We start from the raw sequence: 115,086 nt of genomic DNA, 5'->3' as shown, positions 1-115,086 counted from the left end.
CACCCCGTAATGCTGGATGGTCCGCCAGTGCACCTGCAGGAACTCATAGGCCAATTCCGGCCGGGCGGGAAGCCGCAGCACACCGGTGCGGGCCCGGCCGATATCGAACAACTCCGCCGGGGAGAAGAACATCCCCGGCAGGTCGGGCAGTTGCAGGCTCGAGTGCTTCGTTCCGTGATAGACGGTCCCGACCCATTCGCGGATCAGCTGCTCCATCTCCGTGACCAACAAGTACGCCTGATCCTCGATATCCTTGCCGCGTGAATAGACGTCCGGGCCCTTATAGGCAGGCAGGTGCTGCAGGAACGATTCCCGCAGTGTCCTGAAGAACCGCTCCACTGCCGGTTTGTCCGTCGGCTTATGCGGAATCGCCGGCTGCACATTAATCCCCAGCCGGGCGCAGGCACCAATCACATGATCAGACACATACTGCTTGCCGTGATCGACCACCACCGTCGACGGCACACACCCCCGATCCAAGGCCTCTTCACCGCCGGGGACGAGAACATTCTTCGGCACACCGTGATACGGAAAACCATCCCCGGCATCGTCACCGGCCGGTGGGCGCACCACCTGGAACAGGACATTGGCGACATCGCCGGATTTCGTCGACACGGGCGATAGCCGCAGGCCCAGGATGCAGCGGCTGAACAAATCAATGGCCACCGTCAGCTCGGTCGGCACCCACCGTCCGGTGACCGGTTCCATCGCGAACACATCCAACGGCGTCGTATCCAACAACACGTACTCGCCCGGATACGACGGATTCAACCGCCCATACACGCCCTCTGGCCGTTCAGCCACCGATCGGCGTCCCCGCCCCGAACCAAACGAATGCCTGCCCTTGGCCAACTCATTAAGCCTCCGATAGGCCGCCGTCTTCCCCGGCGCCGGAACCACGCCCTCACCATGGACCCGGGCCACTTCGGCATTGACCCGGCGGATCACCGCATCCCTCGTCGGCGTCGAGGCATACACCGCCGCATCCAGAACCTGCACACACGCCGCATCCCACCGCGGATCAACACGCGAATCGTACTTCTGCATTGTTCTGCTATCGGCCAGTCCTGCGATACCTGACGTCTTATAGGCGGCCATCCGGCGCCATAGAGTCCTCTCCGAGATGCCCAGCTTCCGTGCCGTTTCTGCATACAGTGCCCGTGCCGAGGCTTCTCCTCCCTCAGCTTCTGCCTGGAGCAGAGACAGCAAGGGCTCTTCCATCGCTTTGAGCTTTGCCAACTGCTTGTCAGTCAAGGCAGTAATGAGAATTCCCAGGGGATCCTCTGATTCAGCTGGCAATTCCTCAGTGTTGATAACCGCTGCTTCTGAGAATGCACCAACGCCCACCTCGCGCATGGTCGCACCCTTGCGGATCCGTACGCCCCGCCCGGTGACTTCGTCCACCTGCCAGAGCGCTCCTTCGAACCAGACATTGGCACCAACGCGGATTTCAATGCTCGACATAATTTGCTCCCACTCCAACATCAAGGACCGTCTCACCTGATAACGGACGCCGCAGGTCGGTGCTCAGGAGCTGCTTCCACATCAAATGCAGCAGAGCAGATCTGACCTGTTCTTCGTCGTGTGTTCGCGCTGTTTCCTTAATCAGCGCGTTGATGGTTGTCCCAGGGGTGAAACGGTCCAGGAGTGCAACCACAGCAGATTGACTGATCAATTCCGCGCGGCGGGCGGAACCAAGGAAACGAACGTTCCTCAACAGGAAGACATCAGCACCGGTCCACACCTCATACGCCCACCCCTTGCGCGCGCACAATGCACCCGTCCAGTCGAATACCTCACGGATTTCCGGCCGCGCCGCGGCCTTAGCCGGTTTCACATCCACCAGGACATGGCCACGCTGCGTCGACTTCAACAAAAAGTCGGGCGCATGACGCCGCACCTTTCCCGATACCATGCCTTCGATCCACAGCGGCTGACTGGTAATAGTCGTGATATCCGGATCAAAATCAGCAAGCCATAACCGATCGAGCTCCAACAGAGACTCGTACACCAGGTGGGCATCAATGGTCGCGGACCAGAACAACCCTGAATAGTTGCTCTGCCCAGAACGCGAATCGGGAACGCGCACCGGATAAGCATCCAGAATAGTCGCCGCATCCGCTTCGAGCCACGGGACGCTGACCTCTCCCCTAACGCGGCAGAAGTACCTCGCAGTCGCATCCAGACGGTCAGCCCGGCTCATGCACCAAGTATTGCCCCCGCTGACATGAAACGCGGAAATTGACACGCTGCTGACACGAAATCCGGAAATTGACAGATTAACGCGGAACCTACACTACAGTTATCCACAATGTTCACAGGCGATCAATCGAAAGTTATCCACACCTGTGGGGAAATATTGTGTGGACAAGTAGGTCAACCCTGTCACGTAGGGGAAGGAGCGGTATTCACACCTGTGGAATTACATGTGTGTAAGTTGTCCCCACTGTGGATGAGTCGTGTGGATAACTTTGAAGATCGCGGTTCGTCCACAAGTGCAGCGGGCGCGTAGCAGGTCTGAAACGGCCCGACTCTAGATCCAGATACGTGCCGCTCCGAGGGCGAGCAGGATCAGCACTACGCCGGTCAGGCCGGCGGCTTGGATCAATGTGCGGTGCTTGCCCCGGGGGGCGTATGCGATGGCGGCAGCGGCCAATCCGCCGGCGACGAGGCCGCCGAGATGCGCCTGCCAGGCAATATTGGCCACGACGAATCCCAGCACGGCGTTTATCGCAATCAGGATCACCAACTGGCGCACATCGCCGCCACGCTGCCGTTGAACAACAAACAAGGCACCAAACAGCCCAAATACCGCACCCGAAGCACCAATGACGAGAGTCGTCACCGGTGAAAGCAGCAGCACGCCGACGGACCCGCCGAATGCTGAAATCAGATAGAGCGCGAGGAACCGCGTCCTTCCCAACAGCGGTTCAAGAGACTGGCCTATCAACCACAGGATGTACATGTTGAAGACAATGTGGAGGAAGAAGCTCTGCGAATGCAGGAAAGAGGCCGTGAGCATGCGCCATGGCTCCAGCAGCGTGTAGACGGGAGCATAGCCGAACATCTGCGTCAGCCCCGGGACAACGAACTGCAGTATGAAGACTGCCACGCTTGCCCCGATCAACGAATAGGTCACGATCGGTTTGCCCGGCCGGACAGCCCCGCCGTACACAGTCCGGTGCGACGGGGCTGTCCGCGAAGATTCCTTCACGCAGTCGACGCATTGCACGCCAACGGAAGCCGTCCGCTGGCATTCTCCACAGACCGGGCGGCCGCAGCGTTGGCAGCGCACATACGAAACTCTGTCCTCGTGACGGGGACAGACTGGAACCTCCTGCGAAGGGCCGGAGGCCTGCATTCCATAACTCACGTGTATTGGCTCCTCTGGGCCAGTTGGACCCTCCCCTGCGGTCCGTCAACGCCCCCCGGCGGGTGCCGGGGGGCCAGTATGGGGAATCGACTAGAGTTGTTCGACGTCGACAGTCTCGATGGCAACGTCCTGGCGTGGCTTATCCCGACCATCGGTTTCAACGTTGTTCAGTTTGTCCACGACAGCCTTCGACTCGTCGTCAGCCACCTCGCCGAAGATGGAGTGTTTGCCCTGGAGCCACGTGGTCGCGGTGGTGGTGATGAAGAATTGTGAACCGTTGGTGCCGCGGCCCATCTGGATTCCGGCGTTGGCCATCGCCAGCTTGTACGGTTCGGTAAAATCGAGATCAGGGCTGATTTCGTCGTCGAACTGGTAGCCGGGCCCGCCAACACCCTGGCCGAGCGGGTCGCCACCTTGAATCATAAAGTCTTTGATGATGCGGTGGAAGATGACGCCGTCGTACAACGGGGCGCTGGTTTCCTCGCCGGTCTCCGGGTGGGTCCAAGTGCGGGCACCCGTGGCCAGATCCACGAAGTTCTTCACCGTCTTCGGCGCATGATTGCCGAACAGGTTTACGACGATATCGCCGAGATTGGTATGGAAGGTCGCTTTGGCGGTGGGAATAGCAGTCATGAGCCCATTCTTTCATGACGCCCGACGACGGCGGCACGGCGGCAGTGCCGTTTAGCGGTGAGTGAAAATCCATGGCCGCCGGAACAACGAATAGCGCAGCACCGGCGTAACACGTAGGCTTAGCACAAGGTTAGAGACCATCCTCGGGAGGTAACTGTGAAGAAAACTGACCACAAGACCCGCGACTTTCAAGACAATGTCTACTCGGGAGTCGCACAAGCCCGGGACTGGGCAGGGCCGAAATTCGAATCCGGAATGAACTGGGCCGTTCCCCGGCTTGAACGCGGCATCGAGTCTGCCTCACCGAAGGTGCAGGAAGGTGTGAGGCGCGCTGCCGACGGGGTCGCCGGCGGAGTGGCAACAGTCACTCCGAAGATCCAGGACGGACTTGACCGCATGGCACCTCGCATTTCGGGCGCCGTCGATCAGGCCACCCCGCGCATCCAGGCCCAATTGGACCGGGCGACGCCGGCTATCAATCAGGCCAGGGACCGGGTCGTCGACGATTATATTCCGCAGGTGTCCAACCGGCTCAGCACGGCAGCGGATTCCTTTGCCAGCCGGCTCGATGACACGGAGGTGTCCCCGCAGTTCGATGCGTTCGTCACCCGGGTCACCGGGGACAAGAAGGCAGTGGCCAAGGCGAAGAAGGCCGCCACCAAGGCTGCCAAGCAGGCATCCAAGGATTTGAAAGTCAAGAAGAAGTCGGGCGGTAAGGTCTGGCTGGTTCTTGGCATTCTGTTTGCCGCTGCAGCGGCGGGTGCGGCCGCTTGGCGCGCTTCCAAGCCTGTTGAGGATCCGTGGAAGACACCCGCGCCCACCAGCCCGGCATTCCGTGACAGCAGCACTGCCGCCACTTCGGGAACCACCGGCACGGGTGCCGGAAGCACGACGGCAACGACGGCCACCGCGGAGCAGACCCCGGCTGCAAAAAGCGAATCCGCAGCGGACAAGTCGGACGAAGCAAAGAAGGATTCCAAGGAACCACAGGCTGAAACCCGGGCCGCCGCCAAGGAGGCTGAAGCCAACAGTCAGAATGGCAACCGCAGCACCAGCTAATCGGCTGTGAAGCAATGCCAAGGGGCCTTCCGGATGATCCGGAAGGCCCCTTGGCTTTTAACCTGCTGATACGTCGGCGGCTGGACACACACATTCTTGCCGCTTACCCGTTTTCATCGGCAGGCAATAAAAAACCCGGCCGGCACTGATGCCGGCCGGGTCATTTCCCGGTGGAGGCAAGGGGACTCGAACCCCTAACCCCCTGCTTGCAAAGCAGGTGCGCTACCAATTGCGCCATGCCCCCGAGGGCCCGTCCATCCACTCCCGGCACGATCGCCGGGAAAGATGCACGGTGTTCAGTCCACCTTGTCGGTCGACTGATTCCAGACGGATTTCTCCGCTTCTGAATCCTGCCACTTCTTATAGGCCAGTACACCGGCGATTGCCGTTGCCACAACAAACAACTTCTTCATGGTGTTCTCCTGACCTTCCTCAGTGGCAGTTGGTGGGCGTACCAGGACTTGAACCTGGGACCTCTTCGTTATCAGCAAAGCGCTCTAACCGTCTGAGCTATACGCCCGTCTGCCGTCTCGGGCCAAGACACGACATTACCTTAGGTGCCATGCCCTGCTCAAATCAGTCGTCTGTCAGGGTGACTCCGATTCCCCCGACCAGGGTGGAGGAAATGTTGTAGAGAATGGCAGAGAGCATGGCCAGCGCGGTCAACAGCACTACATTGACGACGGCGATGATAGTTGCGAACGAGGCCACCTGGCCCAGCGAAGCGAATTCCCTCAGGTCGAATGGCTGTCCGCCTTCGGAGCCCATAATCGAGTCCAGCAGTCCGTTGACGCGGTCAAAAATGCCGGTGAGGTCCAATACCGTCCACAGCACGATCGAAGCGACCACTGTGACAATTCCCAACGCCACGGAAAGCAGGAAAGCCAGCTTCAGCACCGACCATGGATCGACCTTGCTGACGAGCAGCCGTGCACGGCGTACCTTGGCCTTCGGCGCGGGCCGGACCAATCCGGGCTTGGATCCGGGAGGTTGCTGCCCGCCGGACCCGGAACCGGAGGAACCGTAGCGGTTGGGCGAGTTTCCAGCCGCACTCTGCTGCGGCTGTGCAGGTCCGCCGGACTTTGGAGCGCTGGAGGGCTGGGGCCGACGCGCCTGGCTGGACGTGCCCCGCTGGTTGGAGTTGGTCGTGCTCACTCGGTACCTCCATTAGTGTCAGGCTCAGCAGTTCCCTCATCCTGGGAAATGCCTTCGGCCTGCTGATTTGGATTCAACGGTACTTCATCAGAGGGGGTGGGTGCAGGCTCATCCGCGCCGATAACGGCAGGTTCGTCCGAATCCTCAGCATCTTCATCGACAGCTGCCAGGTTTCGTTCACTATTGCGTGCGACGGCGATGATCCTGTCGTTCTTGTCCGGTTTGGCAAACACCACTCCCATGGTGTCCCGGCCCTTGGCGGGTACGCCGGTAACGCTGGAGCGCACCACCTTTCCGCCGTTCATCACCACCAGCACCTCATCGCCTTCCTGGACGATCCGCGCGCCGGCGAGACCGCCGCGCTCCTCAACCAGGTTGGCCACCTTGATGCCGAGCCCGCCGCGGCCCTGCAGCCGGTACTGATCCACAGCTGTGCGCTTTGCGTATCCGCCCTCGGTGACAGTGAAGACAAAGGAATCATCAGTCACCACTTCCGCCGCGAGCAGTTCGTCCTGCTCCCGGAACTTCATCCCGGTCACACCCGAAGTGGCCCGGCCCATCGGGCGCAGCGCTTCGTTGGTGGCCGTGAAACGCAGCGACTGACCCTTGCGGGAGACCAGCATCAGGTCGTCAGTTTCGAACACTAGCTGGGCGGAGACCAGTTCGTCGTTCTCGCGCAGATTGATGGCGATCACGCCGGCCGAACGATTGGTGTCGTAGTCTTCAAGCCGGGTCTTCTTCATCAACCCGTTCTTGGTGGCCAGCACTAGATACGGCGCCTGATTGTAGTCCCGCAGATCCAGTACCTGGGCGATTTCCTCATCCGGCTGGAACGCCAGGAAGTTAGCCACATGCTGTCCCTTGGCATCGCGCGCCGCCTCAATGAGCTCGTATGCCTTCGCCCGGTACACACGCCCCAGGTTGGTGAAGAACAACAACCAGTGATGGGTGGTGGTGACGAAGAAATGCTCGACGACGTCGTCACCGCGCAACTGTGCCCCGCGGATGCCCTTGCCGCCGCGATTCTGCGAACGGTAGTTGTCGCTGCGGGTACGCTTCACGTAGCCGCCGCGGGTGATGGTGACCACCATTTCCTCTTCGGGAATGAGGTCCTCCATGCTCATGTCGCTGTCGTAACCGCGCATGATCTCGGTGCGGCGGTCATCGCCGTGCTTCTCCACGAGGTCGGCGAGCTCGTCGCTGACGATGCCGCGCTGCATCTCCTCGGAGGCGAGGATCTCCTTGTAGCTGATGATCTTGCGTTCCAGTTCGTCGTGCTGGTCCTGGATCTTCTGGCGCTCCAAGGCGGCCAGCCGGCGCAGCTGCAGGTCCAAAATTGCCTGGGCCTGTTGTTCATCGATGGAGAGCAGATCCATCAGTCCATGCCGCGCGTCCTCGACGGTCTGCGACCTGCGGATCAAGTTGATCACGTCATCGAGCGCGTCCAAGGCCTTCAGGTACCCGCGCAGGATATGGGCAGCCTCTTCAGCCTTGCGCAGCCGGTATCGGGTACGCCGCACGATGACATCCAACTGGTGGGTGACCCAATGCCGGATGAAGGCATCCAGACTCAGCGTGCGCGGCACGTCGTCGACAATGGCGAGCATGTTCGCGCTGAAGTTCTCCTGCAGCTGGGTGTGCTTATAGAGGTTGTTCAGCACCACCTTGGCAATCGCATCCCGCTTAAGGACGATCACCAGCCGCTGCCCGGTCCGTCCGGACGTTTCATCACGCAGGTCGGCAATGCCCTGGACCTTGCCGTCCTTGACCAGTTCGGCAATCTTGATAGCCAGGTTGTCCGGGTTCGCCTGGTACGGCAGTTCGGTGACAACAAGACAGGTGCGGCCCTGGATCTCCTCCACATTGACCACCGCACGCATGGTGATCGAGCCGCGGCCGGTCCGGTACGCGTCCTCAATGCCGCGGTGGCCCAGGATTTGGGCGCCGGTCGGGAAGTCGGGCCCCTTGATCCTCACGATCAGGGCCTCCAGCAATTCCTCTTTGCTGGCCTCAGGATGGGCCAGCAGCCACTGCACACCCTCGGCCACTTCGCGGAGGTTGTGGGGCGGGATATTAGTGGCCATGCCGACGGCGATACCGGACGAACCGTTGACCAGCAGGTTGGGAAAGCGCGACGGCAGGATCGTTGGTTCCTGGTTTTTGCCGTCGTAGTTGTCCTTGAAATCGACGGTCTCCTCGTCGATGTCCCGGACCATTTCCATGGCCAGCTGCGCCATCTTGGTCTCGGTGTAACGCGGCGCCGCGGGGGAATCGTTACCCGGGGAGCCGAAGTTGCCCTGGCCGAGCGCCAGCGGGTAGCGCATGGTCCAGTCCTGGATGAGCCGCACCAGCGCATCGTAGATGGCCATGTCCCCGTGCGGGTGGTACTGGCCCATCACTTCGCCGACGACGCGGGCGCACTTGTTGAAGGAACGGTCCGGACGGTAGCCGCCGTCGAACATGGCATACAGCACCCGACGGTGCACGGGCTTCAAGCCGTCGCGGACATCGGGCAAGGCACGGCCAATGATGACTGCCATGGCGTAGTCCAGATAGGAGCGCTGCATTTCGAGCTGCAGGTCCACCTGTTCCACACGGTCGACCATTGTCGCGCCGGCCACCACTTCGCCCTCCACCGGCGTCTCGTCCGCAGGATTTTCAGGAGTTTCGTCGCTCATACTTTCCCAGTTCCGTTCGTAATCTCATCGAATGCCAACATCGCTTGTCCACGTCCGGCCAACGTCCTGAGCTTCCCGGCGCAAACGAACTTCTAAGAGAAGAGCCCGGGTTCCCTTCCCGAGCTTGCGAGGGAGAGGGGAGACTCTGAACGTTAAAGCGCCTACAGAAGCTCAAAACTTTTGGCCTAGATGTCGAGGAAGCGCACGTCCTTGGCATTCTGTTGAATGAAGTTGCGGCGCATCTCCACGTCTTCGCCCATCAGTACGGAGAAGATCTGGTCGGCAGCCGCAGCATCGTCCATCGTGACCTGCATCAGAGTCCGGTGGTCGGGATCCATCGTGGTGTCCCACAGTTCGGTGTAATCCATTTCGCCCAGGCCCTTGTACCGCTGGATTCCGTTGTCCTTGGGGATCCGACGACCGGCAGCGAGCCCATCCTGCAGCACCGCATCCCGCTCACGGTCACTGAACACGTAGTCGTGCGGGGCGTTGGACCACTTGATCCGGTACAGCGGCGGTTGGGCAAGGTACACGTAGCCGTGCTCCACCAACGGACGCATATACCGGAAGAGTAATGTAAGCAGCAGCGTGGTGATGTGCTGGCCGTCGACGTCGGCATCGGCCATCAGCACGATCTTGTGGTACCTGGCCTTCTCGACGTCGAAATCCTCTCCGATGCCGGCGCCGAAGGCGGTAATCATGGCCTGGATCTCGGCGTTGCCCAGTGCCTTGTCCAGCCGCGCCCGTTCCACGTTGAGGATCTTTCCCCGCAGGGGGAGGATCGCCTGGGTTTCGGGGTCGCGGCCGCGCATGGCGGAGCCGCCGGCCGAGTCACCCTCAACAATGTAGATCTCCGACTTGGTCGGATCCTTGGACTGGCAGTCCTTGAGCTTGCCGGGCATCCCGCCTGACTCCAGCAATCCTTTCCGTCGCGTATTCTCGCGGGCCTTGCGGGCCGCCAATCGTGCCTGGGAGGCCTGGATGGATTTCCGAATGACGTCCCTGGCGGCAGTGGGATTACGATCCAGCCAATCACCAAGCAAGTCGTGAACTGCCTTCTGGACAAAGGTGCGTGCCTCGGAGTTTCCCAGCTTGGTCTTGGTCTGGCCCTCGAACTGCGGCTCGCCCAGCTTGACGGAGATGACCGCGGTCAGCCCTTCCCGGATGTCGTCACCGGTGAGGTTTTCGTCCTTTTCCCTGATCAGGTTCTTGTCCCGTGCGTAGCGGTTGATCAGAGAGGTCATGGCAGCGCGGAATCCTTCTTCGTGGGTGCCGCCCTCATGGGTATTAATGGTGTTGGCGTAAGTGTGGACGCTCTCTGAATACGCCGTCGTCCACTGCATCGCCATTTCCAGCGCGATTTCGCGTTCCCCATCCTCCGTTTCGAAGGAGATGACGTCCTCGTGGATGACGTCGACCTTCTTCGACGAATTCAGATAAGTGACATAGTCGAGCAGGCCGTTGTCGTACCGGTACACCACCTGGCGGTGTTTCGGTTCCTGGGCTTCTTCATCGGCCAGTTCATCGCCATCGTCTTCGATGGTCCGCTCGTCAGTCAGCGAGATGGTCAGTCCCTTGTTCAGGAACGCCATCTGCTGGAAGCGGGCGCGCAGGGTTTCGAAATCGTAGTCGGTGGTTTCAAATATTCCTGTGTCGGCATAAAAGGTCTGGGAGGTTCCAGTCTCGTCGGTTGCCTCACCCTTGATCTGGTCGCCGTCCGGGTGCCCGCCGTTGCTGAACCGCTGATACCAGGTGAAACCCTTCTGCTTGACGACGGTATCAACCCGACTCGAGAGGGCGTTAACCACGGAAATACCCACTCCGTGCAGGCCGCCCGAGACGGCATAGCCGCCGCCACCGAACTTACCGCCGGCATGGAGCATGGTCATCACCACCTGGACGGTGGGACGGTTTTCCCTGGGATGCATTTCCACCGGGATACCGCGGCCGTTGTCCACCACGCGGACGCCGCCGTCTTCGAGGAGAGTCACCTCAATGTGAGTGCAGTATCCCGCCAGGGCCTCATCCACAGAGTTATCCACAACTTCGTACACAAGGTGGTGCAGTCCTCGTGGTCCAGTGGAGCCAATGTACATGCCTGGCCGTTTGCGAACCGCTTCCAGGCCTTCCAATACCGTGATGTCGTCGGCACCATAGCCATTTACGGTCGGAACTGAATCAGTTGGGTGATCGGGGTTAACCGGGTCTTCATTAGCCACAGGCGTTGTCTACTCCTATTTGAGAGGCTGGAGGCACAAAACAGTCACCGGTGCTGTACAGGCCGCACCGTGACTTCTTCTCTCTATTCTACCTTGTCCGGGGCCTCGCCACGGCACATAACCTGCCCTGCGCGGCCAATAATGCCGGTTTAGAGCGATTCGAAGACCGGTGGCAAAGATTCCACACACGCCAGGGCCCCTCTGAGGCCCCATGAGCCGTTGCATCGCTTTAATTAGTTATCCACAAGTCTGGACCAAGGGCGCCGCAACAATGGCTACCCGTAGGTGTCTCTGGGGCCCCGTCCATTCACCGCCCGGTTGCCTTTCCGCCAGCTCGGAGCGGCCGGGCCCATAACGTGAATGCGGGTCACGACGCCTTGGCCCAGTTCGGCATCGAACTTGGCCAGCAGGTTCGGACTCAGCAGTCGCAATTGCGTGGCCCAGGCTGTCGAGTCGCACCGCACTGCCACGGTGGTGTCAGCAAAACTGTCCGGCCGGCAATGGGCTGCAATTTCGGGACCCACCAGTGCGTCCCATTGCGCCATGACCGAGCCGACTGCCACCGGCGCTGTCCAGCCACGTTCTTTGACCAGTCGGTCGACTACGTTACTCAAGCCTTGCGGATCCCGGCCGCCTTCCTGGCGACTGCGCCCGTTGCGGCGCCGTTCCTTCCGGTGCGGGGGCGGCTGGCCGGCTTTCGACCGGCGTTCGCCGCGGGCAAGTGCCGCCTCCCTCATCCGGTTAAGCACGGAGCTGGCCGCGTCGATGTCTTCGCTTCCTTCGCCGGAACCTCCCGGGGGGTCCTGCTCCGGTTTGTCATTCATCGACGCTCACCGACCCGGCGGCCACCTTGATCTGGCGTCCCTGAAGGGTATCCGGAACGTCGGCCGCCACCGCCGCGGTGACCAACACCTGCTCGGCTGTCGCTACGATGTCGGCCAGCCGCTGCCGGCGGTGGGTGTCCAGCTCGGCGAAGACGTCGTCGAGGATCAGGATCGGTGCCGCTCCGGCAGTCTCATCGTCCGCTAGGAAAACATAGTAGGAGGCCAGTCTCAGCGACAGCGCCATGGACCACGTTTCACCGTGGGAGGCGTACCCCTTGGCGGGGGCGGGGCCCAGCATCAGTTCCACCTCGTCCCGATGTGGTCCCACCAATGAGAGCCCGCGTTCGACCTCCTTGGCTTGCTGCGATTGGAAAGCATCCATGAATCGTGATGTCAGTTCGTCCACAGTCAGCGCGGATAAGTCATCGGCATTGGCATCGACTCCGGACTCTGCACTTCCGTCGTCGCTCAGCGTTGTCTGCAGGCTCGAACGATACCTGGCCCCGGCCGCCTTCGATCCATCGGTGAGGTCGTTGTATGCCCGTGCAATGTGCGGTTCCAGTTGCCGAAGCAGATCGAGCCGCGCACGCAACAGCCGGGCTCCGGCCACGGCCATATGCTGGTTCCACACATCCAGCGTCGACCGGTGGGCATCGGTGAACTTTCCACTGGCCCGGGCGGACTTGAGCAAGGCGTTGCGTTGTTTCAACACCCGCTCGTAATCGCTGCGGGTGGCCGAGTGGTGCGGCACCAGCGAAACCAGCAGATCGTCGAGAAACCGGCGCCGGCTGGATGGATCGCCCTTCACCAGCGCCAGATCTTCCGGGGCAAACAGCACCGTCCGGCAGATGCCCAATGCGTCCCTGGCCCGGACCGGGTTGGCCCGGTTGATCCGGGCCCGGTTGGATTTACCGGCGTTGATTTCCATTTCGACGGCGGTGCCCTGTTGTCCACGGCGCAGCCGTGCACGCACCATGGCCCGTTCCTGACCGAAGCGGATCAATGGTCCATCGGAGCTGACGCGGTGCGACGACATGGTTGCCAAATACCCCAAGGCCTCGACGATGTTGGTCTTGCCCAACCCGTTCGGACCAACGAAGACGGTGGCACCAGGCTCAAGCGCAATATCCAGCTGCGAGTAGCTGCGGAAATCAGTCAACGAAAGGAATTCTGCGTACACCTGCTAAACAATCCCTGCCATACCGGAACCCGTTTTGTGCCGCACCATACTATTCGTCGGCCGGCCGGACCGCATGGCCGCCAAATTGGTGGCGCAGTGCGGCGATGGCCTTCATCGATGGAGCGTCGTCCTGCCGCGAAGAGAACCGGGCGAAAAGCGCTGCTGTGATGGCCGGTGCCGGAATACCATGTTCAATAGCTTCCTCCACCGTCCAGCGTCCTTCGCCTGAATCTTCCACATACCCGGAGGTGCGGGATAATTCCGGATCTTCTTCGAGAGCCTTAACCAGCAGATCCAGCAACCAGGAACGGACCACCGTCCCGTTCTGCCACGCCCGGAACGTGCCGTGCACATCGTCGATAATGTCTTTGGACTGCAAGATCTCATAGCCCTCGGCGAAAGACTGCATTAGCCCATACTCGATACCGTTATGCACCATCTTGGCGTAATGGCCGGCACCCGTTTTCCCTGCATGGACAAAGCTCAGTTCCCTCGCACCATCGGGACGCAACGCATCGAAGACAGGCATCGCAGCCTCGATATCATCGGCCTCGCCGCCGGCCATCAACGCATACCCTTCGTCGCGTCCCCAGACGCCTCCGGAGACGCCGACGTCGATGAACGCGATGTTCTGCTCCGCCAGCATGTCCCGATGTTTGGTGTCATCGGTGAACTTGGAATTGCCGCCGTCGATAATGATGTCCCCGGCCGATAGTTCGGCTGCCACTTCGCTAATCAAACTGGTAGTGACCTCACCAGCCGGCACCATGACCCACACGGTTCGCGGTGAGGGCAGAGCAGCAGCCATCTCCTTGATGCTTGCCGCGTCGCTTCGATCCTGATTACGGTCGTAGCCGGTGACATCCAGGCCGTTGGATCGCATGCGCGCACGCATGTTGAAACCCATTTTGCCCAGTCCGACTAAGCCAATGTGCACCGTGATCAACCCTCCTGGAACGATTCGCCGCCGACAATAGCCGGGATTGCGTACCGCGGTTACTGATTAGGCAGCCGCACCGGCATCAACAGATACCTGTACTTGTCGTCGTCGTCGCCATCGATGTCTTCCTGGGCGGATACCACGGCAGGCTTCGGCGGGGTGGTGAAGGAAAACCGAACGTACTTGCTGTCGAAAGCGTTCAAGCCTTCGCTAAGGTAATGCGGGTTGAAGGCGACGGTGATTTCCTCGCCGGTCAGCGTCGCGTCAATCGCTTCGGAAGCCTGTGCATCCTCGCCGGTGCCGGCGTCGAGGCTCAATTGGCCATTGGTGAATGCCAGCCGCACTGGCGTGTTCCGCTCTGCGACCAATGCCACACGGCGGACGGCTTCCACCAGTGTGCTTGTCTCAACGGTGGCGTGGATCGGGGTGTTGTCGGGAAAGAGCGACCGGATTTTGGGATATTCCCCGTCCACCAGCAAGGAGGTGGTGCGACGGCCCCCGCTTTCGAACCCGATCAATTCGCTGTTTCCTGACAGGGCGATGTTCAAGTCACCTGCCCCGCCCAGCGACTTGGCCACTTCGTTGAGCGTCTTTGCCTTGACCAGCGCCGAGGTCGAAATGCCGGGTGTGGCAGGCTTCCAGGCGACTTCACGCATGGCCAACCGATACCTGTCGGTCGCCAGCATGGTGATCAGGTCGTCTTCGAATTCCATCCGTACGCCGGTCAGGATGGGCAGGGTGTCATCCCGGCTGGCAGCGATAATCACCTGCGATACGGCCTGGGCGAAAGCATCGCCATCGACGACACCGCTGACATCGGGCAGGGCCGGCAGTTCCGGGTAGTCCGCCTCAGGCATCGTGGCGAGATTGAACCGGCTGCTGCGGCAGGTCAAAGTCACCTTGGAACCGTCTGTTTCAACTTCGACCGGGGCGGACGGCAGGCTGCGGCAAATATCGGCCAGCAGCCGGCCGGAGACGAGGATAGTTCCTTCTTCAGCGATATCGGCCGGGATCTCCAGGCGGGCCGATATTTCGTAATCGAAGCTGGCCAGGCTCAGGGTCCCTTCGGATGCCTTAAGCAGCAGTCCCGAGAGCACCGGAACGGGTGGGCGAGGTGACAGGGATCGGGCGGTCCACGTTACGGCCTCGGTCAGGACATCCCGCTCGACTCTGAACTTCACGCTACCGTGCCGCCTTTCACGATGGACTACTGATCCGTTGGTTCCCGACAGCCACCAACTGTACCCCTGATTGCGGAATATCGACCGACGGTTGTTTACTCCGAACAGCTTAGCGGCAGGACGAGGGTTCGTGCACCGTACCAATGCCTTCCGGTGTGACAGATCGGTGAACGGGATCTGTCGGATAGGCAGGTGTTATTTGAACGAGTTTCAAATTTTTTAAGATTCGTAGTGTTAATAAGTCCTGTTGAAACTGTGGATAACCGCTTCCACCGCGTTGTCTGTGCCGTTCATGCTTGTTGATACATTGTGGGCCGTTCAGCATGTCCGTTGTTGGTGCTTGGGGACAAAGAACCGCGGTTTTAAGCGGATCCACAGAGACCTGGCAAGTTATCCCCATGGCAATCCCGTTCGTCCACGAACGTGTCCACAACGTTTTCCACAACTGTTAACGGCCCTCCGTGGCAGCGCCGGATCCATGTGGGGAAGCGGTGGAGGGCTATCCTTCGCGCTGCTGATGTTTGATGGCATTCGTCAGCTCAGTCACCTGGTTGTAGATCACCCTGCGCTCTGCCATCAGTTCCCGGATTTTCCGGTCGGCATGGATCACGGTCGTATGGTCGCGTCCGCCCAGTTCCTGGCCGATCTTCGGCAAGGACATGTCCGTCAGCTCCCGGCACAGATACATGGCGATCTGCCGGGCCGTGACCAGCGTGCGGGTACGGGACTTGCTGCAGAGTTCATCCATACTGAGTTTGAAGTAGGCAGCCGTCTGCCCCAAGATCGTGGCAGCTGTGATTTCGCGGACGTCGTCGCTGATCAGATCCTTGAGGACGGTCTCGGCCAAGGCAACATCCACCTCCTGCCGGTTCAGGCTGGCAAAGGCGGTAACCCGGATGAGCGCACCTTCAAGTTCCCGGATGTTGGTGGAAATTTTCGAGGCGATGTATTCGAGCACATCATCCGGTGCTGAAAGCCCTTCTCCCGCTGCCTTCTTACGCAGAATGGCGATCCTGGTTTCCAATTCCGGCGGCTGCACGTCAGTGAGCAGTCCCCACTCAAAACGTGAACGCATCCGGTCTTCGAACCCGGAAAGCTGTTTCGGTGGTTGGTCCGAAGTGATGACCACTTGCTTGTTGTGGTTGTGCAGTGCGTTGAATGTGTGGAAGAACTCTTCCTGAGTGGCTTCCTTGCCGGAGAGGAACTGGATGTCATCGATCAGCAGAATATCGACGTTGCGATAGATCGACTTGAAGCTGGTGCCCTCGTCGTCCCGGATGGAGTTAATGAACTCGTTGGTGAACTCTTCGGAATTGACGTACCGGACTCGCACGCCGTCGTAGAGGTGGCGGACGTAATGGCCGATGGCGTGGAGCAGGTGGGTCTTGCCCAGTCCCGATTCGCCATAAATGAACAGCGGGTTGTAGGCCTTGGCAGGCGCCTCAGCGACTGCGACTGCGGCGGCATGGGCGAAGCGGTTGGACGAACCGATCACGAACGAGTCGAACACATATTTCGGGTTCAGCCGCCCGAACTCCTGGGGATCGCTGGCCGGCTGGCCTGCTGCGTCGGCCGGAGCAGGCACTGGGGAAGGGCCCGGCATCGGACGGGGAACAGCGTCCGGCTCTTCTTCATGGACCGGAGTGAGGTCGGCGTCAATGGAAAATGCGCACAAGATGTCGTCGACAAAGACCGAACGCAGTGCCTCGTTCAACTGTGATTTCAACTGAGTCTGCATGACTTCACGCGTCAGCTCGTTGGGCACCGCCAGCAACAGCGTGGTGCCGATCAACCCCAAGGGCTGGGCCAGTACCACAAACGCACGGTGCCGGGGAGACACACGATCGTCTTCCTTGAGGATCTGCACTACTTGTCGCCATGAACTGCCGACGTCGTTTAATTCGTCAGTGCTCACAGGAAGACCCCTTCAGGATGTTGGTGCTATGGGAAAATCACTCTCCACAGAGTTATACACAGTCGGTGGATAAATGATCCATCCGGATAGCCTAGATCAACTCTGTTTCAGAACATAGCTGGGATCCGCCTTGTGGAAAGCGTCGAATGATGTGTACGTGACAGGTGTTTCCCAGGCAGGGACACGCCCCGGTTTTCCACACACATACGGGGGACCGGAGTCGACTGCCTCCGAATGTACGGTTTGACTGCCATACATGCACTCGCCTAACGTTGTGTAGTCCTATCTGTCCGCCGTGCGGCAGCAGTGCCCCGGCTGTTCGGCCAGTTCACCTACGAACTGGTTGACAAAGAAAGATGAGTGGACGCGAAACACTTACCATCGTTCCTACCCGTATGGATGGGTAGGAACACCCTTGACGTCTTGGAGTTATTACCGTGAGCAAGCGGACTTTTCAGCCGAATAACCGCCGTCGTGCCCGGAAACACGGTTTCCGTGCCCGGATGCGCACTCGTGCGGGGCGCGCCATCCTGGCCACCCGCCGCAACAAGGGCCGCGCCGAACTGTCCGCCTAAGGTCGATTCGCAGCCAGATGGCGAGCAGATAACGCGGGACTGAAGCGCCTATGCTGCCAGTCGGGAATCGAGTGCGGACCTCCGGCGAATTCTCCCGCACAGTTCGTTCCGGTACCCGTTTCGGGTGCCGGAACTTAGTGTTGTATGCGGACCTGACAGCGCAGGGTGAGGCCACCCGGGCAGGGTTTATCGTATCGAAGTCGGTGGGAAACGCAGTTACGCGTAACCTAGTTAAGAGAAGGTTGCGCGAACTCGCCCGACTGATGATTGCGGAGCATCCTGCAGGGGTCTCCGTAGTTGTCCGGGCCTTGCCGCCTGCGGCTGCCGCATCGTGGCAGCAGTTAGCCAAGGATTATCAGCGAGCGTGGGCAAAGGTCGTGGGCCGTATCGGCACCGTGAACCCCGTGTGGACGGAGAAAGGGCAGGAGCGATGACCCAGCAGGGCTCTTCAGACGTTCCCGCCCATCAGCGGGTCGGCATATTCGTGTGGCGGCTGCCGCAACTGGTCCTGATCAGTATGGTGAAGCTGTACCGCAAGGCCGTCTCCCCTGCCTATGGGCAGGTCTGTCGTTTCTTCCCTTCGTGCTCGGCTTACGCACTGGAAGCGGTTACGGTACACGGAGCGGTGAAAGGCACGTGGCTGGCTCTGCGCAGAGTCGGGCGGTGTCATCCATGGAACCTCGGCGGCGTGGATCACGTTCCAGCTGGTAAGAAGCAGTGGAACGACCCAGCGGACGCCCCTGAGATAGTTGTGCTGAATCACCCCGAGATTCCCTCGGATGTAGAGGGTCGCAGCGCGGCCTGAGGAGCGTAGAAGAGCATGTTCGAATTTATTGACACCATCCTGTGGCCATTCAGCTGGCTAGTGTCGATCATCATGATCGGCTTCCACGAGGCCTTTACATTCCTGGGGATGAACCCGGCATCAGGATGGGCATGGACGTTCTCCATCGTTGGTCTTGTGCTGGTGATCCGGGCGGCCTTGATCCCCGTGTTCGTCAAGCAGATCAAGGCCCAACGCGGTATGCAGGCATTGCAGCCGGAGCTGCGGGCCCTGCAGAAGAAGTACAAGGGCAAGACCGACCAGCTCTCGCGCCAGGCTATGACCCAGGAACAGATGGCGCTGTATAAGGAGCACGGGACCAACCCATTCTCGGCCTGTCTGCCGATGTTGATCCAGATGCCCTTCTTCTTCTCCCTGTTCAGGCTGCTAAACGGCGTCTCGCAAGCCGCTGACGAGGGCACCACAGTTGGTGCGCTCAGCAGCCAGCAAGTCCAAGAGTTCGACTCCGGGCAGATTTTCGGGGCGCCGCTGTCCGCTTCTCTGGTTCAGGGCGGCGGGGGCGATAGTCAAGCAACTGTCGTCATCCTGTCGTTGTTGATGATTATCGCGATGACGGCCTCGCAGTTCATTACGCAGAAGCAGATCATGTCAAAGAACATGTCTGAAGAGGCGATGGCCAGCCCATTCATGCGGCAGCAGAAGATGATGCTGTACTTGTTGCCTTTGGTATTCGCCATTGGCGGTATCAACTTCCCCATCGGCGTGCTGGTCTACTGGACCACCACCAACGTGTGGACGATGGCACAGCAGTTCTTCGTGATTCGCCGGATGCCCACCCCGGGTTCGCCTGCCGCCAAGGCCCGGGAGGAACGCCGGGCGCGGAAGGGACTGGCGGTTGACGGCGAAAAGAGTGACCAGGCAGCCGTAGAAACCCCCGCTGCCCCTCGTGGTCAGCGTCAACAACCTGTACGTAAGAATAGGAAGAAACGATGACGACTGAGCGCTTAGAAGATACTGACGGACAGGAAGCTACCGAAGCTGCCGCGGAAACATCGGCAGAGCCGGCTTCGGGCCGCCTTGAAGAAGAAGGCGATGTTGCGGCTGACTACCTCGAGGAACTGCTCGATATCGCAGATGTGGATGGAGATATCGACATCGAGGTCCGCAACGGGCGCACGTACATTTCCATCGTTTCCGAAGACGATGATAACAACTCATTGCAGCAACTGGTCGGCCAGGATGGAGAAGTTCTGGAAGCGCTCCAGGAGTTGACACGGCTCTCTGTACTGAGCGCAACTGAGAATCGTTCGCGCTTGGTGTTGGATATCTCCGGCTTTCGTGAAGGCCGCAAGGGGACACTGACGAAACTCGCTGAGGACGCGGTCGCCAGTGTGAAGGCGTCAGGCGAGGATTACGCGTTGGAGCCGATGAGTGCTTACGAGCGGAAGATTGTCCACGACGTCGTCGCCGATCTTGGATTTGTCAGTGAGTCCGAGGGCGAAGGCTCAAAGAGGCACATCGTTGTGTCCGGTCCTGCCGAATAAGCGGACCATCGGATTGCCGCACGGACAGCCTGGGCGGCGCTGTGCCGAACCCATGATGAGCGAAATATCCGAGACAGAGTTGAACGCCGCTCACCGGTTATTTGGTGAACGCTTCAGTCTGGCTCAGCGATTCGTCGGGCACCTCGCCACCACCGGAATCGAACGCGGGCTCCTTGGACCCCGGGAAGTTCCCAGGTTATGGAACCGGCACGTGCTCAATTGTGTTGTTGTAGAAGAGCTTATCGGTGAGGGAAACCGCGTGGCCGACGTCGGCAGCGGTGCGGGGCTTCCGGGCGTGGCCCTGGCCATTGCCCGCCCTGATCTCTGCCTGACTCTGATTGAGCCGCTGGAGCGTCGCGTCGACTGGTTGGACGAGGTCTGTTCGGACTTGGGGCTCGACAATGTGCGGATTGTCCGCGGACGGGCTGAGCAAGTCACCGATACCGTTGAGGCGGACGTAGTGACGGCGCGTGCTGTATCTGCCTTGGCTAAACTGGCTCCCATCACCATCCCCCTGGTGCATGGAAAAGGCGAAATACTGGCCATTAAGGGGCGCAGCGGCGCAGAGGAGTTGTCCAAAGCCCAGTCGACCATCCGCCGTCTTGGTGGACGGGACACATCAATTGTCAGCATGGGGGCGGATGTGCTGGAGGAGCCGACTACTGTGGTCCGCATCGTAGTTGGCGGCTAGCAGGAGCACCAATACCAGCACAAGCGCCCGAACTTCGGCAGGGTTTGGCAGGTCATTGCAAGGCGTGCCGTAAATGACCCGTTAGGCTGGAGGGGACGTATTACCCACCCGAGAAAGTGAGTGTTGGCCGGTGAGGTTCAAAGACTCGTTGAAGCGCATTCCTCCGCTTGATGCGCTCGGGTCCTCACTCTCAACCCAAACTGCCGAAAGTCAACCGGAAGCGTTTGTTGATCCGGCAAATACCGGCATAGTTTCACGTGAAACAGATCGGACCGATAACGAGCCGGCGGCAGAGCCGCAAGGTGCGTCTGCCGTTGCTGCGGCTGTGGAGAGTGCGGGCGATTCAGCCGGTACTGTGATCTCCAATTCCCATCGAGAGGGCGAAGGAAAAGTGTCCAATACTATCGACGACGTGGACGAATCAACCCCCCTGGCGAAAGAACTGGCCAGTGAGACCAGGCGCCGGGAGAAGCTTGCCGGCAAATCACTGGCGAAGCCTGAATCCACCAGGATACTGACGGTCAGCAATCAGAAGGGCGGCGTCGGCAAAACTACAACTACGGTTAACATCGCAGCTGCGCTGGCCGGGGCCGGACTGAACGTCATGGTGGTGGATATTGATCCCCAGGGCAACGCGTCGACTGCACTGGGTGTGGAGCACAATTCCGAGATCGAAAGCGTCTATGACGTGTTGATCAACGATTCACCCATAGCCGATGTCGTGAGACCGTCTGCGGACATCCCATCGCTGCTGTGTGCACCGGCAACGATTGATCTGGCCGGGGCGGAGATTGAATTGGTTTCGTTGGTGGCTCGTGAGCAGCGGTTGCGCCGGGCACTCGACGTTTATGCGGAGGACCGCAAGAAGGCGGGTGAGGAGCGACTCGATTACGTGCTCATCGATTGCCCGCCGAGTCTTGGGCTGCTCACGGTGAATGCGTTTGTAGCCGCCAGCGAAGTGCTCATCCCGATTCAGTGTGAGTACTACGCGCTTGAAGGCCTGAGCCAATTGTTGAAGAACATCGAAATGATTCAGAAGCATTTGAACGCGGATCTGGTGGTCTCGACCATTTTGCTGACGATGTACGATGGTCGGACGAATCTCGCCGCCCAGGTGGCATCAGAGGTTCGCGAGCACTTCCCGGAGCAGGTTCTCAGGGCTCTGGTACCGCGCTCTGTCCGGATCTCCGAGGCTCCAAGCTATCAGCAGACGGTGATGACGTATGACCCATCGTCGAGCGGGGCCTTGTCATATCTGGAGGCAGCGACCGAAATTACCGAGCAGAAGACACCCTCGCCCAATTGATGGGACGAGTCTCGCATCGCGCTTACACTTGATATGAGTGTTTCACGTGCAACTGCTGGCTTCTGCCAGCGCATCATTGGGAGGAATATCCATGGCCGAAAAGCGTAGGGGCCTTGGGCGAGGCTTAGGCGCGCTTATACCGAGCGTGCCAGAGGAGGACGAGGCACAGCCGGAAAGTGAACCGGTAGCCTCTCAGCCCCAGAAGACCAAGCCAGGACGTCCCGTGGACGTGTTCTTCCCGGAGGCTAGCCAAGTGGCCCGGGACGAAGTGCCCTCGCCGACGGCCGAGCCTTCTGCCAATGGATCCGCGCCGCCGGCACGAGAGGAGGCGCATGAGGCGCCAGAGAGCTCCGAAGAGGTTCCAGAGTCCGTCAGGAGGGCCGAGGAAGCACCAAGTACCCAAGAGGGCGATGATGACCGGGGCGGGACGGATGATGCCGCCGTTTCACGTGAAACGCTGGTCGAGGTACCAGGCGCTCGATTCGCGGAGGTGCCGGTCGAGTCGATCCACCCCAATCGTAAACAGCCTCGTGACGTCTTCGACGAGGACGAAATGGCCGAGTTGGTGCACTCGATCGGTGAGGTCGGCATGCTCCAGCCGATCGTCGTCAGGCCTTCCGCCGAAGAGGGCGACGTCGAATTTGAACTGGTCATGGGTGAGCGCCGCTGGCGAGCCGCCAAAGAGGCCGGGCTGGATGCGATCCCTGCGATCATCCGTGAGACCAGTGATGACGATCTGCTGCGTGACGCGCTGTTGGAGAATCTGCATCGTAGTGAGTTGAACCCATTGGAGGAGGCAGCTGCTTACCAGCAGCTCCTCGAGGATTTCGGTTGCACTCATGATGAGCTCGCCGACCGGATCGGGCGCTCCCGTCCACAAGTGTCCAATATGCTTCGGCTGATGAAGCTCCCTCCCCTCGTCCAGCGTCGTGTTGCGGCTGGCGTGCTATCAGCCGGGCATGCTCGCGCCCTACTCAGCCTCACCGATCAGGCTGAGATGGAGAAGCTGGCACAACGAATCGTCTCAGAAGGGTTGTCCGTACGCGCCACCGAGGAAATTGTGGCGATGACTGACGGTTTGAAGCGCCCTGTGCGGAGCAATCGTCCGCAGCAAGGTGCGCGCCATGAGCGCCTCGACTATCTTGCCACCGCGCTTTCGGACCGACTCGATACGAGCGTGAAGATCACCTTGGGTGCTCGTAAAGGCAAGGTGGCCATCGACTTTGCGAGTGTGGACGACTTGAACCGAATCATGGGCGTTCTGAATCCGAATGGTGAGTAGCAAAAGCGCGAAATGGGCCGGTTCCACGTGAAACCGGCCCATTTTTGTGGCGGGAGGCATTGGTCCGGAGATAATTGGACTTCGCTGTCGCCAGGGGCGCAGCGCCATGGCCCGCGTTTCGGAGCGCGGTCGTGACACAGGTGGTCAGGCAACGGGTTATACCTGGAGACTCTTTGGTCCAGGACCGATCGAAGTCTTCTTTCCAGACCTGTGGCGGGGCAGGATGCGGGCCGCGGACTGCGTTGTGCGCGCGGACCAGGACAAGAACGTGCTTTTAGGATGGTGGCGCCGGACGCTGCGGCACGGATTCCGTGGGGTACGGTGGCTCGTTGGGCACCGCCGGCGGCGTATCGCACCGTTCCACGTGAAACAATGGGGCTTTCGCGGGCGCGTCTTCCGCCCAGGGTCAGAAGCGGTCTGCTTGTGGTGATGACGACGCCATGTTGCCCTGGGGCCGGCGCCGGAGTGTCCGGATCCGGAGGTTTATGGCAGGGCGGCCGCAGGAATTCCAGTGTCGTGCAGGCAGAGGCGTGCCGCGGGTTCTCGATGAGGAGCGTTGCAGGGAGCAGGGCCGGGCGTGCCCAAGGAGTGCATTTCTGCCCACGGGCGCCAGCACCTGTACCAACAAAAGCGTTCTCGCCGGGAGACTTGAGCCCGGTGGAGGACTTGTCGGGCGCCCCCGAACCGGAGACTGGCGCGCGGGTTTCACGTGGAACACTTGACCCGTCCCTAGCGGCGGACGCCGCCTGGCCCACCAGCGGGAGGCAGTGGGTTGGTCGGGCTATCGCTGCCCCGAGCTTCTCTGGCGGTTTCCGATGACACTAACAGATGGCAACGCTGCGGTCCTGCAACGCACTGACCCTGGGTCTTAGCTTCCCTTCCAAGGGTTGGCCCTCCATGTTGCCCGCATCTGGCGGCGCGTGGATTGGCGAGACCCGAATCTGTTCCACGTGAAACGGCGGCCGGCCTTGCATTCCGCCTGGAAGATGCGCTCGAGGCAGAAGCTCCGATTTCGAGGATCTCGAGGAACGGGATTGGTGGGCCCTTACCGCGCCTGGTGCAGAGAGGAATGGGAATCTTTTGGTTGTTCGGCCAATGGATGCCAGGGGTCGTGGGGTCGAACCGGCATAGGACGTCATATTGACCCAACGGTGTCTCGAGGGACAACGGGTCAATGTTGTGGTGGGCCTATTGCTTGGAGCGGTCACCTATCCTGGGATTGCTTGACGCGCACCGACTTCAACGGTGTGTATTGGCGGCCGGAGTCGGCGGGAGTCCGCCTTGTTTGTCCGTGGGGATGAGGTAGCCTGGGGGCTCACGGGTTCCACGTGAAACCATCCGTCCCGCTTGTAGGTGTCGGCGGCTGTGCCGGACGGTTCAGAGTACGTCAATTACCGTGAGGCAACCGGCAGGGTTTGTTTCCTCCACACAATTGACGAGACGCTGTGCTTCGGGCATGAAGCTTCCATGTGGGTGTCTCTGGAGGGTTGGTGCGGGGCAGGAGGCTATGCCCCGTCGGCCGTGGTGCACATGCGCCCGCTCCCGTGGATTCAAATGTGTCGGCGTCAGTACAGCCGGAATGAGATCAGCGCGGAGCAACGGCCGCTAAGGCGTCGCTCCGCGCTGTTGGTAATCGGCCTGGCCCGGAAAGAAGGGTCAGGGGTGGCGGCTGTCGGCCGCTACTGAAGGAACTCGGCGAATTCCTGCTCGAGGACCTGCTTGGGCTTGGCTCCGATCGCGGTTGCTGCGACTTCGCCGTCCTTGAATACGTAAACGGCCGGTATGGAAGTGATACCGTACTTGGCCGCAATTCCAGGGCTGTCATCGACGTTGAGCTTCACAACGTCGATGTTCTCGGAGTGTTCGGAGGCGATTTCGTCGAGTATGGGTGAGAGCTGGCGGCATGGGCCGCACCACTCTGCCCAGAAGTCGACCATCACCGGTTTGCCGGCCTCCAGTACGTCTGTCTGGAAGGACTCTTCAGTCACGTCTTTTGCGTTGCTCATGGTTGGCCTCGATTCTGTGTGGATGCTGTTAAACGGTTGCGGCTTCTTCAACCGGAACAGTTTGTCCGGGGGCGCCGCCGGGAAGGCTGGCAAGGTAGTGTTCGACGTCGATGGCGGCTATGCATCCTGTGCCGGCAGCCGTGATTGCCTGCCGATAGGTCGGGTCGACGACATCGCCGGCGGCAAATACACCGGGCAGCGATGTCTTGGAGGAGGGGGCCTGAACCGCAATGGTGCCTTCACTGGTGAGGTCCAGCTGGCCCTTGACCAGGTCGACCCGAGGGTCGTTGCCGATGGCCACGAACACTCCGGTGACGGCGAGTTCACTCTCATCGCCAGTGAGATTATTTTTCAGGCTTATGCCGCTGACCTTTGCGTCGCCGGACATCCCGGTCACTTCAGAATTCCATACGAAGTTGATCTTCGGATTGCCGAACGCCCGGTCCTGCATGATCTTCGAGGCACGCAGGCTGTCGCGACGGTGAACGATCGTGACCGACTTGGCGAATTTGGTCAGAAAGAGTGCCTCTTCCATGGCCGAATCGCCCCCGCCGATGACGGCGATGTCTTGATCCTTGAAGAAGAAGCCATCGCAGGTGGCACACCAGCTCACGCCATGGCCGGAAAGCCGCTTCTCATCTTTTAGTCCCAGCTCGCGGTAGGCAGAGCCTGTGGAGAGGATAATGGTCCGGGCCTGATACGTCTCGCCAGAGGCAATGGTGACCTTTTTGATGTCACCGGAGAGTTCGAGTGCTGCGACGTCTTCAAATTCGATACGGGTCCCGAACCGGGAGGCTTGTTTCTCGAAGTGTTCCATGAGGTCCGGGCCCATAACGCCCTCCGGGAACCCCGGGTAGTTCTCCACGTCCGTGGTGTTCATCAACTCGCCACCTGCCTCGACCGAGCTCGCAAACATCAGCGGATTCAATGCAGCGCGGGAGGTGTAGACAGCGGCAGTGTAGCCGGCAGGCCCCGACCCGACGATGATCACGTCGTGGATGTCCTCGTGGCCTGTCTCTGACGCAGGACGTTCAGTTTCGGTGCTCACTGGCAGTGAACCTCATTCCTTGTTTGGTGGACTACAACCGTTGTGGTGCTGGGCTACGACGGTCGTGGATCTATCTGACCGGCACAACTGCCTGTAGGCGGCGAATATTCCATCATTGGGCACAGCTGCGACGCGTCCGCCTAGCTGATATTGATTTCGGCGAGCTTGATGCCCCAAGGGTAGGGGCCGCTGCTGTTGGCCAGCTCCGGCAGCTCGGTGAAGTTGATGATGACGTATTGAGTCTTGGGCGCTTCGCCCTCCTCCTCCGCAATGGGCAACGTGATGCTCGGGGCCGTGAAGCTGCCCTGGGCAACCTGGTCAGCTCCTTCAAGCGAAGGACTGTCATTGAGCAGTATCTGGAAGCTTCCGCCCGATCCGTTGAGTTGCTGCAGCTGGACTTCGGTGACCGGGGCAGGCTCTTCGAGTTCGACGACGAGGGCCATATTCGAGGCGAATCCTCCGAAGGTGTCATTGGCGTAGAGCAGGCTGTTCCAGGATGTGGCCGGATTGCCGTCGATGGTCTGCGGCAGCAAATCGTCGTTGCCGGCATCAAGATCCGGAGCGTCCGGCACCAGTCGGGTGACATCCGTCGCAACGGGGTCGGGTCCCTCATCCTCGCTCGGGGTGGGAGAGGGACTGGGCGATCCGGAAGCCTCATCGCCGGACTCACCTGCCTCGTTATCGGCTTGTGGGTCGCCAGTCTCCACCGGCGCGTTCTGCTCTGTCCCGGGATTGTCCGAGGCGGTCGGCTGAAACATGGATCCCAACTGCCCGACCGCCAGTACCACGGCGATAACTAAAAGAATGGCCAACACACCACCCACCAGCCAACGGGTGAAGGCAGGCTTCTTCCGGCTCTCCTCTTCTTCATTGGCATAGACGACGCCGGCACCCCGGGCCGCTGCAGGGAAGCGCGACGCCGGGCGGCCGGCGCCAAGGTTGCTGGCTCCGCCGCCTCCACTGGCTGCGCTTGCACCGGCCCCGACGGCCGCGACCCCACCGGCCGCGGCTGCGCCGCCCGCACCTGCGGCACCGGCGCCGGCCCGGTCGTCTTCCTCGTCCTGGCGTGTGTACTCCTCGCTGTCCCAGAGCGTGACTTTGGGTTCGTGTTGCTGAGCGCTGCGCCCGGTGTGGTCGCCTTGCTGCGCTTCCGCACCGGATGCGGCTCCGGCACCGGCTGCCCCCGACCCTGCGGCCGCCCCGGCGGAACCTGATGCGGCGGTGTCGCGGCCGGATCCCTGCTGTCCTGCGCTTTTGGGTGGCACAGTGGGCGGTGGTGGAACCACGGTGCCACGGGGGGCCCGGGTATTGCGGGGCCGCGGTGGTTCACTGCGTTGCAGGTCGTCGTACTGTGCCGGCTGGTATCGGTCGTCATACGGTTCGGGCTCCGTGGAGCGCGGCCGGCCAAAGATTTCCGTGCCCAGCGTGTCCGTTTGGAACGGCTCCACATACGGTGGATTGGCCGCCACCACCAGATCGAGAAGGTCCGCCGCGGACGTTTCATTGGTGATCAGATAGGTGCGATTGTCGGCTACACCCAGGTCCAGCACCTGTACGTCGCCGGGACGCTCGCCTGTGGCGATCTCCCTGGCACTGGTCGCGACCTGATCAGCATTGTCGGAGCCGGCCACCAGAATACTGACGCCCCGGTTGAGGACCTGGTCCACGCCGTCCAGCACCAAATCGTCGTCGGCAGAGGTTGTCACATGTTTCGTGACCTTGTAGCGACCGCCCAATACGGAGCCAACGTCAACGGGCTGTGGCACGGTTCCCTCCCTACTAGGCTGTCGTTAGTGTGCGCTGCGGGCACGGTTGAAAATGGAGATTTGTACAGATCTTACCTGCCACAGACCCGATCACCCGTGTTGGCACGTCGCCGGGGAGCCCTCTTCTCACTGGCAGCTGTGGTGGTTTTGAACCGCTGCCTGCTAGCGTGATGCGCCACCGCGGCCAAGGCGCGCGAGCAGTGGTTGAAGGAATTCCTTCAACTCGTGGACCCGGAACAGTTTCAACAGCAGTAGGTACACCACTGCCATGACAGTTCCGGCGACGGCCAGCACCGCGATGGCCGACAGGATCGACATGTACCGGCCAACGCCGCCTCCCCAGGCGAAGCCATTCGGGTCGTAACCGCCACAGACCCACAGCACGAGCACCCCCGCAGCACCGGAGACCAATGCGGCACAGGCCATCCGGATGTGCGAATCGATGATGTGGCCGCCGTCGTAATTGCCCAGCCGGCGTTTGAGGAACTGATGCGAAACGATCACCCCGGACATGCTGCCCAGCGTGTAGCTGACGGCGAGCGCGAAGATGACCCACTGTGGCGGGAAAAAGGCCGCGCACACCGCCAATGTAATCCCAATAGCCGTCAGTATCATCTGGATGACGAACGGCGTGCGCGCATCTTCCAAGGAATAGAAAACCCTGTTCATCATGAAATTGGCGCTGAAGAACGGAAGTCCGAGGGCCAGGAACGACAGCACGATGCCGACCAGCGCGCCGGCCGGCGCCCGGCCGCCACTGAATAACATGCCCAACGGACCGGCCAGCACCAACAGCGCGACGGCACCGAACACAGTCGCCACCCCGACCGTGCGCAGGCCCCGCGAGAGGATATGGCGCATGGCGTCGTCGTCGTTGCTGCTCGCCGCATGGGACATTCGGTTGAACAGCACTGTCGCCACTGACAGCACCACGATGGAGTGGGGCAGCAGATACACCTGCGTGGCAACTGTCAGGGAGTAGGGACCGGCGATTGCACCCTCGACGCTGTCACGGGCCCCGGTGGCAATGGTGCCGATCTTGGTATAGATCAGGAAGGCGCCATTACCGACAATCATCGTGCCAAGGGTCCAGACAGCAATCTTTGCCGCGCGGCCCAGCCCGATGCCGCGCCAGCCGAACCGGGGCTTCAGCCCGAGCCGCAGGCGCTTCACCGGCCAGGCAAGCACCAGCGCCTGGACGGCAATGCCGAGGGTGGCCGTACCGGCCACCAGGATGGTTTGGGTCGTGGACCAGTTCTCCACTGTGTGCGCGACGGCCCGTCCATCCTGCATTTGCTGGGCACCCATCATGGCAATGAACAGCAGCAGTCCGCCGATAGCGACCACATTGTTCAGCACCGGCGCCCACATGTAGGGGCCAAAGGAGCCATAGGAGTTCAGGATCTGGCCCAGCACTGCATACAAACCGTAGAAAAAGATCTGCGGCAGGCACCACAGGCCAAAGGTAATAGCCAAAGTCAGCTGCGCCTGGCTGAAGTCCGTAGTCAGCAGCGGGATGATCCAGCCTGCGGAAAGCGTGATCACCAGGGCCAGCAGCACCATCACCAGCACCATCAGAGTCAACAGCCTGCTGACGTAGTCCGTTCCGCGGTCGTGTTGTTTGCTGGCCCTGATGATCTGCGGCACCAGCACCGCATTGAAGATCCCGCCCGCCACGGCCAAATAGATGATGTTCGGTATCTGGTTGGCGATGTCGAAAATGTCCGCTACGCCAGTGGCGGCGCCCAAAGCGATGGACAGCAGGATCGTTTTGACGAAACCGAGTCCCCGGGAGACCAGTGTGCCGGCGGCCATGATCGCGCTGGACCGGGCCGCATTCGGTTTTTCCTCTTCAGAGTCAGTGGAAGTTGCTTGCGCCGTCATCAGCTATATCGTCCCACTGCTTGGTAACAAAATACTTCCGGACGCTCCGTGGTTCGTCTCAGACATGCCCGGGGAGCACTTCGCGGGCCACATCAGCAATACGCCGCTCATTGGGAAAAGACAGCCGCTTGGCCAGATCCTTGATCGGCACCCACGCGACGTCGACGGCCTCGTGATCGGGATCATTCTCTGTGGTGAGCTCACCACCGGTGGCTGTCAGCAGGAAATGGTGAACCGTCTTATGCACCCGGTGGCCGGATACGGTGAACCAATAGTCGACGGTGCCCAGTCGAGCGAGCATCCGACCGGCAATCCCTGTCTCTTCTTCAATCTCCCTGATGGCCGCTTCTTCGTTTGTCTCATCGTTTTCGGGGTGGCCCTTGGGCAGGCACCACTCGAGTCGGCCGCCGCGGTTGATCCGGGCAATAATCGCAACATGGAGGCGCTGGTCGGCGGTGTCAACCACGACTCCGCCGGCGGAAATCTCCTCGACAGTGGGCAGGCCCGTGTGTGCCGGAGGCATGGAACCGCGGCCCATTGACACCGTCAATGGGGTACGTTTCGGTGCTCTCGGGACGGGGTGGGCCATGCAGACCACTCTAACGATCTTTAGACCCGGTGATGAACGGCCGGAGAAAGTCTGGCAGGATTTAAGGCACTATGGCGCAGCTGATCGATACATCGACCCTTCCCAAGATCGTTATCGAACTGGCAGAGCTGTTTACCGCCGCCGGGCACGAATTGTCGCTGGTCGGCGGCCCCGTCCGCGACTTGTTTCTGGGACGGATGTCACCCGATCTGGACTTCACCTCCGACGCCACGCCCGACGAAATCGTCCATCTCATCAGGAAGTGGGCCGACGCCTATTGGGAGATCGGCAGGGACTTCGGCACCATCGGCCTGCGCCGCCAGGGCCTCACGCTGGAAGTGACCACCTACCGGGCGGACGCCTACGACGCCGGCTCCCGCAAGCCGCAGGTCGCGTTCGGCACGGTACTGGAAGATGATCTGCTGCGCCGTGATTTCACCATGAACGCGATGGCGCTGCGGCTGCCGTCCATGGAGCTGGTGGACCCTTCCGGAGGGGTGAAGGATCTGCATACCGGCCAGCTGCGCACCCCCGGCACGCCGTCGTCGTCGTTTTCGGATGATCCGCTGCGGATGCTGCGCGCGGCCCGCTTCGCCTCGCAACTGCAGGTTGATGTGGCCCCGGAGGTCGCCGAGGCGATGACGGCGATGGCTGACCGCATCGACATTGTCTCCGCCGAGCGGGTGCGCGATGAGCTGACCAAGCTGGTGTGCGGAGTGGCACCGGAAGCGGGCATCGACCTGCTGGTCTCGTCCGGGCTGGCCGGCCATGTGCTGCCCGAGGTTCCGGCGCTGAAACTCGAAATTGACGAGCACCACCGCCATAAGGATGTCTACCAGCATTCGCTCACGGTGCTGCGGCAGGCGGCCGGACTGGAAACCGGCGACGACGGTGCCGTGCCCGCCCCTGATTTCATCCTGCGGTTTGCTGCGTTGATGCACGACGTCGGCAAGCCCGCCACCCGCCGCTTCGAGGCGTCGGGAGCGGTCAGTTTCCGGCACCACGAGGTGGTCGGGGCGAAGCTGACCGCGAAGCGGATGAAGGCGCTCCGCTTCGACAATGACACCATCAAGGCGGTGTCCCTGCTGGTGGAACTGCACATGCGTTTTTATGGATACGGCGACGCCGGGTGGACCGATTCCGCCGTCCGGCGCTACGTCACCGATGCCGGGGATCAGCTGGAGCGGCTGCACCGCCTCACCAGGTCCGACGTAACCACCCGGAACCGGCGGAAGGCCGAGCGGCTCTCCTTCGCCTATGACGATCTGGAGCAACGGATTGCCGCGTTGCGCCAGCAAGAGGAGCTGGAAGCAATCCGGCCCGACCTGGACGGCAGCCGAATCATGGAACTGCTGGGCATCAAGCCGGGCCCCGTCGTCGGGCGGGCCTACAAATTCCTGCTCAATGAACGGATGGAATCCGGCCCCTTGGAACCGGCGGAGGCAGAGCGCAGGCTTCGTCAGTGGTGGGCAGAGCAACCGGAATCCGCTCCATGATCCACACCATGACCCGCCCCACGGAGGCCCAGTGACGCACCCGATCAGCGACGTCGAAAACCACAAATCGGACAACCCGCGACTGTGGCTGCTGCGCCACGGGGAGACGGAATGGGCGCGCGAGGGCAGGCATACCGGACTGACCGACGTCGAACTGACAGCCGAGGGCGAGGCGCTCGCGGCCGGGATCAAGTCGCGGCTGGAACACATCACATTTGACCTGGTGCTGACCTCACCGCTGCAGCGCGCCTGGCGCACGGCGGAACTGGCCGGACTCAACCAGGCCGAGGAAGAGCCGCGCGTTGTGGAATGGGACTACGGCGACTACGAGGGGCTGACAACGGACGAGATCCGCGAAAAGGAGCCGGGGTGGTCCATCTGGACGCACGGTGCCCGTGGCGGTGAATCGGCCGGCCAGGTCGCCGCACGGGCGGATGCGGTGATCGCCCGGGTCCGCTCCTCCGGGCACCGGAACGTCATGCTGGTGGCACACAGCCATTTCCTGCGGCTGCTCACCGCGCGGTGGCTCAGCCTGGAACCGGCCGGCGGGCACCACTTCCTGCTCGGTACGGGCAAGGTGTGCACCTTGGGCTGGGACCGGGAGACCCCGGCGGTGCTGGCCTGGGGAGTGTGAGCGGCGTTGGGCGGTCGAGTGGCCAATAAGTGCCATTTGGAGTGTGACAATCCCACGAGCGGTCATGAAATGCCGTAAATGGTGGGTTGGAGTGGGCAGATATCGTCCAACTGCGGCGGATAGGACAGATAGTGCCCAATCGGGATCGGGTTGCAGGGGCCATGGTCGCCACTCCTGACCGGTTTCACCGCCGGTGCTCGCGCGGCAGGCCGCCGGGGCGCCCATGGCAGGCCGCCGGTGGGTCCGGCAGGCCGGGGCACCGGGAGCCAGGGGCGCCGGGAGCGGTCGTCAGCGGGCGGCACCGAAAATTAGTTGAGGAATTCTCCATTTATTCTAGGCAAGAGCAGCCGACGTGGGGTACGGTTATTAGCGTGCGATTGGGAAGACCCAATCCAGTACCGGTTTCGATAGCGCAAAGGAGGTGGGGATTGTGAATAATTTTGAGATTCGCCTGACAGGCATGTTTATGCCACACGCGGTTCTGCTCGCAGCGCCTGGCACTGCTTATGCATCAACCAGCCCCGCCTCCGCATTCTGTTCGCGCTGATTCCTTCCACTTCCGGCCGTTAGCCGGTTTTCAGCAGGGAAATCCACCGCATTTTCAGCGGAGGCCTCACTTTCGTTTTGATTGAGGAACTCCCGTGCGCATTCTTGCATCTGCCTATTCGCCGGCTGCGTCTGCCGGCCCGTCCGGGCGGCCGGCCCCGTCCAATCCGCCCACCCCCGTGGTGCCGGACGGTTCCGTGCCGCCGTCGTCGGAATTCATTCTGTCCAGCCCCGCCGTTATCCGCAGTGGACCTGTCGCTGCGGAGGGCGGAACACCCGTCGAAACCACGCAAGGAGGTGATCAGCATGGGTAAGAAGAGCCGTGAGCGGCGCTCCTATTGGAAGCGGATACGCCGCGACGAATACGGCCAACCGCTGCCTGGAGCACTGCCGGACGCCCGGAGTACTTCCGAACGCTACATAGCACCGCAGCACGTCATGTACATCAAGTAATGCCGTAACCGGCATCGATCAGGAGGTACTGACATTGGTGCTCAGTGCTGATTCGAGCGAAACCCGCGTTTGGGTGTCCCCGTCACTTGACGATAAGACGGCGGACAATCGCAGACGCGGGTTTCCGCCTTTAACGACCCGGTTAACGACGAGCTGGTGGACGGCAAATGAACATTGGTCGACAATCCGGCCAAGCCGGCAAATAGCCGCTTCAACCGGCGGTGCTGGACGATAGCCTTTTGCTGACCAACTACTCACGTTTGCAGGTGGAGAAAAATGCGCGTCGCTGAACAGCTGGGTCGGCAGCTGGTGAAACTGCGGTCCGGCGCCGCCGGGCACGGGCAACCCGACGCCGGTCAGGACGAGTTGCAGTACTTATTCGTGATGACCTACGGCAGATCCGGATCCACGCTGCTGCAAGGCATCCTCAACACCATCCCGGGGTACGTGATCCGCGGTGAAAACCGCGGCTTGATGGGCGACCTCTACAAATTCCACAACCGTGCGGTGAAGGACCGGCAGGACCGGCTGCGGGCCGAGCCGATTCCGGTCACCCACCCGTGGTACGGCATCGATGGCTATCCTGACCAAGCGGCGTTTGAGAGCATGCGGGCTCTGGCGCTGAACACCTTCATCCGGCCGGAGCCGGACTCGCGTGTTGTCGGATACAAGGAGATCCGGTGGCCGGTAAAGGGGCTGCCCGACTTCGTCGAGTTTCTCCGCAACGTGTTCCCCGGGGCCCGCTTCCTGATCAACACCCGCTCCCACGAGGCCGTCAGCCAGAGTAAGTGGTGGGTCAACGAACCCGACGCGTTGGAGCGGATTGCCGCGGCCGAGAACCGGTACCTTGCGGCCGCTGACCTGCTCGGGCCGGACGCCTTCCGGGTCCACTACGACGATTACACCTCCGACCCGGAGTCACTGCGAAGCATGTATGCGTGGCTTGGCGAGGAGTTCGACGTCGACCTGGTCCGGGCCACGATGGCCCAGCGGCACTCGTATTGAGCACGACGGTCCGGCGCGGGCCGTTCGCTGCGCACTTCAATCGGCACGGAGTAACACCAACGGGCACGCGTCCCGGCGGGGCGGTCGCCGACACGCCGGGAACCACGCCGCCAATCCCACCTTGGTGTTAATCCATGCACTGAAGCACGGCGACCGGTCGCAGGTGCCTACTGGTCGGCGGTCCCGCTGATGAAGTCCTCCACCTTGGCACGGGACTCGTCTTCGGGATACTGCTCGGGCGGGGATTTCATGAAGTAGCTGGACGCGGACAGCAAAGGTCCGCCGATACCGCGGTCCAGCCCGATCTTCGCCGCCCGGATGGCATCGATGATGACGCCGGCGGAGTTGGGCGAATCCCAAACCTCCAGCTTGTACTCCATGTTGACCGGCGCGTCCCCGAAGTTGCGCCCCTCCAGTCGGACGTAGGCCCATTTCCGGTCGTCGAGCCACTCGATGTAGTCGCTGGGTCCGATGTGCACGTTCCGGGTGCCGAGTTCGGCCGTCGTGTTGGAAGTGACCGCCTGGGTCTTGGACGTTTTCTTGGATTCCAAGCGTTCACGCTCGAGCATGTTCTTGAAGTCCATGTTGCCGCCGACGTTGAGCTGATACGTCCGGTCCAGCACCACGCCACGCTCCTGGAACAGCCGGGCCATCACGCGGTGGGTGATGGTGGCACCGATCTGGGATTTAATGTCGTCGCCGACAATGGGCAGGCCGGCCGCGGTGAACTTGTCCGCCCACTGCCTGGTTCCGGCGATGAAAACCGGCAGCGCATTGACAAAGGCGGCTCCGGCGTCGATGGCTGCCTGGGCGTAGAACTTCGCGGCATCCTCGGACCCGACCGGCAGGTAGCAGACCACCACGTCGACCCGGGCTTCACGCAGAGCGGCCGCCACATCCACCGGCTCGTCGTCGGACTCGGTGATGGTGTCCCGGTAGTACTGTCCCAGCCCATCCAGGGTCGGGCCGCGTTGAACGTTTATCCCCGTGGCCGGCACATCTGCGATTTTGATGGTGTTGTTCTCGCTGGCCGTGAGCGCATCGGCCAGGTCCAGCCCGACTTTCTTGCCGTCGACGTCGAACGCAGCCACAAAGTTCACATCATTGACGTGGTAGGGACCGAATTCGACGTGCATCAGGCCGGGAATGCTGCTGTCCGCGGCGGCATCGCGGTAGTAATGGACCCCTTGCACCAGCGACGCGGCGCAGTTGCCCACCCCGACGATCGCTGCCCGAATTGGATTAGTTCCCACGTGTTCTCCTTGTAATTGTTGTGGTGGTCGATGCGGCGGATTCAGCGCCGATGAGCTCGTCCAGCCAGCCCAACTCGCGCTCGAGTGAATCCCGCCCGTGTTGTTGCAGGACGACGGCGTACCGGTCCCGCGGTTGCTGCAGCTTGGCCAGCGACTGGTCGACGACGGCGAGCCGTTCGGTCAGCCGCGCGCGGCGGCCCTGCAGGATGTGCAGCCTGGTCTGCGGATCGATCCGGGAGAAGAACGAGAAGTGCACGCCGAATTGGTCATCATCCCAGGCCGCCGGGCCGGTATCCGAAAGATTCGCCGCCAGCCGGGCGGCGCCGTCGTCGGTCAGGATGTAGCTGATCCGGTGCCGTCCGGTGCATTCTGCTGCCGTATGGTCCAGTCCGTACTCGCGGATCAAACCGGCGCCGGTGAGCCGGCGCAGGCATGGATACAGCGTTCCATAGGAGAGGGCACGGAACGGTCCGAACATAAGATTCAGCCGTTTACGCAGTTCATAGCCGTGCAGTGGCGTGTCACTGAGCAGGCCAAGCACCGCAAATTCGAGGGTCTCCGATCGCTTTCCCATGCTTCACCGCCTCCAGGCTCCGCCCCATTGTTACGTACCGATGTATCGACAGGATATATCGCGCGGCAATGCTGACCGAATTGTGACGGCGGACGGGTGGCGATGCAGCCCCAAGCTGGGGGTGTCCAGGGGCCGAGCCGGCGCCGTTGCCTATTCGGCCGGTTGGGGTTGCGGGAGCAGGGTGGCTGCCGTGGTGGTGATGGTGTCCAGGGCGTGCGCCACCATCGGATGTTCCCTGCCGCCGAGCCGGGTCGTTGCCAGGATCCGGCGTGCGGGCGCAGGCTCGCCGCTGAGCCGGACCCGCTCCACCGGCCATTCTTCATGGAGCCGGGCGAGACGGGGCACCAGGATGATGCCGAAGTGATGCGCCACCAGCGCGGTTCCGGTGTCCCACTCGTCGGCATAGTGGGCGATGTTGGGTGTAAACCCGGCGGCCTGGCAGGCCGTCAGCACCAGGTGGTGATAGGCGCTTCCGGGCCGTCCCACAATCCACGATTCGTCGGCCGCGTCGGCGAGGGTGACCCGGGAGCGTGCGGCCAGATGATGTTGTTCGGGCACCACCAGGTCCAGGGGGTCGTCAAGCAGCGGCCGCTGATCGAAGCGCTGGTCCGACGACGGCGGTGTCTGTCCGGTCGCCGTCAGCAGCGCCAGGTCCGCATCGCCGGCAAGCAGCAGGTCGAAACCCCGGGAAGGCTCGGCTTCGATGACGCGCACGCTCAGATGAGGGTACCGGTCCCGCAACGATGCGGCGGCCGGGGGAAGCAGGTGGGTGGCGGCGGTGGAGAATCCGCACACCGTGAACGACCCCGCCGGTTCGTCGACGGAGGCCATGAGTTCGGCCTCCGCACGCTCGACCTGGGCATACAACACATCGGCGTGCCGCAGCACAGTCCTGGCAGCGGCGGTCAGCCTGATTCCGCGTCCGTACTGCGAGAGCAGGTCCACGCCGAGCTCGGCGGCCAGCTGGCGCAACTGGTGCGAAACCGCCGACGGCGTGTAGTGCAACGCGGCTGCCGCGGCGGTGACCGTGCCGTAGTGGGCGACCATTTGCAGCACCCGCAGCTTTGGATCAATCATGAAAGAATAATACACGGTATAGTGCAATACTGTTTGCTTCTCTTCATGTCTCGTTGATGTAACGCTTGAAGCATGCACCTTAAGAGTTCCCCGGCTGCCCACCCGCGGCCTCCGTTCCGGCCCGCCACGCTTCACGGCTCCAAGCGTGAAGCGCGTATCGCCGTGCATCTGCTTTTGGTGCTGACCGCCGGAGCCTACCTGCCTACCCCGTTGTATCCCGGGTACCAGCAGGCCTTTGGCTTCACCGATCTGACCATGGTGCTGATCTACGCGGTCTTTGCGCTGGTCAGCGCCCCGGCGCTGCTGCTCTTTGGGCCTGCCTCGGATGTGCTCGGGCGGCGGTCCATACTTCGGCTCAGCCTGTTGCTGGCCGCGATCGGCTCGGTCTGCTTCCTGATCGCCGACGGACCTGCGCTGCTGCTGGTCGGCCGGGCGGCGCAGGGGCTGGCATTGGGCGCAGCCACTGGTCCCGCGACTGCCCTGATCATCGAGAGCAGGGCGGAACGGCAGCGGTTGTGGGCGTCAGTGCTGGCCACCATGGCGTTTGTTGGCGGTACAGCGGCAGGACCATTCGCGGCCGGTGCGTTGGCGGAATATTTGCCTTGGCCGCGGCTGCTGCCGTTCGTCATTCACCTGGGTCTGCTCGCCATCGGGTGGCGGCGCGTGTCCACCCTGACGGCGGCGCCCACCCAACGGTTACGGCAATGGCGTCCGACCCGTCCGCAGGTGCCACATGCGATGCGCCACCGGTTTGCTTCCGCGGCCGCGACCGGATTTATCGCCTGGACGGTGGCAGGGGTGTTCCTGGCGACGATACCGACCATCATCACCCGGGCCACCGGGACGGAGCATCCGGCGGTGACAGGCGGCATCGTCGCCGTGATGTTGACCTGCTCGATGCTGGTCCAGCCCCTGGTGCTGCGGTTGAGTTCGCGGCTGGCCCAGCTCGCCGGTCTCGGCGCGTTGCTGGGCAGCCTGGTGATGCTGATACTGACCATCGGCAACTCGACGGCACTGACCCTCGTCGCGGCTGTCGCCGCCGGGATCGGGCACGGGTTCGCCTACGGCAGCGCCACGGCCAGTGTCGATGCGGCAACTCCGGCACACAGCCGTGGAGGCGTCAACGCCGCCCTGTACCTGGCGTTCTACCTCGGTGCGGGAGCTCCGGCAGTCGCCGTCGGCCTGCTGACGTTCTGGCACCCCTTGCCCGTGGCGGTCGCCTGGCTCAGCGCGGCCACCGCGGCGCTGATCCCGGTGATCGCCGCAGCGGTCATCTTTACCACCTCACCACATATAAACCGAACAGTAGATGGAGGAACATCATGGCAGGAATCGCGTCGTTTGGACGTTTAAGCACCGAGGCAGGAGTCAAGGCTTTCCTTGATTGCCGGGGGATGGAGCCCGCTCCGGAGCGGGACGGCCGGCGCCGCGCCGGCGAAACCCGGCACCAGCCGCTTCACGGTCTCTGGCGGGGCTGGAAGGGCCGCTTCAAGCACTGAGGCACCCGCGCGCGAGCGTAACCGCCACTGGGGTACGGAGCGGATGCGTGCAGGGGAAAGAGGCACCCGCGCGCGGGCGTAACCGCCGCCGCGGTTACGCCGAGCTGCGGATCCGGCGGGCCACCTGCAGCAACGGATCGGGCAGCGCCGTGCGCAGGCGGCGCCGGATGCGGCCCTGCAGATACCGTGCATTCGCCGCACTGGTGTTGCGGGCCGTGAGCCGTCCGGTGCGGGCGCGCACGGCGTAGCTTTCCAGTAGCTGCGCCAGGTCCACGTTCTGGTGGTGGAAGTAGTTCTCCCGCAGCCACGGCTTGGCCGGATGGGCAAAGGCGCAGCGGCCCAGGTCGTCGAGGGACCCGAGCAGCCCGCTGCCGGTGAAGACGCTGTTGAGCAACTCGTCCGCGACCCCAAAGTCCTCCAGGACCAGCACCGGCAAGCCGGCGTCGACCGCCTCCAGCGCCGCCGTCGAACTGACCGTGACCAGCGCCGTGCCCGGTACCAGCAGCTGCGACATCGGTCCGGTGCGGAACGACAACTCGTGCCCGGCGACTGCACCTTCGCTGATCAGCCAGGCCCAGATCCGGTCATAGGGAAGCTGTTCCAGGTGGGTCTGCGGTTCGCCGTCCCAGGCACGCAGTTTCACCACTACGTCCAGCTCCGGATGCCGGCGGGAGAGTGCGGCGAGCCGCTGCAGGATCAAGGATCGTTCCTCGCGGCCGGAGGGGACTTTGGCCTGCGGTGCGAAGACGACCGAGCGCAAGGCGCTGGTCACGGGTTCCGGGATAGTGGCCGAGTTCAGGAACGGGAGCCGGGACACCAGCATTGTCTGCTCCAACCCTTCGGCCGAGGCCATGGCGCTGAAGGCACGACACTCACAGTGGCTGTGCGTGATGAACGCATCCCCCAGGGCGCGGTATTGCAGCGCCCTGGATGTGGCCGGCAGTGCGACCCCGGGTAGCGCGGACACCAGGGCGGGGCGGTGTTCCAGCCGGGAGGCCGCGAGGAAGACCTCCTCGGTGACCGGTCCGGTGGCGGCGGACAGTACGACGTCGGCGCCGGCCAGCGTGCTGGTCAGCGCCGAGGGGGTCAGCACGGGCGGCAGGCTGCCCGCGAGGAAGGTGCCGGCAGTTGCCGCGGACATTTGCTCCACGGTGGGGCGCAGCGGAGAGCGCAGGATGGCCACGCTCCGGTCCCATCCGGGCATCGTCTCCAGCGTCGAGCAGGCAAACTTCAGGTAGGAATCGCTGTCGGCGATGGCGGCAATCCGGAAGGGTTCCATCTCAGCCTCCCACGGTATCCAACGCGCTGCTCAGGTGGTGCCGCACCCGGTCGGGGGTCGACGTCGTCCACCACTGGTCAGGGACTGCATGCCCGAAGATCCGCACTCCGGACGGGGCGAGGATCAGCCCCAGGGAGGCCAGCACTGTCGAGGGCAGGCAATGCACCCGCTGGCCGGGGGCCAAGGACCGCAGCCGCATCTCCACCGGAACGGTGTGCTCCTTCATCCGGATCATCGGATGCGCCGCGATGCGCGCCAGGGTCTCCGGTTCCTCGCGGCGGTGCGGGAAGTAGGCCACCGGACCGTCGTCGGTCATTGAATGCACCCAGTCGACGTAGGGTGCCTCGTCGATCAATCCGTCCGCCGGCATCGCCGAGCCAACGAGCACTGTCGGTTCGTAGACGGTTTCGGGAACGGGTTGCGTATCCAGCCATTCGAACCGGTGGGACTCGAGATGGCCGCCCAGGTCCGCGAAACGCCGTCGTACATCATCGGCAACCGGCAGCGCGGTGAAGACCACCAGCCGGCCGGCGCGCATCAACCGGCGCAAGGTGAACCAGGTGGCCAGTCCCAGGGTGCGTCGCGCCGTCGTCGGAACCACGCGCGGCCGCACGAGTGGAACCGGGCGCTCACTGGCCAGCGACGCCAGCAGGCTCCTGGTCGCCAGGCCGTCGTCGAGCACCACCACTTCGCCGGCCGGCGGATGCAGCATCAACTGGCGTTGCGCGGTCCCGGAGAATGCGTCGCCGATCACCCACCGGTCCATGCCCGGCGTGCGCGGCGACGGGATCCGTGCGGCGCCCGGCGTGAAGCTGACCCCGTCGGGGACCTGGCTCATCAGCGAGCTCAGGGTCGAGGACAAACCGACCGAACCGGACCGCGGGTGGATCACCGTCCGGCGTCCAAACAGTCCGGCTCCGTGCCCTTCGACCGCGCTGAGCAGCTGCAGCGGCGATTCGGCCCACACCACCGCGTGTCCGGAGCGCGGGCGCGCCAGCCCCCGCCCGGGTTCGCACCTGGTGCCTGGCCGCGGGGTCATCATTCCGCGACGGCGGCGAGCGCCCGGCGGCTCAGCCCCCGCATCTTGCGTGGCACCTTGGCCCTCACCCGTGGCGGTATCCGCGATGCCAGCGCCAGCGCGCGGCGTCCGGCGGGCAGTGCTCCGGGCAGGTCCAGCGAGGTCAGCCGGCGCCTCTTGAAGTAGCGCGTCACCTCGGTCTCTGTGGCCGAGTCCAGGAACCCGACGGCATGATCGCGCAGCGAGGCCAGGTTGACCGGTTGCATGCAGTAGGCGACGGCGTCGACCAGTTGCTGCAGCGGAGCCGGGTGCTGTCCGTCCGGTTGCCCGGACGGGGCGCCCTGCCCGGCCGGGGCCCACAGCGAACGGACCAGCAGCGCGTCCACGATGGTGATCGGGACCCGGTTGCTGTTCTCGTACGGGGTGATCCGCTCGAGCAGCAGCGACGTCCCGATGGCCGCGGCATCGATATCGAACACGTAGCGGGCGGTGGCCATGGCGGTGGAGAAGGCACCGATCACCAGGTCCGGCCGGGCCTTGGCCATCACGACCTCGGCCGGGGCCGGCAGGTCGAGCACCACCATGTCCATCCCCAATCGGTTCGCCTCGTCCACCAGGATTTGAGTGGAGGCGCGGCCGGCCGAGGGATGCGGCTTGAAGATACAGGTGCTGATGCCGCGCTCGGCGGCGGTGAGCAGCATGTCGAAGTGGAGTTCAGTCTCCTCTTCGCGGGTGATCAGCCGTAGCTCGGTGAGGTACTGGCCGAGGATCAGGGCCGACGTCGGCGGAGCGGCCACCCGGCCCAGCACGGCATCCAGTTCCGGGTCAGGAGTTTCAGTCATCTGCGTGACCACCGTCCGCAGCGCCGCCGCGGGAATGGCCGTCACCGGCAGCTGGTATTCGCGCAGCAGCTGCGGAGCCAGGCCAGGCACCAGGTCCAGGTACAGCAGTCCGTCCAGTCGCTGGGCAATCTCTGGTGCCAGCGCCTTGCGGGTCGGCCCATAGACCATCAGGCCGTCGGAATGCACCACCAGCGGCGCGGCGGAGAAGATCCTGGACAAGGCAATGCCCGGATTCACGTGCACTGAATCGAGCACCAGCGAGACAGGTTCATCTCCAAGGTCCCAGTGGCTGCGCAGCAGGGTTTGCCACATCCGCAGTTCTTCGTGCTGCGGGCCAAACTGTGGAGGCCGGCGCGGGTAGATCAGGTCTCCCAGATCCAGCACCCGGTCAAAGCGGGCGGCGACCCGGTCGAAGCCGGCGGTGTCCTGCAGCCGCCCGGTGACCTCGGGAACCTGGGAGCTGTTGGCCAGCACCAGGATCCGCTCCTCGCCGGCGTCGCCGGGAAGCAGTCCGGCGTCGTCGGCCGCTGCCAGGGAGAGGCACTGGTACAGAGTCGAAGCGAGCAGCAGTTGTGTCATGCCGCCCTCCCGTTCCGCAGCTGCCGCGGCACCAGCGGCAGCAGCAGCTTCAACCGCCGGTTGTCGACGCCGTGCAACGCAGCGCCGAGAACGTCGGCGGGGATCATCTGCAGCGCCTCGCGCGCGCCGGAGTGGAGGTCGCCGCGCACGTCCGGGCCCATGGACGCCGAACGTCGCAGATGGTGCGACAGCACCGCCAGGAACATGCGGGCTGCCTTGGGCCAAAACCGTCCGGCCTCGGGGTCCATGGCCACCACATCGAATACGAGCCTGAAGGAGGGCAGGAAATCGAGTTGCCGCCGATCGTAGATCGAAGTCAACGACGTCGGCAGCCCCCGCCGGTACAGGATCCCGGGGGAGTCGACGACGGCGTAGGAGCCGGCCTGCAGGTGCAGCCGCCACGCCCAGGCCCGGTCCTCGGCGGTGAAGAGGCCGTCCGGGAACTGCAACAGTCCGTCGTCGGCCATTTTCCGGTCGAAGATCCCGGCCCAGGCGTAGCAGTAGTCCACCATGGTCGCCGTGCTGTCGGGCAGGATGGACTCCCGCGGATCCAGCGCCACATTCCGGCGGGCCTGCGGGGCGCGGTGGGTGGCGCGCGAGGTGCCGGTGCAGCGGATGTGGTCCACCCGCAGGAAATCCACCTGCAACCGGGTGATGCTGTCGGTGAGCGACGTGAAGTGGCCGGGAGCCAGCCAGTCGTCACCGTCCAGGTATGCCAGGTACCGGCCGTCGGCGGCGGCCAGCCCCTGGTTCCGGGCCGTCGCCAGCCCGTGCGGCTCCTCGTTGGTCAGGAGCCGCAGGCCGGGCAGCCGGTTGGCATAGCCGGCGGCGACGTCGCCGGTCCCGTCGGTCGACCCGTCGTCGATCACGATCACCTGCATGGCATGCGGGTCATCGAACTGCCGGGTGAGGCTGGTCAGCGTGTCCGGCAGGTAGTCGAACTGGTCCTTGGCCGGCACGATCACGCTCAGCAGTGGTTGTTCCATGGAATCCAAAGGGTTTGCTGCTTTCGACTCTTGGCTGTTTGTGCCTGTTTGTCTCGGTGTGGCTCGGGTGGCCGGTTACGCGTCGACGCGGCGCAGCCGGGACAGCGGTGCCAGTTCGCCGGGGAAAACCCGCTTTTCGCCGTCGCCCATGGCCTCTTCGAGGATGCGGATGTCGCGGATCAGGTGCTCCAGGCCGGTCGGTTCCAGCGAGGATGCCTGGTCGGATCCCCACATGGTGCGGTCCAGAGTGATGTGGCGTTCGACGGCGACGGCGCCCAGTGCGACGGCGGCCAGTGAGATCTGCAGTCCGCGCTCGTGGCCGGAGTAGCCGACCGGCACGCCGTACCGCTGCTGCAGCGTGGCGATGGTGCGCAGGTTCGCCTCTTCCGGGGGCAGCGGGTAGGTGGAGGTGGAGTGCAGCAGCACCAGGTTGGAGGTGCCCAGGGTTTCCACGGCGGTGTCGATCTGCTCGATGGTGGACATGCCGGTGGAGAGGATGATCGGCTTGCCGGTCTGTTCCAGGGTGCGCAGCAGTTCCAAGTCGGTCACTGACGCGGAGGCGACCTTATGGGTGACAGCACCCATCTCCTCCATGAAGTGCACTGACGGGATGTCCCACGGTGAGGCGAAGCAGTGCAGTCCCAGATTCGCCGCGTGGCTGATCAGCTTCTCGTAGTCAGCGCGGCCGAACTCCATCCGGTGCTTGTAGTCCAGGTAGGTCATTTCGCCCCACGGCGTGGAACGGGGCTTGTCCTTCATGTCGTCCGGGGTGCTGATTTCCGGGGTGCGCTTCTGGAACTTCACCGCCTGCGCGCCGGCCTGGGCAGCGACGTCGATCAGCTGCTTGGCGATTTCGACGTCGCCGTTATGGTTAATGCCGATTTCGCCGATCATGTAGACCGGGCGGCCGGCGCCGATTTCGACGTCGCCGATTGAAGCGGCCGGGCTGTTCGTCGTGGTGATGCTCATATCGTTGCCTTTCCTCGTGCTCTTGGTCGTGCTTGTCGTCCGGACGGGGAGGTCCGGGACCGATTGCAAGTTCTGTTGTGCCGTGACGGCGGGCGTGGCGCTCGGGACGGCGGCGGGCCGCGCCGCCAGCACCCGTTCGCAGGCCTCGCGCACCGCGCCGTTGCCGCCGGAGGCGGTGAGCACCACCCGGGCCGCTGCCAGCACGTCCGGGTGGGCGTCGGCGACGGCGATGGGCCATCCGACCGAACGCATCGCGGCCAGGTCGTTGACGTCGTTGCCCACGAAGGCCGCCCGGGCGGGGTCCAGCCGGCGTCCGGCCAGCCACGCCTGCAGCGCGGACGCCTTGTCGTCGAGGTTCTGCCGGACTTCGATCCTGAGTTTGGTGGCGCGCGCGGTGACCACCGGATTGGCCTCGGTGGACAGGATCAGCTGAGGAACGCCCGCGGTCCGCAGCCGGGCGACCCCCATCCCATCGCGCCTGCTGACCCGCACGTGCTCGGTGCCATCGGCGTCGATCAGTGCCTGATCGTCGGTGTGGACGCCGTCGAAGTCGGTCACCAGCGCGTCGACGGCGATGGGCCAGTCGCTGCCCCTGCCCTGGTCCATCGCGCGTGCCATGTCCAGGTCGGTGGGTGAATCGATCTCGATCGCCGTTTCTTCGGGCACCTGCGCCAGTCCGATCCGGCCGAAGAAGCGGTGCTGGTGGGTGCGCAGGCCGGAGGTGCGCATCACGTAGAAGGCCCCGGTTTCGCGGTACTGCGGTTCCCGGTCCTGGCGGCGGGGGCGGTGCCCTGCGTCGTGGCCGACTGCTGTTGCCGCGCCGTCGTGTTCGGCCCACAGGAAACTGTGGTTGGCGGCGGCAGAGAACACGGCGTCTTCGGCCCCGCTGAGCACGCGTTCGACGGCGGTATCCAGATCGTGGGAGTCGATGAACGGGGAGGTGCACTGCAGCAGGATCGTTACATCCGGGTCCGCGGGTGAGCCGTCGCGGGTGGGGATGGTGTCCAGTGCATGCAACAGGGCCGACTCGGAGCTGGCCACACTTCCGGAGAGCTCTTCGGGCCGGTCGACCACCGTGGCGCCGAAGCGCCGGGCCTCCTGGCGGATCCGCAGATGGTCGGTGCTGACGACGACGTCGGTGACCAGCCGGGCGGCCTGTGCCGCCACGATGGCGCGGGCCAGCAGCGTTTGGCCGCCGACCCGCTGCAGGTTCTTCATCTCGATGCCCTGTGATCCGCCGCGGGCCGGAATGATCGCCGTGACCCGGGCGCCGCCGTTGTGGGTTGCGCGGGGGACGGGACCGTCGTTGGTTCCGGGGCTGGTTGAAGGGTTTGTTGTGCTCACATCCCAAACGCTAGGAAGCGCAGGTTGCCGCGACACGTGCCCCAGGTAACGGGAGGGTGATGTTTAGGTGACAAGTGCCCTGCAGGGGCGCCGCGAACGAGGGCCGGTTAGAGGATTTCGAGCGGCACGGGCGCGGTGGGAGGCGCAAAGGCTGCGTCAAGGAGGTCCAGATCCGCTTCGGACAGTTCGATCCGGAGCGCGGCATGGTTCTGCCTGACGTGCTCCGGACGACCGGACTTCGGAATGGCGACCAGACCGGGGTGGCGCAGTACCCACGCCAGCGCGATCTGCGCGGGTGAGGCGGCGTGCGAATCCGCAACAGTGGTGACGGCGTCGTGGCTAAGCAGCCTGCCTTGTTCGATCGGGGAGTAGGCTATCGGTGTGATGCGGTGCTGCCGTAACCACGGCAGCAGGTCGAATTCCGGTCCGCGCCGCGTGAGGTTGTACAGGATCTGGTTGACCTGCAGTCCGGCTGAATTAAGGGCCGACGGCGGCAGGCGGGTGAGGTCGTCGACGTCGAAATTGCTTACTCCCCAGGCTCCAATGTCGCCGCGCTGTACCAGCGACTCGAAGGCTTCGACCGTTTCCTCCAGCGGATGCGGACCGGGCCAGTGAAGCAGATACAAATCGATCCGGTCGGTGCCCAGCCGGCGCAGGCTGCCATGGCATGCCTCGACAGTGCCTTTGCGTGAGGCGTTGAAGGGCAACACCTTGCTGACCAGGTATGTCTCGTCGCGGCGGCCGGAAACGGCTTCGCCCACCAGCTCCTCGGCTGCGCCATTGCCATACATTTCGGCGGTGTCGATCAACGTCATGCCCAGGTCAAGGCCGGCACGCAATGCATCACGTTCCATGCCCCGGTCCTGCAGCCCTTCGCCCATGTACCACGTGCCCTGCCCGAGCACAGGTACGGCTGTCCCATGCGGCAATTGGACGGTGCGCTCAACGGACATCGGAATCACTCCATCGGATCGGGACTCCCACTGTAGCGGCGCAGGCGCCGGCTGCGCTGGCCGCTACGCTGGGGAATATGCCACCAGCCGGACACGAACGACGCCGGAAGTTGCCGGCCCGCGTCGTGGTGCCGAGCCGGAGTGACACGTGGCTGCGGCGGTTCACCGAGCTGATTGGCGGCCCATTGGGTCGGCGGACGGGCCCGGGAATCGTCGATCCGGGTTTCTTCACCATCGAACGGGTGCTGGTCATCATGACCACCATCGCCGCCGTCGTCGCCATTCTGGCGAAGACCCCATGCCGGGCCGCCGGATGGACCGCCCCCGAGATGTACTACCGGGCCTGCTACTCGGACTGGCCGGTGCTGTTCCACAGCCGGGACATGGGCGAAGGATTCTTCCCGTACTTCAGCGGCGGGTTCGAATATCCGGTGCTGTTAGGCATGATCGCGGGGATCACGGCGTGGCTGGTGCCCGAAACCGGGGAGGCCGCCGGCGCGCTGATTTACTTCGACATCAACGCTTTGTTGATTGTCGGTGCGTGGATCGTCACCGTGCTGGCCACTTCCCGGATGTCGGCCCGGCGCCCCTGGGATGCGGCGATGGTGGCGGTGGCGCCGGGGATCATCCTGGCCGGGACGATCAACTGGGACCTGTGGGCCGTGATGCTCGCTTCCCTGGCCATGCTCGCCTTTGCCCGCAACCAAGTATTGCTGGCCGGCGTGCTGATCGGGCTGGGAACGGCCACCAAGCTGTACCCCGTACTGCTGCTCGGGGCGATCCTGGTCCTTGCGGTCCGGACCGGCAAGTACCGTCCGTTCCTGGCCACCCTCGGCGCGGCGGCCGGCGCCTGGCTGGCGGTGAACCTGCCGGTGGCGTTGATCAACTTCGAAGCCTGGACGTACTTCTTCACGTTCAGCAACGACCGGGCCGCGGGCTATTCGTCCGGCTGGTTTGCCTATAACCTGCTCGCCAAACAGGTGGGCTTGCCGACCATGGACGCCGGCGCCGTCAACGCCGCGGCGCTGGGCCTGTTCGCCCTGGCCTGTATCGCCATCGCGGTGGCAGGACTCGCCGCGCCCCGCCGGCCGCGGATGGCGCAACTGGTGTTCCTGATAGTCGCTGCTTTCATCCTGACCAACAAGGTCTATTCGCCGCAGTTTGTCGTCTGGCTGATCCCCCTGGTGGCGCTGGCATATCCGCGATGGCGGGACTTCCTGCTGTGGCAATTCGTTGAGGTGCTGCATTGGTGGGCCACGTGGCTCTATCTGGCCAAGACGACCGGTGGCGGGGACAGCCAGCAGAACATCGACGAGGCCTATTACGTGATGGCCGTCGTCGCCCACATGGCTGCCCTGCTCTACATAATGGCGCGGGTGCTCCATCACATGTGGTACCCCGAGGAGGACCCGGTGCGGACCCGCGGCGTAGACGACCCTCAAGGCGGTCCGTTCGCCGACGCCGGGGACCGGTTCGTGTGGAAGGATCGGCCCCATCCTCCGGTACGCTTGGCAGAGCCGCCAGAGACCAGAAAGTAGTATGCATGGCCCCCACTTCGCTGCTTGAAACCTCGTTGTTGACCGTCCGGAAGCTGAACGGACCGGAGTTCGAGAACCTCGTTGCCGCGTATCCCGAGGTCGATGTTCCCATTGAGCAGTCGTCCCATTGGCTGAAGACCGAGGAATCAGGTCCGGCCCGCAGATCCTACGGATTATTCGCATATTACGACGACGGCATATTAGTCGCGACGGCGTCACTGATGGTGTTCACGCGGAGGCTGCGGCAGTCGCTGGTGGCCATTAACGGACCCGCCTGGTTTGTGCTGCGCAGCCCGAAAATGGAACGCCGGCTGGTCGAGACCATGAAGGACCAGGCGCGCACGGATCCGGATATCGATCCGCTGTATATCCGCCTGCAGGTGGCCAACCCGCAGATCGGCGTGCACAAGGCGTTGGAAGCCGGGTGGTACGAGCGCGAGATCGTGGTGGACTTGACGCCCACTGAAGATGAACTGCTGAAAAGCTTCAGGGCGAACGCGCGACAGTCCATCCGCAAGGCGACCAAGGCCGGCGTCGACGTGCAGTTCATTGAACCGGAGCACCGCCAGGAGGTCTTCGCCCGCGACCTCTACCCCATCCTCGCTGAAACCGCCGACCGCGCCGACTTCGCCGCCTTTGAAAGCGGCTACTACGAACGGCTGCTCGCCCAACTGCCGGACCTGACCCGGCTGGCGGTGGCGTATCACAACGGTACGGCCGTGAGCTGGCTGATCACCACCGAATACCGCGGCCGGGCGGTGTACTACTTCGCCGGCAGCTCGTTCGCCGCACGGGGTGTGTATGCTCCCTATATTCTGTTGTGGGAAACCTTCCGGGTGCTGAAGGAGGCAGGCAACCGGAGCTGCGGACTGACCGGTATTGTCAGCGAGAGCTACCCGCAGCTGGCCAATGTCACAACCTTCAAGCGGAACTGGTCCAAGAACGAGGTGGACCTGCCCGTGACCTACGATATTCCGCTGGATATCCGAAAATATGCAGTAGTGGGCATGTACCTTAAGGCCCGCCGGGAGGTTATTCCCCGGCTCGTCGAAGGGGCGCGGAAACTCAAGGACGGAGGGATCCGCAAGTTCAAGGGCGGGATCGCCGATGGTGGTTGATGCCGCCGTCGTCGGAGCCGGTCCCAATGGGCTGGCCGCTGCCGTGACGATGGCACGCGCCGGACTGTCCGTGCGGGTGTACGAAGCGGCCGGGACCCCCGGAGGAGGCGCCCGCACCTCTGAATTGATCCAGCCGGGGTATCTCCACGATATATGCTCCGCGGTGCATCCAATGGCGCTGGCCTCGCCGTTCTTCCGGGAGTTCAAACTGGACGAGCGAATCGGGATGTTCGTTCCCGAGGTCTCTTTCGCCCACCCGCTGCCCGATTCCGCCGCTGGAATCGGTTACCGGGACCTGGAACGGACGACGACGGCACTGGGCAGGGATGGCGCGGCCTACCGGGACCTGATGAAACCGCTGGTCGAGCACATCTCCGGCGTCGTCGACCTGACGACCCACGGCCTGATGCGTGTGCCCCGTGATCCGGTGGGCCTGCTGAAGTACGGGTTGCGCAGCCTCGAGCAAGGCTCCGTGTTGCGCACCCGCAGGTTCGAGGAGCAACAGGGGCCGGCCATGATCGCCGGGCTCGCCGGCCACGTCGTCGGACGCCAACCTGCACTGGCCTCCGCCGCCGCCGGGCTGATGCTCGGGGCGCTGTCCCATACGGTGGGGTGGCCGATCCCCACCGGAGGGTCCCAGGCCATTATCGACGCCATGGTCGCTGACCTGGAAGCGCACGGCGGACAGATCGTCACCGGCCACCGCGTCACTTCGCTGGCCGAACTCGGCTCCGCGAGGACCGTGCTGCTCGATGTGGCCGCCCCGCAGCTGGAGGGCCTGGCGGACGGCCGACTGCCCTCCGGTTACGCCGCAGCGCTGCGCAACTTCAAGACCGGAGACGGCGTGTCCAAAGTGGACTTCATCCTCTCCGAAGACGTGCCCTGGGCCGACCCGGACGTCGGACAGGCGGGAACCGTCCACCTGGGTGGCACCCGGCGTCAAGTGGCCATCTCCGAAGCCCAGGTCTCGGGTGGCAAACACCCCGACAATCCGTTCGTGCTGGCCTCGCAGCCGAGCAGCTTCGACCGCTCCCGGCTGCCGCCCGGCTCCCACCGGCAGATCCTGTGGACCTACACCCACGTACCCGCCGGATCCACGCGGGACATGACCGAAGCCGTCACCGCCCAGCTGGAACGATACGCACCCGGGTTCGCCGACGTCGTCGTCGATTCCAAGGCGACAACGGCGGCGGACCTGGAGCGGTACAACCCGAACTACGTCGGCGGGGATTTCAGCGCCGGGAAGATGACAGTGCCCCAGCTGCTGGCCCGGCCCGTTCCCTCGATGAACCCGTGGCGCACCCCGCTGGACGGGGTGTATCTGTGCTCGGCGTCCACTCCGCCGGGCCCGGCCGTGCACGGAATGTGCGGGTACCTTGCCGCCGAACGGGCGCTTAAGGACGTCTTCCGGCTGCCGGTGCCCGACCTGGGGCCGCAATAGATTTCAGCCGGCGGACAGTGCATGTTCATGCTGCGTGCAGGCCGAATTTGTCCGCATGCGAGTGACTGGATGGGTACCCGAAATCTGTCCAGGAGTGATCCATGTCCCGTCCTGCCGCCCAGCGGCCAACGTATGACCGCCGGAACGTCCTCGCGATGATGGGCTCAGGGACGCTTGCCGCCGTTGTCGCCGCGGTCGCCTCCTCACCCAGCCCGGCTTGGGCCAATCCGCGGTTTACGGACAACCCATTCAGCCTTGGCGTCGCCTCCGGAGAACCCTTGCCGGACGGCGTGCTGCTCTGGACGAGGCTGGCGCCCAACCCCCTCGAGCCGGACGGTCGCGGCGGCATGCCGGACAAGAATGTGCCCGTCAACTGGCAGATTGCCGAAGATCCGTCCTTCAAGCGCGTGGTCCGGGCCGGGGCCGAGCGCGCCACCCCGGAACTGGGCCACTCCATCCATGCCGAAGTGAACGGACTGCGACCGGGACGGCAGTACTGGTACCGCTTCCGCGTGGGCCAGGAGATCAGTCCGGTGGGCCGCACCAAGACGGCCCCTGCACCCGGGCAGGCCCTGGCATCAACCACCTTTGCCTTCGGAAGCTGCCAGAACTATCCGGCAGGGTTCTTCACCGCGCACCGCCACCTCGCGCAAGAGGACCTGGACCTGGTGATACACCTCGGCGACTACATCTACGAGGGAGGCGGCAACGGACACATCGGCCGCGCACACGTGCCGGACGCGGAGATCTATTCCCTCGCTGACTACCGGGTGCGGTACGGCCAGTACAAGCAGGATCCGGACTTGCAGGCGGCGCACGCGGCCTTCCCGTGGTTGGTCACCCTTGACGACCACGAAGTGGAGAATAACTGGGCGGGCAGCATTTCGCAGCCGGACAACGAGGCGGACCAGCAAAAGGCAGTCTTCCTGCAACGGCGCGCCGACGCGTTCCAGGCCTTCTACGAAAACCAGCCGCTGAGGCTGGTGTCGCGGCCGAACGGGCCGGACATGCAGCTGTACCGGCGGTTGGCCCTGGGCGATCTCGCCGAAATCAACATGGTCGACACCCGCCAGTACCGGGATGATCAAATCACCAATGAGGCCGACCGCGCCAATCCGGAACGGAGCATGCTTGGGGCCGGCCAGGAACAGTGGCTGCTGAACGGAATGGCAAACTCGACGGCGACGTGGAACATCATGGGTAACCAGGTCTTCGTCATGCAGGCCGACCACACGGCCGGACCGGAAGAACGGCTGGCCCGCGATACCTGGGACGGCTACGCCGCCGCCCGGCAGCGGCTTTTCAACGGGGTGCGGGACAGGGACGTGGACAACTTCGTGATTCTCACCGGCGACGCGCACCGCAGCGTTGCGGCCAATATGAAGATCAACTTCGACGACTTGTCCTCGCCGACCATCGGCACCGAGTTCCTCGGCACTTCGTTGAGTTCCGGTGGTGACGGGGCGCCCATGGATGAGCTGGGGAAAATATGGTTGCAGGAGAACCCGCACATGAAGTTCCACAACGCACAGCGCGGATACGTCCGCTGCCACGTTACACCCACCACTTGGCGGACCGACTACCGGGTGGTTCCCTACGTCACCCGCACCGGTGCCCCGATCCAGACGGCGGCGAGCGTTTACGTGGAGGCCGGGGCTCCCGGTATCGCGCAGGTGGAGTAAGGGCCGAATGAGACCTGCAGAATAGGATTGACGGAAAGGTCTATCCCCGCCCGCTGAAGGGCTTTAGCTCAAAGGAAGAGTTGTGTCGAACAGCAGCGCCGGACAAAGCGCCCCCACCAGCAAGGACGTGGCGCGGCTGGCCGGTGTGTCCCAAAGCACCGTCTCGTATGCGCTCAGCGGGAAGAGGTCCGTTTCGCCGGATGTGAAGGATCGGATCAATCGGGCCATTGCCGAACTGTCCTACCAGCCCAACTCCGGTGCCCGCGCGCTGCGGGGACGCAAGTCGCACGTCATTGGGCTGATCATGCCGGCACGGGGCAGGTTCGACCGTTCATCCATGATGATGTTCGTGCTCCACATCGCCGCGACGGCACGCTCCTACGGTTACGACATCCTGATTGTCACCGAGGACGAAGGGCCGGACGGTATCCGCCGGGTCGCCAAAACCTCACTGTGCGATGCCCTGATCATCATGGAAATTGCGACGGCGGACCCCAGGCTGGAGGCGATTGCCGCCGTCGACATTCCCGGCGTGCTGATCGGCGTTCCGCCGGGGCGGGAGGGCTTCAACTGCGTCGATCTGGACTTCGCAGCGGCGGGTGAATTGGCTGTCGGGCGGCTGACGCGGGCGGGCCACACCCGGATCGGGTTGCTGATTCCCCGGATGAGCAGCACCCAGGACAAGAATTTCCCCGACCGGTTGATCGCCGGCGCACGGAACGCCGCGGCGGTGCAAGGCACCGGTGGCGGCGCCAACAGCAACAATGACGACGTCGTCACGGTGATCCGGCCCGAGGGCACCTATGAAGGGGTCCGGAAAGGACTGGCGGAGCTGCGCAGTCACCAGCCATCGTTGACAGGCTTCATCTGCATGATGAATCCGTTCTCCCCCTATCATGCGCTCACCGCCGGAGGGCTCGACGTCGGCGCGACGACGGGTCTGATTGCAGTTTGCGATCATGACGAGGCCGAGAACCTGCCGGTGCGAATCACCAACATCGACCCGCGCCGCGAGGAAGTGAGCCGCCTCGCGGTGGCGCGGGCCGTTGAATTGGTGGAAACCGGCCACAGCGGTGCCACACCCGTCCAGCTCATCGAGCCGCTGCTAATTGAACGGGACAGCGTCCCCGACCGGCCAGGCGCGGCGACAGAATAGCAGCAGCTTGTCGCCCGGACGTCACCCGGCTGGCGCCTCCCGGGCTCGTGCCTGCTGCGGCAGCCCGGCCAGGGCGCCACGCACCGACGTCCACGAGGCCAGGATCTCCCGGGTTTCCGGATGGGACTCCTGCTCGATGGCGGCCCGATGCGCCTCATCCAGCACGTCGTCAATATAGACGCGGCTGTCCGTGGTGGAGGCCCGCACTGCTGCCTCGACCATGACGAGGCTCATGATGTTTTCATGTACCTCGCCCAAGGGGGTTTCGCCGCTGCGCAGGGCCGAAACGAACTGCGCCAGTGAACCGGCAATGCTCACATTCGGGCTGTCATACATCGACGCCGGTTCCGCCACCGTCGTGCCACTGACTGCACCGTTGCCGGCCGTCCCGGAGTCCACTCCCGCCACATCGGCGGCGGGATCGTTGTCTCCATCCCACAGCGCGGAACCATTGGACCCGCTGACGCGCCACTGGCCGTTCCACGAAGTCTCGAATCCGGGACTGCACCAACTGCCCTGGTAGAGGTACTTGATGCCGCCGGTCATGGTGAAACTGACGCTGGCAGTTGCGGATCCCCGGTACCAGCTCCAGGCCGGATTAAATTCTTCCGCGGTGACCGACACAGGGTCGGCGTCGAGCAGGAACCTGACCGTATCGAAGGGGTGGATGGCCATGTCGATCAGCAGCACATGGTCCATTTCCTCACGGAATCCGCCGAAGCGGGGCGCCTTGTAGAACTGCGTGTTGACGATGCCGGTGTCGCCGAGGGCGCTGATCTTGTCCTTGAGCGCGAAGACGTGGGGGTTGTACCGCCTCGATTGGGACACCATGAACAGCTCCCCGGTACGCTCAGCGGTGGCAGCCAGCGACAGCGATTCGGCGATAGTGGCCGCCACCGGTTTCTCGCCGAGGACAGGCAGTCCGGCCTCCAGCGCCTTGACCGTCACCGGATAGTGCTGCGATGGGATGGTGACGTCGACGACGGCGTCCGCGCCGACTTGCTGTGCCAGCTCGACGCCGTCGGTTCCGACCGGCAGCTCCGGTGCCCCGGTCCCCGCAGGCAGATCCGGGGATCCCGTCCCGGTCGCGGCGTCCCGGGCGGCGTCCAGGTTGATGTCGGCGATGCCGGCCAGTTCGCAGTCCGGGTTCCGCCGGACGGTGTCGATCCACCCCCGTCCCATCGACCCGGCGCCGATCACGACGAGCTTCAGCGGCCGCCCGCAGGCGATGGTGCGGAACTTCAATGCAGCCCTCCCGCCTGCGCGTCCCCCACGCCCTGGCCGGCGGCTCCGGTGAGGAACCAGTCCGTTTCGAAGCGGTCCAGGTACGGCAGTTCCCGGCGGTCATGCCGGCTCTCCGCCCAGCCCACACCGTTGGCAATCACCCGGCGGACGTCGTCGTGGTGGTAGACGGGGTAGTCCTGGTCGCCGGGGCTGAAGTAGAAGATTCTTCCGCGGCCGCGCTTGAACGTGCAGCCGCTGCGGAAGGCCTCGCCACCGGAGAAGGTACTGATGAAAATCAACTCGTCCGGAGTCGGAATGTCGAAGAACTCCCCGTACATCTCCTGCTCTTCGATGACGATGGGATGCGGCACGCCCTCGGCGATGGGGTGGGTCGGATCCACCGTCCACACGAGTTCCCGGTCGGCCTCATTCCGCCAGCGCAACGTGCAGGTGGTTCCCATCAGGGTGGTGAAGATTTTCGACCAGTGTCCCGAGTGCAGCACCACCAGCCCCATGCCGGAGAGCACATGCTGCTGCACCCGCGCGACGACGTCGTCGGCCACCTCGTCGTGGGCCATGTGGCCCCACCAGGTGAGCACGTCGGTCCGGCTTAACACGTCTTCGGTCAGGCCGTGCTCCGGGTCGTCCAGCAGCGCAATGGTGATGTCGACGTCGTCGCCCAGATGGTCCTTGATCGCAGAGGCGACGGTGGCGTGCATGCCCTCCGGATAATTGTCCCGCACCCGTTGATCGCGTTGTTCGTGCCGGTTCTCGCTCCACACCGTGACCCGCAGCGGGCTGGTTCTGGTCATGATTGGGCCTTTCTGTTGTTGGTAATCGTGGCGTGACATGCGGATTCGCCTTTTGACGACCCCGTCTATTTGATGGCTCCGCCGGTGGCTCCGGCGGCGATGAATTTCTGCGCCGAAACCAGCAGGATGACGGCGGGGATGGAGGCCAGCACGGCCGTGGCCATCACCGAGTTCCAGTTGGTCACCTGGGTGCCGATGTACTGGTAAATCCCCAAGGTGATGGGCCGGACCCGTTCGGTGGTGGTCAGGGTCAGGGCAAACAGGAAGTCGCTCCAGGCGAACAGGAAGCTGAAAATGCCGGCGGTGACAAGCGCATTAGTGCTGACCGGCAGCACCACTGAAAGGAACGCACGCACGTGTCCGGCGCCATCGACCCGGGCAGCTTCGATGATTCCGGGCGGGACAGCCTGCATGAACGCGCTGATGATCAGCACGGCAAAGGGGACGCCGGCGGTTGCGTTCGCGAGGATGAGCCCCAGGATTGAGTTCAGCAGACCCAGTTTGTTGAACGCGTCATAGAGGGCGTTGGCCAGCACAATTCCGGGAATCATCTGTCCGACGACGACGGCCAGCAGCAGAATGCGTGCACCCTTGAGCCTGAACTGGGCGATGGCGTAGGCCGCCGGTGTCGCGACCGCCAGCGACAGCGCCACGGATCCGAGCGCCACCAGCAGGCTGGTGACCAGGTTGCCGCCCTGGTCGGCGATGGCCGTTTTATACCCCTGAAGGCTCGGGTCCGCCGGGAACAATTCGCTGGTCAATGTGCTGCCACCGGGCGAGAGCGAGAGGTTGACCATCCAGTACACCGGGAACAGCAGGACGGCCAGCAGGATCAGCCCGCCGGTCATATTGGACCACCGGCCCACCGAGCGGCGGGTGCGTAGCGTCAGCGCATACATGGAACGTCTCCTCTTCACTGGGCGGAACGCCGGTTGGTGTACAGGTAGATCGCGGCGAACACGAGGGAGATGGCGATCAGGATGTTCGCGAACGCTGCGCCCTGGCCGAAGTCGAACTCGACGAAGGAGACCTGGTAGGACAGCGTCGACAGTGTCTGCGTCGAGTTCGCCGGACCGCCGTTGGTCAGCCCGAGAATCACGTCCAGCAGCTTGAGGGTGTAGACCACTCCGAGCAATAGCACAACGCTGACCACCGGACGCAGCAGCGGCCAGGTGATGTACCTGAATGAGCGCCACCCGGTCGCGCCGTCGAGTTCGCCGGCCTCGTACAGTTCATCGGGGATACCCTGCAGGCCGCTGTAGAGAATTGCGACGTTGAACGGGATGCCGATCCAGATATTGACCAGGATGACGGCGGTCAGGGCGACGTCAGGACTGCTCAGCCAGGGGACGGCGGGTATCGAGAAGATCCCCAGGAACTGGTTGATGATGCCGCCTTCCTGCTGCAGCATCGCCTGCCACACCGCACTGGAGACGATCAGCGGGATCAGCCATGGAAGCAGCAGCATGGACCGCAGCAGCCCGTTCAAAGGGAATCTGCGCCGGAAGAACAGCGCAATGGCCATACCGATCACGAACTGGCCGGCGATCGATCCCGCCGTGAAGAGTCCAGTGTTCAGCATGGCCTGCCCGAAGATCGGGTTGTTGAAGGCATGAACATAATTGTCGAAGCCGATAAACGGTGCCTCATCGGTGAAGAACGTTTCCGCCGTGTAGCTCTGGAAGCTCATCAGGAAGTTCTGCACGATCGGATAGCCGAAGAACAGCGCGACGTAGAGAATCGCGGGGGCCATGAACATCCATTTGATGATCTGGTCGCGCCGGCGGTGGTTCACTCGGCGCGATTCAGGCCGGTGGACGGGCTTCGTCTCCACGGGGGTGGCTACGGCACTCATTTGATGGTCCTCGCTGCTCTATCGAGGGCGACTTCGGGGCTGGCCTGCCCGGTCAGGGCGGTCTGGACGGCCGTGTAAATTGCCTGCGCCGTCGCGGGCCAGTCCTCGCCCAGCTTGGCGGTCCGGGCACGCGCCCCGCCGACCTGGTTGACGAACGTCTCTGCGGCCTCGCTCTGCTTGGCGTATTCGGCTGCGACGTCCGGCTTGGAGGGGATAGTCAGGCGATCCTTCGCCATGGCCATCTGGTTCTCGTCTGTGTTCAGGCACTCAATCATTTCGGCGGCCATGGCCTGCTTGTCCGGATTCTCCGTCTTCGGGACGGTCCACACTTCGCCACCCAGCGGTGCCACTGATGTGTCACCGGGATCAGGAACCGGGATGGGCACCACGCCGAAATCGAACGTGGCTTCCGCCTTGAGCCGGGGAAGATTCCACGGTCCATTGACCACCATGGCGGCCTTTTGCCCGATAAACCTGTCGATGACTTCGCCCTGGCCCCAGTTGACAACGCTCTGCGACACGGAGCCGGCCTTGACCATATCGGTCAGCAGCTGGAGCGCCTCGGTGACTTCCTTGCTGTCGATGTTGGTCTCATCGCCGCCGTTGGACCACATGAAGGGAAGGAACTGCCAGGTCCCCTCATAACTGGCCGCACCGGAGAAGGCGAAGCCGTAGCGGTCTTTGGTCGTGAGCTGCTTGGCGGTCCGCTTCAGTTCTGCCCAGGTATCCGGCGGTTCAATCCCCTGCTTTCGGAGGATGTCCTTGTTGTAAAACAGCGAGATCGTGTTGACCGTAGGGGCGAGTCCGTAGACTTCGCCCTGGTAACTGCCGGCGTCGAGGACGTTCTCCGAGATTCCCTGTGTATCGACGTCGAACTTGTCCAACGGCACCAGGCCGCCAATCGAGGCGAACTGCGCCATATCCGGATTGTCGAGCATCAGCAGATCGGGAAGCGTATCGGACGAGGCCATCTGCAGAACCTTCTGCACCAGCGCCTCGCCGGGGATAGTGTTCCTGACCAGATCGACGCCGGTCTCGTTCGCACACTTGTCGAGGGCATGCTGGATCGACGTGTTGCTCGGCTCATTGTTGTAGTAGTCGACGACCCGGAGCGTATTGGGGTCGTCACTTCCCAGCGGTCCCGTGCTGCATCCGGCGGTCCCCAGAAGGACCGGAACGGCGAGCAGGGCCAGCGTTCGTGCCACTTTCCGATTCCGAGGCATAGGCGCCTTTCTAGAAGTATGTCCGAGAGTCGATACGTATCGATGATTAGAGACTATGTTTGAGCCTCGCGCCGGATATGTCAAGAGTCACAGTTGCAGCACGGTCATTCACAGCCGCGACGCCGGCAGGCATTGGGGCTCGGCCGGCACCGTCCCGGCGCCCATCGCCGAGGCAGGAGGGCACGGGGTAAGCAGCCTGCAGATGAGTCCCTTGGGAATGGGCTTCGCCTTCGGGCCGGACCTCTACAGCACCGACGACGGCGGGCGCACCTGGAACCGGGCGGAGTTGCCGGGCGAAGGGCAGCAGGTGTTGGCGCTGGCTGTTTCCGGTCATAAGGTCCAGATAGCCGTGTCCGCCTGCGGTATTGCCACCCCGGACTATGAGTGCGGCCAGCCGACCACGCTCTGGCGGAGCCCGACTTGGCCAATGGTCTTCGGACTGGAGCCGCTGTGGACGCAGGCGGATCTTCAATTGCCGGCGAACTATAACGTGCAGTTGGACGCGAAGGGCCGCACCGCCTATTTGTCGATGCGCAGGCATTATCCCCGGCCGGATTTGCTCTATGCCACCACTAACGGCTGGTCCTGGTCCCAGCGTCCGTCGCCATGCGAAAAGTCTCAGGCGCTTAACCGCACGCTGGTCGATGTCGCCCCGATCTCCCCGGACCGGGTGGGAGTGCTTTGTCTGAGCGACGCCGGCTGGTCCAAGTCCACCAAGACGGTCTTCCGGTCCGGCGACACGGCCCGCACCTATGAGCCGGCCGGCACAGCTCCCAGGCGTGGGCTCAGATCGCATCTGGCGGCTGCACCGTCCGGAGCATTGTTGATCACCAGCACCGCGATCGGCAGTCTGATGTATCTCAACGATGGCGGTCAGTCCTGGAGTTCCGTGTTCGAGCGCCCCGGTCCTGGCTTCAACGACCCGGTGTTCACCACCTCATCGGATGGGTATGTGATTCATAGTCCGGCGTCCCGCGCCGGCGGTCCTGGGGAGGTGCTGGTCACGCACGACGGCGGCAAGACCTGGGCGGCGTTATAGAAACGGCCGAGATACAACTATGCCGCCACGTTCCCGGCGTCCGAGAGGGCGCCGTCGCGCATGGTCGCCACTGCATCGGTGAGCGGAACGAACTCGGTGTCGTGGGTGACCATGATGGTGGCGACGCTGAAATCCCGGGTGATTTGGCACAACAGCCGCACGATCGACCCGGAACGTTCGTGGTCCAGGGCAGCGGTCGGCTCATCCACCAGCAGCACTGACGGATCTCCCATCAGCGCGCGGGCGATGTTGACCCGCTGGCGCTGCCCGCCGGAGAGCTGGTGCGGCCGGCGGGAGGCGGATTCCGCCAGGCCGACGACGTCGAGCATCTCCATCGCGCGCGCCTTGGCCTTGCGGGGCTTGACGCCGCGCAGGTGCTCGGCGATCAATAGTTGTTCGACGGCGGTCAGCGACGGCAGCAGGTTCGGCTGCTGGAAGATGATGCCGATCTTGTCCCGGCGCAGTGCCGTTCGTTCGGCATCCGGCAACGCGGTGATGTCCACGCCGTCGACCAATACCTCTCCGTGCGTCGGCTTCACCAGTGTGGCGGCGACGGCGAGCAGGCTGGACTTGCCCGAGCCGGACGGGCCAACGAGCGAGGTGACTGTTCCGGCCGCGGCCTTCAGGCTGACCGCGTCGAGCGCGGTGAGGTGGCCGTTCTCCCCGTCGGGGTATTGCAGGGTGACGTCGGTGAGTTGGAGCGTTGCTCCGCTGTCGTGGTTCCGCGCGGCTGTCCTGGTTGCGGGGATGGTGCTGGTGGAGTTCATGAGGGTGTTCCTTGTCTGGGTCGTTTTCGTGAGGCCGCGTCTTGGGGTGGTGCCGATCCTGGCGGTGGAGCTGCCGAGCCGGTTAGTTGCCGCCGAGGGCGATCAGCGGATCCACCTTGGCGACACGTCGGACGGCAAGGGCGGAGCCGGCCAGGCCGAGCAGCACGATGCCGGTGATGGGCACGACGGTGGTGGCCGCCGTCGTCATGAATGGCGCTGCCTGCGCGGCGAAATAGCCGCCGGCGAGACCGAGTCCGCCGCCCACTGCGGCTCCGGCGAGCAGCACGATCGCGGCCTGGGCCATGGCGTCCTTGAGTACGTATCCGTTGGAGCCGCCGAGAGCCTTGAGCACCGCGATATCCCGGGTGCGCTGCACGGTCCACACGGTCAGGAAGGCGACGATGACCAGCGCGGAGATGCCGTAGAGAAAGCCCTGCATCAGCATCAGCGAGCCGTTTTCGGACTGGAAGGAGGCCAGGGCGCTGAAGCTTCCGGACTTGGTGGTGCTGACCGTGTCCGCGGATGCGTTGATGTCCGTCAGTGGCGTCGCGTTGGCGGCATCGCCGTTGTAGGTCGCCGCAATGACGGTTCCGACGACGGCCGGGTCGGACAGGTGGGCAAGTTGCTGCCAGTCGGATAGCGAGGTCCAGACCACCGGCGTGTGGCTGTACCACTGGGTGTCGAGCACCCCGTCAATGGTCAGCTTCATGCCGCCGATCGTCGCCTCGTCCCCAGCCTGCAGATTCAGGTCCTGGGCGATCTGGCGGCTGATGACCGCCTCGCCGTCGTCGACCCGGGGCGGCGCGAGTTCGCCGGAGACCGGGGCGCCGAAGACGGCGACGTTGGTGCTGCCGCCAGACTCCAGACGGGACTGAGTGATGCCGAGCGGTTCGGCGTTGGTCACGCCGTTGGCCTCCTGCCATTCGGCCAACTGACCGGTGGTGATGCGGGAGTCCGTGTAGGAAGCCTCGGGCTTGTCGCCGTCGGGAGGGCCGAAGGCGATGTGGGTGGCGTCGAGCTTCTCAATGCCCGACGTCGACTGGTTGGCCAATCCCGCGGTCAGGCCGGAGAGCATCACGAGGAGCAGGCTGATCAGCGCCACGACGGATCCCATCAGCGCGAATCGGCCGGTTGCGAAGCGGATATCCCGCAGGGCCAGGTACATCCTAAGATCACTTCTTTCGTTCGCCAGAGAGTGGATGTTTTCCACTACTTCCACTCTCCGGCAGGACGGCCCGCGCCACATCGGGGGCCCGGTTGATTGTCGCTGGCCGGATGGTTGATTCGCCGGTCAACCTTTTGGATGATCTTCCGACCGGTTCGCCGCTTCCGTAAGCCCCGCCGAGGTAGCCCCCCGGCCGTCAGGTAGCCCGTTGCAGCCCGCTACCTGACGGGTAAGTAGCTACGTCGGCGCGGAAGGGCAGGACGATCGCTGGTGGAGCCCGGCAGGATTGACGGCGGAGCGCCGGGTTACGCTGAGGGGATGCAGGTGGAGTACGACGACGGCGGGGCAGCGGGCGACGTTTCTGGCGGTGATTGGCCCCCGAGTAACCCGTCCAGCGGTTCACCCTCCGCGGGCGAGATGGTGCTGCGGGTGTTGCGGATCGCCCTGCACGTCGGCTTCGCGGTGCTGCTGGCAGTCGGCGTTGCCCGTACTTTGCTGACCGCGCCCCATGCCGTATCCAGCTACGCTGCCCTCGCGCTCGCCGTCGTGTTGGCGGCCGTGTACGTGGCCGGGACGGTGGTGGAGAAGCGCGCGGCAGAAAAGCCGGCCTCCGGAGCGAGCTCAACTGGAAGGCCGCGCGCCAGGCAGACCGGCCGACAGGGCCAGGCACGGCCGGTCTATCAACCCCGTACCCGGCGCTCAACCAGCTTCAAGCGTTATGGCATCCCCTGGTTGGCGGTGGTGACGGCGTTGTGGGTGGCGCTGCTGGTTATCAGCGGCGATTTCTCCTGGCTGGCGTTCCCGCTGTTCTTCCTGCACATCCACCTGCTCGGGCCGCGGCACTCGATAGTCGCCGTCGTCGTCATCACCGCAGTGGTTATAGCTGCCCAGTGGTATCACGCGGGAGACTTGCACGTGGCCATGGTGCTCGGGCCCATGTTCGGTGCCGGTTTCGCCGTGGTGATGGCGGTGGCGTACCGCTCCCTCTATACCGAGGGGGTAAACCAGCGGCGCGCCCTCGATGAGCTGCGGCGCACCCGGGCGGAACTGGCCAGCACGCAGCACGAGGCGGGCGTGCTGGCCGAGCGGGAACGGCTGGCCCGGGAAATCCACGACACTCTCGCCCAAGGTCTGTCCAGTATCGTGTTGGTCTCCCGGGCGGCGGATCAGGCGCTGGAAACCGGCGATTCGGATACGGCGCTGGAGCAGGTGCGCACCGTGCACTCGACCGCGGCCGAGAACCTGAGCGAGGCGCGGGCGTTCGTCCGGGGACTGAGCACCGGCGAGGTGCAGGACAATTCCTTGGTGGAGAGGTTGCGTCGGACTTGCGAGACCACGGAGCGCGAGGCTGCGGCCCGCGGCGATGGCCTCCGCTGCCGTTTCGAACTCGATGGCGAACCGGTTCAGCTGCCCGCTCCGTACGAAGTGGCGCTGCTGCGGGCCACCCAGGCCAGCTTGTCCAACGTGTCCCGCCATGCGCAGGCGACCACCGCCGTCGTCACCCTTGGTTTCGTGGGCCCGGATGTCACCTTGGACGTGTTCGACGACGGGATCGGCTTTGACTCGGAAGCAGCCCTGGCAGCACCGGCGCCAAGACCGGACGGCTCCGGATACGGGTTGTTGTCCATCGCCGAACGCATCGCCGCCTTGAACGGACACCTGCAGATTGAATCGAGTGACGGAGAGGGGACGGTCGTGGCCATCCGCCTGCCGCTGGGAGAAGACGATGAGTGACATCCGCGTGCTGCTGGCCGACGATCATCCGGTGGTCCGGGCCGGATTGCGGGCGATGCTGGCCGGTTTCGAGGGCATCGACGTGGTGGCGGAGGCGGCCGACGGCACCGAGGCGCTGGAGATCCTGCACCGCCGGGAGGCTCTCGGCGAGACGGTCGACGTCGTGCTGATGGATCTGCAGATGGGCGAGGGCATGGACGGGGTCACCGCGACCCGGAAGATCCGCGAAGCGGGTGGCCCGCCGGTGCTGATCCTGACCACATATGACACAGACGCCGATATCGTCGCCGCGGTGGAGGCCGGCGCCAGCGGTTACATGCTCAAGGACGCCGAGCCGGCGAAGATCCAGCAGGCGGTTCATTCCGCCGCCGCCGGCCAGACGGCGCTCGCTCCCGAGGTCGCCGCCCGGTTGATGGGTCGGATCCAAAACCCGGAACCGAACTTGAGCAACAGGGAAATCCAGCTGATGGGGCTGCTCGCCAAGGGTATGTCCAACCGGACGATCGCCAAGGAACTGTTCATCAGCGAGGCGACGGTCAAGACGCACCTGGTGCATATTTACGACAAGCTGGGTGTGGACAACCGGACGGCGGCGATTTCGGCGGCGCGCCAGCGGCGGATCATCCGGGACTGACGTTTTGAGGCTATGCCGCGGAACGTCCCGTGTGCTCCAAGCGTTCGGCAATCCAAATTCCGGCCGGCGGTAATTGTGACCGCAGCCGGAGCAGTCGCGCCGCAGGTGGCAGACTGTACGGGTGGGACATATCGACGTCGCCAATATTGACTACTTCCTGCCCGACGGCGGACAGCTGCTCAATGCTGTCTCGTTCCGGGTCGGCGACGGTGCCAAGACCGCGCTGATCGGCCCGAACGGCACCGGAAAAACCACGCTGTTGAATATCATCGCCGGCGACCTGACCCCCGACGACGGCGCCATCACCCGCTCGGGACACCTCGGGGTGATGCGCCAGTTCATCGGCCAGATCCGCGACGAGTCAACTGTGCGCGACCTGCTGGTCTCGGTCGCCCCGCCCGCGGTGTCAGCGGCCGCCAAGGCGGTGGACGCGGCGGAGCTGGAGATGATGGAGTCCGACGCCGAAGCGGTGCAGATGCGCTACGCCCAGGCGCTCGCGGACTGGGGCGACGCGGGTGGCTACGATATCGAGACGGTGTGGGATGAAGTGACGATGGCGGCGATGGGACTGCCGTTCGAGCGCGCCCAGTGGCGGCAGATCTCCACCATGAGCGGCGGTGAGCAGAAGCGGCTGGTGCTGGAGGCGCTGTTCGCGGGGCCGGACGAGATCCTGCTGCTGGACGAGCCGGACAACTACCTGGACGTGCCCGGCAAGCGGTGGCTGGAGGCGAAGCTGCAGTCCTCGGACAAGTCGGTGCTGTTCGTCAGCCATGACCGGGAGTTGCTGGCCAACGCCGCAAGCCGCATCGCCACGCTGGAGCCCGGCGTGCTCGGGGCGACCTGCTGGGTGCACGGGGCCGGTTTCGCCACCTATTACCAGGCCCGGGACGAGAGGAATTCCCGGTTCGAGGAGCTGCGCCGGCGCTGGGACGAAGAGCATGCCAAGCTCAAGGCGCTGGTGGACATGTACAAGAACAAGGCCGCCTTCCGCTCCGATATGGCCTCGCGTTACCAGGCCGCCAAGACCCGGCTGGCGAAGTTCGTCGAGGCAGGCCCGCCGGAGGCCATCCCGGTGGAGCAGAATGTGCGGATGCGGCTGAAGGGCGGCCGCACCGGCAAGCGCGCCATCGTGGCGAAGCAGCTTGAGCTGACCGGGCTGATGAAGCCGTTCGACGCCGAGATCTGGTTCGGCGACCGGGTGGGAGTGCTTGGCTCCAATGGCTCGGGCAAATCCCACTTCCTGCGGCTGCTCGCGGCCGGCGGCTCGGAACCGGACCTAGAGCATGAGCCGGTGTCCGACGTCGTCATCGATCCGGTGCCGCACGAGGGCAAGGTGAAACTTGGCGCGCGCATCCGCCCGGGGTTCTTCGCCCAGACCCATGTCCGTCCGGACCTGATCGGCCGCACTTTGTTGGACGTGCTGCACCGCGGCGACGAACACCGTTCCGGCCTGGCCCGGGAACCCGCCGGACGGGCCCTGGACCGTTACGGGCTGGCGCGGCAGGCGGAGCAGATGTATGACGAGCTCTCCGGCGGCCAGCAGGCACGGTTCCAGATCCTGCTGCTGGAGCTGTCCGGCGCCACGCTGCTGCTGCTCGACGAGCCGACCGACAACCTGGATCTGCATTCGGCCGAGGCGCTGGAGAAGGCCATCGATTCCTTCGAGGGCACGGTCCTTGCTGTCACGCACGACAGGTGGTTCGCCCGGGGGTTTGACCGTTTCATGGTCTTCGGCGCCGACGGGAAGGTCTACGAATCGGACGAGCCGGTCTGGGACGAGCAGCGGGTGGAACGCGCCCGATGAGTCCCGGTTCCGCCCGCTCGTTAAACGCCGCCACCGTTGCCACCTTCCTGGTGTTCGGCCTCAACGGCTTCGTCTTTGCCACCTGGGTGGCGCGCATCCCGTCGGTGGCGCAGATTCTGCAGCTGAACAATTCGCAAACCGGTGCGCTGCTGCTGCTACTCGCGGTCGGCTCCATGCTGTCGCTGCCCCTGGCCGGGGTCGTCACAGCCAAGGTGGGCAACGGAAACGCGGTTCGGGTCGGTGGTGTCACGTGTGCCGCCGGCGCGGTGTTGATTTCGACGGCGTTGCTGGCCGCCTCCGTGCCGCTGACCGGCGTCGGGCTCTTCCTCTTTGGCACCGGCGTGGCGCTGTGGGATGTCGCGATGAACATCGAGGGGGCTGAGGTGGAGCGCCGCCGACGCCGGACGATCATGCCGCAATTCCACGCTGCGTTCAGCGGAGGCGCCTTCGTCGGCGCGCTGGTGGGCGCGGGACTCGCCGTCGCCGGCGTCGCGCTGCCGGCGCACCTGTTCACCGTCGCACTGTGCGCCGCGGTGATTGCCCTGCTGCTGCCCCGGCTCTTCCTTCCCATTACGACGCCGGCACAACAGCAGGAGCCCGAGGGGCCCGACGCACCCAAGCGCGGTTCGGCGTGGAAGGAACCACGCACCGTGATGCTCGGGCTGGTGGTGCTCGGCGCGGCGTTGACGGAGGGAGCGGCCAACGACTGGATCGCCAAGGCCACGGTGGACGGGCTCGGAACCGACGCCGCCGCCGGGTCGGTGATGTTCGCCGTCTTCGTCGGGGCGATGACCACCTTCAGGTTCTTCGGAGGACGCTTCGTCGACCGCTACGGCCGCGTCCCGGTGCTGCGGATCAGCCTGGCGTCCGCGCTCGCCGGGCTGCTGATCTTCGTCTTCGGCCCCAACGTCTGGATCTCAGGTTTCGGGGCAATTCTCTGGGGCGCAGGCGCCGCCCTGGGCTTCCCGATGGGCATGTCCGCCGCGGCCGACGAGCCCGAACGCGCCGCCGCGCGGGTGGCCGTCGTGTCGACAGTGGGTTACACGGCGTTCCTGGCCGGCCCGCCGCTGCTGGGTTTCCTCGGAGACCAGGTCGGAATCCGGACGGCGCTGCTCGCCGTCGGCGTCGTCGTCATTGCCTCGCTGATGACCGTCGGCTCCGCCGCCGAACGCCAGCACAGCCACCGGAGCACCGGCGTCGAAACCGGGAAGGCGTAGATCCGCCGTAGAGCTTGCACGGCACATCGCGGGTTCATACGGTGATAGTGCACCGGGGGGCGCTTCGCCCGGGCAAACGCAGGAGGGCAGCACATGACACCGTCGAACGACGTCTTCGAGTCGCTGGAACAGGAGTTGGCCTGGCAGCGCGAGCTGTACATGGACCTGCACCGCAATCCCGAGCTGAGCATGGCCGAACACCGGACCGCGGGCATCATCGAGCAGAAGCTGTCCGGCTTCGGCTACCAGGTCCAGCGCATCGGCGGCACCGGCGTCGTCGGAGTCCTCGAGAACGGTGCCGGCGCTACCGTCCTGGCGCGGGCCGACACCGATGCCCTGCCGGTCTCCGAGGCCACCGGGCTCGAATACGCTTCCCGGGTTACGGTCGAGGCCCCCGGAAGCGGAACCACCGGCGTGATGCATGCCTGCGGGCACGACATGCACGTCGCATCCCTGTTGGGGGCGGCGAAGCTGCTGGCCGACCGCCGCGACGCGTGGAGCGGCACCTATGTGGCGCTCTTCCAGCCGGGAGAGGAGACAGCTGAAGGGGCGCAGGCCATGGTCGACGACGGCCTCGCCGCCAAGGTGCCGCACCCCGACGTCGCCCTGGCCCAGCACGTCATGCCGGCCGAAGCCGGGATGATTGGCACCACGGCCGGCCCGATCCTCTCCGCCGGCGACTCGCTGCGGATCATCGTCTACGGCCGCGGGGCACACGGCTCCATGCCGCACACCGCCGTCGACTCCGTTGTGCTGGCCGCCTCGATCGTGATGCGGTTGCAGACGGTTGTCTCGCGCGAAACCCAGCCCGGCGAGTTCGCGGTCGTCACCGTCGGCGCATCCAACGCCGGTACCAAATCCAACATCATCCCGGACCGCGCGGAGCTGCTGCTGAATCTGCGCACCTATTCGCCGGCGGTGCGGAGGCGGGTGATCGCCTCCATCAAGCGCATCGTGCAGGGCGAATGCGCGGCCGCCGGTTCGCCACGGGAGCCCGACTTCGAGTTCTACGACCAGTTCCCGTTGACCAGCAATGACGCCGATGCCACGGAGCGGGTTACTGCCGCCCTCGCGGAGCACTTTGGCCCGGAGCAGGTTTACGTGGCGGACCCGGCTACCGCATCCGAGGACTTCAGCAGGATCCCCGCGGCCTTTGGCGTTCCTTACACATATTGGACGGTGGGATCCGTGCCGGCCGAGACCTACCGCAAGGCCGTGGAGAACGGCACCGTGGCCGAAGACATCCCCGCCAACCACTCGCCGTTTTTCGCGCCCGCGATCGATCCCACGCTGTCTGTCGCCACCCGGACCCAGGCCGTGGCGGCGCTCGCGTACCTCGGCCAGTGACCTAACCTGATGACGTGAGCACAAAGCGCACCCGGGGCAAGGACCAGACCAGTCGCCGACAGTTGTCCGGGCAACTATCCGGGCCGCTGCGCCGTTTTCTGGCTACCGAATCCGGCAGCGCGATGCTGCTGGTGGCCGCGACGATCCTCGCTCTGCTCTGGGCCAATTCCCCATTCTCGGACGCCTACGAGGCGCTCTGGGACGTCGGTGCCTCGCTGCAGATCGGCGGCGTCGGGCTTGAGATGGATCTGGGGCACTGGATCACCGACGGCCTGATGGCGGTATTTTTCTTCGTCATCGGTCTGGAAGTGCGCCGAGACCTGTCGGTAGGAGAACTCACCGACCGCCGGCGGGTGGTGCTGCCGGTGTTCGCGGGGATTGGCGGACTGGTGGTTCCGGCAATGCTGTACCTGCTGATCGCTCCGGGTGGAGAAGCGGCTCAGGGCTGGGGCATCGTGATCGGCACCGATACGGCGTTTCTGCTCGGGACATTGGCGCTGGTGGGACCGTCGATTTCCACTCAGTTGCGGGTCTTCCTGCTCACCCTGACAGTGGTCGACGATATCGTGGCGGTGACGGTCATCGGCGTCGTGTACTCCGACGCCATCGACGTCGGCGCGGTGCTGATTGCCGCTGCCGCCACCGCAGCGCTGGTGGTTCTCGGGCGGGTTGGCGTGTGGCGCACCTGGCCGTACGTCCTGGTCGCGCTCATCGTGTGGCTGGCCACGATCTCCTCCGGCCTGCACGCCTCCATCGCAGGTATGGTCGCCGGACTGCTCATCCCGTCTTTCGCGCCGGGCAGGGACGCAGTTGAAGGGGCTGCCACGCACTTTCGCGCCTTTCGCCAGTCGCCGATGGCGGAGGTCGGGCGGTCGGCCAAAGACGCACTGGTGCGGGCGGTGCCGGTGAATGAGCGGATGCAATTGATCCTGCATCCCTGGGTCAGCTACGTCATTGTGCCGGTCTTCGCGCTGGCGAACGCCGGGGTCGACCTGCGCGGCGGCCTGCTCACTGAGGCTTTGGCCTCGCCCGTGACGTGGGCTGTGGTTGCCGGCCTGGTGGCCGGGAAGTTCCTGGGCATCGGCAGCTTCGCCTTTGGCGGTGCGAAGGTTGGATTGGGTCGGCTTCCGCAGGGCGTCGGCCCGGGCCAGGCACTGGGTGGCGCCGCCTTATCCGGTATCGGTTTCACGGTTTCGCTGCTCATCATCGGCCTCGCCTTCGAGACGCCGGAACTGCAGGACAAGGCCACCGTCGGAGTCCTGATCGCCCTGGTCATTGCCTCCGCGCTGGGCTGGGTGGTGTTCCGGCTGGCAGCAGTCCTGCACGGCGAGACTGCTGCCGGACTGCCAACTGTCCTTTCCCGCTCTGTGGACCCGGGCCGCGATCATATTCGCGGCTCTGTGTCGGCACCGTTGACCCTCGTCGAATATGCGGACTTCGAATGCCCCTTCTGCGCACGGGCCACTGGCGTGGCCAAAGAAGTACGGGAGCACTTCGGCCAGGATCTGCGTTATGTGATGCGGCACCTGACGCTGCCCGAAGTGCACCCGCGTGCCGAGACTGCTGCTGCCGCGGTCGAGGCGGCAGCCGCGCAGGGGCAGTTCTGGGAAATGCACGATCTGCTGTTCGCCCACCAGGACCAACTCGAACTCGAGGATCTGGCGGGCTACGCCGGGCACCTGGGCCTCGACGTCGAGCTGTTCCTCCGCGACGTCGACGAAGACCTGCACGCCGCACACATCAGGGAGGACGTAGCCGACGCCGAGGCCAGCGGGGCGCGGGGAACCCCTACCTTTTTCGTGGGCACCCAACGCCATATCGGGCCCTTCGACGCCCAAAGTCTCATCGCCGAGCTTGAGGCCTCACGGCGCAGTGGTGCAGGGACGGGGCAGGCAGGCGGAACGGCGCTTCCCTGAACGGGTGCCTTCCGAGCTATATGGGAGGCGCGTCCACGCTGACCGATTTGCGGAGCAGCCGGCCGGGAGCCGGCGACATCAGGGCCATCGATGAGCTCGCCGGCCGGGACGCCTCCATTGCTGAATTTCCCACGACACTGGAAGCCGCCCGGCACGCGAGTGCGCGGGGAATCGCGACGGTCTCGGGAGCGCCGAATGTTTTGCTGGGTGGTTCCCACTCGGGCAATGTTTACGCCCTGGAACTGGCCCGCGAAGGGGTCCTCAATATCCTGGCCTCAGACTACCTGCCCTCCAGTATGCTGGCCGCCGCCTTCGAAATCGCCCCGCCTGGGGCATGCCTCCCTCACTGGAGCCATCGCGATGGTCACCGCTAACCCGGCCGCCGCCGTCGGACTGGACGACCGCGGCCGTCTCGAACCCGGACGGCGCGCTGACCTGGTTCTTTGCTCGGACAGACACCCATATCCTCGAGTCATCCGAGCGTTCTCCGCATCGGCCGGGGCCCGGTGACGGCAAGGCTCGTAGAGTCGAAAGAACCACCTGATTCCGTTGAAGACGTCGCCGCAGGGGTCGACACGGACTGCCAGTCGGTGAAGACCGGGATGGTCCATCTGCAGGGTCGAGGAGGGTTCGGTCCACCCGGCCTGACGATGAGTCGTGAGCGGTCCCGCCGGTGGCCCACCTATCCTTACGCGGGTGGAGTCAGTTGGCGGGGAGCACGAACGCCGAGTCGACCGTGATGGTGACCTTGTCGCCGACGAGCACACCGCCGGCTTCGAGCGCGGCGTTCCAGGTGATGCCGAACTCCTTGCGGGAGATCTGCGTTGAGGCGGAGAACCCGGCGCGCGTGGCACCGAACGGATCAACGGCCACGCCGCCGAACTCGACGTCGAACGTCACCGGCTTGGTGGTTTCCTTGATGGTCAGGTCCCCGCTGACGCGGAAGTCGTCCGGAGTCCCCTCGACCCTGGTTGCCTTGAAGGTCATGGTCGGGAACTGTTCGACGTCGAAGAAGTCCGCGCCCTTGACGTGTGCGTCGCGGTTGTCGTCGTTCGAGTCGAAGGACGCGGTCTTCACGGTCGCCTCCACCGCAGAGGAGTCCACCGACTCGCCGACCGTCAGGGTGGCGTCCGCATCGGTGAACTGGCCCCGGACCTTGCTGATGCCGGCGTGGCGGACAGAGAAGCTTACTTCGGTATGTGCCTGGTCGAGGGTCCAGGAGCCGGGGGCGAGTTCAATCGTGGTCATTTTCAGGTGCTCCTAATTTTTCGTCTTACGGAACCGGCAAGTGGTCCCGGCACGGTTCGCTATACATGCAAATGCATCTAGATAGGAATATATTCCCGGCAGCCTCACCGGGCTCAAGCCACCGTGCCCGGCGTCGAAACCGGAACGCGTGGAACTGCTTCCGGGATGTACATAACCGGGTAATTGCTATTGACTGAAAAGGTTCGCATCGTCGCACGTTAAGGAAGGACTCTGTATGGGCCCCGCTATCGAGGCATCTGACGATCCGCGAAACTTGCCCGAGGGCGGGCTGTCGTCGGCGGAGCGGGAGATTCTTGTCCTGTTGTGGATGTGTCCTGAGACGGTTGAACGGTTGGAGGACATGTTTGTCCAGGACGATCTGCGGGAGTTTCAACGCGCTCGCGGGACCGTCCGGCAAGGGCTGTCGTCAGCGCTCCACAAGCTGGCTGATCTCCGCCTTGTGGCTCCCGTGCCCACCAGGGAGAACATTCCGCGCACGTCCGCCAGCATGGAATGGCAGCTTACGGAGCATGGAACCGAGGTTGCTCGGCGTTTGAACCGCGCTCGTGGCGGGTCGACCTGACGACGGCCGGCCGGCTGGCGCCCCCGGCGGCGAACCGGGCCATCGATACTGCCAAAAACAGGACATCTCTCCCTACTGGCCGCCCCGCCCCGCTGGCTAGCTTTGAGGGATGAGTATTCGAGATGAAACAACACAAGTACCAATAGCAACCAAGGACAGTTCCCGCCGGCTGAAGCGCACCGCCGTCGTCATTGAAGCCGCCGTCATCGCGGTGCTTATCTGGGCCGCTGCCGTGCCGCTGGCGGGCGTCGACCTTCGAGTCACCACTGGCGGAACTGTGCAAACCATCGGTCCGGTCCAGATCCTGGTCATGGCGCTGCTGGCCGGTGCCGCCGCGTGGGTGGTCCTCGCCGTCGCCGAAAAAGTGAGTCGCCGGCCGCGCAGGATCTGGTTCCCGGCCGCCGCAACTGCAGGGGTGGTCTCCCTGGCCGGTCCCTTATTCAGCGGCGCTTCCATGGCCGCAATGCTTGTCCTTCTCGGCCTGCACGTCGCGGTAGGGGGCATACTGACAGTGGGACTGCTCGCCGTGGCAGGTCCCCGGCAATCCAGTCAGTAGGAAGAACTATGGCACTGAATCAGCGCACGGACGCGGGCGCGTCCGGGCAACGGGTCGATTTTTCCGGCTTCTTCTTCGCGTGGGTGAGAAGCCATACCGGTCTGTGGATGTGCCTTGTCTGGATACCGGTCTTCCTGTTCGCTCCTACGGCGGACATAGTGCACATGGCCCAAAGCGGCAGCGAGCCAGGGTGGTCCATCGCGCTTGCCGTTGTTTTCCTGACAGGGCTGGCTGCCACGTTCGCCGGGTCAGTGATTCCCGCGGCCGGCGGCCGGGGCGGGTTCGGAGTCGAGGCATCGCTGGTGCTGCTGGCCGGGCTGGCGTGCGCGGCGATGGTCTCCTTCGGCTGGGTGGCGCCGTTCGCCCTGCCCGCCATCGCGTGCGGCGTAGTGCTGCAGCTGCGCCATGTCCTTCCGGTCATTGTCGTGATTTCCCTCTTCGCCGCCGCCGTGGTGGGGATTGTGGTCGGCTCCTTCGCCAGCGCGGCGGGTGCGGCGGTGCTGACCTTCCTGGCCGGGCTGGGCAATTTCGTGATCCATCGATTGGCATCGGCGATTGCCGAGCTGGACGCCACCCGCAGTGAACTCGCGCGGGCGGCCATAGTCGCCGAGCGCGCCCGTTTCGCCCGGGATCTGCATGATTTGCTGGGCCACACCTTGTCGGTGATCGTGGTGAAGGCCGAGGCCACCCGCCGGCTCGTGCCCGTGGATCCGGATGCCGCGGCCGGTCATGCCGCGGATATCGAATCGATCAGCCGCAATGCCCTGACCGAAGTCCGGGAGGTGGTCAGTGGCTACCGTTCCGTCAGGCTGGGATCGGAGCTGGACGCGGCACGGGAGACGTTGACCGACGCCGGCATCACGCCCGGGATTCGCAACGAGATCGTGTCGCTGACCGGCCAGGCAGAAGGGCTGCTGGGATGGGTGGTGCGTGAAGGGGTGACTAACGTCGTACGCCACTCCGGGGCGGACCGGTGCACGATCGTCGCGCGGCAGGACGGGGACAACGGGGACACAGCGACGGTGCTGATCAGCGACAACGGGTCCACTGCACCGGTCGGGGCGCCCGATTCGAGCAGCGGCTGGGGGCTGGCGGGACTGCGGGAACGAACGGCTGCCCTGGGCGGCCGGCTCATTGCATCGGCCGACGACGGCGGGTTCCGGCTCATCGTCCATGTTCCGGTTGAGGCCCGGGCCAACAACGCCGACAGCACCGGCACCGACAGCACCGGCACCGACGACGGAGGGGCGGGCCGGTGATGAGGCTGCTGCTTGCCGAGGACCAGACGATGTTCCGCACCGCCTTGGCCAGCCTGCTCGCACTGGAGGAGGACATGGAGATTGCGGCCGAGGTGGACCGCGGGGACGCGATCATCGAGGCAGCACGGACAGCGGCCCCGGATGTCGCACTGCTTGACGTCGAAATGCCGGGCCGCAGCGGCATTGATGTGATCGGCGAGCTGCTCGACGAGCAGCCGGGGTGCACCGTCGTCGTCCTGACCACTTTTGGCCGCCCCGGTTACCTCAAGCGCGCACTGGAAGCCGGAGCCAAGGGGTTCCTGTTGAAAGATGCACCGGTGGAACAGCTCGCGCAGCAAATCCGTACGGCCGTGGACGGAACCGTCGTCGTCGATCCCGACCTGGCCGCCTCGGCCCTGAGCACGCCGCAGAATCCGCTGACGGCGCGCGAGCGCGAGGTGCTGGCCGCGAGCGGATACGGGGCGACCGTCCGGGAGGTCGCCGCCCAACTGCATCTTTCGTCCAGTACGGTGCGCAACTACCTGTCCACCGCGATCAGGAAAACCGGAGCGAGGAACCGGGTGACGGCCGCGCGCATCGCCGAGAACAATGGATGGCTGTGAACGGTCGGCGGCAGGGTGTAACGCTCCTTTGACGCGACAAGGCCGAACGCATCTTTAGAGAGGCGCGAATGATTCATTGGCCCGAGATGTTGTTCCTGACCTTCGCTTCTGACGCCGACGGTCGGAATCTTTGGCAGATTCATGGATCGCTTGCTCGAAGAGCATCCTGTTATGGAGTTTGACTACACGCCGCACGAAGAGCCACGTGATCACCGCGCCTGGCCAGAAGGTGACAAATAGCGCGGTCGAGACAGCTAGCTCAATCCAGGAAACAGCGGCGTGCAACTGTGATATCTCGGTTATGGAGACGAGGGATGTGCCGAGCGGGCCGAAAGCGGAAATGCCGATCGCTAATAGACCCCAAGCCCACAGGGCCCACCAGCGGAAGCCCCGCTTTGGCAGTACTTGTCCTGCCGTCCTCACAGACCGGTACATAGCAACCCACTCGATGATTGCCGAGATGGCAGTAGCCAGAGCACCCAAAATCAAGATTCCGGCGAATATCTGGAGCACGACCCTGGAGATCCCGGCGGAAGCGTCAAAGATAAACAGGAGGAACATTGCGCCCGTACTGGTGAGGAGGGCAACGCCTGTTCCCATTCCGATACGTTCGCTGGTCTTCATTTGCCGAAGGCGTAACCAATTCATCCCGTTGCGGATGAGATAGCAGAGACCAGCTAGCAAAAGGAGTGCTCCACTGATTGAAGTGCCTTCGAATCTTTTCACCGCTTCTGTTACAAATCTGGTTACGGTAATGGACCACTGCTGCCAAGTGCCGGTAGCGCCCAGGACCAGGAATGTCGCCCCGACTCCGATGAAGAGAGCAACCCTGAAAGTTCCCCCTGCGGTCCACTGCTTCGTCGGACCACAAAGGTGTTGTGCGACCCTTAGATACTGTTTCCCAACAGCGAAGACAAGGCCCAGGACTGTGCTGAGGGTGATGAGTACACCAATAATAGTCAACCATCTGGCGCCATCAGTTCGTCCATCACCGCCGCCAAACTTGGTGAAACCCCAGTAGAGGAGGCCAAGCCAGACACCAATAAGGGTCGCGGTGGACAGATACTTGTCGCCGGTCCGGCGCATTTGGCTGAAGAAGGGTGGCAGGAACCATCTGAGCCCGCTGGCGAACGTGATCAATTCACTGACGATTTTGCGTGCCTGCCAGACTCCGCTGGCGATTCGAATACTGGGAATGTTCTTCACTGCAGCCGACTGTTTCGTAAGCGCTACTTCCAGCAGCCTCGACCGTCTGTCCTGAAGCTCTTGAAGGGTGACTGAATCCTCTATCCCTGTCAGAGCTTGTATGACTGACAGAAATTTGGCATCAGCCTCGTCGTTCGGTTCTGGGGCTTCTGGACCAAGCATTCGGTTGGCGGCCAATAGGTCCGCCTGCGATACCTTCCTTACTTCCCCAGTGCTTCGCCGCTGGATCTCGGACTCAGCCGAGAGCCGAAACTGGGCCGACCACGAAGGAGAGCGGACCGCGAGCGCCCCGAAACCGAGCGTCCAAATGGAAAAGACGCTTACGACGAGGCTGCAACCCCAAGCCGTCCACAACAAAATATCCATATTCAGGACGGTATGGGGCACCACTGACAGAATTCTTACGGGTCGAGACGCTTGGGCCCGCAAGGGCGACAAAGAGGCTTGCATGTGAAACCGGCGAACCGATGAGTTCCGGAGAGTTGCTTCGTCTACCTTTCGACAGCATCCGCGCCGCGGATTCACCGCCAGCCGAGGGGGCCATCGTGGACTGCAGGAAAACCGAAGACAATTTCACAAAACCCGTAGTGCGGTGGCCGCGGCGGTGGAATAATGTCCACGTCTGTTGCGCTTCTCTTACACGCCCGATACCAGCACGGACGAAGAACCCATATTCAATGCGGACCGAAGATGGCCTCAATGCCCGCACATGCCAGACCGTACGACTCTAGGATTAAACGTATGAATATCATCGAGGCAAGCGGCCTCACCAAGGTTTACTCGCCGAAGGGCACTGCAAAGGTGCATGCGCTGGATGGGCTGGATCTGACCGTGCCACAGGGGACAGTTCAAGGTCTGCTGGGTCCGAACGGGGCGGGAAAGACGACGGCGGTCAAGGTGCTGACCACGTTGATTCAGCCGACGGCGGGCAATGCGACAGTCGCCGGAGTCGACGTGGTCGGTGAGCCCAAGTCCGTCAGGCGGCGGATCGGGGTGTCGGGCCAGTATGCGGCGGTGGACGAGAACCTCACCGGCTTCGAAAACCTGGAGATGGTCGGCCGGCTCTACCATCTGGGCAAGAGGGAATCGCGGCGCCGGGCCACCGAACTGATCGAGATGTTTGAACTCACCGCGGCCCAGAATCGCCCGGTCAAGGGGTTCTCCGGAGGGATGCGCCGGCGCATCGACCTGGCGGGCGCATTGGTGACCCGTCCGCAGGTGCTGTTCCTGGATGAGCCAACCACCGGATTGGATCCGCGCAGCCGGCTGGGCATGTGGGACGTGATCAAGAACCTGGTCTCGGACGGCACCACAGTGCTGCTGACCACCCAGTACCTGGAGGAGGCCGACCAGCTCGCGGACGACATCGCCGTCATCGATGGCGGCAAGGTCATAGCCGCAGGCACCGCCGACCAGCTGAAGGCCCGCATTGGCGGTCACCGTGTCGAGGTGACACTGACCGAGGCCTCCGCCGCCGACACGGCACGGGAGGTGCTGGCCCGCCACGGTTCAGGGGAGCCACGGGTCCACGACGGCGGCCGGACGCTTGAAGTTCCGGTGGTCGATGGAACCAGGGCATTGCAATACGTTTTGGCGGACCTGGGCGAGGCAGGCATCGAACTGCACGACGCCGGTATCCGCCGCCCGACTTTGGACGACGTGTTCCTGAAATTGACCGGCCACATGGCCGAAGAGGAGCAGGAAAGCCAGGAAAGCAGCGAAGCCGAAATGGAGACCGCACAATGACCACCCTGATTGACGAGCGTGGAACGGGGCCTGCAGCCGGTGCCGTTGGTTCTCCTGCGGCGCAGTGGTTCTCGGACGGGTGGATCGCCACCCGGCGCAACCTGATCAAGATCAAGCGCGTGCCGGACATCCTGGTGTTCACCATCCTGCAGCCGATCATGTTCGTGCTGCTGTTCAGCCAGGTCTATGCCGGCGCGATGGCGATGGATGACTACACCTCGTTCCTGATGGCGGGTATTTTCGTCCAGACCGTGATCTTTGGTTCCACCTTCTCCGGCGCGGCGATGGCACAGGACCTCAAGGACGGGATTATCGATCGGTTCCGGACGCTGCCGATGAGCACGTCGGCAGTATTGGTGGGCCGGACTAATGGCGACCTGATGATCAATGCGATTTCGATGCTGATCATGATGGCGACCGGTTTCCTCGTTGGCTGGCGGGTCACCACCGGGCTGGGAGGCTTCCTCGCTGCGGTGGCATTGCTGCTGTTGTTCGCCTATGCCTTCTCGTGGGTGATGGCGCTGCTGGGCATGACGGTGCGCAGCCCCGAAGTGATCAACAATGCCTCGTTCATGATCCTGTTCCCGCTGAGCTTCATCTCGAACGCGTTCGTGCCGATTCACACGATGCCGTCCGTACTGGCCGCGATTGCCGAATGGAATCCGGTGTCGGCGCTGGTGCAGTCCGCCCGCGAACTGTTCGGCAACACCAATCCGACGTTCCCCGAACCGACGTCGTGGACCCTGCAGCATCCGTACATCACGGTGCTGGGCGGGATCGCGTTGATGCTGCTGATCTTCGTGCCGTTGTGCGTGAAGAAGTTCGGGTCCGTCTCCAGCCGGTAAAGTGACTACTGCGAGACCAGCGGCGCCAGTGATCCGGCGGTTCCCAGCACTACCAAGCCGCCGCCGGTCGCGGCCAACGTGGAGGTCAACCGGTGCGGGTTCTTCAGTGTCCAGCGCCGCGATCCGCCGCCTCCGTAGTACAAGCGCACTTCGGCTCCGGGCGGCGCGTCTCCCAGTTCTTCGAGGGACACGTAGGCTTCGCGGACTTCACGGTGCTCGCCGTGCCAGCGGAGGCCAGTCTGGGCGCCGGTGGTGTAGACAACAGCCCAGGTCTTAACCCACGGTCCCTTCGCCCAGTGCACGATCCCTGCGGTGCCCAGCAGCACCACTCCGAGCACCAGCACCGCGGAGGTGACCAGTTCCAGCACAATGATCGGATTATCGACCATGGCGGGCAGACGTGTCGGCTGTGCGGATGCGGTTCACGCTCAGAACATACCGCACACCGCCGTGTGCCCCTTAATGCGTCGACACGATGCGGGAGGCATTCGGATCGTGGAACGATCGTGACCGTGACTTGGATGCCACTGACTGGGTGGGTGACCTTCGCACTGGTTCACGCTTACAGGACAGTGCATGAGCGTAGTGGTCGATACTTCGGTACTTATCGACTACGCGCGTACGCCTTAAGGGGGATGCCGATGCCTCCCAAGATCATCCTGCGGACCGAAGTCAGGGACGCGCGTGATAAGTAATGTTATTGGTGTAATCGCACAATATTCTTTCCTCCTAAGGACAATCAGATGATCGAGGCACGCAACCTGGCCAAGCGCTATGGTGCCAAGACCGCCGTCGACGGCGTCTCATTCAACGTCCAGCCGGGCAAGGTCACAGGTTTCCTGGGGCCCAACGGTGCGGGCAAGTCCACCACTATGCGGATGATCGTGGGGCTCGACCGGCCGAGTCATGGCGATGTCATAGTCAACGGCAAGCACTACGCCGACCACAAGGCACCCCTGCAGGAGGTCGGCGCGCTGCTTGATGCCAAGGCCGTCCATACCAAACGCAGTGCGCACAATCACCTCAAGGCAATGGCGGCGACCCACGGTATCCCGAACAGCCGGGTCAAGGAAGTCACTGAAATGACCGGCCTTTCAGCGGTGGCCAAGAAGCGTGTCGGCGGGTTCTCCCTGGGCATGGGCCAGCGTCTCGGGATAGCCGCGGCGATGCTGGGAGATCCTCACACGCTGATCCTCGATGAGCCGGTCAATGGTCTGGATCCCGAGGGGGTGCAGTGGGTCCGGCATTTGGCCAAGGGGCTGGCTGCCGAGGGCCGCACGGTCTTTTTGTCCTCGCACTTGATGTCGGAAATGTCGCAGACCGCAGACCACCTGATCATTATCGGTCGTGGCCGAATCATTGCAGACGCGTCAATGGACGATGTCATCGCCGGACAGGGGCAAGCGAGGACCCGCGTGAGGACCGATCAGCCGCAGGTACTCGCGAATGCACTAGCGGGCGAGGGCGTGAGCATTCAAAGCCTGGAGCCTGAGCTCTTGGAGGTGGCAGGCATCGATGCGCGCCGAATTGCCGAGACCGCATTGCAGAACCGCGTGCTGGTTTACGAATTGACCCCTCTGCAGGAATCGCTGGAGGACGTCTATATGAAGCTGACCCAGGACGAAGTCGAGTATCACTCGGCCGATCCGGTCTCACAACTGTCCATGGCAGGGGAAGGACGCCAATCATGAGCGCCGCCACCACAACGCCTCCAGCCCACACCTCCCAAACCGGGAAGGGCGTGAATTTCGGACGGGCCATCCGCTCCGAGTGGATCAAGCTCCGCACCGTTCCGTCGACAGTCGTCCTGCTGTCCATCACTCTCGTAGTGATGGTGGGGCTTGCTGTCCTGAGTGGCTGGGGTCTGGCAATGTCCGCCGGAGTCCAGGCGGGTATGCCCCCCGAGCAGCAGGCGCAAATGGCCGAGAGCGGTGGCCTCCAGGGGGCCGCCTACACCGTCCCCTCCGGGGGCATTATCTTTGGCCAGTTGCTGATTGCCTCGCTGGCGGTAGTGCTGATTGCCTCCGAGTGGGGCACTGGCATGATCCGTTCCACCATGGTGGCAGTGCCGAAGCGGATCCCTGCCTTGCTGGCCAAGAACTTGGTGATCGCCGTCGTCTCGTTCGTGATCGGCGTGGTTGCCGCCCTGCTTTCGTACTACGTGGCCCAGCCGTTCCTGGCCGGGGAGGACCTGGACTTCGCGATCACACACGATGGCATGGTGGCGAGCATTATCAACACCGGAACGTATCTGGCGCTGATCGCCGTCATCTCGATGGCAATCGGCACCATGCTGCGTAACACCGCCGGTGGCATCGTCACTGCAGTTGGGCTGTTCTTTGTCCTGCCCACGATTGTCGTTCAGCTCCTGACCCTCCTCGCGGATTGGATTGACGACGCCGCCGAGTACCTGCCCACCAATGCAGGCCAGCAGATGGTGTCAGTCAACATCGCCGATGACGCGCTGAACCAGTGGCAGGGCGGCCTGGTGATGGCTGCCTGGGCCGTCGGTCTGCTGGTGATCTCGCTGATCGTGGCCAAGCGCCGGGACGTGTAAGGGCCGGTCGGCGCAGATGCTCATTTCATGAGCGAACAGGTTTCGGTAAGGGAAGCGACGGAGCGAACGGCCGCCGCTTCCCTTGCCGATTTTGCGGCGCGACGCCGGGGGCCGGTGCGGCGCTTCTTCATCAAACATCCGGTGGCCATGGACATCGTGGTCGTTCTCGTTTACCTCTTCCTGGCGCTGCCCGGCACTATTCTGCGGGCAGACGGACAGGGATACTCGGCGCTGATTGTCGTCGGCCTGACCGCCGCGGCGCTGGGACTGCGCAGGTGGCGCCCGATTCCCATTCTCGCGATGGTTGCCGTGCTGGAGGTAACCGCCGTCGTCGTCGACAGCGGCATAACCAACGTGGGCGCGGGACTCTGGTTCGCCCTGTATGCAGTGGCCGTCACCCATTCTGCCCGCTTTTCCTTCCTGGCCACCTTCGCGGCCACCCTGCCGGCGATCGGGGCGCTGGCCCTGCAGCAGCCGGACGCATTCGACGCCGTCCCGGCGCTGATGTGGGTCACCGCGGCAGTAGTGCTGCTCAGTGAAATTATCGCCACCGGGATCGGCGTTACGGTGCGTCGGGACCGGCTGCACACCAAGGAACTGCTGGCCCGCGCCCAGGAAAACGCCGAACTGGCGTCCGTCGCGGAGCGCACCCGGATCGCACGGGAGATGCACGACGTCGTCGCCCATTCACTGTCGGTGATGATCGCATTGTCGGACGGTGCCGGGGTGGTGATTAAACGTGACCAGGAACGCGCTTCGGAAGTCCTCCAGGAACTGTCCACGACAGGCCGCGGCGCGCTTGCCGACATGCGGCGGGTGCTCGGGGTGCTGCGCGACACCGATGATAATGAGGCCCCGTTGCTGCCATTGCCGGCGGAGAAGTCGTTGACTTCACTGGTGGAAAGCTTTCGGCTGGCAGGCCTGCCCGTCCGCTACACCCGCTCCGGACCATCTCTGCCATCCGACCCGGCCTTCCAACTGACGGTCTACCGAATCGTGCAGGAATCGCTGACCAACGTGCTCAGATATGGCAACAGCATCACTGTTGTGGACGTCCTGGTCGCCCGGGAAGGCGATAAGGTGAACATCAGGGTGTCCGACGACGGCCGCGGCACCTCGGACGGCACGCCTGCGGAGTCTGTGGGCGCCGGGCTTGGCATTGTCGGCATGGCCGAACGGGCGAGCATCTACGCCGGGACCGTCCACGCCGGCTCGGTTTCCGGAGACGGCTGGGTGGTTGACGCAACGTTGGTGTGGCCGGATGAGGGGGAGGACGAATGACTGAACCAGCGACGGAGGCGCCCACCCGGGTGCTGCTGGTGGACGACCAGCCGCTGCTGCGCACCGGCTTCCGGCTCATCCTCGAGGGCGAAGACGACCTGGAGATTGCCGGAGAGGCCTCCGACGGTGCGGAGGCGGTTTCGCTGGTGCAGGACCTGGGTCCGCATGTGGTGCTGATGGACATCCGGATGCCCACGCTCGACGGGATCGAAGCGACCCGGCAGATCATCGAATCCGGCTCCTGCGCCCGGATCATCATCCTGACGACCTTTGACCTGGACGAGTATGCTTTTTCCGGACTGCAGGCCGGAGCCAGCGCCTTCCTGGTCAAGGACGTGGGGCCGGGCGAACTCGTCCAGGCGGTGCGCCGGGTGGCAAGCGGGGACGCCGTCGTCGCCCCCCGGATCACCCAGCGGCTGCTGGAGACCTACGTGCGCTCGCGGCCGGCCCCGGGACACCCGCCGGCGCAGAGCGATCCGCTGCTCGACGACCTGACCCCGAGGGAGATCGAGGTGCTGAAAGCCGTCGCCGAGGGACTGTCCAACGCTGAGGTTTCCCACCGCTTTTTCCTCGCCGAAGCGACTGTGAAAACCCACGTGCGCCGGATTCTGACCAAGCTGCATCTGCGGGACCGCGTACAGGCCGTGGTGTATGCCTACGAGACGGGACTTGTTACTCCCAGCGCGGGATTGGACTATTGAGATGAACGCATGCGCCCGGCTCCGTGCTCGGGCCTTCGCGGCAACGTACGACAGGTTGAACGCCGCGGCCGAGCGGACCGTCATGGGGCAACGTCGCGCGGAACTTCTCACCGCCGCCCACTCGGTGGTGGTGGAGATCGGCACGGGCACCGGCGCGAATCTTCCACATTACGACGCCGCACAGGTTCAGCATTTGCTGCTCACCGAACCCGACCCGTATATGCGTCAGCGGCTGGAACGGAAGATCGGTGACGCCGTTCCGCGGCTGCGCGAAGCGGCCGAGGTGGTGGATGGAAGTGCCGAACATATCGACCTTCCCGACGCCAGCGCCGACGTCGTCGTCTCCACCTTGGTGCTGTGCAGCGTTGGTGACGCTGCCGTTTCGGCTGCCGAAGCGGTCCGGGTGCTGAAACCGGGCGGACAGTTGCTCGTGCTCGAACACGTCGGCTCGGAAAGCGCCTCGGTTCGGCGATGGCAGGATCGGCTGACCCCGATCCAGCGCCGGGTGGCCGGAGGGTGTCACCTGAACCGGGACACCGTCATGGAACTGCGCCGGGCCGGGTTGGAAACCGGTGGCGTGAAACGGTGGGAATTGGGCGGGGCGTTCGGCCGATTGATGCCCATTGTCGAAGGAGCCGTCCGGAAGCCCGCCGTTTAACGGACTTAGTCCACAGGATGGAACTGCACACCGGCATCCGACCGGGGATCCTGCTAGAGTCACGGCTGTGCCCTGAATGGACCGCCGGTGCAGCGGGCCTCTGTAGACGACTGACCTGATGGGGAGTTAATCGTGAGTGCCAATACGCCGTCCGAACCCGGACAGCACGACCCGTCGGCCCACGACCCCGGACAAGGTGCCTCCGCGGTGCCTCCGCCGCCCGCCAGGCCGCCGGGCCAGTCGCAAGGTCCGCCGCCGGGTCCGCCCCCGCAAGGCCCGCCGCCGGGTCAACCGCCGGGTCCGCCCCCGCAAGGTCCGCCGCCGGGTCCGCCTCCCTATGGTTACCCGCCGCAAGGCCCGCCGCCGGACGGGCGGCGGCGCCCCGATCTGCGGAACATCCTGTTGGTTCCGGCCGTGCAGGCGGTGGCGTCCTATGTCGGCGGTGTCGTGGCCACCGTGGTGCTGCTGTTGCTGGCCGTCGTCGGCGTGCTGGTCTCCGGCACGGACGTTTCGGTGCCGCAGACGCCCGTCACGCAGGGGGCACCACTCGAAGATCTCGATGGCGCCGCCGGGTTCGGTGCCGTGCTGACCCTTCCGCTGCAGATTTTGGCGATGGCCACCTTCGGTGTGCTGTCGGGAAACTTCAGCACCGGCCAGACAATGCTTGGCAATTTCACCGGCGGCTTCACTGTCTATGCAGTACCGCTGACGTTGACCGCCCTGCTCGTCGCGTCCCTGGTCTTCAGTGGTTGGTACGTTGAGCGGCGTTGGCCGGCTGGCCGCCCGGCCGTGCGTTGGTTGCAGTCGGGAATTTCCGGGTTGGTGCTGGCCCTGGTGTCCGTTCTGTTTACGGTGATCACCGCCGTCCGCTTCAGCACCTCCGGAGGGATGGCGCTGACGATTGATGCTGCGTCCGTTTCCCTCTTTTTCGGCGCGCTTGTGCTGGGCACTATTGCCACGATGGCCGGCCGCGCACGCCGGGCCGATGGCAGGTATTTTGGCGCCGGAATCGGGCTCAGGCTGCCCCGGTTGCTGACCCGGTCGGGTGGATTGTTCTGCCTGCACCTCGTGTTGTTCAGCTGTTTTGCAGTCCCCGCTCTGGTTATCGTCTCGGGCGTCCAGGCTGGATGGGCAGCAGTGTTCTCCAGCCCGTTGTGGGCGGTCAACGCGGCGATCGGTGCCTTTGGCGTCGGGCACCTGTCCGGGTTGAACACACAGCTGTCGGGCGAGGGGCTCTTCGCGCAAGGCCAGGCCGGACTGCAGAACGAGTCAACGCTGAATTACGTCTTCGGCATATTGCCCGCCTGGGGATCGGTGTTGACCGTGCTGTGTGCACTGCTGGTGACCGTGGTCGTGTCGATACTGTGGAAGTTCCGGCGTGAGACCGCAGGGGTGGATTTGACCAACCCGGCATTGCGGCTCGTGCTGCCGCTGACCTACGGCGTCGGCGGGTTGCTGTTGATGGCGCTCAGCTACGCCTCATTTGGGGCCGGCATGTCAATGGTCGGTGGTCTGGGCGGCAGCGTCTTCCTTGCCCCGTGGACATTCCTGGTGCTGGCCGTGTGGGGACTGGCCGTTGAAGTATCGGCGCACTTCCTCGCACCCGTACTGGTGCAGTTGCTCCCGGCCGGCCTGGTTAGTCGAATGAAGCCCCGGCAGCAGAGCGGCACCTACCCGGCTGCCGAGCAGGCGGCAGGCGCGCCCATGGCCGATGACGGGCAGTCGGCCGCGGCCCCCACGAATCAGGCCGCGCCTGCAAACACCCCTCCGATGGGCCACGGCGACGGCGGCGACCACGGCGACCACGACGACCACCGCGGCCACGACGGTATGCCGGCCGAGACCCGGCCGGATCCTCCGCCTCCAATGGACCCTCGGAAGAAGCGGCGCATCTGGGTGATCATCGGTTCCGTCGGCGCCGCAGTGGTACTTCTGGTGGGCGCCCTGGTCACGATTAACGTGGTCAACTCGACGGCGTACGGTCCGGACGAGGAGGTTTCGGCTTATCTCGACGCCCTGGAAGCCGGTGATGCAAGTAAGGCGCTCGCGGTGGCGGATCCTGGTGTCGCGAACGCCAAGCGGGTGCTGCTGACAGACAAGGTCTTCGGGGCCGCGAAGCATCGGATCGACGGCTACACCGTCACCGGTACCGACATCAACGGTGACGCAGCGGTGGTCACCGTCGACGTCAGTCAGGATGGCCGCCGGGCCGAGATGCAGTTCCAGGCGCAAAAGACGGGAACCACCGGTCTCTTCTTCGATGAATGGACCTTGCAGGCGGCGCCACTGGACACCCTCAACCTGACGGCGGGACAGCCGATGCAGAGCCTGAAGATTAACGGCGTTTCTGTGGACTTGCCTGAACCCCGGTCGGGAAATATGTGGCGGTTACCCGCTTTCCCCGGCGAGTATGTGGTGGAACTCGATGGCAAGCGCAAGTATGTGACCCTTGGTCAGCAGCAGGCCACCGTGGCCATCGACGCGGGGTCCGCGGCGGTGGTGGAGCTGGAACTGCAGCCCTCCGAGGCACTGATACGGGAGGCAAAGGATGCCGCCAAGACCCACCTCGGCAAGTGCATCGAGGCAACCAGCCTGGAGCCGAAGAATTGTCCCAACGAGGCCTTTGCCTTCAGCTATGGCGACACCGGACCCCGGAACGTCGACTGGACGCTGACGGAAAAACCCGAGTTTGAGGTTGCCCGCGACTGGACCGGAGGATGGTCGCTGCAAACGGTGGAGCCCGGTGAAGCCAAGGTCAGCTACGAGGCCAACCAATCGTTCGACCCGGATAAGAAGGACTGGCAGAGTGAAACCGACAGCACCACGATCAGCTTCACCGGTGACATCACCATCGACGACGGCGATCTCAAGCTCCAATTCAGCCGCTTCTGACACTTGGACACCGGTGGGCGTTCAAAAAGAGAGGAATGAATAGAGCATGGAATTCCAGTCGCATTGATCGTTGCCGTCATGGCAGCGCCGATCGTCCTGCGGCTGCGACACAATCGAACCGTGACAGCAACGCAATAGGATCACCGCACCAAACGCTGCCGTTGGGCCATGTCCCGGTAGAGCCCGCTTTCGTGCATCAGGTCCGTATGGCGTCCGGAGGCCACCACCCGACCATCGTCCAGCACGACGATCTGGTCGAAATCGGCAATCGTCGCCAGCCGGTGAGCGACGACCACAACGGTCTTGTCCTCCGAGGCCGCCGCCAAGGTCTGCTGCAGGTGATGCTCGGTGCGGGAGTCAACCGAGGCGGTGGGTTCGTCCATCAGCAGCACGGGCCGGTCGGCCAAAAGAACCCTGGCCCAGGCCAGCCGCTGCCGCTGTCCTCCCGAGAGCCGGACACCGTCTTCGCCCAGATTCAGCTCCAGTCCACTCGCGGACCGGCCGGTGAGATCGCCAAGTCCGACGGCGGCGAGCACGTCCAGCATTTGCTCCGCCGTGGCATCCGGCGCCGCGATCCGCAGATTGTCGGCCAACGTCCCGCTGAGGATTGGCGCTTCCTGCTCCACCAGTCCAAACTCTGACCGCAGTTCGTTCCGTGGCAGGCTGGACAACGTCTTGCCCCGATAGTGAATTGTCCCGCCGTCTGGCTCGTAGAAGCGTTCCAGCAGGGCCAGCAGCGTCGATTTTCCGGCGCCTGAAGGGCCGACGATTGCAGTTCGCTTGCCAGCCGGCACGTCGAAGCTGAGTTGGTTCAGCACCCACGTGCCGGCGTCGTGATCTTCAGTGTCGTAGCGGAACTGAATGTCGCGGAACTCGAACACTGAGCGGTGGTGCCCGTCCAACCCGGGCATCTCCGCCGGTTCACCTTCCCGTTCCGGGGCGAGCCTTGCGATCTCCTGAATGCGGTCCAATGCGGCGAGCCCGGCCTGAATCTGCACGAAGGCGTTCATGGCCGAAGCGATCGGCATCACCAGCAGAAAGAGGTAGAGGATGAAGGCCATCAGGTCGCCGAGCGCCAAGGTGCCATTGGCCACCCGGACACCGCCCACCGTCAGCACCACGATAAACGCGCCCTGGATGCAGATGGACATCAACGGTCCGACGACGGCCTGCAGCTTGGCCATCTTGATGCCAGCCCGGAAGGCAGACACCGACTCCCGGTCGATGAGGGCGGACTCCCGGTCTTCGGCCACGGCGGCCTTGATCGTGCGGATACCGGTCAGCCCACGCTCCACCGCGGCGGACATCGAACCAACCGCATCCTGGGCTTCCTTGCTGGTGCTCCGGATCAGCGAGCCGAGCAGCAGCACCCCGCCGGCTCCAAGCAAGACGGCACCCAACGTGATGGCGAAGAGCACCGGATCCAGCAGCACCATCAGGACCACTGCGGCGCCGAACATCAGCACCGAGGAAAGTATCTCGAACAGACCGGAGGTGATAACGGTCCTGACCAGGGTGGTGTCCGTGCCCACCCGCGACATCAGGTCGCCGACCCGCCGCCGGTCGAATTCGCCGACGGGCAGGCTGAGCATTCGGCCGATCAGTGAACGCCGCAATCCGAGCACCACGGATTCAGCGGTGCGTTGCAACAGGTATGACTGTCCGGCGCTGAAGCCGGCGTCGGCCACGGTGATTCCAACCAGCAGCCAGAGGAACAGCGTCGCCGGCTCGTTGGCGCCGACCGCGTTGACCAGCTGCTGGACCATCAGCGGTTGCGCCACGGCCAGGGCGGTGGCAATCAGGGACACGACAGCGACGGCGGTCAGCACGCGACCGTGTCCACGCAGATAGGGGAGGAACTCCCGTAACGACGCCCGACGATGCGTTCGGTCTGTGAGCTGCGCACCGGAGCCGTCTTCCGGGGTCATTTCCGCCGTCCCATGATGCCGCCGCCGTATTTTTTGTGCACCGCCTGGCGGCTGACACCCAGGACCGTTGCGATCTGCTGCCAGGTCAGGCCCCGGTTCCGGGCACGGCGGACCTGGATCACTTCCAGCCGGTCCAGCTGTTGGCGCAATTTCGCCACAGCCGTCAGCCCCGAGCCCGGGTCGTCGTCTGAACCGACCGACGTCCTTAACAACGCGACCATCTCCTCCTCGTCCATGAAGTCAACTTATATTGACGACGAGGAGGGTGTCAACCGGGAGTGACAGGAAGCGCGCGGTCAGGCCGCCGTGGCGATGGGGGCGGCTGGCTCCGGAACCGGCAGGCTGCCGTCACGGTCGAAGGCGTCCTTCGTGGCAAACAGATAATTCCGCGTGCCACATTCCACCTGCAGCGCCGGCCTCCATGCTCCGTCGGACCACGTATACATGTCGTATTCGGGCCACCTGCGGCGGATGGTGTCGGCGAACTGGTTCCCGTTCGTGCCGTAGCGGGCGGTGTGCCGGTCTTCGATTTCCAGCAGCAGGCTGGGGTGCGACGCGGCAATGGTGCCGGCGGCCCCGTCGAGCACCTTCGGCTCGAACCCTTCGACGTCGACCTTAATGAAGGAAACCGTGTCGATATCATGCGCCTGGCACCACGCGTCGATGGTGGTCATGGGCGCCTTGTGGCTGCGGGACGAGCCAAACCACGGGGCTGATTCGGTGGACCCGGCGGACACGTGGGCGTGGCCGTGCACGGGGACGCCGAAGCGCACCGGCAGCACCAAGGTATGTTCGCCGGAGCGGGAGCCCAGCAGACACCTGTTGATGTTGATATGGCCTGCCCGGCTCAGCCGTCGGATCGCGGTGAGGATCCGGTGCTGTTTGCCCTGCGGTTCGAAGGAATGCACCGTGCCGGTGGTGCCAACCATGTCCGCCAGCGGGAAAGAATACATGCCGTAGGCCGCTCCGACGTCGAAGACGTGGTCGCCGGGCCGCAGGACGGCGGACAGGCCCAGCAGTTCGGGCTCAGCCATGCGGAAGCGGGCACATGTTTGCAGGAGTCGGTGTACGAGGCGCGTGCGCACGGCACCGGCAGTGGCGTTGATTGTAGTCACGCCCGGTCACCCTACGGATGGAGTTTGCGGGGCTCGTCAACGTTCGCTGGACAGCCGCTGATAGCCGCCCCTTTCCGAATTGTCCTCCGCATTGGCTACATGGACCGGCTGTCCGCCGCTTCGTCGTGGCGTTGCCCCATCCCCGCAAAGAGCTCATACATCGGCCCGGCCACCAGCCAAATGCCCGTCACCAGCCCGGCCCGCGGTATCCACTTCCATAGTTCACCGGCTTGTTGGGGCGTGGCAATCACCAGGATCAGGAACAGCAGCACCGCGCAGCTAATGGCCGCCGCCAGCACCACCTTCAACCACTCCGACCACATGGCCCGAAGCTTCTCCGGGCCATGCCTGGGCAGCTTGCGCGGCGGCGGGCCGCCGGCGAAACGGTGAGCGAAACGGACGTCGCCCCATCGCACCAGCGCGGGTCCGAACGCCAGGCTCACGCCCAGGTAGAACGCGGCGACTCCGTGGATGGTCCCCGCGTCGGCGCCATGCAGCAGGTCGAAGATGACGGCACCCAGCAGTACGACATCGAGCAGCGGCACTGCAGCCAGCAGAACCATGCTGGTCCGCTTCCAGCGCACCACATACCGGGCCGCCAGTCCGGCTGCGAGCATCACCCAGAATCCGACTTCGGACGCAACGATGAAGATAGCGATATTGCTCTGCCGCACCATGTCCGACCAGAAATCCATAATTCCACTTTCCCTTGTTGAGGTCCCGATCCGGATGCAGCGGAGGGATGATTCGCCCGTCATCATTTCGTAGGAGATCGCGCGGATCGGCTTGTAGCGGCGCCGGCGGGCGGCGAAGATGAGGGTATGACGACGACGGCGGCACACTGGGTTCCGGCACGGGCCGACGTTGGTTTCGCCGCCGGGTATCTGCTGCTCGGGACGGTCCTCCACCTGGCGGGCATGGGCGGTGCCGGGTTGAATGCGTTGCGCGCGGATGTTCCGGCTGTCGTATGGGCGGTGGTCGTCTCGCTGGGATGTGTGGGAGTTGTTTACCGCAGCACCCGGTTGTACTTCATGCTGGCGCTCACCGGGGCGGCGCTGCTGGCGACTGTGCTGCTCGGCGGCAGTGTTTTCAGCTTGTTCTTCACCTTTGAATTGATTTTCTGCGCCGCGCTGTTTGGCCCGCGGCGCCTGGTCCGGACCGCGCTGCTGGTGGCGGTGCTGCTGACCGTTGCCACCGTCGTCGTCAGCTGGGTCATCAGCACGCAATGGCGTGTTGCCTTGGTATTCGGCCTGCAGGCCGTGCTGGTGTTCCTGGTGCCGTTGTCCTGGGCGGGCAATATCCGCAAGGAGAAGGAACTTGCCATCAGCGAAGGCGAACGGGCGGACGCCGCACGGGCGAATGCCCGCCACGCAACGGAAATCGCAGAGCTGGACCTGAGGATGGCCGTCAGCGAAGAGCGTTCGCGGATGGCCCGGGATCTGCACGACGTCATCGCGGGTCACCTGTCGGCCATCGCGCTGCAATCCGAAGCGGCCATGTCGCGGGCAGACGAGGCGCTGAACCGGAAGGTGCTGGAACAAGTCAGGACCGACAGCGTGACCGCCCTGGAACAAATGCGCTCCATGATCGACCTGCTGCACCAGGAGATGGTCCCGGATCCGGGCCTGGACCGCATGGCTGGAGGAACCGCGCAGCTGGAGGCCCTGGCCGAGTCGGCACGGCTGTCCGGCTCGGAGGTCACCATCACGGCCGGCGACTCCAGCGGCCTGCCGTTACTGGTGGATTCGACCATCTACCGGATCGTGCAGGAGGCGCTGACCAACTCCACCCGCCACGCCCCGGGGCAGCCGGTCGAGGTGCTGGTCAGCATCGGTGACAGTCTGGCCGAAGTCGGGATCGTGAACCGTGTCGGCCCTGCTGTCGGCCAACCCTCGCCTGCCTCCCCGGCTGCACCGGCTGCACCGGCGGCGGCGCCGCTGCGTCAGGGGCATGGGCTGCGGAACATGCAGCTGAGGACCGAACAGCTGGGCGGCGAATTCGCGGCCGGGCAAGAGAACGGTCGATGGCAGGTATCGGCATCGTTGCCCCTGAGTGCACGAACAGGAGTTCCCTCATGACGATTTCAGTACTGTTGGCGGATGATCATGCAGCGGTGCGGATGGGGCTGCGGATGATCCTCGAGTCCGCCGACGGCATTGAGGTGGCCGGAGAAGCCTCCGACGGCGAAACGGCGGTGACCATGACGCGACAGCTGAGTCCCGACGTCGTACTGATGGACATCCGGATGCCCGGAGTGGACGGGATCGCTGCCACTCGGAGCATCGTCTCCGGCAACGCCGCCAAGGTGCTGATCCTGACCACCTTCGACATTGATGAGTACGTCTTTGAAGCGCTGCGGGCCGGTGCGGCGGGATTCGTGCTCAAGTCGATCGAATCGGCACAGTTGGTGGAGGCAGTGCAGCGGGTGGCCGACGGCGATGGGGTGCTGACCCCGGAGATCACCGCCAAGGTGATTGGCCATTTCAGCTCTGAGCACGGATCCGGGCCGGCCCCGGCGGAACCACCTGAACGGGTTGAACCGTTGGAGCCGCTCACCGCGCGGGAGGAGGACGTGCTGGAGGCATTAGGCGCCGGGATGAGCAACCAGCAGATTGCACGCCAGTTGTTTATCGCCGAGACGACAGTGAAGACGCATGTGTCCCGGGTATTGGCCAAACTCGGCCTGTCATCGCGGGTGCAGGCCGCCATCTATAGCCAGGAGGGACAGCACCGGTAGGGGCGGATGTCCGCCTGGGTGTCGCACGACCAGGGCTGCAGCCTGAACGCGGTGCCGCAAGGCGTGGCGGCCCTCGCTGAAAATTGTTGGCTCCGTGACCGTGGCAGTCGTATACCCGGTTCCGCGTCGGCTATGCCGTTTCCTAAGGAGTCGCCGGTTGCTAGCGGCGGATTCTCAGGCAAGGGTGGATTCTGGTTAGCGGAGCGGCGAATCCTGAGGGAACCTCCGATTCTGTGCTCACACGGGGCGGTGCCGTGGCGTGGGTCGGCACAGTACCGGCGCAGTACCGGCGCAGGACGGGGATGGCCCGGGCATATAGCGAATAACCCGATCGCCGGCAGGGTCAGACCAGGGGATGAGGTCCATCGGCGCAGGTTCAGCCCAGGGCCCGATGCCTGGCCGCGGCCGCCGCGGCACGATTGAAGTATGAAGCCGAATATTCTTGATACCCACCTGCTCTATAAAAACTATGGTCCATCTGTGGCCCTCGACGGCGTGAGCCTCGGCATTGAAGCCGGCGACGCCGTCGCCATTATGGGCGCATCCGGTTCCGGCAAAACCACCCTGCTGCATTGCCTGGCCGGGATCATCCGGCCCGACGGCGGCCACGTCGACTTCGCCACGGCCCAAGGACCACTGCGGGTCAGCAGCCTGAGTGAGTCGAGGCGCTCGCAGCTGCGCCGGGAATCGTTCGGCTTCGTCTTCCAACAGGGGCTGCTGATTCCCGAGCTGACCGCCATCGAGAATGTTGCGATTGCCCTGATGCTGACCGGTGCGCCGCGACCGGCGGCCGAGCAAAGCGCCGCAGCATGGCTTGCAGCAATGGGCCTGCAGGGACTCGAGGCGCGGCGCATTGGAGAGCTGTCCGGCGGACAGGCACAACGGGTGGCGATCGCCCGGGCACAGGTGACCGGCGCGTCGGTGATCTTTGCCGATGAACCGACCGGGGCCCTGGATTCGGCAACGTCGAACGAGGTGATGGACGTGCTGCTGGATTCCACAGTGCGTTCGTCGAAGACCCTGGTGCTGGTGACTCATGACCAATCGGTGGCGGATCAGTGCCGGCGGATCATCCAACTACGTGACGGCAGGATCGTCAGCGACTCCGATACAGCAACTGCGGACGCAAACCGTCCCGATCAGGCGTCATTGACAGGGAGGACCCAGTGAGCAGCGTCGTCGTACCGGAAACCCGGCAGCGCAGCACGGCGACCGTTCCCTTCCGGCTGCTGTGGCTGTTGTCCCGTCCGGGCACTTCCAGCCGGGCGGTATCCGTTCTGCCCGTAGTGGCCTTCGGGGTGGTCACTGCCTTGATGCTCGGCGTGCTCGGTGGTGCCCGGTCGTTCTGGAGCTGGGACGATGAGCTAAGTGGCATATACCGCGTCCTGTCGGGGATCGCGGTGGCGCTGCTGGTGGTGCCGCTGCTGTCGGTGGGCGGTTCCGCCGCACGGCTTTCGGCCCGACGCCGGGACGACCGGCTCTCCACGCTGCGGTTGCTGGGAGCAACACCTGCGGTGGTGTCGACGATGACGGTGGTTGAGTCAACGCTTTTGGCCCTGGCCGGCGCGCTGCTGGGAGTCATCGGGTATCTGGCCATGATGCCGGCGCTCGGGCTGATCCAGTTCCGGGGTGAACCCCTGGGGATCGGGTCGTTGTGGCTCGGCGTTCCTGCGATCGCGGCCGTGGTGGTCGCCGTCGTCGTCCTTGCTGCGGTCAGCGCCGCGCTCGGCTTGCGCAAGGTGGTCGTTTCTCCGCTGGGCGTGAGGACGCGGCAGGCAGCGCCGAAGACGCACTGGGTGCGGATCGTTGTCGGGCTGGCGGTGATTGGGGCGGTGTCACTGTCGATGGGCATGCTCAGTGCCGCGCCGGGAATGGCCGTGGTGACAGGCATCCTGCTGGGCGGTTCGGCCGCTGCCCTGGCGGTGCTCAACGTGGTGGGGCCGTTCGTTATTTCGGTCACCGCGCGCCGGCAGGTACGGAAGGCATCGACCCCTCAACGGTTGATGGCGGCCCGTTCGGTGCTGGAATCGCCGAAAGCCGCGTGGCGGCAGGTCAGCGGAGTGGCGATGACCAGTTTCGTGGCCGTCTTTGGCGGAACCGGGGTCGCCATCGCCGACGCCGCCGGCTCGGGCGCCAGCCGGGGCAGCAGCGAGTATTTTTTGATGGGCGATATCCGGACCGGCGTGTTGATTACGGTGCTGGCATCGTTCCTGATGGTTGCCGCGTCCGCCGGTATTAACCAGGCTGCCGCTGTGCTGGACCGGACGGACCTGTACGTGAATCTGGACCGGCTGGGGATGCCCGAATCAGTGATGAACGCCGCGCGGATCCGTTCGGTGATGTCGCCGCTGCTGCTGGTGGGCATCGGCTCGGCCCTGTGCGCCGCCGTCGTCGTCTTCCCGCTCACCGGCATCGCAATTCTGGTGGCTCCGCTGTCGGTGCTGGTGATCGGTGCCAGCCTCGCCGCCGGGATCGTGCTGGTCTGGCTGGCACTGATGGTGACGACGCCGGTGCTGCGGCGGGTGCTGGCCGGCGCCTCCGCGCCGTCATCGTCGGCGGCTCAATGACACCATTGCGGCGATCCAGGCCGCGGCGCTTGCTGCGACCTGGATCGCCAGCAACACGGTCGTGACTTGCCCCAAATACACTGCAAGCGCCAACGGCACCATGGAAACCACCAGCACATCAGTCCCGGACGTCAGGGCGGACAGCTGCGTCCGCGGCACCGGCCCAAACGGTGTGTCCACCGGCGGCTGCGACCAGTCAGGGACCGGCTTGTAAGCCGAGCGCAGCGTTGATCCGGCCAGCCCGGCCCCGGCGATCGCCCCGAGCAGCACCAGCCGCCAGTCCGCGATGCCGAACAGTGCCAGGATTGCGGTCAGGAGGACCATCCACACCATGAGGGTCACGGCAGGCATGGCCATGCGCACACACGCCACGGAGGCCTTGCCCATGGGCAGGAGTTTGTCGAGGCCGGGCACGGCGGCGGTTTGTCGCGCCACCGTGCCCGCCGAGGAGGCGGCTCCGCCGGCAGCCAGCAGCAGCACGCCCAGCTGCAGGATGGTTGGAATTGTTAGCTCCGCCAGCAGCATGGCGATCGGCGGAAGCAACCACAGCAGCGGCGGAAGCCACCAACGAGGCACGCGCAGGAACGCGACGACGTCGGCCTGCAGCAGTGCGCCAGCCGTGCTGCGTGGACGGGCAGCGAACAAGCGGGTGGTGTAGCGGCTGGCCGACGGTGGCTCCGCCCCGGAGTCGGCGCCGAGGGCCTGGACGAGTTCGTTGGTGTTCATCAGGAATGCCGCCGACCGGGCGTGGCCAGTCACCGCTCCGCCGCGGGTGAGTTCAGCTGCCGGGATCCCGGAAAGCCTCGGCGATACATGCCACCATGCTCCCGCGGCAATGGTCATCGCCGGCACCAGTGGCCACAGATGCCCGGAGGCAGCGGCGAGCGGAAGGAGCACAGCAGGCAACAGCACCACGACGGCAAGGGCCGTGCGCCGTCGTCGTCCCGTGTCCACCTGGACAGCTGCGGCCAGCAGCCCGGCAGCGGCGGCCAGGATGCCGAACACCGCGGCGCCCGCCACGTGGCCGGTCACTGTTGTCTCCAACAGGGTCAGCACGCTCAGCGGCAGATACGCCACAGAGGCTGCGATGGCCAGCAGCACCAGCGCCTTGGTGAACGGCGCCGCCACCAGCGGCCTGCGGGCCACGGGAAGCGGCAGCCACCATTGGCTCTCCACTCGTCCAACGGAGACCGGGCCGAGCCGGCGGGCGAAGGTCAGCACGGCCAGCAGCCCGGCCGCGCTGCACGCGGCCAGTAGGACCGGCGGTGGTATTACGGCCCATTGCTCATCAACCGGGGACTGCTGCCTCGCGGCGGCCGCCTCGACCAGTTGCTCCCGCACCGCGTAGACCGTCGAGCCGGACAGGGCCAGGACGATCGCGGCGGCCAGGGCGGCGTTATAGAGGTCGATGAAGAGGACGCTGAATTTGGTGTTGCGCCGGTTATACGCGCGTGCGGCCGATGCAGTGAAGCCGCGGACGTCGAAGGCGACCGGAGACTCGGCTTCGGTACTCACTGTCCGGCAATGTCCTTCGCCGCCTCGTGCGGGGGCAAATGCCGGACTTGTTCATCGATGAGCAGGCAACTGTCCGCCGTGCTGGTCAGCATGGCAGGGTCGTGAGTCACCAGCAGCACCGCGCCGCCGTCGTCGGCATAACCGCGCAACCGCTGTGCGATGAGCCCCCGCATCACCGGATCCAGCCGCTGTTCGGGCTCGTCCAGGATCAATAACGACGACGGCCGGATTAATCCCGCCGCAAGGGTGAGTCGCCGCCGCTGGCCTGACGATAGGGCCCCCGGAACCACATCGGCACGGGAATCCAGGGCGAAGTATTCGAGTTCCTCACCGACCGCGGTCTCCGGCTGGTCAATCCCGTGTCCGCTGGCCACCAGCAACAAGTGCTCCCTGACCGTCAACGACGGAAAGAACGCGTCCTCGTCGAACACGGCCGCAACCTGGCGCCGGAACGGGATGCTGTCCTCGTCGGCGGGCAGGCCATGGACGCGAAGCGTCCCGTCGATTCGCGGCTGGCGGCCCGCGATGGTGCGGGCCGCGGTGGACTTTCCCGCCCCGTTGAAACCCACGACGCCGAGTATCCCGCCGGGATCGAGCTGTGCGGTGATGGGCCCGCATACCGGTGTGCCGGAGTATCCGACGACGAGGTCGTCTACTTCCAGCACACCGGCGTCTTCCATGTTCAAAGCGCCAGGCGGGTCCGGCGGGGGACTGGCCTGGCGTTGACCAAACGGGATGCTGCTATTGTTCTGATGCCGCGTCCGGATCCGCCCTGTCCGGATCCGCTGTCGCCGGGTCGGTGGTGGCCATGTCCGTGGCGACGTCGTCGGTGCCATCGACGGTGGTGTGGTCATCGGTGGCCGCCTCGGCGGCGTGGTGCGCGGCGTTGTGCACGGCATCGGCGGCTGCGTCGGCTGCGGCGCCGGCGACGTCGCCGGGGGAGACATGTGCGGGTTCTGCGCCAGCGTTGCCGGACTGGGGTCCGGTAGTACCGCTGCCGCTGAAGTTGTTGAGTGTCGAGACGACGTCCAATCCGGTCGTGTCCTTCAGCAGCTGGAGTGTCTCCTGGATGCCGGTCGCCACGTTCCGGTTCACCTGGCCGGCGCCGTCCCGTGAGATGACCGTCATGTTGTCCACCGCACTCATTGGAGATGCGATCTCCTTGGCAACGTCCGGCAGCGTCTCCAGCACCCGGCTGATGACAGCAGCTTCGTTGAAGTGGCTGTACGCGTCAGCCTGGGCCCGGATACCGGCGGCCTCGGCTTCGCCCTTCCGCCTGATCACGTCAGCGTCTGCTTCACCGCGCGCCTTGTCGGCGTCAGCATCGGCCTGTGCCGCAGCCAGTCCGGCGGCCGCTTCCTGCTCCGCCTTGTACCGTTGGGCGTCGGCTGGCTTGCGCACTTCGGTGTTCAATTCGCGTTCACGCAGTTCAGCCCGGCGTTCTGCAACGTCCTGATCCTTGAGGATGACCGCCTGGTCCTGTTCAGCCTTGGCCAGCGGTCCTGCCGCATTGGCTTCGGCCTGGCGTGCGTCAGTCTCCCGCTTCAGCTCAGCGCGGCGGATATCCAGCCTCTGTTCAGCTTCGGCGACTTTCTCATCGGCAATTGCGGCCGCTTCGGACGATTCCTGCTTGGTATTTGCCTCGGCGATGTCGGCGTTCCTGGCAACTTTTGCCGCCTCCGGGCGACCAAGATTGCTCAGGTACTCCGTGTCGTCGTCAACCGATTGGATCTGGAAGGTATCAATCATCAAACCCTGGTTGTTCATCGAATGTTCGGCTTCTTCTTTTACCTTGCCGGCAAATGAAGCGCGATCCTTGATGATGGATTCGACGGTCAACGTTCCGACGATGGAACGCAGTGAACCGGAAAGGGTTTCCTGCGTGTAGGGGTCGATTTCATTCTGCTGGTCGAGGAAACGCTGTGCAGCCCGCCGGACATACACTTCGTTGCCGCCGACCTTGACCTGGGCGACGCCGGTCAGGTGCAGTTTGATGCCGTTTTCGGAAATGCCTTCGATCCGAAGGCTGACCTGGCGGGATGCCAGGGACAAGGGGAAGGCCCGTTCGGTGAACGGGTTGATAAAGGCGCGTCCAAACACCACCCGCTGCTTTGCTTCTTCGTTTTCGGGATTCTCGGAAAGCTGGTCCCTGCCGCTTTTCCCGGCAATAACCAGCGCCTCCGACGGCTTGGCAATTTGAAGTGAACGCAACGCGACGAAGCCGATGATGATCAGGACGACGACTACGGCCACGCCGATAATAATGAGATCCATAGAGAGACTTTCTATTGCTGTTGCACGCTAGGCGAGACGGGAAACAAAATGAATCTTCCCCAGCTTCGAACACTATCAGGAATCACGATTTAATCATCGGGTCCCGAGGGTTTCCTCCGGCTCCGGTCTCGTACTAATCCCCCGGGACGAAGATGTCAGCAAGCGGAGCAGAAGTCTGGACCGGCGTTCGCCTGGCCATCTCTGTGCCGCGCGGTCAATGGCATGGGCGACGGCAGGCGTCTCCGTAATTTGGTGTCGAGGCCGGGCGGCGGGCATGCGTCCGAGTGTTCCACTGGGATGTAAAGTGATGCACCGGTTCGCGCTGGCTCAGGCGGCCTTGTCGGCCGCGTCCCACCACTGCACTGTCGCAGCAGCCGCCTCCTCCAGTGGCGTCGGCTTCAAACCGAGCAACGACTCCGTGCGACTGGAATCCATCACAAACGGGGCTTCGAACTGATACACCATCTCGGCCAGTTCGCGGGCGTCGGACGAAACGACCCCGGCACCGCGGAGCAACCATCCGGGCAAGGTGCCCACCTTTGGCTCCGGTGCTTCGGCCGCCCGGGTGAACGCTTCGGCCATCTGTCGTTGCGTCACTGCCGGACCGGTCGGTGCATGGAGGACTGTATTCCATACGTCAGGATTGCCTGCCGCCGCGACCATGGCCGCAGCCAGGTCGGGAACATAGGTGAAGGAGTGCGGCACATCGGCGCTGCCGAGAACGCGCAGCGTCTTGCCTTCCAGGAGTCGGGGAACCATGCGCTCGCCGGCGTGGGCCATCCGCACCCGCGGCCCAAAGAAGTCCGAGGCCACCACACTGACCGTCGGGGCACTGGACGCGGCGCGTGCGGCGAGCAGTTCACTGCGCACCCCGCGTTTGCCGCCGCTTGCTGCCCGCGGGCTGTCTTCGGTCATGATGCGGCCCGGCTCGCTGTAGGAGTACAAGCTTTCGGGGAAGACGACGACGGCGCCGGCCCGGCGGGCGGCCTCGAGGATGGTCTGTTCGGCTTGGGGAAGGTCGCGGCGCCATGCCTGCGCGTTGTACGCCGCCCCGTGGATGCAATGGAAAACAGCCGTTACTCCCTCCATGGCGGTTTCCAGGTGGTCCGGATCGGATACATCTGCCGTGATCTTCTCCACCCGCCGGTGGGCGGGGCCGCCGCCGCTGCGGGTCAGGATCCGGACACGGTGCCCCTGGCCGGCCAATTTTTCTGCGACGGTCCATCCGACGGGGCCGGCGCCTGTGACTACGTACGTGCTGGACATGGGTTCCACTTTCCTCGAATTTTGATAACAGAGAGCGCTGCTCTCACTTCGAGCATGAATGGGTCGCGACTTCTTGTCAAGAGCAGCGCTCACATTAGTTGCCCGGGCTCTCGATCTATGCCAAGTTGGAGGCATGAGCATGACGCCCCGGGAGCGCGCCCGTGAACAGACCATGACCGAGATCGTCGCAATCGGCAGGAAGCATCTGGCCACCGAAGGTGCCGCAGCACTGTCCCTGCGGGCCGTCGCCCGGGACCTCGGGGTGGTGTCCTCCGCCGTCTACAGGTACGTGGCCAACCGGGACGAATTGCTCACGCTTCTGCTGGTGGATGCTTACACCGAGCTCGGTGACGAGGTCGATCAGGCGGTGGACAGCATCGACGCCGACGATTACGCCGCCCGGTTCCGCGCGCTAGGCCGGACGGTCAGGTCGTGGGCGTTGCGTGAACCGGCCCGCTACGCGCTGCTGTTCGGCAGTCCGGTGCCCGGTTACCACGCGCCGTCGGAGGAAACGACGACGCCCGGAACCCGCGTGATTGCCACCCTCACCCGTCTCTTCACCCAGGCGTATGGGGCGGGAGCGCTGCGTGAAGATGACCTGCCGGCACCTCGGATGAGCGGGAGGTTCTCCGCCGACGTGCGCGCCGTGCGCCAGGAAATGACGCTCGAGATACCCGACCATCTGGTGGTCCGTGGCGTCCTGGTGTGGGCTGCGCTGTTCGGCGCGGTGAATTTCGAGGTGTTCGGCCAGTATGGCCACGATACGTTCAGTGACCCGGAGGAGCTGTTCGAACACCACCTGGCCGCGCTGGCCGGGCTGATCGGTTTGCAGAGCTGATTGGTCCGCAGTAGCAGCACAGCCGGTGGTTGGTAGGCTCAACAGCATGTCTGCCGCCGTCGAACACATCCAGGACCTGGGCGAGTACATCGCCGCTTCGCCATCAAGTTTCCACGCCGCCGCCGAGGGCGCCCGGCGGCTGGATGCGGCCGGTTTCACCCGGCTCAATGAGTCGGAGGCGTGGGAGGCCGGCCCCGGTCAGTACTACGTCATCCGCGATGGTGCGCTGATCGCCTGGATCGTGCCCGCCAACGCCGGACCGGACACCGGATTCCACATCCTCGGCGCGCACACCGATTCGCCGTCATTCAAGCTCAAGCCCAAATCCACCATTGGCCGGCACGGCTGGCTGCAGGCCGGCGTCGAAGTCTACGGCGGGCCGTTGCTCAATTCCTGGCTCGACCGGGAACTCGCTCTGGCCGGGCGGCTGGTGACCCTCGACGGCGGTCAGCGGCTGGTCGCCACCGGGCCGATGCTGCGGTTCCCGCAATTGGCCATCCATCTGGACCGGAACGTCAACGAGGGGCTGACGCTGGACAAGCAGCAGCACATGAATCCGGTGTGGGGCACCGGCGATCCGGCGTCGTCGGACTTGCTCGGGGTGCTGGCCGGGCAGGCCGGACTGGCTCCCGAAGACATTGGCGGGTACGACGTCGTCGTCGCCGATACGCAACAGCCGGCAGTTTTCGGCGGCGCCGAAGAGTTCTTCGCCGCCGGACGGCTGGACAATCTGTCGTCAGTGCACGCCGGGCTGACGGCGTTGATTGCCGCGGCCGGGACGGATGCGGCGGAAGGCCCGATTCCTGTCCTGGCGGCGTTTGATCACGAGGAGATTGGCAGCGAATCCCGGTCGGGAGCCGCCGGTCCCCTCCTGGACGACATGCTGGGGCGGATCTCGGACGGACTGAGCGCCTCCGGCAGCGACCATGCCCGGGCGCTGGCCAACTCCTTCTGTGTCTCCGCGGACGCCGGCCATGCCGTCCATCCGAACTATCCCGAACGGCACGACCCCGCGAACCACCCGCTGTTGGGCTCGGGGCCGCTGCTGAAAATCAACGCCAACCAGCGCTACTCCACGGACGCCGCCGGCGCCGCCGCGTGGGCACGACTGTGCCGGGACGCAGACGTGCCCTACCAGGAATTCGTCTCCAACAACGTGATGCCGTGCGGCTCCACCATTGGACCGCTGACTGCGACCCGGCTGGGGATCAGGACGGTCGACGTCGGCACGCCGCTGCTGTCGATGCACTCCGCCCGGGAAATGTGCGGTATTGAGGACCCCTACCGGCTGGCCGCTGTCGTGGAACAGTTCTTCAGCCGGAAGCTGTAGGTTTCCGGCCACCCCGCCCGGCTCGCCAGCCCTCTCGTGACCCTGACAGCCCGCCAGTCTTCCGGCCACCCCGCCCGGCTCGAGAGCCCTCCGGTTATTCCGACAGCACGTTGGCCGTTTCCTCCAGCACCTCCCGGAAGGCCAGGATGGCCGGGCGGTGGGCGGAGGCCAGGCGCACCGAGCTGAAGATGGTGCGCATCGGCCGGTCGGACAACTCCAGCAGTTGGCAGTCGGTGTCCCGTCCCGTCCATACGAGATCCGGCATGAACGCCACCGCGTTGCCGGATTCCACCAACCGGATCTGGGCCTGCAGGTCGGCGGTCTCGAACCGGACATCGGGTTCAAACCCCGCCCGGCGGCAGGCTTGTTCGGCCCAGTGGCGGGAGGCGGCGCCGCGCGGCTCCATCACCCAGGGCATGTTCTTGGCGTCGTCGACCGAGGTGATTCCGTCGATCGAGGCCGGCGGCGCGGCCAGCCGGATGGCATCGGTGGTCAGCTTCGCCCGGTCCAGTTCGGGGTAGTGGGCCGCCGCATGCCCGGGATACTGTTCGGCGATGACCATGTCGTAATCCCGTGCCCATGTTTCATACAGTGCGGTCTCCGGTTCACGCTGGACCATTTCGATCCGCACGTCCGGGTATGCATGCCGCATCGCGGTCAGCGCTCCGGGCATCAGTGCCAGGGCCGCGGACTGAAAGACGGCCAGCCGCACGCTCCCGGTCACGGTCGTCAGTGAGGCTGCGAGATCGGACTCCGCCTGCTCCAGTCTCTCCAGCAGTCCCGCGGTGTGGTCGACGAGGATCTCGGCTTGCGGGGTGAGCTGGACGCCGCGGCCGGTTTTGCGCAGCAATTCAACGCCGGCTTCCTTCTCCAGCAGGGCCAGTTGCTGCGACACTGACGACGGGCTGTATCGCAGGGCGGCGGCCACCTCGGCCAGCGTTCCACGGATTTTCAGCTCCCAGAGCAGTTCGAGCCGGCGGACGTTGAGCATGGCGCCTCGATTCGTTAGCAAATCCAACCAATACACGTCAAAAAAGATCGCTTTATCTAATTGGAGTCTATCCCCATACTGATGTGAGACAGTTCCATACACGGTATAAGGAAGAGAATCAACAAAATGACGAACACACTTGAGGGGGCCAACGCGACCCCGGTCGATCCGACTGAACAGCAGAACAATGAACTGAGAAGCGAATCGACTCCGGCGTTCGCGGATGACGTCGTCGCCCTGGTTCGTCATTGGCTTGCCGAAAGCTCCAAGTACCCGGCCGACGCCTCCGCCCAGCAGCTCGCCGGGGTGCTCAAGGACGCAGGCGGACTCGACTTCACCGTCGGCTTCGTCGATGGCGTGATCCGCCCCGAAGACCGGAACGTGGCGGCACGCAACCTCGCCCGGGTCGCCCCCAAGGTCCCGGCCTTCCTGCCCTGGTACATGCGGGCGGCTGTCCGGGTCGGCGGCGTCGTCGGGCCCATGCTGCCACATGTGGTGATCCCGGTGGCGCAGCGGGTGCTGCGGCAGATGGTCGGACACTTGATCGTGGACGCTTCTGACGCGAAGCTTGGCCCCGCCATCGACAAGATCCGCAGGGACGATGTGCGGCTGAACATCAACCTGCTGGGCGAGGTCGTGCTCGGCGAGTACGAGGCTGCCAGGAGGCTGGAAGGCACACACAAGCTGCTGGCCCGCGACGACGTCGACTACGCCTCCATCAAGGTCTCCTCCACCGTGGCCCCGCATGCGGCGTGGGGTTTCGAGGAGACCGTCGAGCACGTGGTGGAGACCTTGGCACCGCTGTACCAGCAGGCCGCCGATTCCCCGCACCCCAAGTTCATCAACCTGGATATGGAGGAGTACAAGGACCTGGATATGACCATCGCGGTATTCACCAGGATCCTCGAGAAGCCGCAGTTCCAGAACCTTAAGGCCGGCATTGTGCTGCAGGCCTACCTGCCGGACTCCATGGCTGCGATGGTCAAGCTCACCGAATGGGCGCAACAGCGCCGCGCAGCCGGCGGAGCCGACATCAAGGTCCGCGTGGTGAAGGGGGCGAACCTGCCGATGGAGCAGGTGGAAGCGTCGCTGCACAACTGGCCGCTGGCCACCTGGGGCACCAAGCAGGACTCGGACACCAATTACAAGCGCATCATCAATTACTCGCTGCAGCCCGAACGGGTGGACGCGGTGCGGATCGGCGTCGCCGGGCACAATCTTTTCGACATCGCCTACGCATGGCTGCTGGCCGGCGAACGCGGAGTCCGGGACGGTATCGACTTCGAAATGCTGCTCGGCATGGCCACCGGACAGGCCGAGGCGGTCAAGGCCGACGTCGGCAATCTGCTGCTCTACACCCCGGTAGTGCAGCCCAAAGAGTTCGATGTGGCCATCGCCTACCTGATCCGGCGCCTGGAAGAAGGCGCCAGCGCCGACAACTTCATGTCGGCCGTCTTCGAACTGACGGACAATGAGGTTCTCTTCGAGCGCGAACGGCAGCGCTTCCTCGCCTCGCTGGCCAACGTTGACGACTCCGTCCCCGCACCGAACCGGCAGCAGGACCGGACCCGGCCGGAGCCGGCCGTACCCAAGGAAGGGTTCACCAATACCCCGGACACGGACCCCTCGCTGCCCGCCAACAGGGCCTGGGGGCGGCAGATCCTGGAGCGCGTCCCCGGCTCGACGCTGGGCGGAGACACCATTGCAGCGGTGACCATCAATGAGTCCGCAGCGCTGGAGCAGGTGATGAGCACCGCCGTCGAAAGCAGCACGGCCTGGGGCTCGATGACCGGCGCCGAGCGCGCCGAAATCCTGCACCGCGCCGGTGACGCACTCGCCGCCCGCCGCGGACGGCTCCTTGAGGTGATGGCCAGCGAAACCGGCAAGACCCTCGACCAGGCGGACCCCGAAGTCAGCGAAGCCATCGACTTTGCGCACTACTACGCCGAACTGGCCCGCGAGCTCGACGACGTCGACGGTGCCACTTACATCCCGTCACGGCTGACTGTGGTGACCCCGCCGTGGAACTTCCCGGTGGCCATCCCCGCCGGCTCCACGCTTGCCGCGCTGGCAGCCGGATCCGCCGTCGTCATCAAGCCCGCCAAGCAGGCCCGCCGCTGCGGGGCCGTGATGGTCGAGGCCCTATGGGAAGCCGGCGTGCCGCGTGAGGTGCTGGCCATGGTGCAGCTGGCTGACCGCGCGCTGGGACAGCAGATGATCTCCGACCCACGGGTCGACCGCGTGATCCTCACCGGCGGTTACGAGACCGCGGAGCTGTTCCGTTCCTTCCGCCCGGACCTGCCGTTGCTGGCCGAGACGTCGGGCAAGAACGCCGTCATCGTCACGCCCAGTGCCGACTTCGACCTCGCGGCCAAGGATGTTGCCTACTCCGCGTTCGGGCACGCCGGGCAGAAGTGCTCGGCCGCCTCGCTGGTGATCCTGGTCGGTTCCGTGGCCACCACGGCCCGGTTCCGCAACCAGCTCATCGACGCCGTGAAGGCCATCAAGGTGGGCTACCCGGTGGACCCGACCAGCCAGATGGGACCGATCATCGAGCCGGCCAACGGTAAGCTGCTGGAAGCGTTGACCACCTTGGGCGACGGCGAAACCTGGGAAGTCGAGCCGCAGCAGCTCGACGACACCGGGGCTCTGTGGAGCCCGGGCGTGCGGAACGGGGTGAAGCGCGGATCCTACTTCCACCTCACGGAGTTCTTCGGCCCGGTGCTGGGCGTGATGACCGCCGAGACCCTGGACGAGGCCATCGCCATCCAGAACGAGATCGAGTACGGTCTCACCTCCGGCCTGCAGTCACTCGATCCTGACGAGATCGACACCTGGCTGGACAGCATCGAGGCCGGCAACCTTTACGTGAACCGCGGCATCACCGGTGCCATCGTGCAGCGCCAGCCGTTCGGCGGCTGGAAGAAGTCCGCCGTCGGAGCCGGCACCAAGGCCGGCGGGCCCAACTACCTGGTCGGGCTGGGCCACTGGCTGCCGGCCGAGCTGGAAGCCCCGGTGGCCGACGTCGGCCATTCCGCCGTGCGCGAGCTGCTGGCTGCCGCGAAGGGACAGATCTCCACCGACGAGGAAGCGTCGTTGCGCCGGGCGCTGGGCAGCGACGCCAAGGTCTGGGCCGAGGAATTCGGGGCCGCCAAGGACGTGACCGGCTTGATCGCCGAGCGGAATGTGTTCCGCTACCGCCCCCTGCCCGTCACCATTCGGCTGTCAGAGGGCGAGCCGCTGGCCAAGCTGCTGCGTGTCGCTGCGGCCGGAATTCTGGCCGGCTCCCGGTTCGCTGTTTCGACGGCGGTCGAGTTGCCAGCCGCCATCCGGTCCGTGCTTGAGGGGCAGGGTGTCGCCGTCACAGTGGAGGACGACGGCGGGTGGCTCGGCTTTGCGGAGAACCTCGACGGCGGCCGGGTCCGGTTGATCGGCGGGGACGCGCTGGCCCTGGCGGAGCGCACGGGCGGACGCCCGGACCTGGCGGTCTATTCCGGGCCCGTCACGCCCGCCGGGCGGATCGAGATGCTGCCGTTCCTCAGGGAGCAGGCCGTGTCGATCACCGCCCACCGGTTCGGCACCCCGGACCACCTCTCCGACGGGCTGATCTAGGCGTTTCCAACCGGATCTGTTTCGCCGCGACCGTCGCCACCGGCCCTATCCACAGGGCCGGTGGCGACGATTGGGCGTGGCCGGACGCGTCAGGTAATATAGCCAAGTCTGTGCCTGCAACGTACAGACAGTTCAGACAGTACTGACAGTTCAGGCACAGCACAGAAGCTCGGGACAGCCTTTGTTCCGAGGCGCACAGGAACCTCCTGTTACGGAAATACCGTAGCCGTACAGCCCAAAGGAGGTGGGTTCACAAATGCGTCCTTACGAATTGATGGTAATCATCGACCCCGAGGTCGAAGAGCGTACCGTCGAGCCGACAATCGACAAGTTCCTTAATGTCATCCGCAACGACGGTGGAACCGTCGATAACGTTGATATCTGGGGCCGTCGCCGTCTGGCCTATGACATCCAGAAGAAGTCCGAGGGTATCTACGCAGTGGTTAACTTCACCGCGAATCCGGATGCCGCCAAGGAGCTTGACCGCCAGCTGTCTCTGAACGAGACCATCATGCGGACCAAGATCATCCGCCCCGAAGAGCAGAAGGTCTCCGCCAAGTAATCCACAGCAGTGGGTCAGCCGGTGTTGCCAAGTGCCGCCGGATGATTGACTTGGAAGATCCTTTAGAATCTTCAACCGAACGTGCCGGTTGCACCAGACAGCAGGCCAGACCAGGAGGCATTAGATGGCAGGCGAGACCGTAATTACTGTCGTTGGAAATCTGACCAACGATCCGGAGTTGCGTTTTACCCCGTCGGGTTCGGCCGTGGCCAACTTCACTGTTGCCTCGACGCCGCGGAACTTCGACCGTCAGTCCGGCGAATGGAAGGACGGCGAAACGCTGTTCCTCCGCGCGTCGGTGTGGCGCGAGGCGGCCGAGAATGTCGCAGAGTCCCTGACCAAGGGGATGCGCGTCGTCGTCAACGGACGCCTGAAGTCACGTTCATTCGAAACTAAAGAAGGGGAGAAGCGCACCGTCTTCGAGCTTGATGCCGACGAGATCGGCCCCTCGCTCAAGTACGCAACAGCCAACGTCACCCGCCAGCAGCGCAACAGCGGCGGAAACTTCGGTGGCGGCGGAGGAAACTCCGGCGGCGGTGGCAACTTCGGAGGAAACTCCGGCGGCTTCGGAAACCAGGGCGGCCAGTCCGCCCCGCAGGACGACCCCTGGGGAGCTCCCGGGACCGCGTCCGGCGGTTGGGGCAATGGCCCCGATAACAACGATCCGCCCTTCTAGTCCGGATCTGCCAATGGCAGGTCAACGATCCACCATCCCGCAGAACGGTTCTGCGGGCTCCACACAATGAAGGAGCACCACGATGGCTAAGGCTGAAATACGTAAGCCCAAACCAAAGTCAAACCCCTTGAAGGCCGCTGACATCACCGTCATCGACTACAAGGACGTCGCATTGCTGCGCAAGTTCATCTCCGATCGCGGAAAGATCCGTGCGCGCCGCGTCACGGGCGTCAGTGTGCAGGAGCAGCGCAAAATCGCACAGGCAATCAAGAATGCCCGTGAGGTTGCACTTCTGCCTTACTCCGGCGCAGGCCGCGGCTAAGAGAAGGGGAACCAGACATGGCAAAAGTTATTTTGACCCACGAAGTGACCGGACTCGGCACTGCCGGCGACATCGTCGAGGTGAAGAACGGGTATGCGCGCAACTACCTGTTGCCGCGCGGATTCGCGATGGCCTGGACCAAGGGCGGCGAGCGGCAGGTTGAGACCATCAAGGCCGCCCGCATCGCGCGTGAGCACGCCTCCCTCGAAGACGCCCAGCAGCAGGCTGCCGCACTGTCGGCGAAGCCAGTCAAGCTCACCGTCAAGGCAGGGGAGACCGGGCGCCTGTTCGGCACCGTCAAGCCCTCCGACGTGGCAGCGGCTGTCGAAGCTGCCGGACTCGGTTCGATTGACAAGCGCAAGGTTGAACTGCCGACGCACATCAAGTCGACCGGTTCCTACCAGGCCAACGTCCGTCTTCACGACGATGTTTCGGCCGTCATCGATCTGGAAGTTGTCACCAACTAGGCACCGTTTCCACATCTGAACCGCTGGAGGGCCCTACCAATCGGTGGGGCCCTTCTGCGTGCCGGGGCCCTTCTGGGGGTCAGCGGCCCTTTTGGGGGTCAGTGGTGAGAATGTGTGTATGGCCATGGCAAGCCCTGCACCTCCACCGGGGCTGCTGGTTTTTCATCCTGCCCGGGCCGCTGTGGTGCGTGCTGTCCGGCTGGAGCTCCGACCGCTCCTTGCGTCTTATTACCGGGCAGTAATAAGGGGCTTGACCCGGGTATGCGGACGAAGGAATACAGGCACGTCAACAGCGCTGGCCCGCGGCGTGAAGCGAGTCACAACAAGGAATATACGGCTTGTGGATAACTTGTGGACTGGTGACGCATACCCGTTCCGTTCCGGTCTGTCAAAGCGGGTTCTGTGGATGAAGGCTGGGGAAAAAATTCTTCTCCTCCACAGCTGTGAAGAGACGTTTTCCCACGTCAGAGCGCAGTTTTGAAAAAAAGAATTCTGCTATCCACACCGTCGTCCCCATCCTGTGCACAAGACACGCCGCATTATCCACACCTCATCCGCCTGACCTGTGGACAAAGGAGTTGGCGGTGGACAAACCAGCGACTACGTTTACGTGAGTGGTTCTCAAACCGCCCTCTCTAAGGCGGTCTCCGGAAAGCGGCTCGCGATCCAGCTGCCGGATATTGTCAGTGCCGCCTGATAGACCAAAAGCGGTACCAGCACAACCGTGCTGCGACGGTAAAAGGGGCCACGAAGAGGAGAGGTTCGAATGACACTGGCACACATGGACGAGGCGAACGCGTCGTCCCGTGAACCGGAATTCGCACGCACTCCGCCTCAGGACCTGGTGGCCGAGCAAAGCGTCCTGGGCGGCATGATGCTGTCCAAAGACGCCATCGCCGACTGTGTGGAGGTACTTCGTGGCAACGACTTCTACCGTCCGGCCCACGAAAGCATCTATGACGCGATCTGCGATATCTACAGCCGCGGGGAACCGGCGGACGCAGTAACCGTCGCGGACGAACTCACCAAGCGCAAGGAAATTTCCCGCGTCGGCGGCCCCGCTTACCTGCACACCCTCATCTCGTCGGTGCCCACGGCCGCTAACGCCTCTTTCTACGCGGACATCGTCCGGGAACGGTCGGTGCTTCGGCGATTGGTGGACGCAGGCACCAGGATCGTCCAGCTCGGCTACGGAAACGACGGCGAAGTCGACGACATCGTCAATGCCGCGCAGGCTGAGATCTACGCGGTCTCCGAACGACGCACCACCGAGGACTACGTCCCCCTCCGCGACGTCATTGAGGGAACTGTCGACGAAATCGAAGCCTCGGGACACCGCGGCAACGAGATGGTCGGCGTTCCCACCGGCTTCTACGAACTGGACGATCTAACCCACGGTCTGCACCCGGGGCAGATGATCGTCATTGCCGCGAGACCGGCCATGGGCAAGGCCTTGGCGCTGGATACCCCCATTCCCACACCGGGCGGCTGGACCACCATGGGTGATGTCCGGTCCGGAGACAAAGTCCTGGCAGCTGATGGAACACCCACCGAAGTCGTTGCCGCAACCGAAGTGATGACCGGGCGGCCGTGCTACGAAGTGCTGTTCGACGACGGGACGACACTGATCGCCGACGAAGAGCACCAGTGGCTCACCGACACCCGGGCATCCCGCAAATCTGCCCAAGCAGCCGCCGTTGGACACAACAGAACGAAGAATCAGCAGACTTTTGCCTCAGTCAAGACCACAGGCGAGATCGCCTCGACACTGCGCTGCCCGACAAAAGATACGCGGCTGAACCATTCCGTCCGGAACACCGAGGCACTGGCGCTGCCCGCGGCGGATCTCGCAATCGGCCCCTACACATTGGGCGCCTGGTTGGGCGACGGGCACTCCGACGCCGCACGGGTGACCAATGAGGACGATGAAGTCCTGTTGCGTATTTCGGGGGATGGCTACAGGCTGAATCCAGTCGGGGATTCCCTCTGGTGCATCGAGCTGAATCAGGAAAGCCGCGACGGATCTTTCGAATCCATTCTTCAGCGTGAATCCCTTTTGGGAAACAAACACATCCCAGCGGCTTATCTGCGTGGCAGCGTGGCGCAGCGGCGGGCCTTGTTGGCTGGGTTGCTGGATACGGATGGCACCGTAAGTGCCAGCGGGTGCATTCAGTTCTCCGTTACACACCGCCGTTTGGCCGAAGACACTAGAGAACTGATTCATAGTCTCGGGTATCGGACCGGCTGGTGGGAGAAGCAGGTCCAGGGCCGCAGTTCTGCATCGTCAATTGCTTTTACCATTACCTTTTCGACCGACGAAGAAGTCTTTGGCCTTCACCGGAAGAAGGTGCTTCACAAGGAACGCGATGCACGCTCCACGCCCAAGCGGGGAACCCGTTTCATCAAGGAAGCACGGCGGATCGAGTCGGTTCCGGTCCGGTGCATCCAAGTCGCACATCGAAGCCACATGTATTTGGCAGGCGAGTCGTTTGTGCCTACGCACAATTCCACTCTGGCACTCGATATCGCGCGCTCGGCCTCCATTAAGAACAATCTGACGTCGGTTGTCTTCTCTTTGGAGATGAGCCGAAACGAGATCGCGACAAAGCTGCTGTCCGCCGAGGCGACGATCAACCTTCAGGACCTGCGCAAGGGGACGATCCGGGACGAGCAGTGGAGCAAGATTGCCACCACCATGGGCAAGATGAACGACGCCCCGCTGTTTATTGACGACAGCCCGAATATGTCCCTGATGGAAATCCGGGCGAAATGCCGACGGCTCAAGCAGCGCCACGACTTGAAGCTCGTGGTCATCGACTATCTGCAATTGATGTCGTCCGGGAAAAAGGTCGAGTCCCGGCAGCAGGAAGTTTCTGAATTCTCCAGGGCGCTGAAGCTGCTTGCCAAGGAGCTGGGTGTGCCGGTTATCGCATTGTCCCAGCTCAACCGAGGTTCCGAGCAGCGAAACGATAAGAAGCCAATGGTTTCCGACCTTCGCGAGTCGGGGTGTCTCACCGGAGATACCCGCATCCTGAGATCCGATACCGGCGCCGAGACGACGATGAAAGAGCTCTACGACAGTGGGGCCCGGGACGTGCCAGTCTGGTCGATGGATGACGGACTGCGGTATGTGGAACGGCATCTGACCCATGTATTTTCTACAGGGCGCAAGGCCGTGTACCGTCTACGCTTGTCGTCTGGAAAGACAGTTCGGGCCACGGCAAACCATCGATTCTACACCTATGATGGCTGGAAGCCCCTTGGAGAACTAACTGCTGGTAACCGTCTCGCCGTTCCCCGCCACGTCAACGGGCCATCTGAAAGGTCGAACTGGGACGATTCCAAGGTCATCATGTTGGCGCACCTCATAGGCGATGGCTCTTTCGTCCGCAGGCAACCTCTTCGGTACGCATCGGTTGACCAACACAATCTTAAGGCAGTAACGAAGGCCGCTGAACATTTTGGTATTGCGGCTGTTCGCGATGAACATGCCGCAGCACGATGCACTTCCCTTCGTCTTCCGGCTCCATATCGAGTGACTCACGGTAAGCGGAATCCAATTGCTGCCTGGCTTGATGGCATGGGGCTTTTTGGCCTGCGTAGTCACGAAAAGTTCGTGCCCACAGGAGTCCACGCGCTGCCCAAGGTACAGATAGCGCTCTTCCTCCGGCATTTGTGGGCTACCGACGGATCGGTGACAGTCCGGAGGGACAATTCAGGCGGCCGCATATACTATGCTTCCACCTCCCGTCAGCTTCTCGACGGTGTTTCCAGGTTGCTGCTTCGCTTTGGAATCTCCGCAAGAATCAAAACGACGACTCCCAAAGCGGAGTACCGCCCCGGGTACATCTTGGATATCTCCGGCACCGACGAGCAGCGCCGGTTCTTGAAAGAGATCGGCGTCCACGGGGAGCGCTCCGAGAACTGCCGTAGATTGCTCGCGATAGTCGAGCAAACGTCGTCAAACACAAACGTCGACACAGTCCCAGGGGAGGTGTGGAAAGACGTACGTGACATTATGGGCGGCCAAGGAATTACGCATCGGGATTTCCAAGCCTCTCTTGGCTCCCAATACTGCGGCTCGACGATGTATAAGACAGCACCGTCCAGGCAACGCATGGCGCGGATTGCCGATGTTCTGGGCGATGCTTCTATGGATGTGTTGGCGGTCAATGACATCTTGTGGGACGAAATTGTCTCCATCGAACCAGATGGTGAGGAAGAAGTCTTCGACGCCACAGTCCTCGGCACTCATAACTTCATTGCAAACGGGATTACCGTCCACAACTCGATCGAACAGGATGCGGATATGGTGGTCCTGCTGCATCGCGAGGATATCTACGACAAGGAGTCCGCCCGAGCCGGCGAGGCAGACGTGATCGTGGCCAAGCACCGTAACGGCCCGACTAAAACCATCGTGGTCGGCTTCCAGGGCCACTATTCACGATTCTCAAACATGGCTGTGGAGCAGTGACTGCAGCAGCAGCGGCTGAAGATGCACAGGTGGCAGGGAGGTGAAACGTCGCCGTCCTACTCCGTCCCCTATCCGGTGCGCAGCAGCACTGCGGCGCCCTCGTTGCGGCCGGCAGTAGGGCGCACCGCTCCAGCGGTAAGCGGGATAGGCCGTGCCCGTCTTCGAGACGGTGGGCAGGATGTCAAGGTAGGGCCTGTGTTCGCGAGCATCGCAACCCGTCCGTTCCTGAAAGCCGGTGCCGGGCGTAGTGGCCAGTGGCGCCATCGAAGCTGACGTCCTCATCAAGGAGCGGTGGGGGCGACCTCGGGCCGGAAGGGCGCAGTGCTCTATCAGGGGCTCAAGTCGCGCAAAGGCGTGTCGACAATCTGAGTATATCCGGCCGAAGTCGCCATGCGGTCTCGGGATTCAGAAGGGTGGCGGCTCGTTGGGGTCGTTTGTTGGTGGGCGTCCGTTCCCCTTCGTGGCGTCGCCGGCACCGGCGGCATATCTGGCACTGCTTTGGTTCTTGCCATCGGCGAAGTCACCATCTTCATGCCGGTCCGCCCCAGTTTCGGCGCCCGCACTATTTCCGCAGTCCGGCTTGCCCTGGTTTTTGGCTTTGTTGAGCAGGGTGGCGATGTCGGGGGCGGGTCGCATCTCGGGTAGTGGGCCTTCGGGGGTGTTGGAATATTTCCTGCCTGCCGGTGAGGTCCAGTCCACTCTGCCGTCGCGGTGCTGGATGTCCCGCCAGAGTTTCGCGGTTTTGAGGGCATGGCCGGGTTTGCATAGTGGTTTCAGATTCGTCAGTTCGGTCTGCCCTGTCGGGTAGGGGACAGTGTGGTCGAGGTCGCAGTGACGGGCGGCTTTGTTGCACCCGTACCCGCGACACGTCCGGTCGCGCAGCCGGACCATTCTTTGCAAGTCTTTCGGCACCGCATAGCTGTCCCGCCCGTACGACATCGGCGCCCCCGTCTCCGGATGAGTCAGTAACCGCTTGAACGACGGAGCATTCGCCGCCAACTGTCGGGCCGTCTCCTCATCGATGGGACCGTACCCTTCCAGATCGGCCGGCTCATCCGATAACCCCATCAGGGTCAACACCGGCACCACCACCAGCACCTCAGCCTTAATCCCGGCATAATTCGGGATCCGACCCGAACCCGGCGGATCACCACCGGCAGGCGGATCAACACCACCACCGGTGCTCCCGGCCGATCCGGTGCTTCCGGCTGCCCCGGGCCCGGCGCCACCGGCCGAACCGGCGGCGGCAGGAGTATCTGCGGTGGCTCCGGCTACGGGAGGATCTCCAGCGACTCCCGCCGCCCCGGCTACTCCGGGTTTTCCGGCTATTCCGGGTGCTGCGGGGCCGTCCGGGGCCCCCGGTGGCGGGTTTGTGCCGTAGAAGGCATCGTTGGGGCTGCCGGTTAGGGCCGCTGGTGGTAGTCCGGTGCCGGTGCCGGTATGGAGCAGGTCCGCAGCCACATCAGC

General features: G+C 63.9%; 98 protein-coding genes, 2 tRNA genes and 1 pseudogene. 51 read left to right on the top strand and 50 right to left on the bottom strand.

The window, feature by feature from the left end; genetic code table 11:
• The 4 genes from H535_RS0116665 to H535_RS0116650 all read right to left on the bottom strand — a co-directional run.
• A partial coding sequence (locus tag H535_RS0116665; RefSeq protein WP_051299451.1) for a helix-turn-helix domain-containing protein occupies positions 1–1,464 on the bottom strand: 1,464 nt, incomplete at its 3' end.
• The gene (locus tag H535_RS26195; protein ID WP_081416760.1) at positions 1,451–2,203 is read right to left on the bottom strand and encodes a TnsA-like heteromeric transposase endonuclease subunit; all 753 of its coding nucleotides are present in this window, start codon (positions 2,201–2,203) and stop codon (positions 1,451–1,453) included. The genes H535_RS26195 and H535_RS0116665, both read right to left, overlap by 14 nt.
• Before the next feature lie 330 nt (positions 2,204–2,533).
• Complete coding sequence (locus H535_RS0116655) at positions 2,534–3,373, bottom strand: rhomboid family intramembrane serine protease (protein ID WP_026820432.1); 840 nt, start codon at positions 3,371–3,373, stop codon at positions 2,534–2,536.
• A gap of 90 nt (positions 3,374–3,463) precedes the next feature.
• On the bottom strand, positions 3,464–4,006 hold the full coding sequence (locus tag H535_RS0116650; RefSeq protein ID WP_026820431.1) for a peptidylprolyl isomerase: 543 nt from the start codon (positions 4,004–4,006) through the stop codon (positions 3,464–3,466).
• A gap of 156 nt (positions 4,007–4,162) precedes the next feature.
• On the opposite strand from H535_RS0116650, the gene H535_RS26190 reads away from it, so the two are divergent.
• Positions 4,163–5,065, top strand: a complete 903-nt coding sequence (locus tag H535_RS26190) for a hypothetical protein (RefSeq protein ID WP_035770022.1) — start codon at positions 4,163–4,165, stop codon at positions 5,063–5,065.
• A gap of 171 nt (positions 5,066–5,236) precedes the next feature.
• On the opposite strand, the gene H535_RS0116640 is transcribed toward H535_RS26190, so the two are convergent.
• The 11 genes from H535_RS0116640 to dnaA all read right to left on the bottom strand — a co-directional run bounded on the left by H535_RS0116640 (position 5,237) and on the right by dnaA (position 17,157).
• Positions 5,237–5,309, bottom strand: a tRNA-Ala gene (locus tag H535_RS0116640).
• Positions 5,310–5,361: 52 nt separating this feature from the next.
• Complete coding sequence (locus H535_RS29685; protein WP_211236616.1) at positions 5,362–5,478, bottom strand: DLW-39 family protein; 117 nt, start codon at positions 5,476–5,478, stop codon at positions 5,362–5,364.
• Between the two features lie 30 nt (positions 5,479–5,508).
• Positions 5,509–5,585, bottom strand: a tRNA-Ile gene (locus tag H535_RS0116630).
• A 56-nt stretch (positions 5,586–5,641) separates the two neighbouring features.
• A complete protein-coding gene (locus tag H535_RS26185) occupies positions 5,642–6,220 on the bottom strand; it encodes a DUF3566 domain-containing protein (protein ID WP_051299449.1) in 579 nt (192 codons plus the stop codon).
• Positions 6,217–8,898, bottom strand: coding sequence for a DNA gyrase subunit A (gene gyrA / locus H535_RS0116620; RefSeq protein WP_026820430.1), 2,682 nt, complete (start codon positions 8,896–8,898; stop codon positions 6,217–6,219). Before gyrA ends, H535_RS26185 begins: the two co-directional genes overlap by 4 nt.
• Positions 8,899–9,083: 185 nt before the next feature.
• Positions 9,084–11,117 carry a DNA topoisomerase (ATP-hydrolyzing) subunit B gene (gene gyrB, locus H535_RS0116615; protein WP_026820429.1) on the bottom strand — a complete coding sequence of 678 codons (2,034 nt, stop codon included), beginning with the start codon at positions 11,115–11,117 and terminating at the stop codon, positions 9,084–9,086.
• A 275-nt stretch (positions 11,118–11,392) separates the two neighbouring features.
• On the bottom strand, positions 11,393–11,941 hold the full coding sequence (locus H535_RS0116610) for a DciA family protein (RefSeq protein ID WP_026820428.1): 549 nt from the start codon (positions 11,939–11,941) through the stop codon (positions 11,393–11,395).
• Complete coding sequence (recF, locus tag H535_RS0116605) at positions 11,934–13,121, bottom strand: DNA replication/repair protein RecF (RefSeq protein WP_026820427.1); 1,188 nt, start codon at positions 13,119–13,121, stop codon at positions 11,934–11,936. Before recF ends, H535_RS0116610 begins: the two co-directional genes overlap by 8 nt.
• 49 nt (positions 13,122–13,170) lie before the next feature.
• A complete protein-coding gene (gnd, locus tag H535_RS0116600; RefSeq protein ID WP_026820426.1) occupies positions 13,171–14,058 on the bottom strand; it encodes a phosphogluconate dehydrogenase (NAD(+)-dependent, decarboxylating) in 888 nt (295 codons plus the stop codon).
• Between the two features lie 59 nt (positions 14,059–14,117).
• The gene (gene dnaN, locus H535_RS0116595) at positions 14,118–15,242 is read right to left on the bottom strand and encodes a DNA polymerase III subunit beta (RefSeq protein ID WP_026820425.1); all 1,125 of its coding nucleotides are present in this window, start codon (positions 15,240–15,242) and stop codon (positions 14,118–14,120) included.
• A gap of 499 nt (positions 15,243–15,741) precedes the next feature.
• Positions 15,742–17,157, bottom strand: coding sequence for a chromosomal replication initiator protein DnaA (dnaA, locus tag H535_RS0116590; RefSeq protein WP_026820424.1), 1,416 nt, complete (start codon positions 17,155–17,157; stop codon positions 15,742–15,744).
• Positions 17,158–17,594: 437 nt separating this feature from the next.
• On the opposite strand from dnaA, the gene rpmH reads away from it, so the two are divergent.
• From rpmH to H535_RS0116555, 8 genes are all read left to right on the top strand, one after another.
• Positions 17,595–17,732 (top strand): 50S ribosomal protein L34, encoded by a 138-nt coding sequence (gene rpmH, locus H535_RS28580; protein WP_081416759.1) that lies wholly within the window; start codon positions 17,595–17,597, stop codon positions 17,730–17,732.
• A gap of 50 nt (positions 17,733–17,782) precedes the next feature.
• Positions 17,783–18,166, top strand: a complete 384-nt coding sequence (rnpA, locus tag H535_RS26180; RefSeq protein WP_051299448.1) for a ribonuclease P protein component — start codon at positions 17,783–17,785, stop codon at positions 18,164–18,166.
• Entirely contained in the window at positions 18,163–18,537 is a 375-nt protein-coding gene (yidD, locus tag H535_RS0116580) for a membrane protein insertion efficiency factor YidD (RefSeq protein WP_026820423.1), read from the top strand. Before rnpA ends, yidD begins: the two co-directional genes overlap by 4 nt.
• A gap of 15 nt (positions 18,538–18,552) precedes the next feature.
• Positions 18,553–19,509 carry a membrane protein insertase YidC gene (yidC, locus tag H535_RS0116575; protein WP_026820422.1) on the top strand — a complete coding sequence of 319 codons (957 nt, stop codon included), beginning with the start codon at positions 18,553–18,555 and terminating at the stop codon, positions 19,507–19,509.
• Positions 19,506–20,060 (top strand): Jag family protein, encoded by a 555-nt coding sequence (locus tag H535_RS0116570; RefSeq protein WP_026820421.1) that lies wholly within the window; start codon positions 19,506–19,508, stop codon positions 20,058–20,060. Before yidC ends, H535_RS0116570 begins: the two co-directional genes overlap by 4 nt.
• Before the next feature lie 55 nt (positions 20,061–20,115).
• Complete coding sequence (rsmG, locus tag H535_RS0116565) at positions 20,116–20,751, top strand: 16S rRNA (guanine(527)-N(7))-methyltransferase RsmG (protein ID WP_026820420.1); 636 nt, start codon at positions 20,116–20,118, stop codon at positions 20,749–20,751.
• A gap of 325 nt (positions 20,752–21,076) precedes the next feature.
• Positions 21,077–22,057: a ParA family protein gene (locus H535_RS0116560; protein WP_281171272.1), complete on the top strand. Its 981-nt coding sequence runs from the start codon at positions 21,077–21,079 to the stop codon at positions 22,055–22,057.
• Positions 22,058–22,148: 91 nt separating this feature from the next.
• Complete coding sequence (locus H535_RS0116555; RefSeq protein WP_026820418.1) at positions 22,149–23,339, top strand: ParB/RepB/Spo0J family partition protein; 1,191 nt, start codon at positions 22,149–22,151, stop codon at positions 23,337–23,339.
• Positions 23,340–25,018: 1,679 nt separating this feature from the next.
• On the opposite strand, the gene trxA is transcribed toward H535_RS0116555, so the two are convergent.
• The 5 genes from trxA to H535_RS0116530 all read right to left on the bottom strand — a co-directional run bounded on the left by trxA (position 25,019) and on the right by H535_RS0116530 (position 30,632).
• Positions 25,019–25,345, bottom strand: coding sequence for a thioredoxin (trxA, locus tag H535_RS0116550; RefSeq protein ID WP_026820417.1), 327 nt, complete (start codon positions 25,343–25,345; stop codon positions 25,019–25,021).
• Between the two features lie 28 nt (positions 25,346–25,373).
• Positions 25,374–26,393 (bottom strand): thioredoxin-disulfide reductase, encoded by a 1,020-nt coding sequence (trxB, locus tag H535_RS26175; RefSeq protein ID WP_245580359.1) that lies wholly within the window; start codon positions 26,391–26,393, stop codon positions 25,374–25,376.
• Positions 26,394–26,533: 140 nt separating this feature from the next.
• Positions 26,534–28,159, bottom strand: coding sequence for a hypothetical protein (locus H535_RS0116540; protein ID WP_026820416.1), 1,626 nt, complete (start codon positions 28,157–28,159; stop codon positions 26,534–26,536).
• Positions 28,160–28,321: 162 nt separating this feature from the next.
• Positions 28,322–30,043 carry a murein biosynthesis integral membrane protein MurJ gene (murJ, locus tag H535_RS26170; RefSeq protein WP_051299446.1) on the bottom strand — a complete coding sequence of 574 codons (1,722 nt, stop codon included), beginning with the start codon at positions 30,041–30,043 and terminating at the stop codon, positions 28,322–28,324.
• Positions 30,044–30,101: 58 nt separating this feature from the next.
• On the bottom strand, positions 30,102–30,632 hold the full coding sequence (locus H535_RS0116530; protein ID WP_026820415.1) for an NUDIX hydrolase: 531 nt from the start codon (positions 30,630–30,632) through the stop codon (positions 30,102–30,104).
• Positions 30,633–30,703: 71 nt separating this feature from the next.
• On the opposite strand from H535_RS0116530, the gene H535_RS0116525 reads away from it, so the two are divergent.
• The 4 genes from H535_RS0116525 (at position 30,704) to H535_RS26160 (ending at position 34,766) form a co-directional block, all read left to right on the top strand.
• The gene (locus H535_RS0116525) at positions 30,704–32,128 is read left to right on the top strand and encodes a CCA tRNA nucleotidyltransferase (protein ID WP_026820414.1); all 1,425 of its coding nucleotides are present in this window, start codon (positions 30,704–30,706) and stop codon (positions 32,126–32,128) included.
• A gap of 31 nt (positions 32,129–32,159) precedes the next feature.
• Entirely contained in the window at positions 32,160–32,762 is a 603-nt protein-coding gene (locus tag H535_RS0116520; protein ID WP_245580358.1) for a histidine phosphatase family protein, read from the top strand.
• Between the two features lie 852 nt (positions 32,763–33,614).
• A complete protein-coding gene (locus H535_RS26165; RefSeq protein ID WP_155838743.1) occupies positions 33,615–33,761 on the top strand; it encodes a hypothetical protein in 147 nt (48 codons plus the stop codon).
• A gap of 276 nt (positions 33,762–34,037) precedes the next feature.
• A complete protein-coding gene (locus H535_RS26160; protein WP_051299444.1) occupies positions 34,038–34,766 on the top strand; it encodes a sulfotransferase in 729 nt (242 codons plus the stop codon).
• Between the two features lie 167 nt (positions 34,767–34,933).
• Here the strand turns inward: H535_RS26160 and H535_RS0116500 are convergent, their stop codons facing one another.
• The 3 genes from H535_RS0116500 to H535_RS0116490 form a co-directional block, all read right to left on the bottom strand.
• On the bottom strand, positions 34,934–36,019 hold the full coding sequence (locus H535_RS0116500) for an inositol-3-phosphate synthase (protein WP_026820412.1): 1,086 nt from the start codon (positions 36,017–36,019) through the stop codon (positions 34,934–34,936).
• Positions 36,009–36,593: a PadR family transcriptional regulator gene (locus tag H535_RS26155; protein ID WP_035770018.1), complete on the bottom strand. Its 585-nt coding sequence runs from the start codon at positions 36,591–36,593 to the stop codon at positions 36,009–36,011. Before H535_RS26155 ends, H535_RS0116500 begins: the two co-directional genes overlap by 11 nt.
• Before the next feature lie 150 nt (positions 36,594–36,743).
• Entirely contained in the window at positions 36,744–37,670 is a 927-nt protein-coding gene (locus tag H535_RS0116490) for a LysR family transcriptional regulator (protein WP_026820411.1), read from the bottom strand.
• Positions 37,671–37,742: 72 nt separating this feature from the next.
• On the opposite strand from H535_RS0116490, the gene H535_RS26150 reads away from it, so the two are divergent.
• The gene (locus tag H535_RS26150) at positions 37,743–39,023 is read left to right on the top strand and encodes an MFS transporter (RefSeq protein ID WP_081416758.1); all 1,281 of its coding nucleotides are present in this window, start codon (positions 37,743–37,745) and stop codon (positions 39,021–39,023) included.
• A 240-nt stretch (positions 39,024–39,263) separates the two neighbouring features.
• Here the strand turns inward: H535_RS26150 and H535_RS26145 are convergent, their stop codons facing one another.
• The 7 genes and pseudogenes from H535_RS26145 to H535_RS0116445 all read right to left on the bottom strand — a co-directional run bounded on the left by H535_RS26145 (position 39,264) and on the right by H535_RS0116445 (position 47,139).
• A complete protein-coding gene (locus tag H535_RS26145; protein ID WP_035770017.1) occupies positions 39,264–40,448 on the bottom strand; it encodes a DUF6716 putative glycosyltransferase in 1,185 nt (394 codons plus the stop codon).
• Between the two features lies 1 nt (position 40,449).
• Positions 40,450–41,487, bottom strand: a complete 1,038-nt coding sequence (locus H535_RS0116470; protein ID WP_051299443.1) for a hypothetical protein — start codon at positions 41,485–41,487, stop codon at positions 40,450–40,452.
• Positions 41,487–42,887, bottom strand: coding sequence for a polysialyltransferase family glycosyltransferase (locus H535_RS0116465; protein WP_026820409.1), 1,401 nt, complete (start codon positions 42,885–42,887; stop codon positions 41,487–41,489). The genes H535_RS0116470 and H535_RS0116465 overlap by 1 nt, the downstream gene beginning before the upstream one ends.
• The gene (locus H535_RS0116460) at positions 42,884–43,873 is read right to left on the bottom strand and encodes a glycosyltransferase family 2 protein (RefSeq protein WP_026820408.1); all 990 of its coding nucleotides are present in this window, start codon (positions 43,871–43,873) and stop codon (positions 42,884–42,886) included. The genes H535_RS0116465 and H535_RS0116460 overlap by 4 nt, the downstream gene beginning before the upstream one ends.
• 75 nt (positions 43,874–43,948) lie before the next feature.
• Positions 43,949–44,842, bottom strand: a complete 894-nt coding sequence (locus tag H535_RS29680; RefSeq protein WP_026820434.1) for an N-acetylneuraminate synthase family protein — start codon at positions 44,840–44,842, stop codon at positions 43,949–43,951.
• A gap of 180 nt (positions 44,843–45,022) precedes the next feature.
• Positions 45,023–46,186 (bottom strand): annotated as a pseudogene (locus H535_RS29675) (cytidylyltransferase domain-containing protein); the annotation flags it as partial.
• A 107-nt stretch (positions 46,187–46,293) separates the two neighbouring features.
• Positions 46,294–47,139, bottom strand: a complete 846-nt coding sequence (locus tag H535_RS0116445; RefSeq protein WP_026820407.1) for an aldo/keto reductase — start codon at positions 47,137–47,139, stop codon at positions 46,294–46,296.
• Between the two features lie 77 nt (positions 47,140–47,216).
• On the opposite strand from H535_RS0116445, the gene H535_RS26135 reads away from it, so the two are divergent.
• The 5 genes from H535_RS26135 (at position 47,217) to H535_RS0116420 (ending at position 54,074) form a co-directional block, all read left to right on the top strand.
• Complete coding sequence (locus H535_RS26135; RefSeq protein ID WP_211236615.1) at positions 47,217–48,677, top strand: glycosyltransferase family 87 protein; 1,461 nt, start codon at positions 47,217–47,219, stop codon at positions 48,675–48,677.
• A 5-nt stretch (positions 48,678–48,682) separates the two neighbouring features.
• Positions 48,683–49,795: a lipid II:glycine glycyltransferase FemX gene (locus tag H535_RS0116435; protein WP_026820406.1), complete on the top strand. Its 1,113-nt coding sequence runs from the start codon at positions 48,683–48,685 to the stop codon at positions 49,793–49,795.
• The gene (locus tag H535_RS0116430; RefSeq protein WP_026820405.1) at positions 49,788–51,236 is read left to right on the top strand and encodes a phytoene desaturase family protein; all 1,449 of its coding nucleotides are present in this window, start codon (positions 49,788–49,790) and stop codon (positions 51,234–51,236) included. Before H535_RS0116435 ends, H535_RS0116430 begins: the two co-directional genes overlap by 8 nt.
• A 101-nt stretch (positions 51,237–51,337) precedes the next feature.
• Entirely contained in the window at positions 51,338–52,918 is a 1,581-nt protein-coding gene (locus H535_RS0116425) for an alkaline phosphatase D family protein (protein ID WP_026820404.1), read from the top strand.
• Between the two features lie 82 nt (positions 52,919–53,000).
• Positions 53,001–54,074, top strand: coding sequence for a LacI family DNA-binding transcriptional regulator (locus tag H535_RS0116420; RefSeq protein ID WP_035770016.1), 1,074 nt, complete (start codon positions 53,001–53,003; stop codon positions 54,072–54,074).
• Between the two features lie 21 nt (positions 54,075–54,095).
• Here H535_RS0116420 and H535_RS26130 read toward each other — a convergent pair whose 3' ends face one another.
• From H535_RS26130 to H535_RS0116395, 5 genes are all read right to left on the bottom strand, one after another.
• Positions 54,096–55,319, bottom strand: a complete 1,224-nt coding sequence (locus H535_RS26130; RefSeq protein ID WP_155838741.1) for a Gfo/Idh/MocA family protein — start codon at positions 55,317–55,319, stop codon at positions 54,096–54,098.
• A complete protein-coding gene (locus H535_RS0116410) occupies positions 55,316–56,110 on the bottom strand; it encodes a ThuA domain-containing protein (protein ID WP_026820402.1) in 795 nt (264 codons plus the stop codon). The genes H535_RS26130 and H535_RS0116410 overlap by 4 nt, the downstream gene beginning before the upstream one ends.
• A 65-nt stretch (positions 56,111–56,175) precedes the next feature.
• Positions 56,176–57,009 carry a carbohydrate ABC transporter permease gene (locus H535_RS0116405; protein ID WP_035770014.1) on the bottom strand — a complete coding sequence of 278 codons (834 nt, stop codon included), beginning with the start codon at positions 57,007–57,009 and terminating at the stop codon, positions 56,176–56,178.
• Positions 57,010–57,023: 14 nt separating this feature from the next.
• Positions 57,024–57,965: a carbohydrate ABC transporter permease gene (locus tag H535_RS26125; RefSeq protein WP_081416756.1), complete on the bottom strand. Its 942-nt coding sequence runs from the start codon at positions 57,963–57,965 to the stop codon at positions 57,024–57,026.
• The gene (locus tag H535_RS0116395) at positions 57,962–59,188 is read right to left on the bottom strand and encodes a sugar ABC transporter substrate-binding protein (RefSeq protein ID WP_026820400.1); all 1,227 of its coding nucleotides are present in this window, start codon (positions 59,186–59,188) and stop codon (positions 57,962–57,964) included. The genes H535_RS26125 and H535_RS0116395 overlap by 4 nt, the downstream gene beginning before the upstream one ends.
• Before the next feature lie 202 nt (positions 59,189–59,390).
• Between H535_RS0116395 and H535_RS0116390 the strand changes: the two genes are divergently transcribed.
• A complete protein-coding gene (locus H535_RS0116390) occupies positions 59,391–60,227 on the top strand; it encodes a WD40/YVTN/BNR-like repeat-containing protein (RefSeq protein WP_155838740.1) in 837 nt (278 codons plus the stop codon).
• A 17-nt stretch (positions 60,228–60,244) separates the two neighbouring features.
• Here H535_RS0116390 and H535_RS0116385 read toward each other — a convergent pair whose 3' ends face one another.
• The gene (locus H535_RS0116385) at positions 60,245–60,994 is read right to left on the bottom strand and encodes an ABC transporter ATP-binding protein (protein ID WP_081416755.1); all 750 of its coding nucleotides are present in this window, start codon (positions 60,992–60,994) and stop codon (positions 60,245–60,247) included.
• A gap of 82 nt (positions 60,995–61,076) precedes the next feature.
• Positions 61,077–62,159 carry an ABC transporter permease gene (locus tag H535_RS0116380; RefSeq protein WP_026820397.1) on the bottom strand — a complete coding sequence of 361 codons (1,083 nt, stop codon included), beginning with the start codon at positions 62,157–62,159 and terminating at the stop codon, positions 61,077–61,079.
• 417 nt (positions 62,160–62,576) lie between these two features.
• Here H535_RS0116380 and H535_RS0116375 point away from each other — a divergent pair, with 417 nt between their 5' ends.
• From H535_RS0116375 to H535_RS30045, 8 genes are all read left to right on the top strand, one after another.
• Positions 62,577–63,893 (top strand): sensor histidine kinase, encoded by a 1,317-nt coding sequence (locus H535_RS0116375; protein WP_026820396.1) that lies wholly within the window; start codon positions 62,577–62,579, stop codon positions 63,891–63,893.
• Positions 63,886–64,527 (top strand): response regulator, encoded by a 642-nt coding sequence (locus H535_RS0116370; RefSeq protein ID WP_026820395.1) that lies wholly within the window; start codon positions 63,886–63,888, stop codon positions 64,525–64,527. Before H535_RS0116375 ends, H535_RS0116370 begins: the two co-directional genes overlap by 8 nt.
• A gap of 121 nt (positions 64,528–64,648) precedes the next feature.
• The gene (locus H535_RS0116365) at positions 64,649–66,331 is read left to right on the top strand and encodes an ABC-F family ATP-binding cassette domain-containing protein (protein ID WP_026820394.1); all 1,683 of its coding nucleotides are present in this window, start codon (positions 64,649–64,651) and stop codon (positions 66,329–66,331) included.
• Positions 66,328–67,548 carry an MFS transporter gene (locus H535_RS26120; protein ID WP_051299442.1) on the top strand — a complete coding sequence of 407 codons (1,221 nt, stop codon included), beginning with the start codon at positions 66,328–66,330 and terminating at the stop codon, positions 67,546–67,548. Before H535_RS0116365 ends, H535_RS26120 begins: the two co-directional genes overlap by 4 nt.
• 93 nt (positions 67,549–67,641) lie before the next feature.
• On the top strand, positions 67,642–68,895 hold the full coding sequence (locus H535_RS0116355; RefSeq protein ID WP_026820393.1) for an amidohydrolase: 1,254 nt from the start codon (positions 67,642–67,644) through the stop codon (positions 68,893–68,895).
• A 14-nt stretch (positions 68,896–68,909) separates the two neighbouring features.
• Complete coding sequence (gene nhaA, locus H535_RS0116350; protein WP_026820392.1) at positions 68,910–70,811, top strand: Na+/H+ antiporter NhaA; 1,902 nt, start codon at positions 68,910–68,912, stop codon at positions 70,809–70,811.
• A gap of 20 nt (positions 70,812–70,831) precedes the next feature.
• Positions 70,832–71,185: an amidohydrolase family protein gene (locus H535_RS30050; RefSeq protein WP_026820391.1), complete on the top strand. Its 354-nt coding sequence runs from the start codon at positions 70,832–70,834 to the stop codon at positions 71,183–71,185.
• Positions 71,172–71,321 carry an amidohydrolase family protein gene (locus H535_RS30045; protein WP_245580357.1) on the top strand — a complete coding sequence of 50 codons (150 nt, stop codon included), beginning with the start codon at positions 71,172–71,174 and terminating at the stop codon, positions 71,319–71,321. Before H535_RS30050 ends, H535_RS30045 begins: the two co-directional genes overlap by 14 nt.
• Positions 71,322–71,513: 192 nt before the next feature.
• Here the strand turns inward: H535_RS30045 and H535_RS0116340 are convergent, their stop codons facing one another.
• Positions 71,514–72,059: a YceI family protein gene (locus H535_RS0116340; RefSeq protein ID WP_026820390.1), complete on the bottom strand. Its 546-nt coding sequence runs from the start codon at positions 72,057–72,059 to the stop codon at positions 71,514–71,516.
• Positions 72,060–72,751: 692 nt separating this feature from the next.
• On the opposite strand from H535_RS0116340, the gene H535_RS26115 reads away from it, so the two are divergent.
• The 3 genes from H535_RS26115 to H535_RS0116320 are packed head-to-tail and all read left to right on the top strand — an operon-like array spanning position 72,752 to position 75,059.
• Positions 72,752–73,198, top strand: coding sequence for a DUF6069 family protein (locus H535_RS26115; protein ID WP_051299441.1), 447 nt, complete (start codon positions 72,752–72,754; stop codon positions 73,196–73,198).
• A gap of 8 nt (positions 73,199–73,206) precedes the next feature.
• Positions 73,207–74,457 carry a sensor histidine kinase gene (locus tag H535_RS26110; protein WP_051299440.1) on the top strand — a complete coding sequence of 417 codons (1,251 nt, stop codon included), beginning with the start codon at positions 73,207–73,209 and terminating at the stop codon, positions 74,455–74,457.
• Complete coding sequence (locus tag H535_RS0116320) at positions 74,454–75,059, top strand: response regulator transcription factor (protein WP_026820388.1); 606 nt, start codon at positions 74,454–74,456, stop codon at positions 75,057–75,059. The genes H535_RS26110 and H535_RS0116320 overlap by 4 nt, the downstream gene beginning before the upstream one ends.
• Positions 75,060–75,113: 54 nt before the next feature.
• On the opposite strand, the gene H535_RS0116315 is transcribed toward H535_RS0116320, so the two are convergent.
• Entirely contained in the window at positions 75,114–76,631 is a 1,518-nt protein-coding gene (locus H535_RS0116315) for a hypothetical protein (RefSeq protein ID WP_026820387.1), read from the bottom strand.
• Between the two features lie 375 nt (positions 76,632–77,006).
• On the opposite strand from H535_RS0116315, the gene H535_RS0116310 reads away from it, so the two are divergent.
• Positions 77,007–78,011, top strand: coding sequence for a daunorubicin resistance protein DrrA family ABC transporter ATP-binding protein (locus tag H535_RS0116310; protein ID WP_026820386.1), 1,005 nt, complete (start codon positions 77,007–77,009; stop codon positions 78,009–78,011).
• The gene (locus H535_RS0116305) at positions 78,008–78,856 is read left to right on the top strand and encodes an ABC transporter permease (RefSeq protein ID WP_026820385.1); all 849 of its coding nucleotides are present in this window, start codon (positions 78,008–78,010) and stop codon (positions 78,854–78,856) included. Before H535_RS0116310 ends, H535_RS0116305 begins: the two co-directional genes overlap by 4 nt.
• Positions 78,857–78,861: 5 nt before the next feature.
• On the opposite strand, the gene H535_RS0116300 is transcribed toward H535_RS0116305, so the two are convergent.
• Positions 78,862–79,245: a hypothetical protein gene (locus H535_RS0116300; protein WP_026820384.1), complete on the bottom strand. Its 384-nt coding sequence runs from the start codon at positions 79,243–79,245 to the stop codon at positions 78,862–78,864.
• Between the two features lie 354 nt (positions 79,246–79,599).
• Here H535_RS0116300 and H535_RS0116295 point away from each other — a divergent pair, with 354 nt between their 5' ends.
• The 6 genes from H535_RS0116295 (at position 79,600) to H535_RS0116270 (ending at position 86,945) form a co-directional block, all read left to right on the top strand.
• Complete coding sequence (locus H535_RS0116295) at positions 79,600–80,547, top strand: ATP-binding cassette domain-containing protein (RefSeq protein WP_026820383.1); 948 nt, start codon at positions 79,600–79,602, stop codon at positions 80,545–80,547.
• Positions 80,544–81,413, top strand: a complete 870-nt coding sequence (locus H535_RS0116290; protein WP_026820382.1) for an ABC transporter permease — start codon at positions 80,544–80,546, stop codon at positions 81,411–81,413. Before H535_RS0116295 ends, H535_RS0116290 begins: the two co-directional genes overlap by 4 nt.
• A gap of 27 nt (positions 81,414–81,440) precedes the next feature.
• Complete coding sequence (locus tag H535_RS0116285; protein ID WP_026820381.1) at positions 81,441–82,694, top strand: sensor histidine kinase; 1,254 nt, start codon at positions 81,441–81,443, stop codon at positions 82,692–82,694.
• Positions 82,691–83,395, top strand: a complete 705-nt coding sequence (locus H535_RS0116280) for a response regulator (RefSeq protein ID WP_026820380.1) — start codon at positions 82,691–82,693, stop codon at positions 83,393–83,395. The genes H535_RS0116285 and H535_RS0116280 overlap by 4 nt, the downstream gene beginning before the upstream one ends.
• A gap of 1 nt (position 83,396) precedes the next feature.
• Positions 83,397–84,053, top strand: coding sequence for a class I SAM-dependent methyltransferase (locus H535_RS0116275; protein ID WP_035770011.1), 657 nt, complete (start codon positions 83,397–83,399; stop codon positions 84,051–84,053).
• A 132-nt stretch (positions 84,054–84,185) separates the two neighbouring features.
• Positions 84,186–86,945, top strand: coding sequence for a hypothetical protein (locus H535_RS0116270; RefSeq protein ID WP_155838739.1), 2,760 nt, complete (start codon positions 84,186–84,188; stop codon positions 86,943–86,945).
• Between the two features lie 140 nt (positions 86,946–87,085).
• On the opposite strand, the gene H535_RS26105 is transcribed toward H535_RS0116270, so the two are convergent.
• From H535_RS26105 to H535_RS26095, 4 genes are all read right to left on the bottom strand, one after another.
• Positions 87,086–88,873 carry an ABC transporter ATP-binding protein gene (locus H535_RS26105; RefSeq protein WP_081416753.1) on the bottom strand — a complete coding sequence of 596 codons (1,788 nt, stop codon included), beginning with the start codon at positions 88,871–88,873 and terminating at the stop codon, positions 87,086–87,088.
• Positions 88,870–89,109, bottom strand: a complete 240-nt coding sequence (locus tag H535_RS0116260) for a helix-turn-helix domain-containing protein (protein WP_026820377.1) — start codon at positions 89,107–89,109, stop codon at positions 88,870–88,872. The genes H535_RS26105 and H535_RS0116260 overlap by 4 nt, the downstream gene beginning before the upstream one ends.
• A 60-nt stretch (positions 89,110–89,169) precedes the next feature.
• The gene (locus H535_RS26100) at positions 89,170–89,907 is read right to left on the bottom strand and encodes an FkbM family methyltransferase (RefSeq protein WP_051299438.1); all 738 of its coding nucleotides are present in this window, start codon (positions 89,905–89,907) and stop codon (positions 89,170–89,172) included.
• 176 nt (positions 89,908–90,083) lie between these two features.
• On the bottom strand, positions 90,084–90,683 hold the full coding sequence (locus H535_RS26095; protein WP_035770010.1) for a hypothetical protein: 600 nt from the start codon (positions 90,681–90,683) through the stop codon (positions 90,084–90,086).
• Between the two features lie 126 nt (positions 90,684–90,809).
• Between H535_RS26095 and H535_RS26090 the strand changes: the two genes are divergently transcribed.
• From H535_RS26090 to H535_RS0116230, 4 genes are all read left to right on the top strand, one after another.
• Entirely contained in the window at positions 90,810–92,066 is a 1,257-nt protein-coding gene (locus H535_RS26090; RefSeq protein ID WP_035770009.1) for a sensor histidine kinase, read from the top strand.
• Positions 92,063–92,725: a response regulator gene (locus H535_RS0116240; protein WP_026820376.1), complete on the top strand. Its 663-nt coding sequence runs from the start codon at positions 92,063–92,065 to the stop codon at positions 92,723–92,725. The genes H535_RS26090 and H535_RS0116240 overlap by 4 nt, the downstream gene beginning before the upstream one ends.
• A 426-nt stretch (positions 92,726–93,151) precedes the next feature.
• A complete protein-coding gene (locus H535_RS26085; RefSeq protein ID WP_035770008.1) occupies positions 93,152–93,895 on the top strand; it encodes an ABC transporter ATP-binding protein in 744 nt (247 codons plus the stop codon).
• Complete coding sequence (locus H535_RS0116230; protein WP_051299437.1) at positions 93,892–95,292, top strand: FtsX-like permease family protein; 1,401 nt, start codon at positions 93,892–93,894, stop codon at positions 95,290–95,292. The genes H535_RS26085 and H535_RS0116230 overlap by 4 nt, the downstream gene beginning before the upstream one ends.
• On the opposite strand, the gene H535_RS0116225 is transcribed toward H535_RS0116230, so the two are convergent.
• From H535_RS0116225 to H535_RS0116210, 4 genes are all read right to left on the bottom strand, one after another.
• The gene (locus tag H535_RS0116225; RefSeq protein ID WP_026820374.1) at positions 95,272–96,807 is read right to left on the bottom strand and encodes a DUF6297 family protein; all 1,536 of its coding nucleotides are present in this window, start codon (positions 96,805–96,807) and stop codon (positions 95,272–95,274) included. The genes H535_RS0116230 and H535_RS0116225 overlap by 21 nt on opposite strands.
• Positions 96,804–97,487 carry an ABC transporter ATP-binding protein gene (locus H535_RS0116220; RefSeq protein ID WP_026820373.1) on the bottom strand — a complete coding sequence of 228 codons (684 nt, stop codon included), beginning with the start codon at positions 97,485–97,487 and terminating at the stop codon, positions 96,804–96,806. Before H535_RS0116220 ends, H535_RS0116225 begins: the two co-directional genes overlap by 4 nt.
• Before the next feature lie 61 nt (positions 97,488–97,548).
• Positions 97,549–99,081 carry a flotillin family protein gene (locus tag H535_RS26080; protein WP_051299436.1) on the bottom strand — a complete coding sequence of 511 codons (1,533 nt, stop codon included), beginning with the start codon at positions 99,079–99,081 and terminating at the stop codon, positions 97,549–97,551.
• A gap of 327 nt (positions 99,082–99,408) precedes the next feature.
• Positions 99,409–100,347, bottom strand: coding sequence for an NAD-dependent epimerase/dehydratase family protein (locus H535_RS0116210; RefSeq protein ID WP_026820372.1), 939 nt, complete (start codon positions 100,345–100,347; stop codon positions 99,409–99,411).
• Between the two features lie 133 nt (positions 100,348–100,480).
• Here H535_RS0116210 and H535_RS0116205 point away from each other — a divergent pair, with 133 nt between their 5' ends.
• Together H535_RS0116205 and H535_RS0116200 are read left to right on the top strand one after the other, a co-directional pair.
• Positions 100,481–101,185: a TetR/AcrR family transcriptional regulator gene (locus tag H535_RS0116205; protein ID WP_026820371.1), complete on the top strand. Its 705-nt coding sequence runs from the start codon at positions 100,481–100,483 to the stop codon at positions 101,183–101,185.
• 46 nt (positions 101,186–101,231) lie between these two features.
• Positions 101,232–102,515, top strand: a complete 1,284-nt coding sequence (locus H535_RS0116200; protein WP_035770007.1) for a M18 family aminopeptidase — start codon at positions 101,232–101,234, stop codon at positions 102,513–102,515.
• 94 nt (positions 102,516–102,609) lie between these two features.
• Here H535_RS0116200 and H535_RS0116195 read toward each other — a convergent pair whose 3' ends face one another.
• On the bottom strand, positions 102,610–103,506 hold the full coding sequence (locus H535_RS0116195; protein ID WP_026820369.1) for a LysR substrate-binding domain-containing protein: 897 nt from the start codon (positions 103,504–103,506) through the stop codon (positions 102,610–102,612).
• Positions 103,507–103,632: 126 nt separating this feature from the next.
• On the opposite strand from H535_RS0116195, the gene H535_RS0116190 reads away from it, so the two are divergent.
• The 6 genes from H535_RS0116190 to H535_RS0116165 all read left to right on the top strand — a co-directional run bounded on the left by H535_RS0116190 (position 103,633) and on the right by H535_RS0116165 (position 113,619).
• Positions 103,633–107,118 (top strand): bifunctional proline dehydrogenase/L-glutamate gamma-semialdehyde dehydrogenase, encoded by a 3,486-nt coding sequence (locus H535_RS0116190; RefSeq protein WP_026820368.1) that lies wholly within the window; start codon positions 103,633–103,635, stop codon positions 107,116–107,118.
• 256 nt (positions 107,119–107,374) lie between these two features.
• Positions 107,375–107,680, top strand: a complete 306-nt coding sequence (gene rpsF / locus H535_RS0116185; protein WP_026820367.1) for a 30S ribosomal protein S6 — start codon at positions 107,375–107,377, stop codon at positions 107,678–107,680.
• 124 nt (positions 107,681–107,804) lie between these two features.
• Positions 107,805–108,356, top strand: a complete 552-nt coding sequence (locus tag H535_RS0116180; protein ID WP_026820366.1) for a single-stranded DNA-binding protein — start codon at positions 107,805–107,807, stop codon at positions 108,354–108,356.
• Positions 108,357–108,438: 82 nt separating this feature from the next.
• Positions 108,439–108,678 (top strand): 30S ribosomal protein S18, encoded by a 240-nt coding sequence (rpsR, locus tag H535_RS0116175; protein ID WP_026820365.1) that lies wholly within the window; start codon positions 108,439–108,441, stop codon positions 108,676–108,678.
• A 17-nt stretch (positions 108,679–108,695) separates the two neighbouring features.
• Entirely contained in the window at positions 108,696–109,145 is a 450-nt protein-coding gene (gene rplI / locus H535_RS0116170) for a 50S ribosomal protein L9 (protein ID WP_026820364.1), read from the top strand.
• Between the two features lie 766 nt (positions 109,146–109,911).
• Positions 109,912–113,619, top strand: a complete 3,708-nt coding sequence (locus tag H535_RS0116165; RefSeq protein WP_026820363.1) for a replicative DNA helicase — start codon at positions 109,912–109,914, stop codon at positions 113,617–113,619.
• 405 nt (positions 113,620–114,024) lie between these two features.
• On the opposite strand, the gene H535_RS27940 is transcribed toward H535_RS0116165, so the two are convergent.
• Positions 114,025–115,086 (bottom strand): HNH endonuclease signature motif containing protein (locus H535_RS27940; RefSeq protein ID WP_155838738.1); only part of this gene is annotated, 1,062 nt, incomplete at its 5' end.

The sequence above is a fragment of the Arthrobacter castelli DSM 16402 genome, assembly GCF_000430705.1.
Taxonomy (GTDB): domain Bacteria; phylum Actinomycetota; class Actinomycetes; order Actinomycetales; family Micrococcaceae; genus Arthrobacter_C; species Arthrobacter_C castelli.
This window is presented reverse-complemented; position numbering and strand designations above follow the sequence as displayed.

Bases quoted from the DNA above. Each gene is read 5' to 3' on its own strand.
- H535_RS0116460 (WP_026820408.1), bottom strand. From the start codon at position 43,873: ATGGAACAACCACTGCTGAGCGTGATCGTGCCGGCCAAGGACCAGTTC.
- H535_RS0116210 (WP_026820372.1), bottom strand. From the start codon at position 100,347: ATGTCCAGCACGTACGTAGTCACAGGCGCCGGCCCCGTCGGATGGACC.
- H535_RS26150 (WP_081416758.1), top strand. From the start codon at position 37,743: ATGCACCTTAAGAGTTCCCCGGCTGCCCACCCGCGGCCTCCGTTCCGG.
- H535_RS0116610 (WP_026820428.1), bottom strand. From the start codon at position 11,941: ATGAATGACAAACCGGAGCAGGACCCCCCGGGAGGTTCCGGCGAAGGA.
- murJ (WP_051299446.1), bottom strand. From the start codon at position 30,043: ATGACGGCGCAAGCAACTTCCACTGACTCTGAAGAGGAAAAACCGAAT.
- H535_RS0116300 (WP_026820384.1), bottom strand. From the start codon at position 79,245: ATGGTCGATAATCCGATCATTGTGCTGGAACTGGTCACCTCCGCGGTG.
- yidD (WP_026820423.1), top strand. From the start codon at position 18,163: ATGACCCAGCAGGGCTCTTCAGACGTTCCCGCCCATCAGCGGGTCGGC.
- H535_RS26120 (WP_051299442.1), top strand. From the start codon at position 66,328: ATGAGTCCCGGTTCCGCCCGCTCGTTAAACGCCGCCACCGTTGCCACC.
- H535_RS0116380 (WP_026820397.1), bottom strand. From the start codon at position 62,159: ATGTACCTGGCCCTGCGGGATATCCGCTTCGCAACCGGCCGATTCGCG.
- H535_RS0116435 (WP_026820406.1), top strand. From the start codon at position 48,683: ATGGCCCCCACTTCGCTGCTTGAAACCTCGTTGTTGACCGTCCGGAAG.
- H535_RS0116465 (WP_026820409.1), bottom strand. From the start codon at position 42,887: ATGACACAACTGCTGCTCGCTTCGACTCTGTACCAGTGCCTCTCCCTG.
- H535_RS0116530 (WP_026820415.1), bottom strand. From the start codon at position 30,632: ATGGCCCACCCCGTCCCGAGAGCACCGAAACGTACCCCATTGACGGTG.
- H535_RS30045 (WP_245580357.1), top strand. From the start codon at position 71,172: ATGGTCACCGCTAACCCGGCCGCCGCCGTCGGACTGGACGACCGCGGC.
- H535_RS0116315 (WP_026820387.1), bottom strand. From the start codon at position 76,631: ATGGATATTTTGTTGTGGACGGCTTGGGGTTGCAGCCTCGTCGTAAGC.
- H535_RS26145 (WP_035770017.1), bottom strand. From the start codon at position 40,448: ATGGAACCCTTCCGGATTGCCGCCATCGCCGACAGCGATTCCTACCTG.
- H535_RS0116650 (WP_026820431.1), bottom strand. From the start codon at position 4,006: ATGACTGCTATTCCCACCGCCAAAGCGACCTTCCATACCAATCTCGGC.
- H535_RS26105 (WP_081416753.1), bottom strand. From the start codon at position 88,873: ATGACCCCGGAAGACGGCTCCGGTGCGCAGCTCACAGACCGAACGCAT.
- H535_RS0116205 (WP_026820371.1), top strand. From the start codon at position 100,481: ATGAGCATGACGCCCCGGGAGCGCGCCCGTGAACAGACCATGACCGAG.
- gyrA (WP_026820430.1), bottom strand. From the start codon at position 8,898: ATGAGCGACGAAACTCCTGAAAATCCTGCGGACGAGACGCCGGTGGAG.
- H535_RS0116305 (WP_026820385.1), top strand. From the start codon at position 78,008: ATGACCACCCTGATTGACGAGCGTGGAACGGGGCCTGCAGCCGGTGCC.
- H535_RS29680 (WP_026820434.1), bottom strand. From the start codon at position 44,842: ATGAGCATCACCACGACGAACAGCCCGGCCGCTTCAATCGGCGACGTC.
- H535_RS0116410 (WP_026820402.1), bottom strand. From the start codon at position 56,110: ATGACCAGAACCAGCCCGCTGCGGGTCACGGTGTGGAGCGAGAACCGG.
- rnpA (WP_051299448.1), top strand. From the start codon at position 17,783: ATGCTGCCAGTCGGGAATCGAGTGCGGACCTCCGGCGAATTCTCCCGC.
- H535_RS0116525 (WP_026820414.1), top strand. From the start codon at position 30,704: ATGGCGCAGCTGATCGATACATCGACCCTTCCCAAGATCGTTATCGAA.
- H535_RS0116195 (WP_026820369.1), bottom strand. From the start codon at position 103,506: ATGCTCAACGTCCGCCGGCTCGAACTGCTCTGGGAGCTGAAAATCCGT.
- H535_RS0116470 (WP_051299443.1), bottom strand. From the start codon at position 41,487: ATGACCCCGCGGCCAGGCACCAGGTGCGAACCCGGGCGGGGGCTGGCG.
- H535_RS0116260 (WP_026820377.1), bottom strand. From the start codon at position 89,109: ATGGACGAGGAGGAGATGGTCGCGTTGTTAAGGACGTCGGTCGGTTCA.
- H535_RS26165 (WP_155838743.1), top strand. From the start codon at position 33,615: ATGGGTAAGAAGAGCCGTGAGCGGCGCTCCTATTGGAAGCGGATACGC.
- H535_RS0116570 (WP_026820421.1), top strand. From the start codon at position 19,506: ATGACGACTGAGCGCTTAGAAGATACTGACGGACAGGAAGCTACCGAA.
- H535_RS0116355 (WP_026820393.1), top strand. From the start codon at position 67,642: ATGACACCGTCGAACGACGTCTTCGAGTCGCTGGAACAGGAGTTGGCC.
- H535_RS26080 (WP_051299436.1), bottom strand. From the start codon at position 99,081: ATGGATCTCATTATTATCGGCGTGGCCGTAGTCGTCGTCCTGATCATC.
- rpsR (WP_026820365.1), top strand. From the start codon at position 108,439: ATGGCTAAGGCTGAAATACGTAAGCCCAAACCAAAGTCAAACCCCTTG.
- rsmG (WP_026820420.1), top strand. From the start codon at position 20,116: ATGAGCGAAATATCCGAGACAGAGTTGAACGCCGCTCACCGGTTATTT.
- H535_RS0116425 (WP_026820404.1), top strand. From the start codon at position 51,338: ATGTCCCGTCCTGCCGCCCAGCGGCCAACGTATGACCGCCGGAACGTC.
- H535_RS0116395 (WP_026820400.1), bottom strand. From the start codon at position 59,188: ATGCCTCGGAATCGGAAAGTGGCACGAACGCTGGCCCTGCTCGCCGTT.
- H535_RS26125 (WP_081416756.1), bottom strand. From the start codon at position 57,965: ATGAGTGCCGTAGCCACCCCCGTGGAGACGAAGCCCGTCCACCGGCCT.
- H535_RS0116240 (WP_026820376.1), top strand. From the start codon at position 92,063: ATGACGATTTCAGTACTGTTGGCGGATGATCATGCAGCGGTGCGGATG.
- trxA (WP_026820417.1), bottom strand. From the start codon at position 25,345: ATGAGCAACGCAAAAGACGTGACTGAAGAGTCCTTCCAGACAGACGTA.
- H535_RS0116490 (WP_026820411.1), bottom strand. From the start codon at position 37,670: ATGATTGATCCAAAGCTGCGGGTGCTGCAAATGGTCGCCCACTACGGC.
- H535_RS26085 (WP_035770008.1), top strand. From the start codon at position 93,152: ATGAAGCCGAATATTCTTGATACCCACCTGCTCTATAAAAACTATGGT.
- H535_RS0116290 (WP_026820382.1), top strand. From the start codon at position 80,544: ATGAGCGCCGCCACCACAACGCCTCCAGCCCACACCTCCCAAACCGGG.
- yidC (WP_026820422.1), top strand. From the start codon at position 18,553: ATGTTCGAATTTATTGACACCATCCTGTGGCCATTCAGCTGGCTAGTG.
- H535_RS26100 (WP_051299438.1), bottom strand. From the start codon at position 89,907: ATGGCTGAGCCCGAACTGCTGGGCCTGTCCGCCGTCCTGCGGCCCGGC.
- H535_RS0116445 (WP_026820407.1), bottom strand. From the start codon at position 47,139: ATGTCCGTTGAGCGCACCGTCCAATTGCCGCATGGGACAGCCGTACCT.
- H535_RS0116285 (WP_026820381.1), top strand. From the start codon at position 81,441: ATGAGCGAACAGGTTTCGGTAAGGGAAGCGACGGAGCGAACGGCCGCC.
- H535_RS0116275 (WP_035770011.1), top strand. From the start codon at position 83,397: ATGAACGCATGCGCCCGGCTCCGTGCTCGGGCCTTCGCGGCAACGTAC.
- H535_RS0116190 (WP_026820368.1), top strand. From the start codon at position 103,633: ATGACGAACACACTTGAGGGGGCCAACGCGACCCCGGTCGATCCGACT.
- H535_RS0116555 (WP_026820418.1), top strand. From the start codon at position 22,149: ATGGCCGAAAAGCGTAGGGGCCTTGGGCGAGGCTTAGGCGCGCTTATA.
- H535_RS26115 (WP_051299441.1), top strand. From the start codon at position 72,752: ATGAGTATTCGAGATGAAACAACACAAGTACCAATAGCAACCAAGGAC.
- H535_RS30050 (WP_026820391.1), top strand. From the start codon at position 70,832: ATGGGAGGCGCGTCCACGCTGACCGATTTGCGGAGCAGCCGGCCGGGA.
- H535_RS0116375 (WP_026820396.1), top strand. From the start codon at position 62,577: ATGGTGCTGCGGGTGTTGCGGATCGCCCTGCACGTCGGCTTCGCGGTG.
- H535_RS26090 (WP_035770009.1), top strand. From the start codon at position 90,810: ATGACGACGACGGCGGCACACTGGGTTCCGGCACGGGCCGACGTTGGT.
- H535_RS26095 (WP_035770010.1), bottom strand. From the start codon at position 90,683: ATGGATTTCTGGTCGGACATGGTGCGGCAGAGCAATATCGCTATCTTC.
- H535_RS0116295 (WP_026820383.1), top strand. From the start codon at position 79,600: ATGATCGAGGCACGCAACCTGGCCAAGCGCTATGGTGCCAAGACCGCC.
- rplI (WP_026820364.1), top strand. From the start codon at position 108,696: ATGGCAAAAGTTATTTTGACCCACGAAGTGACCGGACTCGGCACTGCC.
- H535_RS0116220 (WP_026820373.1), bottom strand. From the start codon at position 97,487: ATGGAAGACGCCGGTGTGCTGGAAGTAGACGACCTCGTCGTCGGATAC.
- H535_RS0116385 (WP_081416755.1), bottom strand. From the start codon at position 60,994: ATGAACTCCACCAGCACCATCCCCGCAACCAGGACAGCCGCGCGGAAC.
- rpsF (WP_026820367.1), top strand. From the start codon at position 107,375: ATGCGTCCTTACGAATTGATGGTAATCATCGACCCCGAGGTCGAAGAG.
- H535_RS0116180 (WP_026820366.1), top strand. From the start codon at position 107,805: ATGGCAGGCGAGACCGTAATTACTGTCGTTGGAAATCTGACCAACGAT.
- H535_RS0116165 (WP_026820363.1), top strand. From the start codon at position 109,912: ATGACACTGGCACACATGGACGAGGCGAACGCGTCGTCCCGTGAACCG.
- H535_RS29685 (WP_211236616.1), bottom strand. From the start codon at position 5,478: ATGAAGAAGTTGTTTGTTGTGGCAACGGCAATCGCCGGTGTACTGGCC.
- H535_RS0116340 (WP_026820390.1), bottom strand. From the start codon at position 72,059: ATGACCACGATTGAACTCGCCCCCGGCTCCTGGACCCTCGACCAGGCA.
- H535_RS26110 (WP_051299440.1), top strand. From the start codon at position 73,207: ATGGCACTGAATCAGCGCACGGACGCGGGCGCGTCCGGGCAACGGGTC.
- H535_RS0116200 (WP_035770007.1), top strand. From the start codon at position 101,232: ATGTCTGCCGCCGTCGAACACATCCAGGACCTGGGCGAGTACATCGCC.
- H535_RS0116280 (WP_026820380.1), top strand. From the start codon at position 82,691: ATGACTGAACCAGCGACGGAGGCGCCCACCCGGGTGCTGCTGGTGGAC.
- H535_RS0116370 (WP_026820395.1), top strand. From the start codon at position 63,886: ATGAGTGACATCCGCGTGCTGCTGGCCGACGATCATCCGGTGGTCCGG.
- H535_RS0116390 (WP_155838740.1), top strand. From the start codon at position 59,391: ATGAGTCCCTTGGGAATGGGCTTCGCCTTCGGGCCGGACCTCTACAGC.
- H535_RS0116405 (WP_035770014.1), bottom strand. From the start codon at position 57,009: ATGTATGCGCTGACGCTACGCACCCGCCGCTCGGTGGGCCGGTGGTCC.
- H535_RS26160 (WP_051299444.1), top strand. From the start codon at position 34,038: ATGCGCGTCGCTGAACAGCTGGGTCGGCAGCTGGTGAAACTGCGGTCC.
- H535_RS26195 (WP_081416760.1), bottom strand. From the start codon at position 2,203: ATGAGCCGGGCTGACCGTCTGGATGCGACTGCGAGGTACTTCTGCCGC.
- H535_RS26155 (WP_035770018.1), bottom strand. From the start codon at position 36,593: ATGGGAAAGCGATCGGAGACCCTCGAATTTGCGGTGCTTGGCCTGCTC.
- H535_RS26135 (WP_211236615.1), top strand. From the start codon at position 47,217: ATGCCACCAGCCGGACACGAACGACGCCGGAAGTTGCCGGCCCGCGTC.
- H535_RS0116310 (WP_026820386.1), top strand. From the start codon at position 77,007: ATGAATATCATCGAGGCAAGCGGCCTCACCAAGGTTTACTCGCCGAAG.